The organism is Nonomuraea sp. NPDC051941 (genome assembly GCF_044593615.1).
Window position 1 is genome coordinate 1 of sequence record NZ_JBIUCF010000056.1, and the last position, 93,837, is coordinate 93,837.

At 69.9% G+C, this 93,837-nt stretch carries 97 protein-coding genes; 49 read left to right on the forward strand and 48 right to left on the reverse strand.

Annotated elements, in window-relative coordinates; genetic code table 11:
* Positions 1–120: 120 nt before the first annotated feature.
* A complete protein-coding gene (locus ACIHFD_RS56060) occupies positions 121–1,260 on the forward strand; it encodes a cystathionine gamma-synthase (RefSeq protein WP_355197383.1) in 1,140 nt (379 codons plus the stop codon).
* A gap of 55 nt (positions 1,261–1,315) precedes the next feature.
* Here the strand turns inward: ACIHFD_RS56060 and ACIHFD_RS56065 are convergent, their stop codons facing one another.
* The gene (locus ACIHFD_RS56065; RefSeq protein WP_350725749.1) at positions 1,316–1,747 is read right to left on the reverse strand and encodes a hypothetical protein; all 432 of its coding nucleotides are present in this window, start codon (positions 1,745–1,747) and stop codon (positions 1,316–1,318) included.
* Positions 1,748–1,757: 10 nt separating this feature from the next.
* On the reverse strand, positions 1,758–1,883 hold the full coding sequence (locus tag ACIHFD_RS56070; protein ID WP_350725747.1) for a hypothetical protein: 126 nt from the start codon (positions 1,881–1,883) through the stop codon (positions 1,758–1,760).
* Between the two features lie 138 nt (positions 1,884–2,021).
* Here ACIHFD_RS56070 and ACIHFD_RS56075 point away from each other — a divergent pair, with 138 nt between their 5' ends.
* The gene (locus ACIHFD_RS56075) at positions 2,022–2,444 is read left to right on the forward strand and encodes a DUF6292 family protein (RefSeq protein ID WP_350725745.1); all 423 of its coding nucleotides are present in this window, start codon (positions 2,022–2,024) and stop codon (positions 2,442–2,444) included.
* Positions 2,445–2,655: 211 nt separating this feature from the next.
* Here the strand turns inward: ACIHFD_RS56075 and ACIHFD_RS56080 are convergent, their stop codons facing one another.
* Positions 2,656–3,135, reverse strand: a complete 480-nt coding sequence (locus ACIHFD_RS56080; protein WP_397373882.1) for a YcxB family protein — start codon at positions 3,133–3,135, stop codon at positions 2,656–2,658.
* Positions 3,136–3,364: 229 nt separating this feature from the next.
* Between ACIHFD_RS56080 and ACIHFD_RS56085 the strand changes: the two genes are divergently transcribed.
* The gene (locus ACIHFD_RS56085) at positions 3,365–6,610 is read left to right on the forward strand and encodes a BTAD domain-containing putative transcriptional regulator (RefSeq protein ID WP_397373883.1); all 3,246 of its coding nucleotides are present in this window, start codon (positions 3,365–3,367) and stop codon (positions 6,608–6,610) included.
* On the opposite strand, the gene ACIHFD_RS56090 is transcribed toward ACIHFD_RS56085, so the two are convergent.
* Positions 6,595–7,296 (reverse strand): hemerythrin domain-containing protein, encoded by a 702-nt coding sequence (locus ACIHFD_RS56090; RefSeq protein WP_397373884.1) that lies wholly within the window; start codon positions 7,294–7,296, stop codon positions 6,595–6,597. The two genes, ACIHFD_RS56085 and ACIHFD_RS56090, sit on opposite strands and share 16 nt — an antisense overlap.
* A 115-nt stretch (positions 7,297–7,411) precedes the next feature.
* Here ACIHFD_RS56090 and ACIHFD_RS56095 point away from each other — a divergent pair, with 115 nt between their 5' ends.
* Together ACIHFD_RS56095 and ACIHFD_RS56100 are read left to right on the forward strand one after the other, a co-directional pair.
* Positions 7,412–8,365, forward strand: coding sequence for a hypothetical protein (locus tag ACIHFD_RS56095; protein ID WP_397373885.1), 954 nt, complete (start codon positions 7,412–7,414; stop codon positions 8,363–8,365).
* A gap of 186 nt (positions 8,366–8,551) precedes the next feature.
* The gene (locus ACIHFD_RS56100; protein ID WP_397373886.1) at positions 8,552–9,175 is read left to right on the forward strand and encodes a hypothetical protein; all 624 of its coding nucleotides are present in this window, start codon (positions 8,552–8,554) and stop codon (positions 9,173–9,175) included.
* Between the two features lie 34 nt (positions 9,176–9,209).
* On the opposite strand, the gene ACIHFD_RS56105 is transcribed toward ACIHFD_RS56100, so the two are convergent.
* The 4 genes from ACIHFD_RS56105 to ACIHFD_RS56120 all read right to left on the reverse strand — a co-directional run bounded on the left by ACIHFD_RS56105 (position 9,210) and on the right by ACIHFD_RS56120 (position 13,956).
* Positions 9,210–9,716: a GNAT family N-acetyltransferase gene (locus ACIHFD_RS56105; RefSeq protein ID WP_397373887.1), complete on the reverse strand. Its 507-nt coding sequence runs from the start codon at positions 9,714–9,716 to the stop codon at positions 9,210–9,212.
* 33 nt (positions 9,717–9,749) lie between these two features.
* Positions 9,750–11,726 carry a VWA domain-containing protein gene (locus ACIHFD_RS56110; RefSeq protein WP_397373947.1) on the reverse strand — a complete coding sequence of 659 codons (1,977 nt, stop codon included), beginning with the start codon at positions 11,724–11,726 and terminating at the stop codon, positions 9,750–9,752.
* A gap of 30 nt (positions 11,727–11,756) precedes the next feature.
* Complete coding sequence (locus ACIHFD_RS56115) at positions 11,757–12,503, reverse strand: hypothetical protein (RefSeq protein ID WP_397373888.1); 747 nt, start codon at positions 12,501–12,503, stop codon at positions 11,757–11,759.
* A gap of 61 nt (positions 12,504–12,564) precedes the next feature.
* Positions 12,565–13,956 carry a sigma 54-interacting transcriptional regulator gene (locus ACIHFD_RS56120; RefSeq protein ID WP_397373889.1) on the reverse strand — a complete coding sequence of 464 codons (1,392 nt, stop codon included), beginning with the start codon at positions 13,954–13,956 and terminating at the stop codon, positions 12,565–12,567.
* Between the two features lie 171 nt (positions 13,957–14,127).
* Here ACIHFD_RS56120 and ACIHFD_RS56125 point away from each other — a divergent pair, with 171 nt between their 5' ends.
* The gene (locus ACIHFD_RS56125) at positions 14,128–15,297 is read left to right on the forward strand and encodes an FIST N-terminal domain-containing protein (protein ID WP_192793806.1); all 1,170 of its coding nucleotides are present in this window, start codon (positions 14,128–14,130) and stop codon (positions 15,295–15,297) included.
* Between the two features lie 119 nt (positions 15,298–15,416).
* Here ACIHFD_RS56125 and ACIHFD_RS56130 read toward each other — a convergent pair whose 3' ends face one another.
* The 5 genes from ACIHFD_RS56130 to hppD all read right to left on the reverse strand — a co-directional run bounded on the left by ACIHFD_RS56130 (position 15,417) and on the right by hppD (position 19,741).
* Positions 15,417–16,082 (reverse strand): hypothetical protein, encoded by a 666-nt coding sequence (locus ACIHFD_RS56130; RefSeq protein ID WP_397373890.1) that lies wholly within the window; start codon positions 16,080–16,082, stop codon positions 15,417–15,419.
* A complete protein-coding gene (locus tag ACIHFD_RS56135; RefSeq protein WP_397373891.1) occupies positions 16,079–16,627 on the reverse strand; it encodes an RNA polymerase sigma factor in 549 nt (182 codons plus the stop codon). Before ACIHFD_RS56135 ends, ACIHFD_RS56130 begins: the two co-directional genes overlap by 4 nt.
* A gap of 72 nt (positions 16,628–16,699) precedes the next feature.
* Positions 16,700–18,112 (reverse strand): M1 family metallopeptidase, encoded by a 1,413-nt coding sequence (locus ACIHFD_RS56140; protein ID WP_397373892.1) that lies wholly within the window; start codon positions 18,110–18,112, stop codon positions 16,700–16,702.
* A 44-nt stretch (positions 18,113–18,156) separates the two neighbouring features.
* A complete protein-coding gene (locus tag ACIHFD_RS56145; RefSeq protein WP_397373893.1) occupies positions 18,157–18,597 on the reverse strand; it encodes an RDD family protein in 441 nt (146 codons plus the stop codon).
* Positions 18,598–18,631: 34 nt separating this feature from the next.
* Positions 18,632–19,741, reverse strand: a complete 1,110-nt coding sequence (hppD, locus tag ACIHFD_RS56150) for a 4-hydroxyphenylpyruvate dioxygenase (RefSeq protein ID WP_355197359.1) — start codon at positions 19,739–19,741, stop codon at positions 18,632–18,634.
* Positions 19,742–19,844: 103 nt separating this feature from the next.
* On the opposite strand from hppD, the gene ACIHFD_RS56155 reads away from it, so the two are divergent.
* Both ACIHFD_RS56155 and ACIHFD_RS56160 read left to right on the forward strand, forming a co-directional pair.
* Positions 19,845–20,324: an Lrp/AsnC family transcriptional regulator gene (locus ACIHFD_RS56155; RefSeq protein ID WP_397373949.1), complete on the forward strand. Its 480-nt coding sequence runs from the start codon at positions 19,845–19,847 to the stop codon at positions 20,322–20,324.
* Between the two features lie 255 nt (positions 20,325–20,579).
* Positions 20,580–22,580, forward strand: a complete 2,001-nt coding sequence (locus ACIHFD_RS56160) for a transglycosylase domain-containing protein (RefSeq protein WP_397373894.1) — start codon at positions 20,580–20,582, stop codon at positions 22,578–22,580.
* On the opposite strand, the gene ACIHFD_RS56165 is transcribed toward ACIHFD_RS56160, so the two are convergent.
* Complete coding sequence (locus ACIHFD_RS56165; protein ID WP_397373895.1) at positions 22,577–24,529, reverse strand: thioredoxin domain-containing protein; 1,953 nt, start codon at positions 24,527–24,529, stop codon at positions 22,577–22,579. The two genes, ACIHFD_RS56160 and ACIHFD_RS56165, sit on opposite strands and share 4 nt — an antisense overlap.
* A 158-nt stretch (positions 24,530–24,687) precedes the next feature.
* Between ACIHFD_RS56165 and ACIHFD_RS56170 the strand changes: the two genes are divergently transcribed.
* Entirely contained in the window at positions 24,688–25,836 is a 1,149-nt protein-coding gene (locus ACIHFD_RS56170; protein ID WP_397373950.1) for a hypothetical protein, read from the forward strand.
* Here ACIHFD_RS56170 and ACIHFD_RS56175 read toward each other — a convergent pair.
* Genes ACIHFD_RS56175 through mca form a run of 3 tightly spaced genes read right to left on the reverse strand, consistent with a single transcriptional unit; the run spans position 25,819 to position 27,199 of the window.
* Positions 25,819–26,115, reverse strand: a complete 297-nt coding sequence (locus tag ACIHFD_RS56175) for a GNAT family N-acetyltransferase (protein ID WP_350725709.1) — start codon at positions 26,113–26,115, stop codon at positions 25,819–25,821. The two genes, ACIHFD_RS56170 and ACIHFD_RS56175, sit on opposite strands and share 18 nt — an antisense overlap.
* Entirely contained in the window at positions 26,116–26,280 is a 165-nt protein-coding gene (locus ACIHFD_RS56180; RefSeq protein WP_192788033.1) for a hypothetical protein, read from the reverse strand. It lies immediately after the preceding gene.
* Positions 26,281–26,314: 34 nt separating this feature from the next.
* Positions 26,315–27,199 (reverse strand): mycothiol conjugate amidase Mca, encoded by an 885-nt coding sequence (gene mca, locus ACIHFD_RS56185; RefSeq protein WP_350725707.1) that lies wholly within the window; start codon positions 27,197–27,199, stop codon positions 26,315–26,317.
* Positions 27,200–27,334: 135 nt separating this feature from the next.
* On the opposite strand from mca, the gene ACIHFD_RS56190 reads away from it, so the two are divergent.
* The 11 genes from ACIHFD_RS56190 to ACIHFD_RS56240 all read left to right on the forward strand — a co-directional run bounded on the left by ACIHFD_RS56190 (position 27,335) and on the right by ACIHFD_RS56240 (position 38,112).
* Complete coding sequence (locus ACIHFD_RS56190; protein ID WP_355197352.1) at positions 27,335–27,754, forward strand: DUF4307 domain-containing protein; 420 nt, start codon at positions 27,335–27,337, stop codon at positions 27,752–27,754.
* A gap of 108 nt (positions 27,755–27,862) precedes the next feature.
* A complete protein-coding gene (gene greA, locus ACIHFD_RS56195; protein ID WP_148437100.1) occupies positions 27,863–28,363 on the forward strand; it encodes a transcription elongation factor GreA in 501 nt (166 codons plus the stop codon).
* Between the two features lie 122 nt (positions 28,364–28,485).
* A complete protein-coding gene (locus tag ACIHFD_RS56200) occupies positions 28,486–29,643 on the forward strand; it encodes a C40 family peptidase (protein ID WP_397373896.1) in 1,158 nt (385 codons plus the stop codon).
* Between the two features lie 573 nt (positions 29,644–30,216).
* Positions 30,217–30,738 (forward strand): hypothetical protein, encoded by a 522-nt coding sequence (locus ACIHFD_RS56205; protein WP_350725701.1) that lies wholly within the window; start codon positions 30,217–30,219, stop codon positions 30,736–30,738.
* 248 nt (positions 30,739–30,986) lie between these two features.
* Entirely contained in the window at positions 30,987–32,780 is a 1,794-nt protein-coding gene (locus ACIHFD_RS56210; RefSeq protein ID WP_397373897.1) for a phosphoenolpyruvate carboxykinase (GTP), read from the forward strand.
* Between the two features lie 188 nt (positions 32,781–32,968).
* Positions 32,969–33,874, forward strand: a complete 906-nt coding sequence (locus ACIHFD_RS56215) for a TIGR04222 domain-containing membrane protein (RefSeq protein WP_397373898.1) — start codon at positions 32,969–32,971, stop codon at positions 33,872–33,874.
* Position 33,875: 1 nt separating this feature from the next.
* Positions 33,876–34,721 carry a DUF692 family multinuclear iron-containing protein gene (locus tag ACIHFD_RS56220; protein ID WP_397373899.1) on the forward strand — a complete coding sequence of 282 codons (846 nt, stop codon included), beginning with the start codon at positions 33,876–33,878 and terminating at the stop codon, positions 34,719–34,721.
* The gene (locus tag ACIHFD_RS56225) at positions 34,718–35,149 is read left to right on the forward strand and encodes a hypothetical protein (RefSeq protein WP_397373900.1); all 432 of its coding nucleotides are present in this window, start codon (positions 34,718–34,720) and stop codon (positions 35,147–35,149) included. The genes ACIHFD_RS56220 and ACIHFD_RS56225 overlap by 4 nt, the downstream gene beginning before the upstream one ends.
* A 122-nt stretch (positions 35,150–35,271) precedes the next feature.
* Complete coding sequence (locus tag ACIHFD_RS56230; protein ID WP_350725691.1) at positions 35,272–35,772, forward strand: hypothetical protein; 501 nt, start codon at positions 35,272–35,274, stop codon at positions 35,770–35,772.
* Between the two features lie 51 nt (positions 35,773–35,823).
* Complete coding sequence (locus tag ACIHFD_RS56235) at positions 35,824–36,585, forward strand: isoprenyl transferase (protein ID WP_350725689.1); 762 nt, start codon at positions 35,824–35,826, stop codon at positions 36,583–36,585.
* Positions 36,586–36,843: 258 nt separating this feature from the next.
* Positions 36,844–38,112, forward strand: coding sequence for a PhoH family protein (locus ACIHFD_RS56240; protein ID WP_397373951.1), 1,269 nt, complete (start codon positions 36,844–36,846; stop codon positions 38,110–38,112).
* On the opposite strand, the gene ACIHFD_RS56245 is transcribed toward ACIHFD_RS56240, so the two are convergent.
* The 3 genes from ACIHFD_RS56245 to ACIHFD_RS56255 are packed head-to-tail and all read right to left on the reverse strand — an operon-like array spanning position 38,113 to position 40,693.
* Positions 38,113–38,613, reverse strand: a complete 501-nt coding sequence (locus ACIHFD_RS56245; RefSeq protein WP_397373901.1) for a hypothetical protein — start codon at positions 38,611–38,613, stop codon at positions 38,113–38,115.
* Positions 38,610–40,022: a HAMP domain-containing sensor histidine kinase gene (locus tag ACIHFD_RS56250; RefSeq protein WP_363970779.1), complete on the reverse strand. Its 1,413-nt coding sequence runs from the start codon at positions 40,020–40,022 to the stop codon at positions 38,610–38,612. The genes ACIHFD_RS56245 and ACIHFD_RS56250 overlap by 4 nt, the downstream gene beginning before the upstream one ends.
* A complete protein-coding gene (locus tag ACIHFD_RS56255) occupies positions 40,019–40,693 on the reverse strand; it encodes a response regulator transcription factor (RefSeq protein ID WP_355197335.1) in 675 nt (224 codons plus the stop codon). Before ACIHFD_RS56255 ends, ACIHFD_RS56250 begins: the two co-directional genes overlap by 4 nt.
* A gap of 347 nt (positions 40,694–41,040) precedes the next feature.
* Here ACIHFD_RS56255 and ACIHFD_RS56260 point away from each other — a divergent pair, with 347 nt between their 5' ends.
* Entirely contained in the window at positions 41,041–41,679 is a 639-nt protein-coding gene (locus ACIHFD_RS56260) for a lytic transglycosylase domain-containing protein (protein WP_350725679.1), read from the forward strand.
* 70 nt (positions 41,680–41,749) lie between these two features.
* The gene (locus ACIHFD_RS56265) at positions 41,750–43,747 is read left to right on the forward strand and encodes a glycosyltransferase family 2 protein (RefSeq protein WP_397373902.1); all 1,998 of its coding nucleotides are present in this window, start codon (positions 41,750–41,752) and stop codon (positions 43,745–43,747) included.
* On the opposite strand, the gene ACIHFD_RS56270 is transcribed toward ACIHFD_RS56265, so the two are convergent.
* From ACIHFD_RS56270 to ACIHFD_RS56290, 5 genes are read right to left on the reverse strand one after another with little or no spacing between them, the layout of a single operon-like run.
* The gene (locus ACIHFD_RS56270; RefSeq protein ID WP_397373903.1) at positions 43,737–44,882 is read right to left on the reverse strand and encodes an alpha/beta hydrolase family protein; all 1,146 of its coding nucleotides are present in this window, start codon (positions 44,880–44,882) and stop codon (positions 43,737–43,739) included. The genes ACIHFD_RS56265 and ACIHFD_RS56270 overlap by 11 nt on opposite strands.
* Positions 44,882–45,883, reverse strand: a complete 1,002-nt coding sequence (locus ACIHFD_RS56275) for an alpha/beta fold hydrolase (protein WP_397373904.1) — start codon at positions 45,881–45,883, stop codon at positions 44,882–44,884. The genes ACIHFD_RS56270 and ACIHFD_RS56275 overlap by 1 nt, the downstream gene beginning before the upstream one ends.
* Positions 45,880–47,154 (reverse strand): MFS transporter, encoded by a 1,275-nt coding sequence (locus tag ACIHFD_RS56280; RefSeq protein ID WP_397373905.1) that lies wholly within the window; start codon positions 47,152–47,154, stop codon positions 45,880–45,882. The genes ACIHFD_RS56275 and ACIHFD_RS56280 overlap by 4 nt, the downstream gene beginning before the upstream one ends.
* A 55-nt stretch (positions 47,155–47,209) precedes the next feature.
* Positions 47,210–49,108, reverse strand: coding sequence for a helix-turn-helix domain-containing protein (locus ACIHFD_RS56285; protein ID WP_397373906.1), 1,899 nt, complete (start codon positions 49,106–49,108; stop codon positions 47,210–47,212).
* A 21-nt stretch (positions 49,109–49,129) separates the two neighbouring features.
* Complete coding sequence (locus tag ACIHFD_RS56290; protein WP_350725667.1) at positions 49,130–49,882, reverse strand: 3-hydroxybutyrate dehydrogenase; 753 nt, start codon at positions 49,880–49,882, stop codon at positions 49,130–49,132.
* Between the two features lie 236 nt (positions 49,883–50,118).
* Between ACIHFD_RS56290 and trpD the strand changes: the two genes are divergently transcribed.
* Complete coding sequence (gene trpD / locus ACIHFD_RS56295; protein ID WP_397373907.1) at positions 50,119–51,171, forward strand: anthranilate phosphoribosyltransferase; 1,053 nt, start codon at positions 50,119–50,121, stop codon at positions 51,169–51,171.
* Here the strand turns inward: trpD and ACIHFD_RS56300 are convergent.
* Genes ACIHFD_RS56300 through ACIHFD_RS56310 form a run of 3 tightly spaced genes read right to left on the reverse strand, consistent with a single transcriptional unit; the run spans position 51,165 to position 55,416 of the window.
* Positions 51,165–52,553, reverse strand: a complete 1,389-nt coding sequence (locus tag ACIHFD_RS56300) for a class II fumarate hydratase (protein ID WP_397373908.1) — start codon at positions 52,551–52,553, stop codon at positions 51,165–51,167. The genes trpD and ACIHFD_RS56300 overlap by 7 nt on opposite strands.
* 44 nt (positions 52,554–52,597) lie before the next feature.
* A complete protein-coding gene (locus ACIHFD_RS56305; RefSeq protein ID WP_397373909.1) occupies positions 52,598–54,271 on the reverse strand; it encodes a serine/threonine-protein kinase in 1,674 nt (557 codons plus the stop codon).
* 35 nt (positions 54,272–54,306) lie between these two features.
* Entirely contained in the window at positions 54,307–55,416 is a 1,110-nt protein-coding gene (locus tag ACIHFD_RS56310) for a serine/threonine-protein kinase (RefSeq protein WP_350725660.1), read from the reverse strand.
* A gap of 747 nt (positions 55,417–56,163) precedes the next feature.
* Here ACIHFD_RS56310 and ACIHFD_RS56315 point away from each other — a divergent pair.
* Positions 56,164–56,352: a DUF5999 family protein gene (locus ACIHFD_RS56315; RefSeq protein ID WP_350725658.1), complete on the forward strand. Its 189-nt coding sequence runs from the start codon at positions 56,164–56,166 to the stop codon at positions 56,350–56,352.
* Between the two features lie 202 nt (positions 56,353–56,554).
* On the opposite strand, the gene ACIHFD_RS56320 is transcribed toward ACIHFD_RS56315, so the two are convergent.
* Together ACIHFD_RS56320 and ACIHFD_RS56325 are read right to left on the reverse strand one after the other, a co-directional pair.
* On the reverse strand, positions 56,555–58,207 hold the full coding sequence (locus tag ACIHFD_RS56320; protein WP_397373910.1) for a fumarate hydratase: 1,653 nt from the start codon (positions 58,205–58,207) through the stop codon (positions 56,555–56,557).
* A 26-nt stretch (positions 58,208–58,233) separates the two neighbouring features.
* Positions 58,234–59,112, reverse strand: a complete 879-nt coding sequence (locus tag ACIHFD_RS56325; RefSeq protein ID WP_350725654.1) for a DMT family transporter — start codon at positions 59,110–59,112, stop codon at positions 58,234–58,236.
* A 68-nt stretch (positions 59,113–59,180) separates the two neighbouring features.
* Here ACIHFD_RS56325 and ACIHFD_RS56330 point away from each other — a divergent pair, with 68 nt between their 5' ends.
* Complete coding sequence (locus ACIHFD_RS56330) at positions 59,181–60,587, forward strand: PLP-dependent aminotransferase family protein (protein ID WP_397373911.1); 1,407 nt, start codon at positions 59,181–59,183, stop codon at positions 60,585–60,587.
* A gap of 49 nt (positions 60,588–60,636) precedes the next feature.
* On the forward strand, positions 60,637–61,575 hold the full coding sequence (locus tag ACIHFD_RS56335; RefSeq protein ID WP_397373912.1) for a Gfo/Idh/MocA family oxidoreductase: 939 nt from the start codon (positions 60,637–60,639) through the stop codon (positions 61,573–61,575).
* A gap of 6 nt (positions 61,576–61,581) precedes the next feature.
* On the opposite strand, the gene ACIHFD_RS56340 is transcribed toward ACIHFD_RS56335, so the two are convergent.
* The 3 genes from ACIHFD_RS56340 to ACIHFD_RS56350 are packed head-to-tail and all read right to left on the reverse strand — an operon-like array spanning position 61,582 to position 64,261.
* A complete protein-coding gene (locus tag ACIHFD_RS56340) occupies positions 61,582–62,754 on the reverse strand; it encodes an MFS transporter (RefSeq protein WP_350725648.1) in 1,173 nt (390 codons plus the stop codon).
* Between the two features lie 39 nt (positions 62,755–62,793).
* Entirely contained in the window at positions 62,794–63,489 is a 696-nt protein-coding gene (locus ACIHFD_RS56345) for a DUF998 domain-containing protein (RefSeq protein ID WP_397373913.1), read from the reverse strand.
* Between the two features lie 52 nt (positions 63,490–63,541).
* The gene (locus tag ACIHFD_RS56350; protein ID WP_397373914.1) at positions 63,542–64,261 is read right to left on the reverse strand and encodes an SDR family oxidoreductase; all 720 of its coding nucleotides are present in this window, start codon (positions 64,259–64,261) and stop codon (positions 63,542–63,544) included.
* 75 nt (positions 64,262–64,336) lie between these two features.
* Here ACIHFD_RS56350 and ACIHFD_RS56355 point away from each other — a divergent pair, with 75 nt between their 5' ends.
* Together ACIHFD_RS56355 and ACIHFD_RS56360 are read left to right on the forward strand one after the other, a co-directional pair.
* A complete protein-coding gene (locus ACIHFD_RS56355; protein ID WP_397373915.1) occupies positions 64,337–64,888 on the forward strand; it encodes a TetR/AcrR family transcriptional regulator in 552 nt (183 codons plus the stop codon).
* 74 nt (positions 64,889–64,962) lie between these two features.
* Positions 64,963–65,613 carry a DUF1707 domain-containing protein gene (locus ACIHFD_RS56360; RefSeq protein ID WP_350725641.1) on the forward strand — a complete coding sequence of 217 codons (651 nt, stop codon included), beginning with the start codon at positions 64,963–64,965 and terminating at the stop codon, positions 65,611–65,613.
* 4 nt (positions 65,614–65,617) lie between these two features.
* Here ACIHFD_RS56360 and glpX read toward each other — a convergent pair whose 3' ends face one another.
* The gene (gene glpX, locus ACIHFD_RS56365; protein WP_355197306.1) at positions 65,618–66,652 is read right to left on the reverse strand and encodes a class II fructose-bisphosphatase; all 1,035 of its coding nucleotides are present in this window, start codon (positions 66,650–66,652) and stop codon (positions 65,618–65,620) included.
* Between the two features lie 240 nt (positions 66,653–66,892).
* Here glpX and ACIHFD_RS56370 point away from each other — a divergent pair, with 240 nt between their 5' ends.
* From ACIHFD_RS56370 to ACIHFD_RS56380, 3 genes are read left to right on the forward strand one after another with little or no spacing between them, the layout of a single operon-like run.
* Positions 66,893–67,501 (forward strand): TetR/AcrR family transcriptional regulator, encoded by a 609-nt coding sequence (locus ACIHFD_RS56370; protein ID WP_364242207.1) that lies wholly within the window; start codon positions 66,893–66,895, stop codon positions 67,499–67,501.
* An 11-nt stretch (positions 67,502–67,512) separates the two neighbouring features.
* On the forward strand, positions 67,513–68,040 hold the full coding sequence (locus ACIHFD_RS56375; protein WP_397373916.1) for a DUF4245 domain-containing protein: 528 nt from the start codon (positions 67,513–67,515) through the stop codon (positions 68,038–68,040).
* Positions 68,041–68,060: 20 nt separating this feature from the next.
* Positions 68,061–68,330, forward strand: a complete 270-nt coding sequence (locus tag ACIHFD_RS56380; protein ID WP_350725634.1) for an exodeoxyribonuclease VII small subunit — start codon at positions 68,061–68,063, stop codon at positions 68,328–68,330.
* A 14-nt stretch (positions 68,331–68,344) separates the two neighbouring features.
* Here the strand turns inward: ACIHFD_RS56380 and ACIHFD_RS56385 are convergent, their stop codons facing one another.
* Genes ACIHFD_RS56385 through ACIHFD_RS56400 form a run of 4 tightly spaced genes read right to left on the reverse strand, consistent with a single transcriptional unit; the run spans position 68,345 to position 71,652 of the window.
* Complete coding sequence (locus ACIHFD_RS56385; protein WP_397373917.1) at positions 68,345–68,941, reverse strand: MBL fold metallo-hydrolase; 597 nt, start codon at positions 68,939–68,941, stop codon at positions 68,345–68,347.
* A gap of 10 nt (positions 68,942–68,951) precedes the next feature.
* On the reverse strand, positions 68,952–69,308 hold the full coding sequence (locus tag ACIHFD_RS56390; protein WP_397373918.1) for a VOC family protein: 357 nt from the start codon (positions 69,306–69,308) through the stop codon (positions 68,952–68,954).
* A 25-nt stretch (positions 69,309–69,333) separates the two neighbouring features.
* Entirely contained in the window at positions 69,334–70,557 is a 1,224-nt protein-coding gene (xseA, locus tag ACIHFD_RS56395) for an exodeoxyribonuclease VII large subunit (protein ID WP_397373919.1), read from the reverse strand.
* Positions 70,558–70,584: 27 nt separating this feature from the next.
* Positions 70,585–71,652 (reverse strand): hypothetical protein, encoded by a 1,068-nt coding sequence (locus ACIHFD_RS56400; RefSeq protein ID WP_397373920.1) that lies wholly within the window; start codon positions 71,650–71,652, stop codon positions 70,585–70,587.
* 100 nt (positions 71,653–71,752) lie between these two features.
* On the opposite strand from ACIHFD_RS56400, the gene ACIHFD_RS56405 reads away from it, so the two are divergent.
* Entirely contained in the window at positions 71,753–72,718 is a 966-nt protein-coding gene (locus ACIHFD_RS56405; protein WP_397373921.1) for a 4-hydroxy-3-methylbut-2-enyl diphosphate reductase, read from the forward strand.
* Here the strand turns inward: ACIHFD_RS56405 and ACIHFD_RS56410 are convergent.
* Both ACIHFD_RS56410 and rmuC read right to left on the reverse strand, forming a co-directional pair.
* Positions 72,715–73,221, reverse strand: a complete 507-nt coding sequence (locus tag ACIHFD_RS56410) for a DUF6542 domain-containing protein (RefSeq protein ID WP_350725623.1) — start codon at positions 73,219–73,221, stop codon at positions 72,715–72,717. The two genes, ACIHFD_RS56405 and ACIHFD_RS56410, sit on opposite strands and share 4 nt — an antisense overlap.
* 15 nt (positions 73,222–73,236) lie before the next feature.
* Entirely contained in the window at positions 73,237–74,493 is a 1,257-nt protein-coding gene (gene rmuC / locus ACIHFD_RS56415) for a DNA recombination protein RmuC (protein ID WP_397373922.1), read from the reverse strand.
* A 78-nt stretch (positions 74,494–74,571) separates the two neighbouring features.
* On the opposite strand from rmuC, the gene ychF reads away from it, so the two are divergent.
* Complete coding sequence (gene ychF / locus ACIHFD_RS56420; RefSeq protein WP_350725621.1) at positions 74,572–75,648, forward strand: redox-regulated ATPase YchF; 1,077 nt, start codon at positions 74,572–74,574, stop codon at positions 75,646–75,648.
* Positions 75,649–75,661: 13 nt separating this feature from the next.
* Here ychF and ACIHFD_RS56425 read toward each other — a convergent pair whose 3' ends face one another.
* Together ACIHFD_RS56425 and ACIHFD_RS56430 are read right to left on the reverse strand one after the other, a co-directional pair.
* The gene (locus ACIHFD_RS56425) at positions 75,662–76,798 is read right to left on the reverse strand and encodes a tyrosine-type recombinase/integrase (RefSeq protein ID WP_397373923.1); all 1,137 of its coding nucleotides are present in this window, start codon (positions 76,796–76,798) and stop codon (positions 75,662–75,664) included.
* Complete coding sequence (locus ACIHFD_RS56430) at positions 76,798–77,397, reverse strand: helix-turn-helix domain-containing protein (protein ID WP_397373924.1); 600 nt, start codon at positions 77,395–77,397, stop codon at positions 76,798–76,800. The genes ACIHFD_RS56425 and ACIHFD_RS56430 overlap by 1 nt, the downstream gene beginning before the upstream one ends.
* Positions 77,398–77,483: 86 nt before the next feature.
* Between ACIHFD_RS56430 and ACIHFD_RS56435 the strand changes: the two genes are divergently transcribed.
* The 12 genes from ACIHFD_RS56435 (at position 77,484) to ACIHFD_RS56490 (ending at position 87,026) form a co-directional block, all read left to right on the forward strand.
* Positions 77,484–77,684 (forward strand): helix-turn-helix transcriptional regulator, encoded by a 201-nt coding sequence (locus ACIHFD_RS56435; RefSeq protein ID WP_397373925.1) that lies wholly within the window; start codon positions 77,484–77,486, stop codon positions 77,682–77,684.
* A 146-nt stretch (positions 77,685–77,830) separates the two neighbouring features.
* Entirely contained in the window at positions 77,831–78,061 is a 231-nt protein-coding gene (locus ACIHFD_RS56440; protein WP_397373926.1) for a hypothetical protein, read from the forward strand.
* Positions 78,058–78,342 (forward strand): hypothetical protein, encoded by a 285-nt coding sequence (locus ACIHFD_RS56445; RefSeq protein WP_397373927.1) that lies wholly within the window; start codon positions 78,058–78,060, stop codon positions 78,340–78,342. Before ACIHFD_RS56440 ends, ACIHFD_RS56445 begins: the two co-directional genes overlap by 4 nt.
* On the forward strand, positions 78,339–79,886 hold the full coding sequence (locus ACIHFD_RS56450) for an AAA family ATPase (protein ID WP_397373928.1): 1,548 nt from the start codon (positions 78,339–78,341) through the stop codon (positions 79,884–79,886). Before ACIHFD_RS56445 ends, ACIHFD_RS56450 begins: the two co-directional genes overlap by 4 nt.
* Entirely contained in the window at positions 79,883–80,146 is a 264-nt protein-coding gene (locus ACIHFD_RS56455; RefSeq protein WP_397373929.1) for a hypothetical protein, read from the forward strand. The genes ACIHFD_RS56450 and ACIHFD_RS56455 overlap by 4 nt, the downstream gene beginning before the upstream one ends.
* A gap of 546 nt (positions 80,147–80,692) precedes the next feature.
* Positions 80,693–81,094, forward strand: coding sequence for a hypothetical protein (locus tag ACIHFD_RS56460; RefSeq protein ID WP_397373930.1), 402 nt, complete (start codon positions 80,693–80,695; stop codon positions 81,092–81,094).
* Complete coding sequence (locus ACIHFD_RS56465; RefSeq protein WP_397373932.1) at positions 81,094–81,876, forward strand: hypothetical protein; 783 nt, start codon at positions 81,094–81,096, stop codon at positions 81,874–81,876. Before ACIHFD_RS56460 ends, ACIHFD_RS56465 begins: the two co-directional genes overlap by 1 nt.
* Positions 81,873–82,097, forward strand: a complete 225-nt coding sequence (locus tag ACIHFD_RS56470) for a hypothetical protein (RefSeq protein WP_397373933.1) — start codon at positions 81,873–81,875, stop codon at positions 82,095–82,097. The genes ACIHFD_RS56465 and ACIHFD_RS56470 overlap by 4 nt, the downstream gene beginning before the upstream one ends.
* Positions 82,094–82,456 (forward strand): hypothetical protein, encoded by a 363-nt coding sequence (locus tag ACIHFD_RS56475; protein WP_397373934.1) that lies wholly within the window; start codon positions 82,094–82,096, stop codon positions 82,454–82,456. The genes ACIHFD_RS56470 and ACIHFD_RS56475 overlap by 4 nt, the downstream gene beginning before the upstream one ends.
* A gap of 93 nt (positions 82,457–82,549) precedes the next feature.
* Positions 82,550–83,032: a phage terminase small subunit P27 family gene (locus ACIHFD_RS56480; RefSeq protein ID WP_397373935.1), complete on the forward strand. Its 483-nt coding sequence runs from the start codon at positions 82,550–82,552 to the stop codon at positions 83,030–83,032.
* A 228-nt stretch (positions 83,033–83,260) separates the two neighbouring features.
* Entirely contained in the window at positions 83,261–83,506 is a 246-nt protein-coding gene (locus ACIHFD_RS56485; RefSeq protein ID WP_397373936.1) for a hypothetical protein, read from the forward strand.
* On the forward strand, positions 83,499–87,026 hold the full coding sequence (locus ACIHFD_RS56490) for a hypothetical protein (RefSeq protein WP_397373937.1): 3,528 nt from the start codon (positions 83,499–83,501) through the stop codon (positions 87,024–87,026). Before ACIHFD_RS56485 ends, ACIHFD_RS56490 begins: the two co-directional genes overlap by 8 nt.
* 109 nt (positions 87,027–87,135) lie before the next feature.
* Here ACIHFD_RS56490 and ACIHFD_RS56495 read toward each other — a convergent pair whose 3' ends face one another.
* Both ACIHFD_RS56495 and ACIHFD_RS56500 read right to left on the reverse strand, forming a co-directional pair.
* Positions 87,136–87,402 (reverse strand): hypothetical protein, encoded by a 267-nt coding sequence (locus tag ACIHFD_RS56495; RefSeq protein WP_397373938.1) that lies wholly within the window; start codon positions 87,400–87,402, stop codon positions 87,136–87,138.
* Positions 87,399–87,644, reverse strand: a complete 246-nt coding sequence (locus ACIHFD_RS56500) for a hypothetical protein (protein WP_397373939.1) — start codon at positions 87,642–87,644, stop codon at positions 87,399–87,401. Before ACIHFD_RS56500 ends, ACIHFD_RS56495 begins: the two co-directional genes overlap by 4 nt.
* 92 nt (positions 87,645–87,736) lie before the next feature.
* Here ACIHFD_RS56500 and ACIHFD_RS56505 point away from each other — a divergent pair, with 92 nt between their 5' ends.
* Positions 87,737–88,015, forward strand: a complete 279-nt coding sequence (locus ACIHFD_RS56505; protein WP_397373940.1) for a winged helix-turn-helix domain-containing protein — start codon at positions 87,737–87,739, stop codon at positions 88,013–88,015.
* A 2,353-nt stretch (positions 88,016–90,368) separates the two neighbouring features.
* On the opposite strand, the gene ACIHFD_RS56510 is transcribed toward ACIHFD_RS56505, so the two are convergent.
* Genes ACIHFD_RS56510 through ACIHFD_RS56525 form a run of 4 tightly spaced genes read right to left on the reverse strand, consistent with a single transcriptional unit; the run spans position 90,369 to position 91,865 of the window.
* A complete protein-coding gene (locus tag ACIHFD_RS56510; RefSeq protein ID WP_397373941.1) occupies positions 90,369–90,671 on the reverse strand; it encodes a hypothetical protein in 303 nt (100 codons plus the stop codon).
* Positions 90,668–91,018 (reverse strand): hypothetical protein, encoded by a 351-nt coding sequence (locus tag ACIHFD_RS56515; protein WP_397373942.1) that lies wholly within the window; start codon positions 91,016–91,018, stop codon positions 90,668–90,670. Before ACIHFD_RS56515 ends, ACIHFD_RS56510 begins: the two co-directional genes overlap by 4 nt.
* A complete protein-coding gene (locus ACIHFD_RS56520; RefSeq protein ID WP_397373943.1) occupies positions 91,015–91,296 on the reverse strand; it encodes a hypothetical protein in 282 nt (93 codons plus the stop codon). The genes ACIHFD_RS56515 and ACIHFD_RS56520 overlap by 4 nt, the downstream gene beginning before the upstream one ends.
* Positions 91,293–91,865 carry a DUF6907 domain-containing protein gene (locus ACIHFD_RS56525; RefSeq protein ID WP_397373944.1) on the reverse strand — a complete coding sequence of 191 codons (573 nt, stop codon included), beginning with the start codon at positions 91,863–91,865 and terminating at the stop codon, positions 91,293–91,295. The genes ACIHFD_RS56520 and ACIHFD_RS56525 overlap by 4 nt, the downstream gene beginning before the upstream one ends.
* 168 nt (positions 91,866–92,033) lie before the next feature.
* Between ACIHFD_RS56525 and ACIHFD_RS56530 the strand changes: the two genes are divergently transcribed.
* The 3 genes from ACIHFD_RS56530 to ACIHFD_RS56540 all read left to right on the forward strand — a co-directional run.
* A complete protein-coding gene (locus tag ACIHFD_RS56530; RefSeq protein WP_397373945.1) occupies positions 92,034–92,291 on the forward strand; it encodes a hypothetical protein in 258 nt (85 codons plus the stop codon).
* Between the two features lie 300 nt (positions 92,292–92,591).
* Entirely contained in the window at positions 92,592–92,924 is a 333-nt protein-coding gene (locus tag ACIHFD_RS56535) for a hypothetical protein (protein ID WP_357733206.1), read from the forward strand.
* A 623-nt stretch (positions 92,925–93,547) separates the two neighbouring features.
* A partial coding sequence (locus ACIHFD_RS56540) for a conjugal transfer protein (RefSeq protein WP_397373946.1) occupies positions 93,548–93,837 on the forward strand: 290 nt, incomplete at its 3' end.

The window sequence follows — 93,837 nt, forward strand, 5'->3', positions numbered from 1 at the left end:
GGGGGGGGGGGGGGGGGGGGGGGGGGGGGGGGGGGGGGGGGGGGGGGGGGGGGCCCCCGCGCGGGGGCCGGGGCGGGGGGGGGGGGGCCCGGCCCCCCCACTTCCATTAACGTGGCGGGTATGAGCAACGGTTTTGAGACGCTGGCCATCCACGCAGGTCAGGAGCCAGACCCCACGACGGGTGCGGTGGTGCCGCCGATTTACGCGACCTCCACCTACAAGCAGGACGGCGTGGGCGGTCTGCGTTCCGGATATGAATACAGCCGTTCGGCCAACCCCACCAGGACCGCGCTCGAAGAGGCGCTGGCTGCGGTGGAGAGCGGCGTGCGCGGGCTCGCGTTCGCCTCTGGGCTGGCCGCCGAGGACACCCTGCTGCGCACGGTGTGCAAGCCGCAGGATCACGTCGTCATCCCGAACGACGCGTACGGCGGGACGTACCGGCTGTTCGCCAAGGTTCACCAGCGCTGGGACCTCCACTACGACCCGGTCCCGCTGCACGACCTCGACGCCGTCGCCGCGGCGATGACGCAGAAGACCAAGATCGTATGGGTCGAGACGCCCACCAACCCGCTGCTCGGCATCGCCGACATCGCCGGGCTGGCGCAGCTGGCCCACGACAACGGGGCGCTGCTGGTGGTGGACAACACGTTCGCGTCACCGTACCTGCAGCAGCCGCTCCAGCTGGGCGCGGACGTCGTCGTGCACTCGACCACCAAGTACGTGGGCGGGCACTCCGACGTGGTCGGCGGGGCACTGGTGACCGTCGACCGCGGCCTCGGGGAGGAGCTGGCCTACCACCAGAACGCGATGGGCGCGGTGGCCGGGCCGTTCGACGCGTGGCTGACGCTGCGCGGGCTCAAGACCCTGGGCGTACGCATGGACCGCCACTGCGACAACGCCGAACGCGTCGTCGACCTGCTGCTCGCGCACCCGCGGGTGACCCAGGTCCTCTACCCGGGGCTCTCCGAGCACACGGGGCACGAGGTGGCGGCCAAGCAGATGCGGCGGTTCGGGGGCATGGTGTCGTTCCGCGTCGCCGGGGGCGAGGCGGAGGCCGTGGAGGTGTGCAACCGGGCGAAGCTCTTCACGCTCGGGGAGTCCCTGGGCGGGGTGGAATCGCTGATCGAGCACCCGGGCAGGATGACGCACGCCTCGGTGGCCGGATCGGCGCTGGAGGTGCCCGCCGACCTGGTGCGGCTGTCGGTCGGCATCGAGACCATCGACGACCTGCTCGCCGACCTCACCCAGGCGCTCGCCTGAGCGGCCGCCCGGGCCTCTGGCCAGGCACCCGCTCGCCTGAACGGCTGCCCGGCCTCTAGCCAGGCACCACCATCAGGAACAGGATCACCAGCCAGATCACGGACACGAGCCCGCTGATCGCGGCGATCCTCCCGATCTGCACCTTCGCGTCGTCCTCGGGGCTCTCGCTGGAGAGCGCCCGCAGGGCGGTGCGCAGGTCGCGGTCGATGATGACGAGCAGCACGGCGGCCACGATGAACAGCGTCATCGAGGCCGTCATGTACCACTTGCCGAGCAGCCCGCCGCCGAGCACCGCGCCGAGCGCCACCCCGAACGCGAACACGCCCAGGGTGCCGAGGCTGTAGATCCTCGTCATGCGCTGGATGATCTGCAGCGCGGGCACGTTCTTGTTGCGGATGACGCGCGGCGCGGTCATCGTCGCGGCGGTGACCGGGCCGATGGTGAAGATCGCGAAGGCGATGTGCAGCCAGAGAAGCAGGGACGACATGCCCGAGAGACTAGTCCCCGGTGATCTCGGCAGCGGACTCGACACTCTCTTTGCTCTTTTCGGAGCACCACATGATCATTTCTGTGGCCGCGACGGCGACGACCATCAGGACGATGAGCAGAACCGTGGCTATCATGGGCACCCCTCCTTCCCCGTATCCGACGTAAATATCGTCCGTAATGACTAGACGGCTGTGCAACGGAATAAGTTCGGCCCGGGTATGGTTGGTCACTGTCATTTTTTCTTACTGTTAGGGCACAAGGGGGTGCCGTCCGTGGCCATCAGGCACGTCAAGCCGTACTCCGACGAGTGGCTGCAGCAGCCGACGAGCTATGTGCGGCAGGTCATCGGCGTACTGGGACCTGAGGTGGCGGACTGGTGGGAGGGCCCCTGCGATCCGCGTGACGCGACGCTGAAGCTCGCGGACGGGGCCGTCCTGGTCTGGGACGAGGAGAGCGGCTGGCGGCTGGGCACGTTCGTCTCGGGCGGCCGCGGGGCCCACACCGAGCTGACCGGCATCCGCTACCTGGGCCACGGCCTCCTCCCCAAACCGGAACGCGTCCCCTCGGCCCTCAGCGACGCCAGGGCGGGAGTCGGCGCCAGCTCGGCCTGGCGGCCCTGCTACCGATCCCACCGCAACTGCCACGACGGCTTCGACGTGGCCCTCGACTTCTACTCCCGCCTCATCGACGCCTGACCCTCGACTGCGCGGGCCTTCGCGGGGTGGACGCGCTTCGCGCGGATGCGGCTACGGGCTCCTCTTACGGGGGAGCCAAGCACCGATTGGGTGGTTAACCTGCTGGAGCCCGCCCTGGCGGCTGAGCAGGCACGTCGCCGGCCGTCTGGACAACGGCGAGGTCGGAGTGCGGACCAGCTCGTCCATCCGTGCACCGTCGGGCATAGCCGGCTCAGGAGGCTCCCGCATTCTGCCGTGCGGCCAGGAAGTCAATGAGTTCGGCCTGTTGCTCGCTGTTGAAGGCACGTTTGGGGAGGAATGCCGCGAGCTGCCTGTTCACGAAGAACAGCCAGAACTCTGGAGTTGTCACGACTTGTCCGAACATAGACCACTGCATCGTGGTGCTGTACTGCTCGGTTCGGCACTCGTAACCTTCGCTGGTCACCCGAATCGTCGTAGGCACGCACATGTAGGCGAGCTGTCGCGCGGCGAGCCGGCGGATCGCCAGGGTCGCCGCGAAGGGAGCCACGACCGCTGCGACGAGCATGCCCACACCCACGAAGACGGCATCGGCCCAGATGCAAGCAAGTCCTGCCACGACCAGGACCGAGGGAAGGAAACGATAGACCGCGGTGAGTTGCCGTTTGAGACCTTGGCGTAGCGCCCGCGCCACTTCGTCGGGAGCGGGTTCATATCTGATCGTGAAGTCCACCAGTACTCCTTCGCCTGGGCTGCCGATCATCATTCACTGACCAGCACCACGTCGCAAACCCTCACGCCTGGTCAGCGAGGAGCCGTTCCAGGTCACAAGATCAGCGACAGGGCCCGTTTACCTGGGCGCGCCACGGCGGAGCCGCCCCCGGGGCGCGAGGCAGCGCCGTGGTGACCACACCAGCCCTCCTTGTCGTAAGATCAGGCGACTTCATGAGGGTGGTAGGGCTGTGGACATCCGTGTGCTGGGCCCGCTGGAGGTCGTCGGCGACGACGGGCGGTCGTGTCAGATCGGCTCGCTGAAGATGCGGGCGCTGGTGTGCGGGCTGGTGCTGGCGGAGGGCCGGCCGGTGGCCCCGAGTGCGTTGATCGACCGGTTGTGGGGCGAGGAGCCGCCGGCCGAGGCGATGGCGTCGCTGCACTCGTACGTGTCCAACCTGCGCCGCCTGCTGGAGCCCGGTCGTCGGGCCCGGGCGCAGAGCCGGTTGCTGACGTTCGGGCCGGTGGGTTACACGCTGGCGATCGATCCGGAGCAGGTGGACTCGACGCGGTTCCTGCGCGTGGTCGGGCAGGCCGAGCAGGCGGCCGAGCCCGCCGAGGCGGAGCGGCTGGCGGGCGAGGCGCTGGCGCTGTGGCGCGGCGAGCCGTACCAGGAGCTGGACGACCAGGCGTATGTGACCGCCGTCAGGGCGCGGCTCACCGAGGCCCGGGAGCGGGCCCGGGAGCTGCGGGTGAGCGCGGTCATCCAGCAGGACCGCCACGGCGAGTTGCTGGGCGAGCTGGAGGCCCTGACCTACGAGCACCCGCTGCGCGAACGGCTGTGGGCGTTGCGGGCGCTGGCGCTCTACCGGAGCGGCCGCCAGGGCGAGGCCCTGGAGACGCTGCGCACGGCCCGCCGGATCCTGGCCGAGGAGCTCGGCATCGACCCGGGCGAGGAGTTGCGCGCTCTGGAACGCGACATCCTCGACCAAGCCCCCGCCCTGTTCCCCCACCGGCCGCCGCAGCCGCCCGAGCCGCAGGTGGCCGAGAGAGGGATCACAGGTCGGCAGGAGGAGCTGGCCGCGCTGGACGGGCTGCTGGAAGCGGCGGCGGCGGGCCGGACGGGGTTCTCGCTGATCACCGGGGAGCCGGGGATCGGCAAGACGCGGCTGGCCGAAGAGCTGGTGAGCCGGGCCCGTGCCAGGGGTTTCACGGTCGCGGTGGGGCGGTGCGCGGCGACGGAGGGCGCGCCGGCGTTCTGGCCGTGGGTGACGGTGCTGGAGCGGCTGGCCGACACGCTGCCGCCGCTGCCCGCCGACGTACGCGCGAACCTGCCCGGGGTCGGCTCCGCGACCGGGACCGATCCCGAGGGCGCGAGGTTCCGCACCTACGGAGCGGCGGCACAGGCGCTGACCGCGGGCCGGCGGCCGGTGCTGGTGGTGCTGGACGACCTGCACTGGGCGGACCGGTCCTCGCTGCGGCTGCTGAGCTACCTGGCCGAGTACGTGCTGGACGGCAGACTGGCCGTGGTGGGCACGGCGCGCGACTGGCCGCAGCCGGAGGGCGCGCTGGCCGAGGCGTTCGAGGCGCTGTCGCGCCGGCAGGCGGTGCGGCTGCCGCTGCCCGGCCTTTCGCCGTCCGACCTGGCCGAACTGACCCCGGCGGGCACGGACGTGTGGGCGATCAGGGACCGTACGAACGGCAACCCGTTCTTCGTCAGCGAGCTGATGCGTTACCTGGAAGCCGGATCGCCGGGCCGCGGCACGCTGCCGCTGGGCGTGCGGGACGTCGTGCTCGGCCGGGTGAACCGGCTGCCCGAGCCGTCCGCCGAGTTGTTGCGGGTGGCGGCGGTGGCCGGGCGGGAGTTCGACGTGACGATCGTGGCCGAGGCCGCCGGGCTCGACCTGGACGCGGCGCTGGACCGGCTGGAGCCCGCCATGGCCGCCGCCCTGGTCGCGGAGGGGCGGCCCGGCCGGTTCCGGTTCGTGCACGCGCTGGTGCAGGAGGCGCTCACCGAGGTGGTGCCGGTGCTGCGGCGGGCCCGGCTGCACGCCGCCGTGGCCGCCGCGATCGAGACGCGTACCGGCGGCTCCGCCTCCGACCGGCTGGCCGCCGCAGCCCATCACTGGTTCGAGGCGATTCCCGCGGGCCACACCGCGCGTGCCTGGCGGGCGGCGTGGCGGGCGGCGGAGGAGGCCAAACGGCTGCGCGCGTACGACGTGGCCGTCGAGCTGCTGGAGCGGGCCGGCCAGGTGGCCGAGGACGACCCCGAGCTGGGCCCGGCCGAGCGGATGGACCTGCTGTTCGCGCTGGCCGAGGCCAGGTTCGGGGCGGGTGACTCGATGGGGCAGGAGGCCGAGCTGACGCGGCTGCGCCGCCTGGCCAAGCAGGAGGGCGACCGGCGGCGCTGGATCGAGGCCGCGACCGGGTACGGCGGCCGCATCCTGCAACCCTGGAAGGTCTACGGCGACCACGACGCCGATCTGCTGGCGGACCTGACGGAGCTGGCCGCCGACGAAGGGCTGGAACCGGCGGCCCGGGCCCGGGTCCTGGCCTGCATGGCGCTCCAGGCGTACTACCGGCCGGGGTGCGACCCCGTGGAGCGGGACCGGTGGAGCGCCGAGGCGGCGCGGCTGGCCCGCCAGGAGAACGACGCGACGCTGCTGGGCCGGGTGCTGTTCGCCCGCTACTACGCGCTGCTCGACCCGGGCTCGGTGCGTCAGCGGCTGGAGGCGGGGGAGGAGATGGCCCGCGCCGGGCTGGAGGCGGGCGACGACGAGCTGCGCACGATCGGGCTCACCTGCCAGGGCGGCACGCTGCTGGAGCTGTGCCGGGTGCCGGAGGCCCTGGACGTGCTGGCCGAGGCGGAGCGGCTGATCGGCCGTACGCACATGCCGTACCTGCGCATCATCCTGGCCTGGCTGCGGCTGGGCCTCCTCGTCAACCGCGGCGACCTGGAGGCGGCCGAGTCGCTGCTCGCGGACACCGCCGCCGAGCAGCACGCCACCTCGATGTGGGGCGTGGAGTCCACCACGGCCGGCGCCACGTACCAGGTCGCGCTCATGCGCCTGCGCCGCGGGGCGGCGGACGCGGTGCCGCCACCGGGGGATATCTCGCACGACCAGCTCGACCAGTTCAACCGGGACGGGCTCGCCCACCACCTGATGGTCAGCGGCCGGCTGGAGGAGGCACGGCAGGTGCTCGGGCCGTGGGAGCGGCAAGCACCGATCCCGCGCACGTTCGTCTACCTGTTCTGGCTGGTCGTCCGCTGCGAGCTCTGGGCGGGGCTGGGCGACCGGCAGGCCTGCGCCGACCTGTACGAGGAGGCGTCCCCGTACGCCGACCGCATGGGGATCGCCGGGCTGAGCATGCTGATGTGGCCGGTCAGCCGGTCGCTGGCGCAGCTGGCCGAGGCACTGGGCGACGCTGAGGCGGCGCGGCGGCATGCCGAGCACGCCGAGAGCGTGGAGCGCGAGCTGGCTCACCCCCACAGGTAGGCCGTGCGCCGCCGGTAGCTACCGCCGGCCAGGGTGTTGAGCAGCACCATCGGCCGGGGCGAGGTCCTGCGCAGATGGGCCTCGACATCGGGCGGCAGCTCGGAGGTGATCCAGCCGACCAGCGTGATCAGCTTGCGGAAACCGTACTGCTTCATGATCGCCTTGTGCCCCTCCGCGTCCTCCTCCGGGGTGATGTGGGCCATCATCAGCGGGATCCCGTCGGTCTCCTCGTGCGCCAGGTGCGCGCCGAGCGTGTCGGCCAGCGCGCGCAGGGCGGTCATGAGCCGCTCGCGCCGCTCCTCGGACGGGCCGGCGTCGAACGCCTGGAAGGCGTCGGTGCTCTCGCGGATCCAGTGGTCGCAGGCCTCGTGCTCGGCCTCCAGCGCGTCGATCGTGCCGACCGCCTCCGGCGCCCGCTCCCGCAGCCGCGGCCAGACCGTCTCGTCCTCGGCGGTGTGGTGGTGGTGCAGCACGAACAGCACCCACGCGTGGTGCTCGCGCAGGGCGGTGATGCGCCGGCGGTCGCCGAGGCGGACCCGGCCGATCGCGGTGATCAGGTGGCCGAGGTCGCGGCGGAAGCCGTAGTGCGCCAGGTACATGTTGGTCATGTCGAGCGGCCCCGGCGCGGCGGCGGCCTGACCGGGCAGCGTGATCTGCGGCACGTTCGGGTGTGCGGCGGTGCGCATTGTCGTGCTCCTTCTGGTTTGTCAGGGTGCCGTCATCGTGGCCTCCCGGTCTTGGGCGGTTCTTGAAGGCCGATCTCAAGAACGGCCCAAGACACCGTCATTAGCGTGCGCGGGCATGACCCTCACGCTCCCCACCACGACGTTCCGGAGCTCCGTGGTGTGCGCCTACACCTCGCTCACCCGCGACGGGCGGCCCATCACCTGGCCCGTCACCCCGTACACCGGGTCCCGCGGCACCATCGACGTCAGCACCGGCCTGACCTATCCCGACAAAGCCGAGCGGGCGCGCCGCGATCCGCGCGTCGCGCTGCTGTTCGAGGGCGATCCGGTGGTGCTGGTGCAGGGCCGCGCCACCGTCCGCGACGCCGACCTGCAGGCCAACACCGACCGGTACGTCCGCGAGTCCCAGGCCAAGATCCCGGACGCCTTCGCTGGGCTGCCGTGGTTCCTGGTCAAGCGCCTGACCTGGTATTTCGCGCGGATCTACATCGAGGTGACCCCTGAGCGGATCACCTGGTGGCCGGGCGGCGACCTGACCCGCGACCCGCTGACCTGGACCTGCCCGCCCGGCACCACGGCCCCCGCCTCGGACCCGGCCCCGTCGGGTCTCCGCCTGCCCGGCCGCTCCGCGCCGCCCGCCGACTGGCGCCTGTATGCCCGCCGGGCCCGCGACCTGGGCCGGCCGATCGTGTCAACGGTGGCGGACGGCCGGCCCGTGACCGTGCCCGCGCGTGCCTTCACCCGCACCACGACCGGGTACGAGCTGGATCTGCCCGCCGGCGTGGCCGCCGTGCCCGGGCCGGTCTGCCTGACCTTCCACCGGCACGATCCCGGCATGCGCTGGCAGGAGAACGTCGTGCTGCTCGGCACCGCCGCCGTCCACGGCGACGGCCGGCTCGCCGTCGCGATCGACCGCGCGCTGCCCGACTGGAGCCTGCCCGAGGACCGCCGCCTGCGGACCCGCTCCTTTCTCGGCCGCGGCAAGCAGCTGCGGCGCCGGCTCCGGGCCGAGGCCGCCCGCCGCGCCCAGCCGGTGCCGAAAGTCCGCATGCAGGCGGATCATTCATAGCGCGCCCGGCGCCGTGGTGCGTGGCCAAGCTGCCACCAAGCCTTCGCCAAGGCCGGGGTCAAGCGCTCTCCAAGAGCGAATTCCTAGGTTTGTCCATGCGACCACGACGGACGGCGTGCCGTTCTGTGAACGGAACGCATCGCGCCGGCAACTCGGCGCAGAGACTCGACCACGGCAAGGAGAAACATGCGAATCGCTAAATCCGCGCAGATCGTCGCGGCGGTCACGCTGGCCACGGCGGGATTGGTGAGCGTCACCGGTCCGGCCTGGGCCGGCGCGGCCTACGAAGAGTTCCAGAGCGGTAAGAGCCTCGGCGCGCAGACCAGTGGGTACGTGCCGGTGAAGTGCCCGTCCACGCTGCCGTACATCGTCGGTGTCGCCGGCGAGACGACGATCAGCTCAGAGGCGGACGCGCAGCACACGAGCCTCACCAAATTCGAGATCGACGACGCCAACCGGTCGGTGAAGGTCTACTTCTCCAATACGCAGTCATTCGAGGATGCGGCCCACCACCCGATCGACGTCTCGCTCACGGTCACCCTGGCCTGCTCGAACGAGAAACCGGCGCAGCCGCCTGTGCCGATGGTCAAGCAGCGGGTGGATGTGAACCCCCTTGGAACAATGGGAACCTTCATCCTGTGCCCGAAGAGTCATCCCAAGCTCAGGAACGCCATAGAGACTCATGAGCCCGGGCTGGTGAATGTGGGACTCTCGGACACTCCGGGAAGTCCTGGTGCCTCTGCCAGTTGGCGCAACGATGACGCCCTCTTCTACAAGCGAGGTGTGCTTCACGCGTACTGCACGACGTGACGACCTCTGGGCGATCACGGCACGCCGGCGCCCCTCAGGTCGTGGGAGAGGGTGGGGCCGGGGCGTGGAGGGTCAGCATGATGTGCTGGTCCTCGCCGTGCCGCACCGTGCCGGACCGCTGGAAGCCGACCTTCTCCAGGAGCCGGACCGAGCCGGTGTTGCCTTCGTACGGGTCGGCGTAGAGGGGACGGGCCTTCTCCTGCTGGAGGAAGAGCGTCAGGGCCCGGGTGCCGACGCCGCGGCCCCAGAACTCGCGGCCGAACCAGTAGCCGATGAAGCGCCGCTCCTCCTCCCACCAGGCCACGATGTTTCCGGCCAGCTCGCCGTCGACGAGGACCGCCTGCACGAAGACGGTGGGGTCGGCCAGGATCCGGGTGGCCCAGTGGTGGAGGAAGCGCTCCCGGGGGCGGGGCGGGAACCTGGACCTCCGGACCGCCTCCGGGTCGTGCTCCTGCGCCAGGAAGACCTCCAGATCGGCCTCCACGACGTCTCTCAACCGCACGTCATCGCCTGTGTTCGGTCGCTCGCTCCGCTCGCTCATGGCGAGCGAGTCTGGCATACGGCACCGACAAACTCAGCGGGCGCGGCGCAGGCGGAGGAAGTCGCTGACCACGTACTCGCCCAGGCGCTCGGCGCTCGGCGAGAAGACGCGGCCGCCGTTCCTGCGGGCCACCTCGTCCACGAACTCCTTCAGCCGGTCGTCGGCGGCCAGCATGAAGACGTTGATCGTCGCCCGCCGCCGGGTCATCTTGTCGACCTCGGCCAGCGTGAGCTCCAGCGTCTCGTGCGACGGCGGCCACTCGAACGCCGACCTGCCGTTGCGCATGAGGTGGGCCGTGGGCTCGCCGTCCGTGACCACCAGCACCACCGGCTCGAAGTCGGGGTGGCGGTCGAGGTGGCGGCCGGCGATCAGGAGGGCGTGGTGCAGGTTGGTGCCCTGGACCATGTCCCAGTCGAGGCCCGCCAGCTCGTCGGGCTGCAGCACCCTGGCGTAGTTGGAGAAGCCGATGATCTGGACCGCGTCCTGCGGGAACTTGGACGCCACCAGGGCCTGGAGTGCCAGCGCCGTCTGCTTGGCGGCGGCCCAGGTGCCCCGCAGGGCCATCGAGTACGACAGGTCCACCAGGAGGCAGACGGCCGCGGCGGTGCGGCGCTCGGTCTCGGCCACCTCGAAGTCGTCCACCGAGAGGCGGACTCCGACGCGTCCACCGGAACGGCCGGTGCTCGGGGCGGCGACGCCGCCGCTGCGCACGCCGTTCACCAGCGTGCGGACCACGTCGATGGGCTGCTCGTCGCCGAAGCGCCACGGCCGGGTCGAGCCCGTCAGCTCCCCGGCCGAGCCCGCGTCGTGCTGGTCGTGGTCGCCGCGGCGGCCCGCGTCGAGGGAGGAGAACACGCGGCGCAGCGCCGTCTCGCCCAGGCGGCGGACCGCCTTGGGGGTGAGCTCCAGCTTGCCCCGGCGGCGCAGGAGGTAGCCCTGCTCCTCCAGCTCGCGTTCGATGCGCTTGAGCGCCTCAAGGTCGTCCACGGCCGAGCGGCCGAGCGCACGGCGTACGGCGGACTCGTCGATGTCGTCCAGCCTGGCGCCCGGGTAGTCCTGCCGCAGGGCGGTTTCCAGCTGGGTGAGGTCGGCCAGCTCCTCCAGGGCCGTGACCGCGTCGCCCATGCCCAGGGGCTCTTCGCCGGTGAGGCGTTCGGGGGCGTTCCACGCCAGGTCGGGGCGGCGGGCGTAGAGGGCCTCGCCGAGGCGGCGCATCTCGTCGGAGAGCCCGGCCTGGTCGAGGGTCTGGTTGATCAGGCCGGCGAGCTCCTCGCGCTGGCGCGGGGTCATCGAGGCCAGCATGCGCTGCGTGGCGGCGGCGCGGCGGGCCAGGATGTCGACGAGCTCCTCGAGGTTGCGCGGCTTTTCGGGGAACAAATCGCCATATTTCCCCATAAAGTCGTCAAAATCGGCCTGGGTGTGCTGGCCGCGGGAGTCCTTGTCCAGCATCTCGTTCAGGTCCGCCATCATCTGGCGGACGCGTTCCATCGCCTCGGGGTCGGGGTTGGCGAGCGCGTCCCGCAGGCCCCTGAACTGGCTGTCCAGGACCTCGCGCCGCAGCAGGTCGCGCAGCTCCTCGAACGTCTGGCGCGCCGCCGACGAGCGCCACTCGTACGTGCTCAGCTCCTGGATCGCGCTGGCCGTGTCCTCGGGCAGCGCGTCGAGCCCGGCCTCCCGCAGCCGCGCGTCGTCGGACGGGTCGGGGAACAGCTCGGCCCGCTCCTGCCCGATGGCCTTGTCGAGCAGCGCCCGCGCCTTCTCCAGCGTGCCGTCGAGCCGTCCGCGCTCGCGCAGGTCGCGCCGGCGCCGGCGCACCTCCCTGAGCATGTCGTCCAGCCCGCGGCGGTCCTGCGCGCCGGGCAGGCCGCGCTTGAGCAGGTCGCGCAGGGCGTGGACCGGCGTCGAACCGGACAGGATCGCGTCGCCCATCTCGTCGAGGGCCGCCCGCACGTCGTAGGGCGGGGCAAGGGGATCGGGGCCGTCGTGGTACTCACCATAGCGAAAGGCCATCACGCACCCACGCTAACCCGATCCGCTCGTTTACGCGTCCCCGAAGACCTCCCACACTTCGTTGACGCCGCCGGCCTCGGGGGTGTAGTCGATCTTCACCAGTACGGGGTGCTCGGCCGTCTTGAGCGCCTTGGTCAGGTCCGCCGAGGTGCACGACTTCTTGCCGAGCCCCTGCTTGTCGGCGTTGACCGGCTTGCCCGCCAGCCATCCGTCCCGGCAGCGCGCGGTGGCCCGGTAGAAGCTCGTGGCGTGCGTGTACCTGAGCTTGACGGTCTTTCCGCCGGTCGTGAACAGGACCGTCGTGTCGTTGACGCGCTTGAGCGTGCCGCGGGCGGTACGCGTGCCCGGCCACTCGGTGACCAGGAACTCGTTGATCTTGACGGCGTCCGTGCCCCGGTATTCGACGCGGAGCGGAACGGGGCCGCGGGCCAGTCCGTCGGTCAGATCCCCGGGTTCGCAGGACGTCCGGCCCAGCCCCTTGGCGTCGAGGGCCACCTGGCCCTCGGTCTCCTTCAGGTCGCACGCCACCGTGACCCGGCCGAAGGAGGCGCCGGTGTAGTCGAGCCGCACCTCCTGTGCCCCGGCCACCGGCTTGAGCCGGTAGCTCCGGAACTCGCCCTTCCGCACGAAAGTGGCTGACTTGGGGACGATCCGCAGGTGCCCCTTCCCGTCGGCCCAGGCGTACCCGTACACGACCTTGGCCGCCGTGGCCTCGGCGGAGGCGGGCACGGCGACGAAACCCATGGCAAGAGCGGTGGCACAGGCAAGCAGGCGCATGGGCGGCCTCCCGGTCGGCGTGATCAGCTATCCACTATGACGCGGAAGACCGCCGATATGTTCATGTGCGGTAGACGCTCACTCCGTCAAGGTCTTCCTTGGACAGGCGCCGCATGAGGTAAAGACCCTCCAGTGCGAACTCCAGGGCTGCTGCCGCGTGCCCCGGCGACTCCTCGCCCGCGCCCATGCCGAGCCTGGACATGACCTTCGCCAGGCCCGTGACCGGGCCCATCCGGTGGAGCAGCTCGCCGGCGGGGACCAGCTCGCCCGACTCCACCTGGGTGCCCTCGGAGAACTTGTCGATGATCGCCGACAGGTCCATGCCGCCCAGCCGGGTCCTGAACGTCTCCGCCGTGGCCCGGCGCAGCAGGTGGGCGAGGATCTCGGTCTCCCTGCCCTCCTCGCTCACCTCGAACTCCACCTTGCCCCGCAGGCTGTGGACCACCGAGGCGAGGTCGATCACGCGCGTGACGGCCTGCTCCTCGCCCTGCAGCGCCGCCCTGCGCACGGCCGAGGCCGCGGCGGTCTCGGCGGCGGCGATCGAGAAGCGCGCCGACACGCCGGAACGGGCGTCCACCGCCGTGGACTCGCGTACCAGCCGGGTGAACCTGGCGATGACCTCGATCAGGTGTTCGGGGACGTCGGCCCCGATGTCCGGCACGGACTCCTGGCGGATGAGCGTCAGCTCGTCCTCGACGGTCAGCGGGTAGTGGGTGCGGATCTCGGCGCCGAAGCGGTCCTTCAGCGGGGTGATGATCCGGCCCCTGTTGGTGTAGTCCTCGGGGTTGGCGCTGGCGATGAGCAGGATGTCGAGCGGGAGTCGCAGGTTGTAGCCGCGTACCTGGATGTCGCGCTCCTCCAGCACGTTGAGCAGCGACACCTGGATGCGCTCGGCCAGGTCGGGCAGCTCGTTGACGGAGAAGACACCGCGGTTGGTACGGGGGACGAGGCCGTAGTGGACGGTCTCGGGGTCACCCAGGGTGCGACCCTCGGCGATCTTGATCGGGTCGACGTCGCCGATCAGGTCGCCCACGGAGGTGTCGGGCGTGGCGAGTTTCTCGCCGTAGCGCTCGTCGCGGTGCTTCCACGCGACCGGCAGCTCGTCCCCCAGCTCCCGCGCGAGGGCCTGACAGCGCGTGCAGGCCGGCGCGTACGGATGGTCGTTGATCTCGCAACCTTCGACGACTGGGGTCCATTCGTCCAGCAGACCGGTGATGGTGCGGATGAGCCGGGTCTTGCCCTGGCCGCGCTCACCGAGGAGGACCAGGTCGTGCCCGGCGAGCAGGGCCCGCTCCAGGTGTGGCAGGACGGAGTCGTCGAAGCCCACGATGCCGGGGAATCGCGGCTCGCCTGCCCGCAGCTTGGCCAGCAGGTTCTCCCGGACTTCGGCTTTGACGGTGCGATGAACGTGGCCGCTCTCTCGCAACTCGCGGAGAATACGTGGCTGATGCACGGGAACGAGACTACGTCCCCCGCGAGCAATGCGGCAGAGAGTTTCGCATCTGGCGCAGATTTCGGATCTCGACCATTGCGTGACGTTTCGTGCGCGTGCTTGTCCTTTTAGTGGGGAGAATCGGCCCTAGGGAACTTTGACATGTCGAGGGAGGCGAGACTCGTGGCCGTTATGACTAGCCGCTTCGCCGACGGCCTCGCCGTGGGTTCCGACCTGGTGGGGGCCGCGGAGACCGCCGTGGGCCAGGCCCTGTCGAGGCTCAGTGGCCGGGCCGACCTGGTCTGTTTCTTCATCTGCGGCGATGATCCCGAGGACGTCGCGCGGGCCGGTGAGGCCGCTATGAGGCTCGCGCCCGACGCGCACGTGGTCGGATGCAGTGCCACGGGGGTGATCGGCGACGGACAAGGGGTCGAACTGCTGCCCGCGGTGAGCGCGTGGGCGGCGACCTTGGACGGCGCCAGGCTGACGACCTTCCAGCTGGAGACGCTGGCGGCCGAGGACAGGTTCGTGGTGGTCGGGCTGCCCGAGCGGGGCGCCGATGATCATGTGGCGATCCTGCTGGCCGACCCGTACACGTTTCCGACCGACGCCTTCGTCGAGCGCTCCGTCGATGTGCTCGGCGACCTGCCGTTGATCGGCGGGCTGGCCAACGGGTTGCAGGGACGGGGCTCCGTACGGCTGTTCGCCGACGGCGAGGTCTACACCGAGGGCGCGATCGGCGTGCTGATCAGCGGCCCGGTCAGGATCAGCACCGTCGTCAGCCAGGGCTGCCGCCCGATCGGGCCCAGCATGGTCGTCACCGCGTCGGAGGACAACCTGCTGCTGGAGCTGGCCGGGCAGCCCGCGCTGGCCCGGCTGGAGGACATCGTCAGCGAGCTGGACGAGGACGACCGCGAGCTGGTCGCCTCCGGCCTGCAGATCGGCGTGGCCATGGACGAGTACGCCGAGCGCCACGAACGCGGCGACTTCCTCATCAGGGGAGTCATCGGCATCGATCCCGAACGCGAGGCCGTGGCCATCGGCGACATCGTGGAGATCGGCAGGACCGTGCGCTTCCAGGTACGCGACGCGGCCACCGCCGACGAGGACCTGTACGACCTGCTGGACGCCCATCGGGAGCAGCTCGGCAAGGTGGACGGGGCGCTGCTGTTCTCGTGCAACGGACGGGGCTCGGCCATGTTCGGCACGGCCGACCACGACCCGGTCGCCCTGCGTGACACGCTGGGGCCCATCGGCATGGCCGGCTTCTTCGCCGCCGGCGAGGTCGGGCCGGTGGCGGGCCACAACCATGTGCACGGGTTCACGGCGTCCGTCCTGGTTTTCTCCAGCCCAGGCCCGTGACACGCGCCTGAAGGCCCGGCGGCCCCGTCTGCTCGGGAGGGCCACCGGGCCTCAAGCCGCCCGGGGCGGCCTCCAGGAGGCGCCGGGCCTGGACAGGGCCGGTCCCTGGCGCGGGTGGGTTACTCGGTCGCCGAGTCGGTGCTGGGACCCTGGCCCTCGTCCCCGGTGCCGGTGTGGAAGCCGCCCCTGCCGTCCTGGGCGTCGGGATCGGGCATCGCGGTCGGCTCGCACGGCGAGACCGGCCCCTTCACTATGGTGAGCGACATCCCGAACGGCGGCTGGTCGTCGCCGGCCTTGCTCTTCGAGACGGCCATCACCAGCGTCGAGCCCTCCGGCACCTCCCCCTTCTCGATCATGAACGAGGTCACGCCGCTCGACCGGCCGAAGCTCACCGCGAACTTGCCCGGACCGTTCCCGTTCGCGCCACGCGGCATCTTGCAGGTCTGCCCCTCGGGCAGGTAGTCGACGATCGCCTTGACCCCGGCGTCGGCCAGGTCCGCCTGCAGCCCCTCCGGGTCGTTGAACTTGTTGATCTGCACGGTGATCACCCCGTTGGCCCCCGTGGTCACCGCGTACGCCGGGCTGCCGCCGAGCCCGGACAGCACCACCACAGTCGCGGTGGCGGCCGCCGCGACCCCCGCCAGCGCGGCGGCCAGCCCCACGTAGCGCCGCCGGGAGCCAACGCGCCTGGCCGGTGTCACAGTCGTCGTCACGTCGTCCTCCGCCGTTCTCGTCGTGATCTCTTCCTTGAGTGCACTGAGAAGGCGCTCCTCGAAATTGCTCATGCCTGTTCCTCCACGTACACAGGTGCCGACGGCGAAGCGACGCGTTCAAGAGCCCGTCTTGCCCGGTGCAACCTGACTCGTACGGTCACCTGCCGGATCCCCAGGACCTCGGCGACCTCGGCGACGGTGAGCTGGTCGATCGCGACGAGCTCCAGCACCGCGCGCTCGCCCTCCGGCAGGCCGCGCATGGCCTCCAGGGAGCCGCGCATCCGGCGCTCGGCGTCGATCCGCTCCTCCATCCGCACGAGGTCGTCGTCGTCCATCAGCCGCCGGCCGGCGACGCGGCCGGTCGCCCGCGCCTCCCGGGCGGCCTGCCGATGCCGGGCCGACACGACGTTGCGCGCGACGCCGTACAGCCAGGCGATCTCGGTGCCCCGGCCGGGCGCGTAGGTGTGCGCCGAGTCAAGCACCGCCAGGAAGATGTCCGCCGTCAGGTCGGCGGCGAGGTGAGGGTCGCTCACCCGCCGGACCACGAAACGCATGACGGCATCGACGTGGCGGCGATAGAAGGCCTCAAAGGCCGCAGGGTCTTCGTTGAGGCGCACTGGCCTCGCTCCCTTCGTCGTTCGCCTTACATCCGTACTTGGACCGAGCGACGAGAAGCGTTTCCCCGCAGGTCAGCTGGGGCGGCGGGGCTGGAAGAGCCAGGCGTCGAAGAGCGGGCGGAGGTTTTTGCCCGACAGCTGCTCGGAGAGGGCGATGAACTCCTCCGTCGTGACGTGACCGTAGCGGTGGTCGGCGGTCCACGTCTTGAGCAGCCTGAAGAAGGTGTCGTCGCCGATCGCGTCGCGCACGGCCTGCAGCGTCATGGCGCCGCGCGTGTAGACCGACGCGTTGAACAGGTCGGAGGGCTTGGCCCGCCCCGGCGGGTAGGCCCACATCGGGTCGTCGGCCGGGCGGGCGTGGAGGTCCTTGAAGATGGCCTCCGCGGTCTTCGTGCCCTTGTGCTCCTGCCACAGCCACTCCGCGTACGTGGCGAAGCCCTCGTTGAGCCAGAGGTCCTTCCAGCGCTTGAGGGTGAGGCTGTCGCCGAACCACTGGTGGGCCAGCTCGTGTGCGATGATGGTCGCGTCGGGCTCGAAGCCCCCGTAGAGCGGCTTGGTCTGGTTTTCCAGCGCGTAGCCGGCCATGTAGTCGTCGATGACGCCGCCGGTCGAGGAGAACGGGTAGGGGCCGAAGACCGTCGACCAGTAGTCGGTGATCTCGCCGGAGAGCTGGTAGAGCTTGTCGAGCGAGCTCTTGAACTTGGGATCGACGGCGGCGAACTCCGGGATGCCCCCGGGGGTGCGGCCCTGGCGCAGGTCGAACTTGCCGAGCGTGGCGGTCGCCAGGTAGGTCGCCATCGGGTGGAGCTCGCGCCACCGGTAGGTGGTCTTGCCGCCGGCGGTCGTGGGCCGGCCCTGGAGCTCCCCGTTGGACACGGCGGTCAGCCCGGCGGGCACGGTGATCGCGAAGTCGAACGTGGCCTTGTCGGCCGGGTGGTCGTTGTTGGGGAACCAGGTCTTGGAGCCGTTGGGCTCGGAGGCCACGAACGCGCCGTCCGGGGTCGGGATGAACCCGTACGTGCCCAGGTTGTCGCTGTCCTCGGCGGCCTTGGGACGCCCCACGTAGACGACCTTGACGGTGAAGCGGGACCGGTTGCCGAGCGGGCGGGAGGGGGTCACGGTGAGCTCGTCGCCCTTCCGCCTGAACCTCGCCGCCGCGTTGTCGACGGTGACCTGGCGCACGTCGTAGCCGGCCAGGTCGAGGTTGAAGCTCGACAGGTTTTGAGTGGCGGCGGCCTGGATGGTGGTCCGCCCTTCGAGCTGTTTGGTCTTCGGGGTGTAGTCGACGGCCAGGTCGTAGTGGGACACGTCGTAGCCGCCGTTGCCGTCCTCGGGGAAGTCGGGGTCGCCGATGCCGGCGGCGCCCGGTCGGTAGTCGGTGACGGCGGGCGGGTCGTCCGCGCTCGCCGCTCGGCCGTCGGTGGGCGCACAGGCCAGCACACTCAGCGTGGCCAGCAGTGCCACCCCGCGTCTGTCGAAACGCATTGGCAACACGCCCCTTCGGATCGTGACCAAAATCTTACGCTGAGTCAGGCATTCACCACGACCGTCCTGGCGGCCTTGTCATGGACCGCCTGTTTGCGAGCGTCGAAGAGGATCCAGCCGAGGTCTATGAGCGAGCCTACGCAGCAGACCCAGGCGAGCGCGGTCTCGACGATCTGTCTCACCGCGGCCTGCGCCACGGTGATCCGCGCGCCGTTCTCCTGCACGACCCGCATGCCGAACAGCCTTTTGCCGAGGGTCTGGCCGTTCCAGAAGGCGTGCAGGAGCCAGAAGTACAGGAAGGCCACGAGTCCGGCCAGGAAGGTGTGCTCCACCGGGTAGCGGTCCCAGGCCCCTCTGCTCCGGTCCCAGACGTACTCCCAGCTCGACCAGGTGAAGGGGGCGGAGATGACGTTGACTATGAGCCAGTCGAGGACGCCGGCGAACAACCGTCGCCAGCGTCCCGCCAGCCCCGGTGGTGATCCCATGATGTCCTGATGACCACCACTAAGTCGGGACAAACTAAAGGTTGCCCCTTCGTTCCTGTTCCCGCTCGATCGCTTCGAACAGCGCCTTGAAGTTGCCCTTGCCGAACCCCAGCGAGCCGTGCCGCTCGATCAGCTCGAAGAAGACCGTGGGCCTGTCCTGCACCGGCTTGGTGAAGATCTGCAGCAGGTAGCCGTCCTCGTCGCGGTCCACGAGGATCTTCCGCCGCTTCAGCTCCTCGATCGGCGCCCGCACCTTGCCGATGCGCTCGCGCAGTTCGGGATCGTCGTAGTACGAGTCGGGCGTGTCCAGGAACTGCACGCCGGCCGCCCGCATGTGGTCGACCGTGGTCAGGATGTCGTTGGTGGCCAGGGCGATGTGCTGCACCCCGGGGCCGCCGTAGAACTCCAGGAACTCGTCGATCTGCGACTTCCTGCGGCTGACGGCCGGCTCGTTCAGCGGGAACTTGACCTTGCGCGTGCCGTCGGCGACGACCTTGGACATGAGCGCCGAGTACTCGGTGGCGATGTCGTCACCGACGAACTCCGCCATGTTCGTGAAGCCCATCACCTTCCGGTAGAACTCCACCCACTCGTCCATCTTGCCCAGCTCGACGTTGCCGACGCAGTGGTCGATCGCCTGGAAGAGCCGCCCGCCCTTCGTCGCCGGCGGCGCCACCAGCGGCTCGGCGGCCACGTAACCGGGCAGGTGGGGGCCGCCGTAGTTGGACCTGTCGACCAGCGTGTGGCGCGTCTCACCGTAGGTGGCGATGGCCGCGACCTGCACCTTGCCGTGCTCGTCCTCCATCGTGTACGGCTCCGCCAGCCCCTCGGCCCCGTGGGCGACCGCGTACGCGTACGCCGCCTCCACGTCGGGCACCTGGATCGCCAGGTCGATCACCCCGTCGCCGTGCTCGGCCACGTGCCTGGCCAGGTCCGTGCCGGGGCGGACCGCGGCCCGGAACTCGAACGTGGCACCGCCCGAGACCAGCACGTACGCGACCTCGTCCCGGCTGCCGTTCTCGGGCCCGCGGTAGGCCACCAACCTCATGCCGAACGCGGTCGAGTAGTAGTGGGCGGCCTGCTTGGCATTGCCCACGGCGAACACGACGGCGTCCATGCCGTTGACCGGAAAGACATCATTCATACTGGCAACTCTCGATATCCCTGAGCTCAGTGCGCAAGAGTTACTTCAATCGGTGGACAACCTGTCTAGCGACGCTCCGAGATATCCGGTAAATCTGTACAGTATGACGATCGATGAGCTGGACGCCAGGTTGATCGCCCTCATGACGGAGGAGCCCCGCCTGGGGGTGCTCGAGTTCTCGCGCCGGCTCGGCGTGGCCCGCGGCACCGTACAGGCCCGGATGGACCGGTTGATCGCCAGGGGAGTGATCACCGGGTTCGGGCCGGACGTGTCGCCGGAGGCGCTCGGCTATGACGTCACCGCGTTTGTCAGCATGGAGATAAGACAGGTCGCCGGGCACGACCCGGTGGCCGACCGGCTGGCCGCCATCCCGGAGGTGCTGGAGGTGTACACGATCACCGGCGACAGCGATCTTCTCTGCCGCGTGGTGGCGCGGACAAATGCCGATTTGCAGCGGGTTATCGATCGAATCGTTGATGTACAGGGTGTGCTCCGGACTAATTCGATCATCGCCCTGGACACCCCGGTTCCCTATCGAGTGCTGCCGTTGGTCGCCGATGTTCCGCGCCGCGGTGACCGGTAGCCGTACTATCGCTAGGGGACGAGGCACCGTTATCGATCGTTTAGCCTTGACATTCGCCCAGCGCATGAGGGGTGACAAGGGGGGTCGAGGGTGCGGAGCGGCGGTGGTAACGGGATGCGAAAACGACGAGTACTCCGACTTCTACTGATTTCATTTGGCGCGGGAATCCTCGTACTCGTCGGGCTTTTCGCCGTCGCATGGGCGCTGACGCCTATTCCCGATTCCACGCAGAAGCAGGCCACCGCGCAGGGTTCGGTGATCTATTACCGCGACGGCAAGACCGTGCTCGCCCGCCAGGGCATCGACCGCAAGAGCGTCGAGCTGGCCAAGGTGCCCAAGCACGTGCAACAGGCGGTCATCGCGGCCGAGAACCGCTCCTTCTACGACGACGGCGGTGTCTCGGTCAAGGGCACCGCGCGGGCCGTCTGGTCCACCGTCACCGGGCAGCAGCTCCAGGGCGGTTCGACGATCACCCAGCAGCTCGTGCGCAACTACTACAGCGGCCTCAGCCAGGAACGTTCCGTCACCCGGAAGTTCAAAGAGATCCTCATCGCGATCAAGGTCGACCAGTCCAAGTCGAAGGACTGGGTGCTCGAGCAGTACCTCAACACGATCTACTTCGGCCGTGGCGCCAACGGCGTCCAGTCGGCCGCCCGCGCCTACTTCGGCAAGGACGTCGGCCAGCTCAGCGTGGCCGAGGGCGCCTACCTCGCGGCGGTGATCCAGCAGCCCAGCCGCTTCGCCGACCCCAAGGGCCCCGACCTGGCGGCGGCCCAGGAGCGCTGGAAGTCCGTGATCGACGCGATGGGCCAGACCGGCATGCTGACGCCCGCCCAGGTCGCCGCCCAGCGCTTCCCCAAGCTCGCGGCGCCGAAGAAGCCGTTCGAGCTCAAGGGGCAGGCCCAGTACATGCTGGAGCAGGTGACGGCCGAGCTCAACCGGCGCGGCTACTCCGACGAGGACATCAACGGCGGCGGGCTGAAGATCGTCACGACGTTCGACAAGAAGCTCATGCAGGCCGCCCAGCGGGCCGTCAAGGACGTGCTGCCCGACGCCACGCCCAAGAAGGTCCACACGGGGCTGGCGGCCGTCGATCCGGGCACCGGTGAGATCGTCGCGTTCTACGGCGGCAGCCCCGCGCAGTCCCAGTACGACAGCGCGTTCTCGGCCAAGGTCCAGGCCGGCTCGACGTTCAAGCCGTACACGCTGGCGGCGGCGCTCGACAACGGCTTCGACCTGTCCACCAGGGTCGACGGCAACTCGCCGATGCGCGTGGCGTCCGACCCGAAGCCGATCCCCAACGACAGCGACCGCTCCTACGGCGAGATCGACCTGGTGCAGGCCACCCAGAACTCGGTCAACACCGCCTTCGTGGACCTCGGCCAGAAGGTCGGCCTGGACAAGGTCGCCGCCGTCGCCGAGAAGGCGGGCATCCCCAAGACGCAGCTCGAGAAGCAGCAGAGCTACGCGTCCTTCCCGCTCGGCGTCTCCTCGGTCAGCGCCGTCCAGAACGCCTCGGGTTTCTCCACGTTCGCCAACAAGGGCGTGCACATGGAGGCCCACGTGGTGATGTCGGTCACAGACGCCGAGGGCAAGAAGAAGACCGTCGAGCCGGTCTCGACGCGGGTGGTCGGCGAGCAGGCCGCCGGGGACGCCACGTACGCGATGCAGCAGGTCGTCAAGTACGGCACCGGCACCGGCGCGCGGCTCTACGACCGCCCGGTGGCCGGCAAGACGGGCACCACGGACAAGTCGAAGAGCGTCTGGTTCAACGGGTTCACGCCGCAACTGGCCGTCGCCGTCGACATGTTCAGGGAGGACAACGCCACCGTCACGATCCCCGGGTACGGCACGCAGTTCGGCGGCCAGCTCCCGGCGCAGATCTGGCGGGCGTTCATGACCGAGGCCATGGCGGGCAAGCCGGTCGAGGAGTTCCCCGAGCCGTCCGACTACGGCTGGGGCCCCGACTACTCGTCGCCCGACCAGAACCAGGACGGCCCCCAGCAGGAGTACACGCCGCCGTCCGACCCGAACGACTGGTTCGACAACACGCCCGAGCCCGACATCACCGCGCCCCCGTCCACGGACGGCCCGCCGGTGACGGATCAGCCGAGCGACAACGGGCCGCAGCAGGACCAGCAGCAGCCCGACGAGCAGACCGGCCCGCCGTCCACGCAGCAGCAGACGCCCGACCAGCCCACGACCGGGGGCGACACGATCAACGACGCCACCACGGGCCGCCCGCAGTCGGGTTAGCGCGCCGCGCCCAGCTCCGCCCGCAGGTCATCGACCGTCGTCACGGGCAGGCGGCAGGTGAACCCCTTGCACACGTACGCGGCAGGCGCCCCGCCGACCAGCCCGCGCCCCTCCAGCAGCTCCGGGAAGTCGCCGGGGCCGCGGGCGACCACCAGCCCCGGCACGTCGGCCAGCAGCGCCTCTCTGTGCAGCTCCGCCGTGCGCGGGTCGTCGGCCGGGCCGATCACGGCCACCTCCACGGGCCCGTCCAGCGCCGCCCGCGCCACGGCGAGGCCCCAGCCCGCGAACCTGGCGTGCCCCGTGGCCAGCACGGACACCGCGCCGAGCGCGGCCTGGGCGGCCTCCCTGTGCCGAGTGGAGCCGGTCAGGGCGCCGTAGGAGAGCAGCGCGCCCGCAGCCGCGAACTGGCCCGACGGCGTGGCGTTGTCCGTGGGGTCCTGCGGCCGCTGGAAGAGCCGTTCGGAGTCGTCGGCCGTGTCGTAGAAGCCGCCCGTGTCGTCGGCGAACCTGTCGAGCACCGTGTCCAGCAGCGAGCCCGCCAGCCGGAGCCACCTGGGCTCGCCGGTCACGCCGTACAGGGAGATCAGGCCCTCGGCCAGGTTGGCGTAGTCCTCGAGCACCCCGGCGTTGGTGCCCGCCCTGCCGTCCTTGGAGGTCCGCAGCAGCCTGCCGTCCGCCATGTGCGTGCTCGCGAGCAGGCCGGCCGCGGCCGTGGCCGCCGCCACGAGGTCGGGGCGCTCGAACACCACGCCGGTCTCCGCCAGGGCCGCGATGGCCAGGCCGTTCCACGAGGCCACGACCTTGTCGTCGCGCCCCGGGCGTACGCGCCGCTCCCTGGCGGCCAGCAGCCGCTCGCGGACGCTCGCGTAGCGCGCCGGGTCGTCGGGATCGCGCGGGAGCTGCAGCACGGACGTGCCGTGCTCGAACGTGCCGGTCACCTCGAAGAGCTCCTGCGCCCAGCGCCCGTCGTCCTCGCCGAGCACCTCGCGCAGCTCCTCGGGCGTCCAGACGTAGAACTTGCCCTCCACGCCCTCGCTGTCGGCGTCGAGCGCGGAGGCGAACCCGCCCTCCCCGGTGCGCATCTCCCGCAGCAGCCAGTCGGCCGTCTCCAGCGCCACCCGCCGCGCGAGCTCGCCGCCGCCCGCCTTCCACCAGTGCGTGTAGACGCGCAGCAGGAGCGCGTTGTCGTAGAGCATCTTCTCGAAGTGCGGCACGACCCATTCCGCGTCGACGCTGTAGCGGGCGAACCCGCCGCCGAGCTGGTCGTACAGGCCGCCGCGGGCCATCGACCCGAGCGTCTCGCCGCTCATCTCGCGCTCGCCCGAGCGCAGCAGGAACTCCAGCACCATGGACGGCGGGAACTTGGGCGCCCTGCCGAAGCCGCCGTTGACGCCGTCGAACTCCTGGCCCAGGTTGCGCATGGCGAGCGCCAGCGTCTCCTCCTTGGGCACGGCCCCGCTGGGCAGCGTGGTGTTCGTGGTGAGCGCCTCCACCACCTTGGCGCCCTGCTGCAGCACGGACTGCCGGTCGCCGACCCACACGTTGTGGACCTCGGTGAGCAGGCGCTGGAAGTGGGGACGCGGGAAGTAGGTGCCGCAGTAGAACGGGTGGCCCTCGGGAGTGGCGAACACCGTCATCGGCCAGCCGCCCTGGCGCGTCATGGCCTGGGTGGCGCCCATGTAGACGGCGTCCACGTCCGGCCGCTCCTCGCGGTCGACCTTGATGTTGACGAAGTGCTCGTTCATGAGGCGCGCGGTGCCGGGGTCCTCGAAGCTCTCGTGTGCCATCACGTGACACCAGTGACACGCTGAGTAACCGACGCTGATCAGCAGCGGCACGTCCCGCCGCCTGGCCTCCGCGAACGCCTCCTCACCCCAGGGGTGCCAGTCCACGGGGTTGTCCGCGTGCTGCAGCAGGTAGGGGCTCGTGGCGTCTTTCAAGCGGTTCATCAGGACCTCCACTGATCAGCCTAGTCCGCCCCCGCCCCGGGCCTCTCCCGCCGCACGGCCCGCCCGCTGCCCCGGTGCTCGGACGGGGCGCTCGCCGAACGAGAGCCGGGGGCGGCTGACTGGGGAGGCCGGGACGGGCTAGGTTACGGGGCGTGGATATGGACTTCGTCTGCGCACACGCCGGCCGCCCGGTCGGCGCCGTCACCCGCAGGGACGTGGCACGCGCCCTGCTGGCCGTTCCCTCAGGGGTGGCGCTGGTGGCGCTGCCCGACCTGCGGCGCGCGATGATGGCGGCGGGCAACCCGCTCTCCCGCCCGTTCTGGGAGTCCGCCAAGGCCACGCTCAGCTCGATCGAGGCGGGTGTCGCCACGGTCGGCGACGTGCAGCGCTGGGTCGAGTCCACCGGCACCGAGCCGATCCTCATGACGCCCAGCTACTTCGTCTGGCCGGAGGAGGACGAGCGCGGGCCCGTGGCGGTGGAGATGTTCGGCCGGCTGGTCGCGTACCTGGAGGAACGGGTCGAGGCCGGTGAGATCGACCCCGACGCGCTGGCGGAAGGTGATCGGGCGGCCCGCGGCGCGTACGAGGAGCTGCAGGAGCGCTGGCTCGGCACGCCGCTGGCGGACGGCAGGGTGCCCGGGTTCGCGGTGAGCGACGAGCTGGACGAGGAGTCGTTCGCGATCTGGGACGAGGAGGAGGCGTTCGCGCTGTCGGAGCTGCGGCGGATCGTCGCCGGCCTGCCCGCGCAGCCCGAGCTGCCCGCCGGCGAGCTGGACGCGGCGGCGGCGCGCCTGCGCACGCTGCTCGCCCTGCCCGGCTACCCCGCCAACGTGCTGCGGGCCTGCGCCGGGTTCGAGGAAGGCCCGATGCCGGACGACGACGGTGAGCTGTGGCTGGCGGTGGCGGCGGGCATCGCGGGGCCGATCTCGGACCTGTCGGAGAGCGGGGACCTGCTGGAGGAGTTCGTCGACCTGGACGGGGAGCTCACCCTGGAGGACGCGACGCTGGCCAACCTCTGCGCGATCCAGCACGCCGACTGGCTGGCCGGGGTGGCGGCGCTGGCGAGGCTGGGCCCGGGGGTGCTGGCCTCGCCCGAGCGGATGGCGCGGCTCATCGCCGAGTCGGAGGACATCGACGTCGACGAGCAGGACACCGACGATCTCAACGCGACCGAGAGCCTGTTCGGCTCGGTGGTGAGCCTGTGGGGCTATCTCGGCATCGTGGACAAGGACGAGGTGCTCACTCCGCTGGGCTGGTGGGGTCTGCCCAAGGCGCTGGAACGGGCCTGGTCACGCGCTGCCGAATGAGCTGTCGACCAGGTGCTGGAACTCGGGGTGACGCTTGATGTACTTCGCCACGTAGGGGCAGAGCGGCACGACGCGCAGGCCGGTGTCGGCGCTCGCCTGGAGCGCGAACGCGACCAGCCTGCTCGCCAGCCCCTGCCCCTCGTACGCGGGCAGGACCTCGGTGTGCGTGAAGACGATCTTGGTGGGCAGCAGGCGATAGTCGGCGAACCCGGCGACCTTGCCGTCCACGAGCACCTCGAACCGGCTCTCCGTCGAGTTGTCGACAACCTCGATCGGCATCTACTCGGCCTTCTTGTCGTCCACGTCGCCCTCGTGGGGGACCTGGATCTTCGACATCTGCTTGTTCATCGACTTGACCAGGAAGTACAGGGCAAAGCCGAGGAAAGCCACGACGAGGAAGCCGAGCAGGCCCGGACTCACATCACCTGCTGCTAGAACGTTCACAGTTCCAGTCTGCCACTGGGGGAGCGTGGTCCCGTCAGTGGCAGGCGGGGGAGACGTCCTCGGCGTGGATGCCCGCGAACAGGTCGTCCTCCGGCAGCTCCGTGTCCACCAGCGAGCGCGCCAGGTGGTAGTCCTCGGTCGGCCAGATCTCCTGCTGCAGCTCGCGCGGGCAGACGAACCACCAGCTGTCGGGGTCGATCTGGGTGGCGTGGGCGATCAGGGCCTGGTCGCGGATCTCGAAGTAGTCGCCGCACGGCACCCGCGTGGTGACCGGCCACTTGGCCGGGCGGTCCTCCCAGCGGGAGATCCAGTCGGCGTACGGGGAGCCGAGGCCACGCTCGGTCATCGCCTCGTGCAGCGCCTCGAACCGCTCCTTGGTGAAGCCCATCTGGTAGTAGAGCTTCAGCGGCTGCCACGGGTCGCCCGTGCCCGGGTAGCGGTCGGGGTCGCCGGCGGCCTCGAAGGCCTCCACCGAGACCTTGTTGGTCATGATGTGGTCGGGGTGGGGGTAGCCGCCGTCGTCGTCGTACGTGATGATCACGTGCGGCCTGAACTCCCGCACGGCCGCCACCAGCGGCGCCGAGGCGTCCTCCAGCTTCTGCGTGGCGAAGGAGCCCTCGGGCAGCGCCTCGTCCTCGTTCTCCGGCAGCCCGGAGTCGACGAAGCCCATGAAACGCTGCTGCACGCCAAGGATCTCGCGGGCCCGGTCCATCTCGGCCTTGCGCACCGCGGCGATGTTCGCCACGATCTCGGGCCGATCCATCTTCGGATTGAGCACGGAGCCCCGCTCACCACCCGTGAGCGTACAGACCAGCACTTCCACACCTTCGCGCACGTAACGCGCCATCGTGGCGGCGCCCTTGCTCGACTCGTCATCGGGGTGGGCGTGGACGGCCATCAGCCTCAGCGGTGCACTCACGGGCTCGATGTCTCCTCAGTAGGGACCGGTCACTCGCCCAGAGAGGTTAGTTTCTGCTGGGCGGTCGCGAGGGCACACCCCCCGCGGGCGACAATTGTCTCGGATAACGCTCAGGGAGTGCAGGGAGATTCCGCCATGGCGACCAGAGATGTCGAGAACCAACCAGTTCTCGGCACACCCGACGACTTCCCCGACCGCCCCAAACGAGGCGGGCGGCTGGTCGTCCACGTCGTGATCGGCGTGCTGGTGGCCATCATCGCGGGTGGCTGGGGTTACGTGATGTGGTCGATGACGGCGGGCGGTTCGGAGGCGCCGTCGCAGGTGGTGACGTTCAACGTCGTCAGCGCGAATCGCGCGGAGATCACCTTTGAGGTGTACAAGCCAGACGATAGGGTGGCTGTCTGCCGGATCAGGGCGCTGGACGTCTATCACGCGGAAGTGGGCAGCAAGGAAGTAAGAATCCCGGCTGGCGGGGGTAGTAAGCAGATCAAGGAAAGCCTCGACACCAGTGGTGAGGCCACTTCCGTCCACATCCAGTACTGCAATCTCGTATAGTGAGACGTTTGGGGAAGCGTTGGAGCGGTTGACTTGTTAGCCTTTCGCAATTCAACCACACGTAACCTCAAGTGATCTCAGGGCCCCCTAGGCAAGCAAGGAGAACCCGTGGCCGACTCTCGCGATGAGAACGTCACATGGCTGACGCAGGAGGCGTACGACCGCCTGAAGGCGGAGTACGAATATCTCTCTGGCCCCGGGCGCGTCGACATCGCCAAGAAGATCGAAGCCGCCCGCGAAGAGGGCGACCTGCGTGAGAACGGTGGCTACCACGCCGCCAAGGACGAGCAGGGCAAGATGGAAGCCCGGATCTTCCACCTCCGGCAGATCCTCGACAACGCCCAGGTGGGAGAGGCCCCCAAGGCCGAGGGCGTGGTGGGCCCCGGCATGACCGTGACCATCCGCTTCGTCGGCGACGACGACGAGGTCACCTTCCTGCTCGCCTCCCGCGAAGAGAGCGGAGCGCCGATCGACGTCTACTCGCCGAAGTCCCCGCTGGGGGCGGCGATCAACGGCAAGAAGATCGGGGAGAAGGCGACCTACTCCATGCCCAACGGCCGCCAGAACACGGTCGAGATCCTTGAGGCAGTGCCGTACATCGGCAACTGACACCCCCGCAGGACGACCGCCGGGCCCACGCTGGCCCGGCGGATTTTTCGCGTGCGTCAGGGATCCGGCAGGACCTCAGCTTCCTGGTCAACTCTCGTAAGCGGAGCAACACGTACAAGCTGGTGCCGTTCATCGTGGTGGCGCTGGTCGCGGTGCTGACCGCCGACGTGCTGCTGCTCGCGCGATCCGGACAGGACGTCGGTCCCGTACGCGCCCAGGCCACGCTCAAGCAGACGCCGCTGGCGCAGCGCCGGCCGCAACAGCAGCAGGGGCAGCAGCAACCGCCGCCTGTCGCCACCGTCCAGCCGGTGGAGCCGCTGAAGAAGCTGCACAAGCCCAACCTGTTCGTGCTGACCAGCAAGCCGTTCACCAACGAGCTGTTACGGAAGGTGGCCAAGCTGCGCGGGGTGCGGGCCCTGGAGCTGGCCGACGCGGCGTCCGTCATGCTCGACGACAAGCGGGTGCAGACGCTGGCGGTCAATCCGTCCACGTTCCGCTCGTACACGCCCAAGGTGACCGCTTCGTCCGACGCGCTCTGGCAGAACGTCGCGGCGGGTGACGTGGCGGTGTCGTTCGTGCTCGGCAACGACGGCGGGCTCGCGCTGCACCGGCGCGTGGCCAGCCCGGCCGGGACGCTGCGGATCGGCGCGTACGCCACCACCGGGTTCGGCGCGGTGGACGCCGTCGTGTCCAAGAACGTGGGGCGGACCTTAGGACTCCCGCGCGACAACGCCCTCATCGTGAGCGCCCCCGACACCAACTCCGAGACGCTGCGCAGGGCCATCCTCAAGCGGCTGCCCAAGGGCACGCAGGTGGCCATGGTCAACCCGGTCCTCCCGCAGCCGCAGACCCCGACCCGTACCTGGCCTTCCGGGTCGTTCATGACGGGCGAGCAGATCACCGTGGCGCTGAAGGCCGCCGCCTCCAAGCTCGGCCGGCCGTACGTGTGGGGCGCCGAGGGGCCAGACACCTTCGACTGCTCCGGCCTGGTCCAGTGGGCCTTCGCCCAGGCGGGGGTACGGATGCCCCGGGTGACGCACCAGCAGTGGGTGACCGGGCCGCAGGTTCCGCTGTCACAGGCGCAGCCGGGCGATCTGATCTTCTGGCGCCTCGACCCGACCAATCCCGACTACATCTCCCATGTAGCGATTTATTGGGGTAACGGGAAGATGATCCAGGCGCCGCGTACCGGCGATGTCGTCAAGATCTCGCCCGTGCACACCCGCAACCTGGCAGGCATCGTCCGCGTAAGCCCAGTCGCCGCCGCCAAGGTCCGCTAACCCCGCTCGTCCCCCGACCAGCCCGGCTCCGGCAAGCCCGCCCCCGTACCCGACCAGCCCGGCCCCGGCCCCTGACCAGCCCAGCCCCGGCTCCGACCAGCCCGGCCCCGGCCCCGGCCCTGAGCAGCCCAGCCCCGGCTCCGACCAGCCCGGCCCCGGCCGCCCGACGACGCGCGCACGGCGTCGCACCACGTGGGGCCGCGCCGCGATGCTGCGGGCGGGTGGTGGCATGACGCGCTCGGCCAGCGACCGACGGCCCGCCCCCGGTGCGCGGACCCGCGCCGCGCCGTGCTGCGCTGTGCATCCCTAGGCCCACCCGCGAGGCCCGCAAGACGACGGTCCGCCCGCGCCGTGCCCCCGCGCCTGCCGTCATGCCCTCGCCCCCGCGCCCGCGCCCGTCGCTCCGTGGGTGGGTGGGGTGCGCATGATCAGGCCCCCGTGAGCACCCTCGCGGCGTAGCCCTTCCGGGGCGGGTGGGGCGGGGGGTGGGCATGAGGGGGGAGGGGGCGGTGGGGTGCGTAAACGCGGTCCTGGAGGCGTGCATTTCGCGTGCAACTGTGTAATGGTGATTACATGGCAACAGACGACGACACCGCGCAGATTCACGGCTGGTTCACCGGACGGCTGCCCGAGGGCTGGTTCACCGGTGCGCCCGAGATCGTCAGGGACCGCGAGGAGATCGCGGTGCTCGGCACCCTCCCCGACCCCCCGGACGACGTGCCGGAGGCCGAGCGGGCCGCTCTGGTCGAAGGGCTGGCCAGGAGGTTCAGGGAGGAGACGCGCGAGCGGCGGATCGAGATCGCCCGGGAGGCCGAGCGCAAGTTCCGGCAGAAGGTGTCCTGGGGTGTGGTCTGCGGCGGCGAGACTGTGATGTTCACCACACTCTCCGTGCCCGTGATGACCAGGCTGCGTCAGACGGAGCGGCAGGTTCTGGACACGCTCGTGGCCGCGGGAGTGGCCAGGAGTCGCAGCGACGCGCTCGCCTGGTGCGTACGTCTGGTCGGCAAGCACACCGACACATGGCTCGCCGACCTGCGGGACGCGCTCCAGCACGTCGACCGCGTTCGCTCCGAGGGACCCGACATCAATTCCTGAGACCACGCAGCGGAAACGGGCGCGGAAATGGACTAAACCACTGGGGAAATTGGTTTAGACCATCGGAATTGGACTGGACCACTGCATGTTAATTCTCTTTTAAATCTGCTCGGGCTGGGTAGGCTCCACCAATCGTCAGGGCCGCTGCCTGCGGCGACGGTCAGGCCAACAGGTCTATGCCAATTGGCTTTCATGCCGCTTCGTCGTTAATGATGACTGGGCCCTGAGACAGTGGAGGAGTCGCAGTCGTGTCCGTTTCCGTGGAAGTGCCCGCACCGACCAGCAATGGCGAATTGGCCGCGTGGGTGAACGAGATCGCCGCCCTGACCCAGCCAGACCGGATCGAGTGGTGCGACGGGTCCGAAGAGGAGTGGACGCGCCTGACCAACCTGCTCGTGGATCAGGGGACGTTCACGCGACTCGCCGCCCGGCCCAACAGCTTCTACGCCAAGTCCGACCCCAGCGACGTGGCCAGGGTCGAGGACCGTACCTTCATCTGCTCCGAGCGCGAGGAGGACGCGGGCCCGACCAACAACTGGATCGCGCCCGACGAGATGCGCCGGACGTTCCGGCAGCTCTTCAAGGGCTGCATGCGCGGCCGCACGATGTACGTCGTGCCGTTCTGCATGGGCCCGCTCGGCGGCGAGATCTCGCAGCTCGGCGTCGAGATCACCGACTCTCCGTACGTCGCCGTCTCCATGCGGATCATGACCAGGATGGGGGACAGGGCGCTCCGCCTGATCGAGCAGAGGGGCGAGTTCGTCAAGGCGGTCCACTCCGTCGGGGCGCCGCTGGAGCACGGTCAGCAGGACGTGCCCTGGCCGTGCAGCTCGACGAAGTACATCAGCCACTTCCCCGAGACCCGCGAGATCTGGTCGTACGGGTCCGGCTACGGCGGCAACGCCCTGCTCGGCAAGAAGTGCTACGCCCTGCGCATCGCCAGCGCCATGGCCCGCGACGAGGGCTGGATGGCCGAGCACATGCTGATCCTCAAGCTCACGCCGCCGTCCGGCGAGACCCGCTACGTCGCGGCCGCCTTCCCGAGCGCCTGCGGCAAGACCAACCTCGCCATGCTCCAGCCCACGATCCCGGGCTGGAAGGTCGAGACGATCGGCGACGACATCGCCTGGATGCGCTTCGGCGACGACGGCCGCCTCTACGCGATCAACCCGGAGGCCGGCTTCTTCGGCGTCGCGCCCGGCACCGGCCAGGTGACCAACGCCAACGCGATCAAGACGCTCTGGGGCAACAGCATCTTCACCAACGTCGCGCTCACCGACGACGGCGACGTGTGGTGGGAGGGGCTGACCGAGGAGCCGCCGGCGCACCTGACCGACTGGAAGGGCCGTTCCTGGACGCCCGGCGGCGACGAGCCGGCCGCCCACCCGAACGCCCGCTTCACCACTCCCGCCGCCCAGTGTCCGACCATCGCACCCGAATGGCAGGACCCCAAGGGTGTGCCCATCTCAGCGATCTTGTTCGGCGGTCGCCGCGCCACCGCCGTGCCTCTGGTCACAGAGTCGCTGAGCTGGGAGCACGGCGTCTTCCTCGGAGCCAACGTCGCCTCCGAGAAGACCGCCGCGGCCGAGGGCAAGGTCGGCGAGCTGCGCCACGACCCGTTCGCCATGCTGCCGTTCTGCGGCTACAACATGGGCGACTACTTCGACCACTGGCTGGAGATCGGCCGCCGCAAGGGCGCCAAGCTGCCGCGGATCTACTACGTCAACTGGTTCCGCAAGAACGCCGAGGGCAAGTTCATCTGGCCGGGCTTCGGCGAGAACAGCCGCGTGCTCAAGTGGATCGTCGACCGGCTCAACGGCGAGGCCAAGGCCGTGCCGACGGCGATCGGCCTGCTGCCGGCCGACCTCGACACCAAGGGCCTGGACCTGACCGAGGAGGACCTGCGCACCCTCCTGTCGGTCGACAAGGAGGTGTGGCGCGAGGAGGCGTCGCTGATCCCGGCCCACTTCGACAAGTTCGGCTCGCATCTGCCGAAGGAACTGTGGGACGAGTACAACGCCCTGCTGGACCGCCTCGGCTGACCCCTTCGTGCGGTACGGCGGCTCCGTCGAATTCGACGGAGCCGCTGGTCTGCCGACCGGGCGGCGAACCGCGGCGGGAGCCGCCGACGAAATTCGAATAATCTAAATGAGCAGAACGAAACCTTTACCTCTGCCTTACGCGTCCTTCCGATAACCAGCCTAATTCGGCTGGACGGAGGGAGGCCTAAATGGACCTGTTCCTGCTGATCCTTTCGGTGGCTCTGGCCGCGACTGCCTTAACCACCGCCTCCGCATTCAAACGCGAGCGCGCCGTCCCGACGACGTCCCGTACTCGCGCCATGGGCCGGAAACTGAGCCACTACGAGATCGCCTATCTGGCGGGCGGCCCGGAGCAGGTGGCCGGAACGGCCATCGCTCTCCTGACCGGCTCGGGAGATCTGCGCGTGGCACGCGGGGGGCACGTGCACAGCGTCCACGCGCGGTCGGTGTCGCGGGACCCCGTCGAGCAGGTGGTGCTGGCCACCGTCGCCGACCGTTCCGGACTCACGGCGTCCGCGCTCAAGACCGAGGTGCGCAGGAGCCTGGCGATGGACGAGCTCAAGCGCCAGCTCACAGACGCCGGCCTGGTCCTGCCCGGCGACCGCGCCAGGCGGCTCGACCGGCTGGCCGCCGGCCTACAGGTGGTGTCGGCGCTGGCCTTCGCGGGGGTCGTGGCGGCCGTGGTCACCGTGCTCACCGAGGGCACGAAGCCGCTCCTCGCGTTCTCGCTGATCGCCCTGGCGATCACCGGCACGGGCGCGGCCGCCGCGATCGCCAACCGCCGGAAGTCCCGTCGGCACAAGCTGACCGCCCACGGGGTGGAGCGACTCGGTAACGCCAGGAAGACGCACCCGCTGGGCTCGGGCGGCGGGCGGGTGCACACCGCGCTGTACGGTCCGGGCGCGCAGGTGAAGGCCGACCTGCGCGCGGCCAGGGCGGCCCGCCGGCCCAGGCGGCGGGCGACGTACGGTGGCGGATACAGCGGCGGCGGAGGCTGCGGCGGGGCGTCTCACCACGGCTGCGGCGGCGGCTCGTCGAGCTGCGGCGGCGCGAGCGGCTGCGGCGGCGGCGGTTGCGGGGGAGGAGGGAGCTGACATGGCCGAGCCGGGAGCACGGCAGCGTACCGGGGTCGAGCTGGGGGTGGGGATCGGCTGGCGGGCCGAGCTGGACCTGTCCATCGAGCGGATGCCCGGCGTCGACTTCCTCGAGGTCGTCGCCGAGAACCTCAAGCCCGCCGACCTCCCCGAGTCGTTACGCGTGCTGCGCACCAGAGGGCTGCCGGTGGTCCCGCACGGGGTGTCGCTCGGCGTCGGCGGCGCCGAGCCGCCCTCCCCGGCCCGGCTCGCCCACCTGGCCGCCTGCGCGGAGGCGCTGGACGCGCCGCTGGTCAGCGAGCATCTGGCGTTCGTACGGGGCGGCGGCATCGAGGCCGGGCACCTGCTGCCCGTGCCGCGCACCCGCGAATCCCTGCGGGTCATCACCGCGAACGTGCGCAGGGCCCAGGACGCGCTGCCGGTGCCGCTCGCCCTGGAGAACGTCGCCGCCATCTTCGGCTGGCCGGACGACGAGCTGACCGAGGCCCAGTTCCTCGCCGAGCTGGTCGAGCGCACCGGGGTCGGGCTGCTGATCGACGTGGCCAACCTCTACACCAACCAGTTCAACCTGGGGTTGTCGGCCACGGACGCGCTCGACGCGCTGCCGCTGGAGCACCTCGCGTACGTCCACGTGGCCGGCGGGTACGAGCACCACGGCATCTGGCACGACACGCACACCACCTCCGCGCCGGAGCCGATACTCGACCTGCTCACGGAGCTGTGCGCCCGCGCCACCCCGCCGGGAGTGCTGCTGGAGTGGGACGACGAGTACCCGAGCGACGCCGCCCTGGGGAACGAGCTGGCCAGGATCCGCACGGCGATGTCCGCGGCCGGGGAGCCCGGATGACGGACCGGCGCCGCTCCCCGGCCCCCGAAGCCCCGGCCGCGGTGACGGCTGACGTCCCCTCGGCGGTGGCGGGCGCCGAGGGGCTGGGGGCGGCGCGGCGGCGGCTGGCCGAGGCGCAGGGGCAGGTCGTGGCGGCGCTCGTCGCCGGCGCGGAGCTGCCCCAGGGGTTCGACCCGGAGCGGATGCGGGTGCAGGCGTCGAGCCTGGTCGCCAAGCGGCGCGGCATCGTGGCCAGGATCCGGCCCGACGCCGCCGCCGCGGCCGGCCCCGACCTGCCCGCGGAGTTCGCCGCCTACGCGCGGTCCCGCAGCGAGCCGCCGCCCAGCTACCGCACCGACGCGGACGACTTCGCCGCCTGGCTGCGCGAGCGCGGCCGCATGCCCGATCCGCCGCCCAAACCCCATTGGTGGTCGCGATTCCTGCCCTGAGCGTGGCCGCAACCGGCCAGGGGTGGATCAGGGATAGCCGGTTTAGCAGGCATTCGTCCGGAAACCGTCAGAGAATGGGGGGATTGCGTTGTGTCGACGGCTCTTATCTGACCGTCACGCCAGTGGCATGCAAGGACAGCATCGGCACGCCGTACGAGGTCACCCTCGAACTGCGTCGCGACGGCACGCCGTACGGGAGCGTCGGAGAGCGGTGCGGCTGGCTGCTCGCGCGCCTGGCGCGCGGGGTGGACGAGGCCCGGCAGGGACGCGGAGCGGCCAGGCGGTGGACCGACCCCGACGACAGGTTCCCTGACGAGGACCCGGACAGCGAGCTGTTCTCCTTCCGCTACCGCACCAGAGCGGGCCTGGTGGGCGGCGGGGAGCTGCGCTGCCAGCTCAGGACCATCCCCGTGTGGCAGGCCACCAAGGGCGAGTGGCGGCTGACCAGAAGGGCGTACGTGGAGGCGTGGGGCTCGACGGGCGTGGGCATGCGGGCGGTGCTGACGTCGTCGGAGCTGTCGGTGTTCGTCCGGAGCCTCGTGGATGAGGCGGAAGGATGTCTGGAAGGTAGAGATCTGGCGAGGAATCCGCTAGACGGAGCAGGCACGGGCGATTCGCGGTGATAATTGCCTGTTGGGTCATGCGACCGAAGGCAACCGCTGGGGAGGCACTCCGTGGGCCTGCGCGATCTGGTCTACCGGCTGTATGAGCACAGGCTGGAGTCCAAGCTGTCGAAGGACATCATCCCCCGGCACGTCGGGGTGATCATCGACGGCAACCGCCGCTGGGCACGCGCGATGGGCATGCGTGACGTCGCCAGCGGCCACCGCAAGGGCGCGGACAAGATCTCGGAGCTGCTCAACTGGTGCCGTGAGACGGGCGTCGAGGTCGTCACCGTCTGGATGCTGTCCAACGACAACCTCAACCGGCCGAAGGAGGAGCTGGAGCCGCTGCTGCGCATCATCGAGGACGTGACGCAGGAGCTGGTGGACGAGGGCTGGCGGATCAGCCCGGTCGGCGCGCTGGATCTGCTGCCGGATCGGACGGCGAATGTCCTGAAAAACGCAAAGGAAGCATCATCACACCGTCCAGGCCTGATTGTGAACGTTGCAGTTGGGTATGGAGGAAGGCGTGAGATTGCCGATGCGGTGCGCTCACTCCTCCAGGAGCAAGCGAGCAAAGGGGCAAGCATCGAGGACCTCGTCGAGGTGCTCGATGTGGAGCACATCGCGGAGCATCTCTACACTCGCGGCCAACCCGACCCGGATCTTCTCATCCGGACCTCGGGCGAGCAGCGCCTGTCCGGCTTCATGCTCTGGCAGAGCGCTCACTCTGAGTTCTACTTCCACGAGGCCTACTGGCCTGACTTCCGCAGGGTGGATTTCCTGCGGGCGCTGCGCGACTACGCTGCGAGACACCGACGTTACGGTTCATGACGCGACAACGGGGCATTCAGAACGTAACGTAGTAAATGTCCGACCGCAGGCCGGACATTTCGGAGAGGGCCCGCCTTTGCACCAAGATCTGCCGAGGGGGGCCGGTACCCGGCGCCGACGGCAGCTCGCGGTCGGGGATGTGGGACCGGTCCGAATCCCGCCTCGTCTGCAGGGCGCTCGCGCTTATGGGCGCCCGGGGGAGAACGTGTGGCAGTGTCCTCGAGCAACCCTACTCACCTGTCGGCCAAGCGCACGTATGTGCTGGACACGTCGGTCCTGCTGGCCGACCCGGCGGCAATGACACGCTTCGCCGAGCACGACGTGGTTCTTCCGATCGTGGTCATCACCGAGCTGGAGGGGAAGCGCCATCATCCCGAGCTCGGCTACTTCGCCAGGAAGGCCCTGCGCTACCTCGACGACCTGCGCATCCAGTACGGCAGGCTCGATGAGGCGATGCCCACGGGGGACGGCACGATCAGGGTTGAGCTCAATCACAGCGATCCGTCGATTCTGCCCGTCGGGTTCCGCCTGGGCGACAACGACACCCGCATCCTGACCGTGGCCCGCTCGCTGGCCGCCGAGGGCTGCGACGTGGTCCTGGTGTCCAAGGACCTGCCGCTGCGGGTCAAGGCGGCCTCGATCGGCCTGGCGGCCGAGGAATACCGCGCCGAGCTCGTACACGAGTCGGGCTGGACGGGGATGGCCGAGGTCCAGGTGACCGCGGAGGACGTCGAGGTGCTCTTCGACCAGGGCAGCGCCGACCTCGAGGAGGCCAGGGACCTGCCGGCGCACACCGGCCTGCGGCTGCTGTCGGCCAAGGGCTCGGCGCTCGGCAGGGTGCAGCCGGACAAGTCGGTGAAGCTCGTACGCGGCGACCGCGAGGTGTTCGGCCTGCACGGCCGCTCCGCCGAGCAGCGCATCGCGCTCGACCTGCTGATGGACCCGGAGATCGGGATCGTCTCGCTGGGCGGCCGGGCCGGCACCGGCAAGTCGGCGCTCGCGCTCTGCGCGGGCCTGGAGGCGGTCCTGGAGCGCCGCCAGCACCGCAAGGTGGTCGTCTTCCGCCCCCTGTACGCCGTGGGCGGCCAGGAGCTCGGCTACCTGCCGGGCTCCGAGGGCGAGAAGATGGGCCCGTGGGCGCAGGCGGTCTACGACACGCTCGGCGCGATCACCTCGCCCGAGGTGATCGAGGAGGTGCTCGACAGGGGCATGCTGGAGGTGCTCCCGCTGACGCACATCCGAGGCCGGTCGCTGCACGACGCGTTCGTGATCGTGGACGAGGCCCAGTCGCTGGAGCGCGGGGTGCTGCTGACCGTGCTGAGCCGGATCGGCGCCAACTCCCGGGTCGTGCTCACCCACGACGTGGCCCAGCGCGACAACCTCCGCGTCGGCCGGCACGACGGCGTGGTCGCGGTGGTGGAGAAGCTGAAGGGCCACCCGCTCTTCGCGCACGTCACGCTGACCAGGTCGGAGCGCTCTCCGATCGCGGCGCTGGTGACGGAGATGCTCGAGGACATCACGATGTGATCACTTGAGCTCGCCGCAGGTGTGCTGCCCCTCCGACTTGGAGGGGCGGTTCACGTTCTCCCGGACGATCTTCACCATCTCGTACGCCGCGTCCTGCTGGGCCGTGCAGACGATCTGCGCCATGCCGAGCCTGGTGAGCGTGCCGTCGCCCCTGACGTAGACGGTCAGCGTCGAGGTGCGGGGCAGCTGGATCTCGTCGCGCTGCACGGGGTTCAGCGAGTCCTTGATCCCCAGGTACGTGAACCCGCGCAGCGCGGTGTCCCGGCCGCCGTCCAGAGGTTGCGAGGAGGCCGCGAAGAGCGCGCCGAGCAGGCTGGCGACGGTGTCGTTCTCGACGTCGGCCGCCTCCAGGGCGAGCTTGCCGTTCCTGATCAGGAAGATCGTCTTGGACGGCGGCGGGATCTTGATGGTGGGCGCGTTCCCCCGGTCCTGGACGTCCGTGGGCGAGATGCCGCAGGCCGTCAGGGCGAGCAGGAGAGCGAGGACGAGAGCGCGGGTCATGAGTGCGGTAGCCAGACCGTGAAGAGCGTGCCGGGATTCTGCAGGCGTACGGAGATCGTGCCGCCGTGGAGGTGGACGTTCGCCCTGGCGATCGCGAGGCCGAGGCCGCTGCCCTGGCTGCGGGCCCGGCCCGCGCCGGCCTTGAAGAAGCGGTCGAAGACGTGCGCCAGCGCCTCGCGCGGGATGCCCTTGCCGTGGTCGCGCACCTTCACCTCCAGGCCGTTCTCCGTGCCTCTGGCGCTCACCATGACGGGTCGCTGCCCGTGCTTGAGCGCGTTGCCGACCAGGTTGGCCACGATGACGTCGAACCTCCTCGGGTCGAGGTTCACCGTCAAGCCCTGGGACGCCTTCACCTCCACCTGATCGGTCCAGCCGCGCACTTCCAGGCAGTCGGCGATGGCGTCGGCCACGTTCACCGGCTCGACGTTGAGCGTGGCCGTGCCCGCGTCGAAGCGGCTGATCTCGATGAGGTGCTCGACCAGCTCGCGCAGGCGCTCGATCTCCCTGAGGACCAGCCGGACGGCCTCCGCCGGCGCATCCGGCAGCCGGCCCGCCTCCTCGGAGAGCATGTCGGCCACGGCGGTCATGGCGGTCAGGGGTGTGCGCAACTCGTGCGAGACGTCCGCCACGAACCTGCGCGACATGGCCTCCAGCGAGCGCAGCTCGGACACGCTCAGCTCCAGCGCCGCGGCCGCGTCGTTGAACCTGGAGGTCAGCTCGGCCAGCTCGTCCTGCCCGTGGACGGGCAGGCGCGTGTCCAGCCTGCCCTGGCCGAGCGCCTGCGCGGCCGCGCTCAGCCGCCTGACCGGCAGCAGCACCTGCCTGGCCGACAGCAGCGCCACGACCAGCGCGATCAGCACGATGGCGGCGCCGGCCTGGGCGAGCGTGGCCCTGAGCGTGTTGAGCTGGTTCTCGTCGCCCCGCATCGGGAAGAACGCGAACGCGCGCAGCCCGGTGGCCTGGGGAGCGCCGTCGACGTCGCGGTAGACCTCGGCGCCGACGATGAGCCAGAGCTGGTTGCGGATGACCTTGCGCTGGGTGACCACGCTCTGCTTGGCCCGGCCGTAGAGCTCGTTGGGCACGTCGCTCAGGGTCATGGGCCCCTCGGTGGAGACCAACGTGCCGTACTCGACGATCACGCTGCGGCCCGGCCCGCTCAGCGCGGCGGCGACCCGGTCCAGCTCCTTGATGGTCGGCGCGGCCTCGCCGGGCGCGAGCTTGCCTATGGGGAACGTGATGCTGCCCAGCTCTCTGATCACGAGGTCGAGAGAGGTGTTCTCCTCGCGGGTCACGAGCGCCGTCTTGGCCAGCTCGAAGCCGATGGTGGCGACCAGCAGCGAGGCGGTGACGGCGACGAGCGTGAACGTGATGACGAGGCGGGCGCGCAGTCCCGTGGGCAGGGGGATCACGGAGGGCTGAAGCGGTAGCCGAACCCGCGCACCGTGTGGATGAACACGGGCTCGGCCGGCCTCGGCTCGATCTTGGCCCGGATCCGCTGCACGCAGGCGTCCACCAGCCGCGAGTCGGCGATGTGCGTGTGGTCCCAGACCTCGCGCAGCAGGTAGCGGCGGTTGAGCACCTGGCCCGGGTGCCGTACGAGCTCCAGCAGCAGCCGCAGCTCGGTCGGCGTCAGGTGGATCTCCTTGTTGGCCAGCATGACCTTGAGCGCGCCCCGGTCGATCACGAGGTCGCCGAAGGTGATGCGATCGGAGGCGGCGGACTCGGCCCTGCGCAGGATGGCGCGGATGCGCGCGTCCAGGACCCGGGGCTCGACCGGCTTGACCACGTAGTCGTCCGCGCCGGCCTCCAGCCCGACCACCACGTCCAGGTCGTCGCCGCGGGCCGTGAGCAGGATGACGGGGAGCTGGTCGAGCTTGCGTACGCGGCGGCAGACCTCGATCCCGTCGATCCCGGGGAGCATCACGTCGAGGATCGCGATCTCCGGGCGGCGGGCCCTGATGTGGTCGAGCGCCTCCTCGCCGGTCGCGTACGAGGTGACGGAATGCCCCTGCCGGGTCAGCGCCAGCTCGAGAGCCGTACGCACCGAGGGGTCGTCTTCAACCAGGAGGATGCCTGCCACGCACAAATTATTATTCCATGTCCCGAATGCCCGAACTAAGTCACCAAACTGTGACGTGTCACAGATGGGACACGGAAGTGGTCGAGGCACCCTGGAAGCGGCCCCCTTCGGTTTGCGGGCCTCCGAGGGTGAGCCGTCCTTTGTGTGAGCAATATCACACTATTTCGGAAACGCCACGGTTACCAGCAAGTTAGCCAACGGGGTCCCAAGCGATTCCCGCGTTTCGGTTGCGAACCACCCCCCAGTACAGGGCAAGCTCATGGTTCGTGAGCCCTGGTCCGCAGTTGAGTGAGCGCCCGCCGAAGGAAGACCTTCCCCCGGCGCGCCGGCCCAAGAAGCGCCTGAGCGTGAAAGCGGTGGTGATCACCACCGTCTCGCTGGTGGTCGTGGTCGGCGGTGGCGGTTTCGTCGCCTACCGCGCCATGGAGAACGCCAAGAGGCCGGCCGTCACGCCCTTCACGCCCGAGCAGCTGGGCGCCATCGCGAGCGGCAGCTTCTACACGCCCGACCCCCAGAACGACGCGCTCAAGAACGCCGCCGAGCAGGCGTACAAGGCGGACAAGCTCAAGGACGGCCGGGCCTCCGCGGGCAAGAACCCCGACATCGACTGGGTGGTGCCGAAGAAGGCGCCGGCCGGTGACGGGTTCCCCGCGATGAACTTCCCGCCGGGCAGCGACCCCTCGCCGGGCAGCAACAAGGCCACCGCCAAGACCATGCTCGCCTCCATGGGCTGGGGCGACGACCAGTGGGGCTGCCTGGAGCGGCTCTGGCAGAAGGAGAGCGGCTGGAACGAGCGGGCGATGAACCGCTACTCCGGCGCGTACGGCATCCCGCAGTCCCTGCCCGGCAGCAAGATGGCCAGCGCGGGCGCCGACTGGCAGACCAACGCCGCGACCCAGATCAAGTGGGGCCTCGGCTACATCAAGGGCCGCTACGGCACGCCCTGTGGCGCCTGGGGACACTCACAGTCGGTGGGTTGGTATTAGAGGGTCAACTTTCCCTCTTTAATCGGCAAGCCGCCGCGCCCGAACGTGCATGCGGGCCCACTCTGGCCGCATGGGTGTCAAGGTCAGCGTGATCGTCAATGTCCACAATCCGGGGGCCACCGCCGACGCGTGCATCCGCTCCGCCCTGGAGCAGACGATGCCCCCGGACGCGTACGAAGTGATCTTCGTGGACGACGGCTCCACGGACGGGATCGGCGAGCGCCTCGACACCATCGCCACGACCCGTGACAACGTGAGCGTCCTGCACCTGCCGCACACCGGGACGCCCATGCGCGGCCGCAACGTGGGCCTCGCGGCCGCCGCCGGCGACTACGTCTACTTCCTCGACCAGGGCGACCGCCTGGAGAAGGACGCGGTCGCCCGCATGCACGAGCGTGCCGTGGAGACCGACGCCGACGTGCTGGTCGGCCGCCTGATCCGCGACTTCGGGCCGCCGATGGCCGCCTTCGAGCGTGGCACGGCCCGCGCCGACATCCTGCGCGACCGCCTCCTCCAGCTGCTCGTGCCGCAGCAGCTCTACCGCCGCGCCTTCCTGGAGGAGCACGAGCTGGGGTTCACCGTGCCCGGCGGCAGGATGGCCGAGCAGGCGTTCGTGATGCGGGCCTACCTGCACGCCAAGGTCATCGCCGTGCTGGCCGAGCACGTCTGCTGCCACCTCGGCGACCGGCTCGGGGCCGAGGACGAGCCGCGGGCCATGGTCAAGGAGCTCGACGCGCTGCTCACCGACATCGAGACCTGCGTGGGCGAGGGCCGCCAGCGCGACCGCATGCAGGCCCACTGGTTCCGGTACGCCGTCCTGCGCCCGCTGCTGACCGCCCGCTTCGCCGACTCGTCGGTGGACCGGGGCCTGCACTTCCGTGTGGTGCAGGAGCTGGTCGAGCAGCGGTTCCCGGAGCGGCTCGACCGTTACCTGCCCGTCCAGCTGCGGGTGGTGGCCGCGTACGTGCGCATGGGACGCCTGGACCAGATCGTGCTCCTGTCGAACTCCTCCAAGCGCGCCGGGCTCCGCGCCGACCTGACCGAGATGCGCTGGGACGCCCACGTACTGGTGCTCGCGCTGACCGTGGAGGTCCTGGCGGGCGACGGCACGCCCGACAGGTACCGGGAGGACGGCGAGCGCCTGCACTGGATCCCGCCGCGCTCGCTGGAGACCAAGGCCCTGGACGAGAGCGTCACCGACGTCACCGAGGCGGTCGAGCGGGCCCGCGTCGAGCTGTACGTGCGCCACGCCGAGACGGGAGTGATCCACTTCCTGCCCCTGACCCAGCACGTGGAGCGCATCCAGGACGGCCGCCGCCGGATGCGCGTGCAGATCAGGGGCGAGGCCCAGCTGGACGTGACCGCCGCCGCGGTCGGCGAGCCGCTCAGGCCGGGCCAGTGGGAGGTGCACGTCCGCATGTTCGGCGGCGCCAACCAGGCCAGGAGCCGGGTCGGCAGCTCGGCGGGCCCGCTCAACTGCCTGGGCGTGCTGGCCCAGCGGCCAAGGACGCGCCTGGTGGTGCCGTGCTGGACCGACCACGGCGACCTGGGCCTGGCGGTCGAGCCGCGCTCGTTCTCCGAGTCGATCGCCCTGGTGTCGCGCGGGGTGGAGGTCAAGCGGCTCGACGGGCACGCGTACGTCGTGCTGCCGGTGCCGTACGTGCCGCCGAGCGGGGGACCCCCGCTGGAGCTGGTGCTGCGCAGCACCGGGCGGCGCGGCCGCGAGGTGTGCGCGCCCGCCCTGGTCGAGGCCGGGGTGCCGGGCCGGCTCGCGGGACAGCTCGTGGCCAAGGTGCCGGTCAAGCGGATGATGCCGCCACCCGACCAGCTCGGCCCCGGCGCCTGGCTGACGTCGCTGCGCACGGCGGAGGAGGAGATCGGGCTCAGGTTCGCGCTGGAGGTGCGCAGGGGCAAGATCCTGGTACGGCCCGCCGCCGCGGTCGATCCGGGGCGGCGCTCGCCCATGGGCAGGGACACCGTCCTGTACCGCATCGGCAGGCGGCTGCCCGGCGCGCGTCACATGGTGCGCCTGGCGCGCGCGGGCAGGCACCGCTACCTCAAGGACTGACCCAGCCCTCCAGCTCCTCGAAGGCGCTCCTGAAGACCGGGAGCATGGGCTTGAGGCGGTCGGGGTAGACGTCCACCAGGCTGTCCAGGTGGTTGCCGCCTTCGACGCGGTAGTAGCGGAACGGCCGGTGCGGGCCGACCATCTTCGCGTAGACGTCGGAGTCGCGGGAGATCGGCAGCAGCGTGTCGAGCGTCCCGTGGATCGTGATCAGCGGCTTGGTGATCCGGCCGGTCAGCGCGATCTTCGCGACGGCCGCGTACGGCTTGCGCCGGTCGTAGTCGTAGTCCGCCGCCGCGCCCTGGTAGGACGGGTCCAGCTCCTTCTGGTAGAGCTGCTGGGTGAGCTCCCAGTAGTACTGCCGGTGGAACGGCCACAGGAACTCCGAGCCCGCCGCGAACCCGGCCGCCCGCACCCCGGCCTCGTCCGGGTACGCCTTCAGCGCGGGCGGCAGGAAGTTCAGCAGGTTGTCGCCCTTGACCCGCCAGAGCGTGCCCTCCCAGTCCACGCCGCCGTCGTAGAGCCAGCCGCGGTTCTCCAGCTGCCATCTGACCAGGTAGCCGCCGTTGGAGATGCCCGCCACGAACGTGCGCTGGGGCTTCCTGCCGTAGCGCTGCCTGACGACGGCCTTGGCGGCCACCGTGAGCTGGGTGACCCGGTGGTTCCACTCGGCGATGGCGTCGCCGGGATCGCGCCCGTCCTCGTGGAAGTTCACGCCGACGTTGCCCTTGTCGGTGGCGGCGAACGCGTAGCCCTTGGCCAGCACCCAGTCGGAGATCGTGTAGTCGTTGGCGTACTGCTCCCTGTTGCCGGGAGTGCCGCCGACGACCAGGCCGCCGTTCCAGCGCTCGGGGAGCCTGATCACGAACTGGGAGTCGTGGTTCCAGCCGTGGGTGGCGTTGGTGGTGGAGGTGTCGGGGAAGTAGCCGTCGATCTGGATGCCGGGCACGCCTGTCGGGTTGACCGTGGCGGCCGAGTGCAGCCCGGCCCAGTCGGCCGGGTCGGTGTGGCCGGTCTTCGCGGTGCCCGCCGTGGTCAGGTCGTCCAGCGTGGCCACCACGGCCTGCTCCGCGCCCGGCACCGTGAGCTGCGGGGCCGGGGTGAGCAGGCTCGCGACCAAGGTGAGCGCGACTAACATCACGCCTCCCCGAGATGAGCGGTCAGCAGGCGCAGGAACTCTTCGGGGTGCTCCAGGTGCGGGCTGTGGCCGCAGTCGTCGATGACGGCCTCGCGGTACGGGCCGTAGCGCTCCAGCACGGCCCTGGTCTGGACCACCATGGGCTGAGCCGGGGTGCCGGGGGAGCCGGGCACGACGCCGAGCGCGCCCAGGTGGGCCAGGTCGAAGAACGACGTGTCGGAGACGATCACGTCGTCGGCGCCCCTGATCCACAGGACGGGCGGCTTGGGGTCGATCTCGTGGAGGTCGTCCAGGCGGAAGTGGGTGGGGGCGATGGCGTTGAGGATGCCGAGCTTGCCCGGGGCCACGCCGGGCCACTGCTCCGAGGCGGCGGCGTCGCCCGGGTAGTTGGCCTCGCCCACGCGGGTGGTGAGCATCGAGCGTACGTAGAAGTCCTCGTCGGCGACCTCGGGGTGCTTGACGTACGAGGAGCGGAAGACGCTACGCGGCGACGTGGGGGATTCGTCCGACATGTCGCCCGCCTTGAGCCGGGCCACGAAGTCGGGGTTGGCGGCGCCGGCGCCCGCTCCCGTGCCGTCGGGGTGCGTGAGGCGGCCGTCCGGGCCCTCCGTGCCGCCGAAGCCGTACGGGGAGATCGGGTTGACCAGGGTGACGCTCCTGACGATGGCCGGCCGGTCGCGCAGGAGCTGCAGCACGATGCCGCCGCCCAGGCTCCAGCCGACCAGGTGCACCCCGTCCAGGCCCAGCGCCTCGACCAGCTCGATCAGGTCGTCGGACCAGTCGCGCAGGCCCCTCGTGGCGTCCACGGGCGCGGGGTCGCTCTCGCCGAAGCCGCGCAGGTCGACCGCGAGCGGGCGGTAGCCGCCGGGCAGCGCCGCCATGCTGTCGCGCCAGAAGGCGGCCGAGGAGACGTTCCCGTGCACGAACAGCACCGGCTCGCCGGTGTCCCTGCCCTCGACGGTCAGGACGTTCTGGGTGAGTCTGGGCGTGGTGACCTTCATCGCGCGTGGATCCTTTCGGCCAGGTCGCTGCCCTGGGTCTCGCGGGCGGCGTAGACCGCGCCCAGCGTGAGCAGCGCCGCCAGACCAAGGTAGACCGAGATGGGCAGGCTGCTCGAGTACGACTTCAGCAGCGCGACCGCGATGATCGGGGCCAGCGCGCCGGCCACGATCGCCGACAGCTGCGCGCCGATGGAGACGCCGGTGTAGCGCATCCTCGTGCCGAAGAGCTCGGAGAAGAAGGCCGCCTGCGGGCCATACATCATGCCGTGGAAGAGCAGGCCGACGGTGATGGCGAGGGTGATCACCAGGAAGTTGCCGGTGTCCACGAGCGGGAAGAACGCGAAGATCCACACTCCGATGCCGGCGGCGCCCGCCAGGTAGATCGGGCGGCGGCCGATCCGGTCCGACAGCGCGCCCCACATGGGGATCGTGACGAAGTGGATGGCCGAGGCGATCAGCACCGCGTTCAGCACGGTGGAGTTCTCGATCTTGACTGACTTGGCGTACGTGATGACGAAGACGGTGAGCAGGTAGAAGGAGATGTTCTCCGCGAGGCGCGCGCCGATCGCGGTGAGCACGTCCTTCCAGTGGTGCCGCAGCACGCCCACGATGGGCGGCGCCTTCTCCGGCGGCGCCTCCTGGAACACCGGCGACTCGGTGATCGTCAGGCGGATCCAGAGGCCGATCAGCACCAGCACGCCCGACAGCAGGAACGGCACCCGCCAGCCCCACGCCAGGAACGCCTCGTCCGACTGCCAGGCGGCCAGGGCCGCCAGCACGCCGGTGGCCAGCAGGTTGCCGCCGGGGGCGCCGGCCTGCGGCCAGGAGGCCCAGAAGCCGCGGCGGGCCGTGTCGCCGTGCTCGGAGACGATCAGCACCGCGCCGCCCCACTCGCCGCCGAGCGCGAAGCCCTGCACGAGCCGGAGCGAGGTCAGCAGCAGCGCCGCGGACGGGCCCAGGGTCTCGTACGTCGGCAGGCAGCCGATCAGGAACGTGGCCGCGCCCATCGTCAGCAGGCTGACGACCAGCAGCGTCTTGCGGCCGATCCGGTCGCCGAAGTGGCCGAAGACCAGGCCGCCGAGCGGACGGGCGACGAATCCGACGGCGTAGGTGAGGAACGCCAGCAGCGTGCCGGTGAGCTGGTCGGACTCGGGGAAGAAGAGCTTGTTGAAGACGAGGGCGGCTGCCGAGCCGTACAGGAAGAAGTCGTACCACTCGATGGTGGTGCCGATCAGGCTCGCGGCGACGATCTTCTTGATGGAAGTGGCCATGCCGGTCACGGTAAGGAGTGACCGGCGTCACTCATATGGGGCCGGGGCCCACAGTCTATGGGGTGGATGTGTGGCCGAGCCGGTGCAGGCGGAGCGCGAGCTGGATCTCGAGCGCGCGTTCCGGCTCCAGCCAGCCGTCGCCGAGCAGCTTGCCGATCCGGTCGAGCCGCTGCGTGACGGTGTTGACGTGGATGTGCATGGCCTCGGCCGTACGGGAGGGTGAGCCGCCCGAGCCGAAGTAGGCGGCCAGCGTGTCGGCCAGCGCGGTGCCCCTGCGGGCGTCGTAGTCGATCACGGCGCCGAGCACCCGCCCGACGAAACCGCGCACGTCACGGCCGTCGCCCACGAGCAGCCCGACGAACCCCAGCTCGGCCGCGCTCGCGCCGTCACCCGCCCGTCCGAGCGCGATCAGCGCCTCGGCGCACCTGCGCGCCTCCTGGTAGGCCACCGCCACGTCACCCGCCACGGCGCCCGCCCCGGGCTCGCCGCCGCCCGGCGGCCGGGCCGGCGCACCGGGGAGACAGACTTTCGACGCGCCCGCCGTGGCGGGCACCTGCAGCGACGCGCTCAGCTCGGCGGCGACGCGCTGCGCGATGCCGCCCGCGTTGGCCCCCGGCAGCAGCAGCACCACCTCGCCCGCCCGGCCGGCCGCGAGCCCGTGCCGCAGCGTGGCCTGCGACGAGGCCCAGAACGCGGCCCGTTCGCGCTGGCCCTCATGCCGCACCACGACCACGACGTGCGGCGCCGAGAGATCGACGCCCAGCCGCCGGGCCCGGTCGGCCAGGCCGGGGGAGCCGGGCCGCGAGATCAGGTCGTCGAGCAGCTCGCCCCTGACCCGGCCCTCGGCCTCCGCCACGCTCCGGCGGAACAGCAGCAGCAGCGCGCACACCAGCGCCGCCCGCTCCAGGATGCGCCCGTCGGCGTCGTCGCTGCGCAGGATCAGCGTGCACAGCGGCTCCCCGCCGACGTCCACCGACGCGATCAGCAGGTCGCCCCGCCGCACGGTACGCCCCAGCGCCCTGGACGCCTGCGCCGACTCGAACACCCCGGCGTCCAGCTCGCCCACGTCACCCGTGAGCGGCCGCCCCAGATCGTCCAGCACGGCCAGCGAGCCGCCGAGCACGTCGGTCACCACGGCCGCCACGTCCTCGATCCCGCCACCGCGCAGCACCAGCGAGGTCATCCGGTCGTGGACCAGCGCGGCCCGCTCCACGGCCTCCCCGTGCGCCCTGGCGGTCCTGTGGGCCTGGGAGAGCTCCTCCAGCGCGTTCCTGGTCTCCTGCAGCAGCCTGGCGTTGTCGATCGCGACGGCGGCGTGCGCGGCCAGGCTGGCCAGCAGCGACACCTCCTCCTGGTGGAACGGCCGCGCGCTGCGGTTGGCCGCCATCAGCACGCCGATCACCCGCTGCCCCAGCCGCAGCGGCACGCCCAGGATCGCGACCAGGCCCTCCTCCGTGACGGCCTCGTCGATGTGGTGCTTGTGCCGGAACCTGGCGTCGGCGAAGTAGTCGGCCGTCGAGTAGGGGGTGGCCGTCTGCGCGACCAGGCCGCCCAGCCCCGCCCCCATGGCCAGCCGCAACGCCCTGAACTTGGCCGAGATCGACCCGTCGGTGACCCGCATGTACGTGTCGCCCTGCTCGGGGTCGTGCAGCGTCATGTACGCGACGTCGGTGGCCAGCAGCTGCCTGGCCCGGTGCACGATGGCCTCCAGCACGGCGTCGAGGTCGCGCAGCGCGGCCAGGTCGCCGGCCGTGTCGTAGAGGGCCGACAGCTCGGCCTCGCGCCTGGCGCGCCGCTTGAGCAGGTCACGCACCTTGAGCGCCTCGACCTTGGCCTGCTCCAGCTCCTCGATCGTGGCCGGGTCCGCACCCCGAGCCCTGGCCTCGATGATCGGCCCCTCGAACTCGACCGCCGACGCCTCCCGCGCGAGCAACTCCAGGAACTGCGTGCTCATGGCCTCACTCCGTTCGGCGCACTAGTGCGCCGTCCAGCCGCCGTCCATGGGAAGGGAGACGCCGGTGATGAACGACCCGGCGGGGCCGCAGAGGTAGGCGACCAGCTCGGCCACCTCCTCGGGCTCGATCAGCCGCTTGATCGCGGCGGGCTGCAGCATGATGTTCTCGACGACCTCGTCCGGCTCGATGCCGTGCACTTTAGCCTGGTCGGCGATCTGCGCCTCGACCAGCCCCGTCCGTACGTAGGCGGGGCAGACGCAGGTGGAGGTGACCCCGTGCGGCGCCCCTTCGAGCGCGACGACCTTGGAGAAGCCCTCCAGCCCGTGCTTGGCCGTCGTGTACGCCGACTTGAACGGCGAGGCACGCAGCCCGTGCACGGACGAGATGTTCACGAACCGCCCCCAGCCCCTGGCGTACATGCCGGGCAGCACCTGCCGCGCGATCAGGAACGGCGCCTCGACCATCACCCGCAGGATCGCCGAGAACACCTCGGGCGGGAAGTCCTCGATCGGCGAGACGTGCTGGAACCCGGCGTTGTTCACCACGATGTCGACCGGCTCGTCAGGCAGCGCCGCCACGAAACCGGGATCGCTCAGATCGGCCACCACCGCCACCCCGCCGATCTCGGCGGCGACCTTCTCTGCGGGCTCGGCCCGCAGGTCGACGACCAGTACTTTCGCCCCGTCGGCGGCCAGGCGCCGGGCGCAGGCCGCCCCGATGCCGCCCCCCGCCCCCGTCACAAGCGCGGTCCGCCCCGTCAGCTCCTTCGCCATACCCGAACCCTAGGCGGTGGCCGTGCCCCGACGCATGGGTGCCGGCGACATAGATCCGCGCCGCCCTATGTGGATCACGGCGTCTGCTATCTTGAACGCATGACCGCGTATTCGTCCCAGTGGTGGCCCGCCTCCTAGGCGGACCTCCCAGCGCATACGCACCGGCCGCCTCGACGAGGCGGCCGATCGCATGTCGTACGCGCCCCCGTCGAGCACTGACGAAAGGGGCGCTCACCATGACCACCACCTGGCCAGCACTGCTCACCACGCTGCTCGACGGCAGGTCCCTCACCTCCCTCCAGGCCAAGTGGGCCATGGAGCAGATCATCGGCGAGACGGCCACGGACGCCCAGATCGCCGCGTTCGCGATCGCGCTCCGGGCCAAGGGCGAGAGCGTGGCCGAGGTGTCCGGGCTGGCCGACGGCATGCTCCTGAAATCGGCCGCGATCAGGGTCTCCGGCGACCCCGTGGACCTGGTCGGCACCGGCGGCGACCGCGCCCACACCGTGAACATCTCCACCATGGCCGCCATCGTCGCCGCCGCCGCGGGCGTCAAGGTCGTCAAGCACGGCGGCCGGGCCGCCTCCTCGCTGGCGGGCGCGGCGGACGTGCTGGAGGAGCTGGGCGTGGTCATCGACCTGCAGCCGGCCGCGGTGGTCAGGGTCGCGGACGAGGTCGGCATCACGTTCTGCTTCGCGCCCGCGTTCAACTCCGGGCTGAGACGCACCGCCGGGCCGCGCCGCGAGCTGGGCGTGCCCACGGTCTTCAACTTCCTGGGCCCGCTCACCAACCCGGCCCTGCCGGCCGCGCAGGCGGTCGGCGTCTTCCACCAGGGGATGGCGCCGGTCATCGCGGGCGTGCTGGCCCAGCGCGGCTGCTCCTCGCTGGTCTTCAGGGGCGACGACGGGCTCGACGAGCTCACCACCACGGGCCCCTCCACGATCTGGGTCGTACGCCGGGGCACGGTCACGCCCACCGCCTTCGACCCGGCCGACCTGTCGATCCCGCGGTCGCGCCAGGACGACCTGCGCGGCGGCGACGCCCGGCACAACGCGGCCGTGGCACGGGCCGTGCTCGCGGGCGAGCGGGGCCCGGTGCGGGACGTCGTCCTGCTCAACGCGGCCGCCGCCGTGGTGGCCGCCGAGGGAACGCCGCCCGCACCCGACCTCACGCCCGCCCTGGGCATGGCCTACAAGCGGGCCGCGGAGGCGGTCGACTCCGGCGCCGCGCTGTCCCTGCTCACCCTGTGGGCGCACGCCACGCAGGCCCAGGCGTCAGCGGGTCACTGAGGCCGGGTCATCGACAACACATCGAGCGCGGCGTCGAGCTGCTCCTCAGTGAGGGTGCCGTCGGCCACGTGGCCGCGCTCGATGACCACCTCGCGGATGGTCTTGCGCTCGGCCAGGGCCTGCTTGGCGATCTTGGCGGCCTCCTCGTAGCCGACGTACCTGTTCAGCGGGGTGACGATCGACGGGGACGACTCGGCGTACTCGCGCAGGCGCTCGACGTTCGCCGTGATGCCGGCGACGCAGCGGTCGGCGAGCAGCCGCGACACGTTCGCCAGCAGCCTGATCGACTCCAGGATGTTGCGCGCGATGATCGGCAACTGCACGTTCAGCTCGAAGTTGCCGGACGCGCCGGCGAACGTGATCGCCGTGTCGTTGCCGATGACCTGGGCCGCGACCATGACCGTGGCCTCGGGGAGCACCGGGTTGACCTTGCCGGGCATGATGGACGAGCCGGGCTGCAGGTCGGGCAGGTTGATCTCGGCCAGCCCGGCGCGCGGGCCCGAGCCCATCCAGCGGAGGTCGTTGGCGATCTTGGTCAGCGAGACGGCCACCACCTTGAGCTGGCCCGACAGCTCCACGATCGAGTCCTGCGCGCCCTGGGCCTCGAAATGATCAACGGCCTCGACGAACGGGATGCCGGTGGCCTCGGCCAGCTTGGCGATGGTCGCCTGAGCGAAGCCCGGCGGGGTGTTGATGCCGGTGCCCACGGCCGTGCCGCCCAGGGGCAGCTCGAGCACGCGCTCAAGGGCCGTCGCGACCCGCAGGACGCCGTTCTCGACCTGGGTGGCGTACCCGCCGAACTCCTGGCCGAGCCGCACCGGGGTCGCGTCCATCAGATGGGTGCGCCCCGACTTCACCACCCCGTCGAACTCGATCGCCTTCTCCCGCAGCACCGCCGCCAGATGCCTGAGCGAGGGCAGCAGGTGGAAGGTCACCTCCGTCGCCGCCGCCACATGGATCGAGGTGGGGAAGACGTCGTTGGACGACTGGGAGGCGTTCACGTGGTCGTTCGGGTGCACGGGACGGCCGAGGCGCTCCTCGGCCAGCGTCGCGATCACCTCGTTGGCGTTCATGTTGGACGAGGTGCCGGAGCCGGTCTGGAAGACGTCGATCGGGAAGTGGGCGTCGTGCTCGTTCTCGGCGACGTCGGCCGCCGCCTGGGCGACGGCCTCGGCCAGGTCCTTGTCGATCACGCCCAGCTCGCCGTTCACCTCGGCGGCCACCGCCTTGATCAGGCCGAGCGCGGCTATGTGGGACGGCTCGAGAGGGCGTCCGGAAACCGGGAAATTCTCCACTGCCCGCTGGGTCTGCGCGCGCCACCTGGCGCCTGAGGGCACGCGCACCTCGCCCATCGAGTCATGCTCGATTCTGAACTCGCTCATGACTTCCAGTCTGACCCACGACCGCCTTACGGCCGCGGCGCGGGTCAGCTGGAGAAGAGCGCGACGATGAGTACGGCGATCACCACGGCGGCCGCGGCGGCCACCGCCATGAGCACCAGCATGCCGTTGCGGTTGCCCGAGGGCTGCTCCGGCTGCCCGGCGATGGCGAACAGGTCGGTCCCCAGGCCCTTGCCCTGCTGCGGGACCTGCTGGCCTCCAGGCGGGGGCGGCGGCTGCTGGGGGCCCGGTTGCCGGGGGGCGGGCTGCCGGCCCGCGGGTGGCGTGGTGGGCGGATAGACCTGCTGGCCGGGCGCGGGCGGGAGCTGGATGCGCGTGGTGACGACCGCGCCCTCGTCGCCGGGCCCCTGCGGCGGCCTGCTCTGCTCCGGAGCCGGCGGGAACGGGCCCTTGGGACGCTGGACGCTGACCGTCCGCTCGGGGTCGAACCCCGCTTCAGGAGAGGCTGCGGCTCCTTGAGGGCCGGATTGCGGCTGGCGCTGAGGCGCGGCGTTGCGCGGCACGGTGGGCGTGCCGGGGCTCGTCATCGGCCCGTGCGGCCCCGACGCCGGCCCCCGGCCCGGGCCACCGGGCACTGGGCCGCCTGGCGCGCCGACGGGCCCTCTGGGCGCCTGCGGGCCTGGACCCTGGCCTGGGCCCTGACCCCGGCCGGCGGGACCCGGGCCCCAGGGCGCCTGGCCGCCGGGAGCGCCCGCGCCTCCGGGTCCGTACGGCGCGGGGCCGGCGGGCCCGGCCTGGGGGACCGGGGGCTTCTGCACAGGGTTCGTCTGGGCCTGGCCCGGATTCTTTTGGGCTGGGTTCTTGCCGGCGAACGGGTCGGGCAAAGCGGCCTCCTGCGCCATGAGAGCCTCAGCCGTGATCGCCGGCATGTCGCTCGTGGGGGTGTCGGCGACCATGCGCAGCAGGGTCTCCGCCTTGGCAGCGTTGAGGCGCTGCCGGTAGTCCTTGTTCAGCAGCCCGTTCAGCACGGGCCGCAGCTGACCTGCCTGCGTGGGCGGGTCGGCGCTCTCGGTGAGCAGCGCCGCCAGCGTCTCCGCGATCGTGGCCCGCTCGTACGCCGGGCGTCCCTCGACGGCGAAGTAGAGCGTCGCCCCGAGCGACCAGATGTCCGACTCGGGGCCGGTGTACTCGCCCCTGGCACGTTCCGGGGCCGTGTAGCCGGGCGAACCGATCACCATGCCCGTTTTCGTCAGCCGCGAGTCGCCCTCCGCCTTGGCGATGCCGAAGTCGGTGAGCACCACGCGCCCGCTCTCGGTGATGAGCACGTTGCCCGGCTTGACGTCGCGGTGGGTGATCCCCTGGGCGTGCGCGGCGCGCAGCGCCCCGAGCAGGTCCACGCCGATCTCCGCCACGAGCCGTGGTGGCAGCGGCCCCTCCTCGTCGATCACCTGCTCCAGCGATCGGGCCTCGATGAGCTCCATGATGATCCACGGGCTGTCGTCCTGGATCAGGACGTCGTGGATGGACGCCACCGAGGGATGGTTGATCCGCGCGGCGATGCGGCCCTCGCGGACCATGCGTTCGCGCAGCTCGGCCCGCTGGTCGTCAGTGAGTCCCGGGTCCTGGCGGATTTCCTTGACCGCCACCTCGCGCCCGAGTGCGCGGTCGCGGGCGCGCCACACGGTGCCCATCGTGCCCCGGCCGAGCGGGGCTATGAGCTCGTAGCGCTCCGCGAGCAGGCGTGTCTGCTGTTCCGGCATGAGAAGAAGATATCGATTCTCGCTTGGGAAGTGCTTTACCCTCGCTTGCGAAGTTCTCTTGGCCAGAACCGCCGAGGAAGGCACAACTTTATCACCGTCGCTTTGAAACGGGCATAAGCGGACGGCGTCGGCCGCGCTTCGACGCGCTTCCTGTGCACGCCCTCACCGGGCTTGCGCTCCTGCCTGGGCACCGGGACAGACAGCGCTGTCGTGGAGACGTCGGCCCGGTGAAGCCCACGATGCGTGGGCCTGCGTGTGAAAGACGGCGGGTTGATGGTCGGCCCGGAACGTACGGGCTTGCGCGGGGCCAGCGGCTCCTCGGCCGAGCCTCCGGCGGCCACCCTGGCCAGCATGAGCGAGGCCCGTACGGAGTCGAGCCTGGTCGCGGGGTCGATCCTGAGCAGCGCGTCAAGCACGGGGGCCAGCGGCCCGGCCTTGGTCATCGGGATCGGCTCGCCACTGGTCAGCGCCGCGAGCGCGGCGGCGGCCGTACGGCGCCCGTGCAGGCCCCTGCCTTCGACGGCGGTGTAGAGGGTCGCGCCGAGCGACCACAGATCGCCCGCCGGGCTGGCCTTCGAGCCCAGCACCCGCTCTGGAGCGATGTATCCCGCGGACCCCAGGACGATGCCCGCCTGGGTGATGGAAACGTCACCTTCCAGTGCGGCCAGACCGAAGTCGGTGAGCACCGCGCGGTCCTCGGTCACCAGCACGTTGCTCGGCTTGACGTCGCGGTGGAGGATCCCCTTGGCGTGCACGGCGCGCAGCGCCCCGAGGATCTGCCGGCCGATCTCGGCGGCCCTGCGCGGGTGGAGCGGTCCCTGCTCCTGGATGAGCTGCTCCAGGGACTTGGCCCGCAGCAGCTCCATCACGATCCACGGCCGGTCGTCCTCGGTGACCACGTCGAAGACGGTGATGACCGAAGGGTGCGCGACCATCGCGGTCGCCCGGCCCTCGCGCTCGGTGCGCGCGCACAGCTCGGCACGCAGCTCCTCGTCGAGCACGTTGGGCAGGCGCACTTCCTTGACCGCCACGTCGCGGTCGAGCAACTCGTCATGTGCCCGCCAAACGGTGCCCATGCCGCCGCGTCCGACCGGCTCCATAAGCCGGTAGCGCGCGGCGAGTAGGTAACCGGAGGGCGCACGCATGCCTGGCAGCTTACCTATTTGTGTAAACCGACCAGTAGAGGCGCGGCCGATAAATTGTTGCGAACTTAAGTCAACCCGCCTGACTCGTGACGTCAGCAAACCTCCTGGCCAGATCGGCCCAGTTGATGAGGCCCTGCGGATTCTCGGCGCAGTCCGGGCGCGCGTTCCGATACCGAGGGTGGCCGGGGAGGCTCCCGGGCCGGCGCCGGCGAGGCGTGGCCGCGGGGTCCTGCCGTCTCTTGGCAATGTCGAGGGAGTCAGATTGGTCCCGCCTCGCGGACGGCCTTACCCACGGCCCGCACGGGCCTCCCGTACCGGCTTTCCTGAACGCGTTTGCGCAGCTCGGCGGTGATGTGTGTCGTGCGGCACACTCGCGGGCCCGTTAAATGTGCATGATGCAAGGCAGGGGACTTTCAGGTGTACGGCAGGCTGACGGACAGGAACTGAGGGGCCCCGTCAGCGAGTTGTAAGGGTCCCGTAAGGGGGTGGGGGCATGGTACAGCCATGAGAGAGGGAGTTCTCCCACAGGCCCGCAAAGTGTCGGTGCCCGGCGTCAGAATGAGGGCGAACACCAAGGTCCCACCACTAACGACAGGTCGTTGAAGGACGTGATGAAGATGCGCCAGACCCAGGTTCGCACCCGGCCGAAGAAACCGAGCGGGATCGCTCTGGACCTTCGCACGCCATCGGGGCGCAAGCTGCCCTTTTGAAAGCCATGAATCAGGAGCGCAATCTGAGAGGTGCGCGATGTGCTGTCACTACCCCGCTTGCCCGAGTGCCGACTCACCCGACCGTGAGGCCTCACACGTGATCGCGGCCCACCCCGACCAGGGCTGGAGCCTGCTCTGCAACGGCGTCGTGCTGTTCGACGACACCGGTCTGCTGCTGCCCGACGGCACCGTCGTGGCGCCGCACCGGGCCCCGGTGGCCGCCTGAGCCGCACCTCGCCCGCGCCAGGGGCGTATCCGGCTCACTCGCCGCCACCCTCAGCCCACCGCCTCCGCGGCGACCCGGCCTTCCGGGGTGACACCGCCCCCCGGGGCCGGCGACTCTCGCGCCTGGCTCGCCCGCCCGCCCCCAAGCCCCGCCCCACCGGCGGTCGGCCGCGCCGGTGGGTGGAGCCTCAAGGATCAGGCGGTCAGCGGCGGCCGATCGTCAGCACGGGGCCGGTGCGGTCGGTGAAGAAGTCGTCGCCCTTGTCGTCCACCACGATGAACGCCGGGAAGTCCACGACCTCGATCTTCCACACCGCCTCCATCCCCAGCTCGGGATACTCCAGCACCTCGACCTTCTTGATGCAGTCCTGCGCCAGCCGCGCCGCGGGCCCGCCGATGGAGCCCAGGTAGAACCCGCCGTGCTGCTGGCAGGCCTCCGTGACCTGCTTCGACCGGTTGCCCTTGGCCAGCATGACCATGGAGCCGCCGGCCGCCTGGAAGCGCCCCACGTACGAGTCCATCCGCCCGGCGGTCGTCGGCCCGAACGAGCCCGACGCGTACCCCGAAGGGGTCTTGGCCGGCCCGGCGTAGTAGACGGCGTGGTCCTTCAGGTACTGAGGCATCTCGCCGCCGTTGTCGAGCAGCTCGGCGATCTTGGCGTGGGCGATGTCGCGGGCGACCACGAGGGGGCCGGTCAGGGAGAGGCGGGTCTTGACGGGATATTTCGTGAGCTCGGCGAGAATCTCGGGCATGGGGCGGTTGAGGTTGATCTGGACGACGTCGTCCGAGAGGTGCTCGTCCGTCGTCTCCGGGAGGAACCGCGCCGGGTCCGTCTCCAGCTTCTCGAGGAAGACGCCCTCAGGGGTGATCTTGGCCAGCGCCTGGCGGTCGGCCGAGCAGGAGACCGCGATGGCCACCGGGCAGGAGGCCCCGTGCCGGGGCAGGCGGATGACGCGTACGTCGTGGCAGAAGTACTTGCCGCCGAACTGCGCCCCGATCCCCAGCTTCTGCGTCAGCTCGAAGACCTTGGCCTCCATCTCCAGGTCGCGGAACCCGTGCCCGGACGCCGACCCCTCCGTGGGGATCGAGTCGAGGTAGCGGGCGCTGGCGTACTTGGCGGTCTTCAGCGCGTACTCGGCGGAGGTGCCGCCCACCACGACGGCCAGGTGGTAAGGCGGGCAGGCCGCGGTGCCGAGCGAGCGGATCTTCTCCTCCAGGAAGGCCATCATGCGCTTCTCGTTGAGCACGGCCTTGGTCTCCTGGTACAGGAACGACTTGTTGGCCGAGCCGCCGCCCTTGGCCATGAACAGCAGCTTGTACTCGTCCGGGTGGCCGTGCGGGTCCTCGGCGTACAGCTCGATCTGGGCGGGGAGGTTGTCGCCGGTGTTCTTCTCGTCCCACATGTTCAGGGGCGCCATCTGCGAGTAACGCAGGTTGAGCTTGGTGTACGCGTCGTACACGCCCCGGGAGATGTGCTCGGAGTCGAGCCCGTCGGTCAGCACGTGACGCCCGCGCTTGCCCATGACGATCGCGGTGCCGGTGTCCTGGCACATGGGCAGGACGCCACCGGCGGAGATGGAGGCGTTCTTGAGCAGGTCGAGCGCCACGAAGCGGTCGTTGCCGCTCGACTCGGGGTCGTCGACGATCTTCCGGAGCTGGGCGAGGTGCGAGGCCCGCAGGAAGTGGGAGATGTCGTGGATGGCCGTCTCGGTCAGCAGCCGCAGCGCCTCCGGCTCGACCTCGAGGAACGTACGCCCGGCCGCCTCGACCTTCCGCACCCCCTCCGACGTGATCAGCCGATACTCGGTCTCATCGGCTCCCAGCGGCAGCAGGTCGGTGTAGTCGAACTCGCCCATGTCCATCCTTTCGGTCCCCCAAGAGATTACGCGCCTCCGGGAGATCCCACTTCGCTGACCGCCTGCGACCGTCCGGCGGTCAGGCCGACCAGGATGCCGGCGATCACCAGGCCCGCCCCCAGCAGGTCGTACGCGGTCGGCATCGCCACGCCGAGCACCGCCCCCGTCACGATCGCGCCGACCGGGATGATCCCCGCGAAGAGCCCGGCCCGGCCGGGACCCAGCTTGGGCAGCGAGCTGTACCAGAGGAAGAACGCCACCACGGTGACCACGGTCGCCAGGTACGCGAACCCGAGCGCCTCCGCCCACGTCGGCGGCCGGAACATCCCGGCGCCCTCGTGCGCCAGCCCGATCACGGCCAGCAGCGGCACGGCCAGCGCCGTCGAGTAGGCCGACACCCTGATCGCCCCCAGCCGCGGCAGCAGCGGAATGGCCAGCATGGAGAAGCACACCTCGCCGACGAGCGCCCCCAGCGCCCATAGCAGGCCGGTCAGGTTGCCGCTGCCGAGCCCCGTGGCGAGCGTCGCCCCGGCCACCACCACGCAGGCCCCGGCCAGCAGCCGCGGCGCGGGCCGCCCGCCGGCCAGCGCGAGGGCCAGCGGCACGGTGCCGAGCACGGTCCCGACCAGGGCCGGCCCGGCGGCGCTGGTCGACTCGATCACGCAGACGTTGAAGATGACCAGGCCGAACAGGGTGAGCCCGGCGAGGCAGAGCAGCTCGCGCGGCGTGAGGCGGACGAACCGCAGGCCGAGCGCTCGCGTTATGACAAGCAGGATGACCGACGCCACGAGATACCGAACGGCCTGTCCGCCGTATATGGGATAGCCGTCCACCAGTCCCGACACCCCGGCCAGCGTCCCGACGAGGAACATGGCCGAGGCCGCACCCACGATGCCGTTTCTCATGCGAAGGATGCTAGGGAGACAATGGTTCGCGTAAACAGTCCAATGTCCCGCCAGAAGACAGGACCAATATGGCTGACCTCCATATCCAGATAAATCGCGATAAGGGGGGAATCGCCGGGCAGATCGCCTCCGAGCTGCGCGACTCCATCAGGGGCGGCCGGCTGACGCCGGGCACCCGTCTGCCCGCGACCCGCGACCTCGCCACCGACCTCCAGGTCTCCAGAGGCGTGGTGGTGGAGGCGTACGAGCAGCTCGTCGCCGAGGGCTTCCTGGTCTCCCGGGTGGGTGTCGGCACCCAGGTCACCCCCAAGACCGCACCCCGGGCCGCCCCGCGGCAGAAGACGCCTCCCCGGCCCAAGCCGGTGCGCCGCGCGTCGAGCGCCCCCGTGTGCGCGCCGTACTACGGTCATCGCCCCACCTCTCCCGACCTCAGCCACTTCCCCCGCGAGCGCTGGCTCGCCGCCGTCAGGCACGTCCTGACCACCGTACCCTCGGAAGCCTTCGATTACGGGGACCCTGGCGGGGTGCCTGAGCTGCGAGAAGAGCTGGCCGGCTATCTCCGGCGGGTCAGGGCGGCGGACGTGCGCCCCCAGAATCTCGTCATCGTCGGCGGCGTGGCGCAGGGCCTGAGCCTGGTGCTGCACGTGCTGAGCCGGCAGCGGCCGATCCGGCTCGCCGTCGAGGACCCGACGAGCCACCGCCAGGCCCCGCTGCTGCGGCGCGCGGGCGCGCACCTGGTGCCGGTGCCCGTGGACGAGGAAGGCCTGGACGTGCGGAAACTGAGCGGCGACGCCGTCCTCGTCACCCCGGCGCACCAATATCCGACCGGCGTGGTGCTCTCGCCGCCGCGCCGGGCCGCCCTCATGGAGTGGGCGTACGCGGGCAACCGGGTGATCCTGGAGGACGACTACGACGCGGAGTTCCGCTTCGACCGCGACCCCGTCGGCTGCCTCCAGGGCCTGGCCCCCGACCGGGTGGTCCTCTCGGGCAGCGTCAGCAAGGCCCTGGCGCCGGGGCTGCGGCTCGGCTGGGTGGCCGCGCCTCCCGACCTGGCGGAGGCCGTCCGCCGGGCGCGGGGCGAGCTGGACCTGGGCTCGCCGGTCGTCGAGCAGTACGCGCTGGCGCACTTCCTGCGTACCGGCGGCTACGACAAGCACCTGCGCAGGATGCGCCGCGAATACCGCCGCCGCAGGGACGCTCTGGTCAGGGCGCTGGCCGAGGAGCTGCCGGAGGTGCGGGTCAAGGGCATCGACGCGGGCCTGCACGTCTACCTGGAGCTGCCGGCCGGCTGGGACGAGCTGACGGCCGCGCTTGTCGCGCAGGAGCTCGGCCTGTCCGCCGAGCCCGTGGGGCCGATGCGCGAGTCGGCGGGGCCCGCGGCCGTGGTGGTGGGGTTCGCGCGGCTGCCGGCGCACAAGGCGCTGGACGCCGTTCGAGGCTTGAAGGTCAGAATGTCAGGACAAAATGTTGACTGAGGTAGAAGGGCTCGCTTAGAAAGAAAGCCTGGTCCTGATTGGAGGCGTCATGCGTGTGGGACTGCTGGGTCTGGGCAGAATCGGAGCCTTTCACGCCGCGACCCTGGCCGCGCATCCGCTGGTGGACGAGCTGATCGTGGCCGATCCCGTGCGCACGTCGCCGTACGGCAGGCCGGGGGACCCGTTCGAGTCGGACGCCGTGGTCATCGCGACCCCGACCGGCACCCACGCCGAGCTCATCATCAAGGCGTGCGAGAAGGGCATCCCGGTCTTCTGCGAGAAGCCGGTCGCGGGCACCGTGGACGAGACCGTCAAGGTGCTGGAGGCGAGCGCGGGCAACCGGGTGCAGATCGGGTTCCAGCGCAGGTTCGACCCCGGTTACGCGGCGGCGGCGGTCGCGCTGCGCGCCGGTGAGCTGGGGGAGCTGCACCGCGTTCACCTCATCACCGCCGATCCCGCGCCGCCGCCCGCCGCGTACATCGCGACCTCAGGCGGCATCTTCCGCGACTGCCACATCCACGACTTCGACATCCTGCGCTGGGTGACCGGCCGCGAGGTCACCTCCGTGTACGCGACCGGGGCCAACCGCGGCGCCGCGTTCTTCGCGGAGGCGGGCGACGTCGACAACAGCGCCGCGCTGCTCACCCTGGACGACGGCACGCTGGCCACCCTGCAGGGCTCCCGCTACAACGGCGGCGGGTACGACGTGCGCATGGAGCTGGCCGGCACCAGGCGCACCCAGGCCGTCGGTCTGAGCCCGCGCGCCCCGCTGCACTCGGCGGAGGGCACGCCGGACCCGCAGGATCCCTGGCCCGATTTCGTCACCCGTTTCGAGACGGCCTACCGCAACGAGATCGACGGCTTCCTGACCAGCGAGCAGAGCCTCTGCACGATCGAGGACGCCCTGGAGGCGCTGTACGTGGCCGAGGCCGCCGATCTGTCGCTCCGCGAGCGCCGTACCGTCGAGGTCGCCGAAGTGCGGCGCTGAAGCCGCTCAGGCGGCGGAGGGGTTGGGGGTCTGGCGCCTGGGCTCGAAGCCCGGGGCGAGGGCGATGATGACGGCGGCCAGCACGAGCGGCGCGGCGAACGCCCACCGCAGGCCCGCCGCGTCCGCGATCCCGCCCACGAGGGCCGTGCCCACGACGAAGCCGATGTAGTTGAAGAGGTTCACCCGGGCGATGGCCACCCCGGTCCCGGCCGGGTCGAGCTTGCCCGCCGCCGAGAACGACTGCGGCGCCACCACCGACAGCCCCACCCCGGTCAGGCCGAACGCGACGATGGCCAGCGGCTGGGTCGGGGCCGCGACGACGCCGAGGAAGCCCAGGGTGGCGATCAGGCCGCCGATCCTGACGATGGCCGCGGGCCCGTACCGCCGGACCGCGAGGTCGCCGCCGAGCCGGACGGCCAGCGTGGTCGCCTGGTACGCGGCGTAGGCCAGCGGGACCACCTGCGGACCCGCCGAGAGCACGTTCTTCATGAACAGGGTGTTGAAGCTCGACACGGCGGAGTCGCCGATGTACAGGAACCCCATGGCCAGGCAGAGCGGGATGATCGGCCGCCAGGGGAATCCGCCCGCGGCGGCGTCGGCGGGGGCGTCCTCGACCTTCTCCTCCTCCGGCGAGCACAGACCGCGTCCGAACACGAGCGAGCCCGCCAGCGCGAACACCATCGGGACCGACATGATCACCGGGAGCGGCAGGGTGGCGGCCACCGACGCCCATCCCGCCGCGAGCATGCTGAACACGCTCCACAGGCAGTGGAAGCCGTTCAGGACCTGCACGCCGTACCTGCGCTCGACCGCCACGCCCTGCATGTTCATGCCCGCGTCCACCGCGCCCAACGCCACGCCGAACACCAGGAGCACCGGCACCAGCAGCGGCACACTGGGCGCGAGCCCGACGAGCACCACGGCGAGCGCGACCACGGGCTGGGCGACGCGCAGGAGCAGCCTGCTGCCGAACCGGGCGGCGAACGTGCCCGCCGCCACGCTGCCCACCCCCGCGAACACGGGCACGATCAGCAGCAGGAGTGTCAGCGCGCCCTCGTCGAGGCCGTGCTTGGCCTGCAGGTTCGCGACCTGGACGAGCAGCGAGGCGAAGGACAGGCCCTGTACGGCATAGACGACGTACGTGGCGATGCGGGCCTGACGATCACGCGAGGACGGCACGACGGCCTCCTGATGGGGGGAATCAAACGTGAGGCTGGGTCAGGTTAGCGGCCCGCCACTCCGTTCCGCCAGCCCACAGACCCTGGCATCGACCAGGCGTCCGGTTTGCTCCGTCGTGTCCAGTTGCTTGGCGGCGGCCCAGACGCCGAGCGCGAGCAGGGCGCCCACCTCCGTGACGGCCATCCCGCGCTCCACCAGGCCGAGCGGCATGACGCGCCACCACGCCAGCCCGTTGCGCGCCCCGATGAACATGGCCGCCGCGATGCCCGCCACCCACAGCAGCGAGCAGATCCCGAGCCCGAAGGCCACCAGCGTGGCCCGCGACCGCTCGCGGTGCCGCCAGGGCCTGGCGATGATCACCGCGGCCAGCGGCAGGCTGAGGAAGGCGACGAAGCTGCCCACCCGGTGGATGCTCCCGCTCAGGCTGGGGCCGACCGACCAGTCGTGCTTCTCGAACCACGCCGTCATGAACAGCCCCACGCTCCACCCCATGAGCGCGACGGTGCCGAAGACCCCCGCCAGCCGCTGGCGTGCCAGCGACACCCCGATGGCCGCCGATCCGACCGCGAGCAGCCCCACCGCCAGCCCGAAGATCCAGCCGTCGGGGCCGAGGCCGTGCTCGCTGATGGTCCGCCTGATCGGGTTCATCTCGTCGAGGCTGGTCAGCTCCAGGCCCAGGATGACCACTATGCCCGCGCCCGCCACACCGAGACCCCATCGCGCCGGTTGATGCACGCACACACCTCCCTTTTGCCGGGATCAACGGCGTGGAAGGGCCTGGGATTCCTCAGGCCTTGAGCCGCGCCCCTCCGTCGACGGTCAGGACGATGCCGGTCGTGTACGCGTTGCGCACCACGTACTCGATCGTGGCCGCCACGTCCTCGGGCCGGCCCACGCGCCGGACCGGCAGGCTCTCGGCGGCGCCCTCCATGAAGGCGGCCCGCGCCTCGTCGCCGATCTCCGACCACCAGTCGGTGTCGATCACGCCGGGGGAGACCGCGTTCACCCTGATGGGGGCCAGTTCGACGGCCAGACCGGGCACCGCGGCCTCGATCGCGCCGTTCACCGCCGCCAGCGTGGCGATGCCGGGCAGGGCCGCGCCGGCCGAGGCCGCGGTCACGAAGGTGATCGAGCCCTCCGGGTTCAGCACGCCCAGCGCGGCCTGCGCGGTCAGCAGATGGGGGACCAGCTTGTTCCGCACCGCCTCGGTCAGCCCCTCGCCGGTCAGCGAGCTCAGCGGGCCCGCGCCGCCGCGGCCCGTCACGGTGACGATCAGGTGGTCGACGGTGCCCAGCCCCTCGAACAGCGCCCGCATCGCCCCGGTGTCGCGCGCGTCCACGACCTGCCCACTCACTGGGCCCCGCGCCTGGTCGCCGAGCTGCTTCAACGCCGAACGCAGACGCTCCTCCGAGCGGCCCGTGACGACCACCTCGGCGCCGCCCGCGGCCAGCCGGGCCGCCGCCGCCAGACCGATGCCGGACGTGCCGCCGACGATCACTACTCGCATCTTCGTCGTCCTCTCATTACGAGACATCTTGCCTCGAATATAAAACGAGGCACGGTGTCTTGTAAAGTGGGCGCCATGGTTGGCAGACCTCGCAGCGAAGCGGCCAGGAAGGCGATCCTCCGGGCGGCGCTCGACCTGTGCGCCCGCGACGGATACCAGAACGTGACCATGAAGGGCATCGCCCAGGTCGCGGGCAGCGGCAGGCAGACCGTCTACCGCTGGTGGCAGACCAGGGCGCAGGTCCTGCTGGAGGCCCTGACCGACGTCCTGGCCGAGGAGGTGCAGGGGCTGCCGGACACCGGGGACGCGCGGGCCGATCTGGTGACGTTCCTGGAGCAGACGTTCGCGCTGGCGCGGGGGGTCGCGGGGCAGGTCGTCGTGGGGCTGATGGCCGACGCCCAGTCCGACGCGGAGCTGGCCGCCGAGCTGCGGGCGAAGCTCATCGATCCCCGCCGCGCCGCCCTGCGCGCGGTCCTGGCGCGCGGCGCCGTGCCGGATGACGTGGACCTGGAACTGGCCGTCGATCTCGTCTTCGGCGCGATGTGGTACCGGCTGCTCAACCGCCACGCCGAAGTGAATCAGGAACTGGCCGAGGAAATCGCCGGACTTCTGGCGCGCATCAACTGATTCTTGCGACTTACGGAGCGCATCTGCTGATTTGGCACGAGCGATTATCGCGGGCGCCGGTTATCGTCGGATGTGTGAACGAACGCGCGCAATCGTGGCTGCCGAAGCTGCAGGAAGTCGGAGAGCGGCTGGCCGAGGAGTGGGTGTCGGCCCGGCGGCCGCACGCGGCGAGCGACGCGCCGCAGCCCCACGAGCTCCGCGCGTCCGACGCCGATCGCGAACGCATCGCCCAGGTGCTGCAGGACGCGCACGCCGACGGCCGGATCACCCTCGACGAGCTCGAGGAACGGCTCGGCGTGCTCTACTCCGCGCGCACGCTGGGCGAGCTGGCCGCGCTCACCGAGGACCTGCTGCCCGCCGACCAGCAGCCGCTCAACCTGGACGGCCGCCCCGTGTCGGCCATCTTCAAGCAGGAGCAGCGCGGCGGGCGCTGGGTCGTGCCCGCCGAGCTGGACGTGACGGCCATGTTCGGCACCACCAAGCTGGACTTCCGCGACGCGATCCTGCAGAACCGGCAGATCATCATCAACGCCACCCTCGTCTTCGGCGGGCTGGAGATCCACGTGCCGGAGGGGCTCGAGGTGATCAGGGTCGCCAAGGGCAAGTCCGTACGGCTGACCAAGCAGCCGACCGAGCCCGGCGCGCCCGTCGTCGAGGTGCGCACCACGAACTTCGCGGGAGACGTGAAGGTCAAGGAGCCACCCCGCCGCAAGCGCCGCCGCTGAGTCCTCAGCCGGCCGTGTAGAAGTTGATCGCGCTGTACGCGCGCAGCTTCCAGAGCTGGTGCTCGCTCTCGATCTTGCGGATGGTGCCCGAGCGGCCGCGCATCACCAGCGACTCCGTCACCGCCGCGCCGGCGCGGAACCGTACGCCCTGCATGAGCTCACCGTGCGTGATGCCGGTCGCCGCGAAGAACACGTCGTCGGACTTGACCAGGTCGTTCGTCGTGAGCACCTGGTCGAGGTCGTGCCCGGCGTTCACGGCCTTGGAGCGCTCGGCGTCGTCGCGCGGCCAGAGCTTGCCCTGGATCACGCCGCCCAGGCACTTGAGCGCGCACGCGGCCACGATGCCCTCGGGCGTGCCGCCGATGCCCAGCAGCAGGTCGATGCCGGTGCCCCCGCGGGCCGCCATGATCGCGCCGGCCACGTCGCCGTCCGTGATGAACTTGATCCGCGCGCCCGCCTCGCGGATCTCCTTGACCAGCCCCTCGTGCCTGGGCCGGTCCAGCACGACCACGGTCACGTCGGAGGGCGAGCAGTGCTTGGCCCTGGCGACCGCGTTGATGTTCGCGGACACGGGGGCCTCGATGTCGACCACGTCGGCCGCCTCGGGGCCCGTGACCAGCTTCTCCATGTAGAACACGGCCGACGGGTCGTACATCGAGCCGCGCTCGCTCACCGCGATCACCGACACCGCGTCCGGCATGCCCAAAGCCGTCAGCCGGGTGCCGTCGATGGGGTCCACGGCCACGTCGCAGTCGGGGCCGCTGCCGTCGCCCACCTGCTCGCCGTTGAACAGCATCGGGGCGTGGTCCTTCTCGCCCTCACCGATGACCACCACGCCGTTCATAGAAACCGTGTTGATCAGCTGGCGCATGGCGTTCACCGCCGCGCCGTCGGCGCCGTTCTTGTCGCCCCGGCCGACCCACCGGGCCGCCGCCATCGCGGCCGCCTCCGTGACGCGCACCAGTTCCAACGCCAGGTTGCGGTCGGGGGCGTGCTCGCCCGTGGCGAGCGCGGGCGGTACGGATGTCTGATCGGACATGATGGGCAGCCTCCTAAGGGGAATCTACGTCGATCGTAGTTGTCCCCCTCTTCCCGCCCAGAGGCGGATAATCTGCCCATCTCCTGCCCGAGATGACCGCTTCCTCGCAGCAGGGGCGGGTCGGGGGTGACATCGGTAAGCTTCGACAGGGTTGCCCTGCCATCACGGAGAACGGATTTTGCGCCATACGCTGTGCGCGCCAAAGATCTTGCCTCCACCATGGAGCCTGGAGGAGATCGCATGAGCGAAGTGGAAAACGTGGTCGCCCAGCCGCGGACGTCCGAGCGCGGCGCCGCCACCCGCAGCTCGCTGCTCGCCGCCGCGAGGGAGGTCTTCGTCTCCAACGGGTTCGCCGAGGCGGGCGTGACCGACGTGGTGGCCAGGGCCGACGCCAGCGTGGGCAGCCTCTACCACCACTTCTCCGGCAAGGCCGACCTCTACCTGACGCTGTTCGAGGAGTTCCAGGCCAGGCAGACCCAGCGGACGAAGCAGGCCGCCCGCTCGGCCCGCGCCGCCGGCGAGAGCGACCCGATGCGCGTGTTCATCAGCGCCGCCCGCGCCTACCTCGACGGGTGCCTGGAGGAGCGGGAGCTGGCCGACCTGTTCCTGCGCGGCGACGGGCCGCCCGGCTTCGACGTGGTCATGCGCGACCGGCTGCGCAAGTGGGCGCAGCTCAACGCGGCGCTGTTCGAGGACGAGAGCGCGCTGGTCGTCGTCGTCACGGGCGCTCTGGCCGCGGCCGTGTCCGAGGTCGTCCGCACGGGTGATCGCGGCCTGGCCGAGGAGGTGCTGGCGATCATCGGCCAGATCCACCCGGCCACGTCGGCGACCGCCTCCTCCAACGGGTAACCTCGCCAAGTGTGCGGTTCACCCAGGGTTTCTACGGTTACGCGGTAGCGCTGTTCGTCTGCCTCGCGGCGGTCGGGCTGTTCCTGCTGGTCGCCCCGCAGAGCCGGGAGCAGCACATACCGCGGCTCGAATACTCGATCACCGTCGCCAACTTCGGCCACTCGGTGCCGTACGGCGTGTGGGCGCCGCAGAAGGACCCGGCGGGCTGGATCCCCAACAGCAACAAGATCGCCAAGGGTGAGAACGGCGCCCAGGTCCTCTTCCTCGGCTACGCCACCGCCAAGCGCGAGCACGCGATGTTCACGCAGAGCAACGAGCAGCCGGCGGCCGGGTTCGCCGGCCGCATGGCCAACTCCGACAAGGCCGTCGGCACGCAGCAGGTGGACGGGGTGCAGTGGGAGCAGCGCTTCCGCGAGGACAAGAAGCAGCGCTCGCTCGTCCGCGTGCTGCCGGAGGTGACGCTCGTGATCTCCGGCACCGCCGACTGGCCGGAGCTCGCCGAACTCGCCTCCGTCCTGCAGCAGCGCCCCAAGGGCTGACAGGGCCGCCTGGTCTGCGGATGTCGGTCGCCCCGTCTAGGGTGGTGGTCGTGGCAGGAGACGAGAAGGCACCCTCATACGAGCAGGCCCGCGAGGAGCTGACCGAGGTGGTGCGCCGACTGGAGACCGGCGGGCTCACCCTGGAGCAGTCCATCGAGCTGTGGGAGCGCGGCGAGAAGCTGGCTGCGGTCTGCGAGGAGTGGCTCCAGGGGGCCAGGGTCAAGCTCGCCGCCGCCATGGCGCGCCGCTCCGAGCCCTCAGGGGGCAACTCCGACGACGCCCCCTTCTGACGCCCCTGGAGGGGTCAAGCGGTCTCGCGAGGGGCCAGCCAGCGGTAGCCGTGGTCGGTCGTCCTCGCCAGCCAGGCGTTGGTGGTGCTCAGCCCGCGATCGTTGAGCTGCGCGTCGTGGATCCCGTACGCCCGCCGTGGCCCCACCGCCCGTACGAAGTCGATCGCCTCGACGGTCTTCAGCCACGACCCCTGCAGCGGCACCAGCAGCGTCTCCACCGGCTCGTCCGGCACGTGCACCGAGTCGCCCGGGTGATAGAGGGCGCCGTCGACCAGATAGCCGAGGTTCGGGCAGTCCGGCAGGCCGCCGTAGATCAGCGCGTGCCGCCCGCCGTGCGCCCGCACCCGGAAGCCCGCCGCCGAGAACTCCTCGCCCGCGCCCACCGGCGTGTACGGCAGCCCGTCCAGCCCCGCCCCCGCCGGCGCGAACACCGGGACCCCGGCCCCGAGCAGCCGCAGCACGTCCACGTGATCGCTGTGTTCGTGGGTGACGAGCACCGCGTCGGCCCCGTCCAGCGCGGACGGCTCGCTCCAGATCCCCGGGTCGATGACCAGCACGCGGCCGTCGAGCTCCACCCTTACGCAGGCATGCGTGAACTTTGTTAGCTTCACACCCCCCACGCTAGGTCATCAGGCAGAGCAGGTTCCCCTCGGAGTCCCTGAACGCGGCCATCCGGATCTCCCGGCCCCGTGCGCCGAACGTGCCGTCGTCGGTGAAGATCAGATGCGGCTCCTCGACCATCGCCACGCCGTGCGAACGCAGCCGGGCCGCGTCCGCCTCCAGGTCTTCGGAGGCCAGGTAGAGCACCGTGGAGGGCGCGCCTTGCTCGATCAGCAGGCGGACGCCGTCGAGGTCGAAGAAGGCCAGGCCGGGCGGCCGGTAGGTGGCGATGTGCCGCAGGCCCAGCACGTCGCGGTAGAAGGCGGTGGCCCTGTCGAGGTCATCGGCGTGCTGGGCGACCTGCACGAGTCCTCTCATGTGCCGAACGTAGACCCCGGATCGCTCACGTGTCCGCGGTTTCGTCCGGCTCCTCCGCGCGTACGGTCAGGCGGTCGTCGCTCAGGCGGATCGTCAGCAGCGAGCCGGGGGAGACGTCCTTGGCCAGGCGTACGACCTCGCCCGACGGGTGCTGGACGATGGCGTATCCGCGCTCCAGCGTGGCCGCGGGGGACAGCGTGATCAGGCGGGCCCGCAGGTGGGTCAGGTCGTCGGAGGCCCGGTCGAGCGAGCCGGACAGCGAGCGCCTGGTCCGGTCGCGCAGCGAGTCGACCTGCTCGGCCCGGCGCTCCAGCTCGCGCACCGGGTCGGCCAGCGAGGGGCGCGAGCGCACCGACGTCAGCCAGGACATCTCGCGGTCGAGCCAGCCGCTCACCACCCTGCGGCCCCGGTCGCGGAGCTGGCGCACCATCGAGAGCTGCTCGCCGACGTCGGGCACGACCTTCTTGGCCGCGTCGGTCGGGGTGGACGCGCGCACGTCGGCCACCAGGTCGAGCAGCGGGCTGTCCTGCTCGTGGCCGATCGCGCTCACCACGGGGGTGCGGCAGGCGGCCACCGAGCGTACGAGCGTCTCGTCGGAGAACGGCAGGAGGTCCTCCAGGGAGCCGCCGCCGCGGGCGATGACGATCACGTCGACCGAGGAGTCGGCGTCGAGTTTGCGCAGCGCCTCGGTCACCTCGCCCACCGCGTAGGGCCCCTGGACGGCCACCTCCTCGACCTTGAACCGCACGGCCGGCCAGCGCCTGCGGGAGTTTTCCAGCACGTCGCGCTCGGCCGCGGAGTCGCGGCCGCAGATGAGCCCGATCGTGCCGGGCAGGAACGGCAGCCGCCGCTTCCTGTCGGCGCTGAACAGCCCTTCGGTGGCCAGCAACTGCCTGAGCCGCTCCAGCCGGGCCAGCAGCTCGCCCACGCCGACCGGACGGATCTCCAGCGCGGTGAAGGCGAACGAGCCCCTGTTGACCCAGAAGTCGGGCTTGACCTGCATCACGACCCTGGCGCCGTCGGCCGGCCTCGGCACGGCGGCCTCGTAGACCCCGCGCGGGGTGGTGACCTTGGCCGACACGTTGGCGACCGGGTCGCGCAGGGTCATGAACACCGTGCCGCCACGAGCGCTCAGGTCGGTGATCTGGCCCTCGACCCAGACCGTGCCGAGTCTGCCGATCCAACCGCCCACCATCTGCAGGACCGTACGGATCGGCAGGGGAGACTCGGGTGAGGTCTTCTCGCTCATGCCGGAAGACTACGGGGTCGGTACGACCTACTCTCCGGCCTGCAGCTTCGCCAGGCGGTTCTCGAACATCTTGATCACCTCGGGCCGGGACTTCGTGGCCTTCTCGAACGTGAGGAAGTCGCTGATCTGCTCGGCGGTCTTGCCGCGCATCCTGGCACGCAGGGACGCGACGGTGAGCTCGGAGTAGCCGGGCAGCGGCTCGGCCAGGTCCACGGGGGCGGCGGCGACCGGCTCGGGCGCGGTGGCGGGCTCGGGGGCGCGGGCGGGCTCCGGCGCGGCCGTGGGCTCCGGGGCCACGGTCGCCTCGGGGGCCGCGGCGGGCTTCTTGGTGGTCCTGCGGGTGCGCTTCGGCTTGGCCTCGACGGCCTCCTCCGCGACAACCTCCACCTTGGCGGCCTCGTCCTTGACGACCTCTTCCTTGACGGCTTCCTCCGCGACGGCGGCCTTGGGCTCGGCCTCCACGACGGCGGCCTTGGGCTCGATCTCCTCCGCGACTGCCGCCTTCGGCTCGGCCTCCACAGCGGCGGCCTTCGGCTCGGCGACCTCGGCGGGCTCGTCCGTGACGGTGGCCTTGGGCTCGGGCTCGGCGGGCTTCTCCGCGACGGCGGGCTCCGCGACGGCGGGCTCGGCGGGCTCCTCCGTGACCACGGGCTTGGGCGTCTCCGCCGCGGCGGGCTTGGGCTCGGCGGCCGGAGCGGCGGTCTCGGGGTTGGCGGTGGCCGCCGACTCCGACTTGCCCGCCGGAGCGAAGATGACGGGGTCGGGCTTGGTCTTGGCGACACCGTTGGGCTCGGCGGCGCTAGGCCGCGGCGCGAAGATCACCGGCTCCTTGCGGGCCGGCTTCTCCTCCTCCGCGGCCGGAGCCGCGGCCACCTGCTCGGCGGCGGAGGGGCGCGAGTCGTTCGACTCCTCTTCCTCCTTGTTGCCAAGGCCCTTGATGGAGTTCTTCACCCGGTCGACGACCAGCAGGGCCTGCCCGGCCGCGCTGAGTGTGGTCTGGATGAACAGGAGCGGAAGGTCCTTGGCCTTCTCCTTCAGCTCGTCCTTGTTGGTGACGGTCTTGGCGATGTTGCGTATCACGTCGCTGAGGGACATGACGTCTCCCTGGGAGGTCAGTAATGGACGGCCAGTTTGGCAAACCGCGGGCAACCACGCACGCGCAGGCCTGATGGCCGCTCCACGTAGCATAGAAAGTATGGAGCCGCAGACCCCCACTTCCCGCCGAGTACTCGTAGCCAAGCCACGCGGCTACTGTGCCGGAGTCGATCGAGCCGTGGTAGCGGTCGAGAAGGCCCTGGAGCAGTACGGTGCGCCGGTCTACGTACGCAAGCAGATCGTTCACAACACCCACGTCGTCAAGACTCTGGAGGCCAGGGGCGCCATCTTCGTCGACGAGACCGAGGAGGTGCCCGAGGGCGAGATCGTGGTGTTCTCGGCCCACGGGGTGTCCCCGGCGGTGCACGACGAGGCGCGCCGGCGCAGCCTGCGCACCATCGACGCCACCTGCCCGCTGGTCACCAAGGTGCACAACGAGGCCAGGCGGTTCGCGAGCCAGGACTACGACATCCTCCTGATCGGGCACGAGGGTCACGAGGAGGTCGAGGGCACCTCCGGTGAGGCCCCCGACCACATCCAGCTCGTGGACGGGCTCGACGCGGTCGACAAAGTGCAGGTCAAGGATCCGAGCAAGCTGGTCTGGCTGTCGCAGACCACGCTGTCGGTCGACGAGACCACCGAGACGGTCACCCGGCTCAAGGAGCGCTTCCCCACGCTGATCGACCCGCCGAGCGACGACATCTGCTACGCCACGCAAAACCGGCAGGTCGCGGTCAAGGAGATCGCCGCCGAGGCGCAGCTGGTCATCGTGGTCGGCTCGGAAAACTCCTCCAACTCCAAGCGCCTGGTCGAGGTGGCCAAGGACTACGGGGCCGAGGCTTCTTACCTGGTCGACAACGCCACCTTCATCCGCGACGAGTGGCTCGAGGGCGTCACCACGGTCGGCGTGACCAGCGGCGCGTCCGTTCCGGAGGAGCTGGTCGACGAGGTGCTGGCGCGGCTGGCCAAGCATGGGTTCGACGACGTGACCCAGGTCGAGTCGGTGCAGGAGAGCATGCGCTTCGCCCTGCCCCACGAGCTGCGCAAGGACCTGCGGGTCTCCTAGTCGTCCCCGCGCGGCGTCCCGTAGACCTTGGGCTCGAAGTAGCCCTCCGGCTCGGGCACGAACGGCTGACGCGGGCGCGGCATCTCCGCGCCCGCCTTCAGCTCCTCCCGCAGCTCGCGTACGTTGTCGCGGAGCCCGCGCCGCCACGCGACGCCCAGCACGACGGCCGAGCCCGCGAACAGCCACGGCGCGCCCTGCGTCAGCGACGTGTAGAGCCCCAGCGCCAGCGACTGCACGATGGACACCGAGCCGAACGCGCGCCCCAGCTCGACGAAGAGCGTGGCGCAGAAGAACACCAGCGGCGGCGTCACCACCAGCGACAGCAGCTCGCGCCGGTTGACCAGGAGCACGCCCAGCAGGCTCGACAGCACGAAGGTCGCGCCCACGACGTACTGGATGTCGAGCAGGGTCGCCAGCACGTAGCCCGCCAAGGTGGCGACCAGGGCGAGCGCGATGGCGCCGCGAGCGGTCAGCCTGACCGCGGAACGCCTCTTCTCACCCAATGCCCCACCCCCGATTTATTGCGACCCGTTGGCCAACTTACCGTTCGAGTGGGAAAGCAGAGGCGAGGTTTCCAGCAGTTCGGGGGATGCCAGGGGTCTGGGCAGGCCTTCGAGCATCTCAGGAGAGTCGAGATCGCCGTCCACGACGCCCAGATCGTGCAGCTTGCGCGCGGTGACCAGGACGCGGCTTTCGAGCGATCCGACCGACTTGTTGTACGCCTCCACGGCCCTCGTCAGCGCCCTGCCGAGCGAGTCGACGTTCCTGCCGAGGGACGAGAGCCGTTCGTACAGCTCCTTGCCCAGCTCGAACACCGCCCGAGCGTTCTCGCTCAGCGCGGCCTGCTGCCAGGCGTAGTGCGCGGTGCGCAGCATCGTGATCAGCGTCGTCGGCGTGGCGATGTGGACCCGCCGCGTCATCGCGTATTCCAGCAGCCCGGGATCGCGCTCCAGCGCCGGGGCCAGGAACGCCTCGCCCGGGATGAACAGCACCACGAACTCCGGCGAGGGGTTGAACCCCTGCCAGTAGGACTTGGCCGCCAGCCGGTCGATGTGCTCGCGGACGTGCCGGGCGTGAGCGTCGAGCCGGACCGTGGCGAGGCTCTCGTCGGACGCCTCGGCGGCCTCCAGATAGGCCGCCAGCGAGACTTTGGAGTCGACCACGATGTTCTTGCCGCCGGCGAGCCTGACGACCATGTCGGGGCGCATGGGGCCCTCGGTGACCTGCTCGTCGAAGTCGCAGTGGTGCTGCATGCCGGCGATCTCGGCGACCCTGCGCAGCTGGAGCTCGCCCCACCTGCCCCGCGCCTCGGGCCGCTGCAGGGCCCTGACCAGGGCCGTGGTCTGGGAGCGCAGCTGCTCGTTGCTCTGCCGTACGAACTCCATCTGCTTGGCCAGCTCGGCGCGCGCCGCGCGCTGGCCGGACTCGGTGTCGCGCAGCTGCGACTCGACCCGGGCGAGCGCGTCCTTCAGCGGCTCCACCAGGTGCTCGACGGCCTGCTTGCGCTGGTCCAGATCGCCCGTGGCCTCGGCGCGGCTGGCGGCCAGCCTGGTCTCGGCCAGCTCGAGGAAGCGGATGTTGTTGACGTCGAGGGCGCGCGTGGACAGGGCCTGGAAGCGCTCGGCGAGCTGCTCCTCGACGTAGACCAGCTTGTCGGCGGCCGACTTGGCCCGCGCGTCCGCCTCGGCCACCCGCACCGCGGCCCGCGTCCTGGCCACCAGGAACCCGATGACGAGCCCGGCGGCCAGACCTACGAGAAGCGAGACGACATCCACTTGATCGATGATGCAGGACTCCGGCGCGCCGATCCGGCCCGACACGCTCGTTACGCTCAGCACGTAAACTTGGCGTCCGTGAGTCTCTCAATCGGTATTGTCGGTCTGCCCAACGTCGGCAAGTCCACGCTCTTCAACGCGCTGACGAAGTCCGGCAACGCGCTCGCCGCGAACTACCCGTTCGCCACCATCGAGCCCAACGTGGGCATCGTGGGCGTGCCCGACGACCGGCTGCCCAAGCTGGCCGAGATCTTCAGCTCGGCCCGCATCCTGCCCGCCAAGGTCGAGTTCGTCGACGTCGCGGGCCTGGTCAAGGGGGCCTCGGAGGGGCAGGGCAGGGGCAACCAGTTCCTCGCCAACATCCGCGACACCGACGCGATCTGCCAGGTGGTCCGCGTCTTCAGCGACCCCGACGTCACGCACGTGGACGGCGACATCTCGCCCAAGCGCGACATCGAGACCATCAACACCGAGCTGATCATGGCCGACCTGCAGACGGTCGAGAAGGCCATCCCGCGCCTGCAGAAGGAGGCGCGCAACAACAAGGACAAGAAGTCCGCGCTGGAGGCCGCCGAGGCCGCGCTGAGCGTGCTGGAGACCGGCAAGACCATCTTCGAGAGCGGTCTCGACCGCGAGGAGCTGCGCGAGCTCCACCTGCTGACGGCCAAGCCGTTCCTGTACGTGTTCAACCTCGACGCCGACGAGCTGGGCGACTCCGCGCTCCGGGAGCAGCTGGCGACGCTGGTCGCGCCCGCCGAGGCGGTCTTCATGGACGCCAAGATCGAGTCGGAGCTCGTCGAGCTCGACGAGGAGGAGGCGCTGGAGCTCCTCCAGTCGGTCGGCCAGGAGGAGTCGGGGCTGCGGCAGCTCGCCAGGGTCGGCTTCGACACGCTCGGCCTGCAGACGTACCTCACCGCCGGGCCGAAGGAGACCAGGGCCTGGACGATCCCCAAGGGCGCCACCGCGCCCGAGGCGGCCGGCGTGATCCACACCGACTTCCAGCGCGGCTTCATCAAGGCCGAGGTCGTCTCCTTCGACGACCTGGTCGAGGTCGGCTCCATCGCCAACGCCCGCGCGGCGGGCAAGGCCCGCGTCGAGGGCAAGGAATACATCATGCGCGACGGCGACGTGGTGGAGTTCCGCTTCAACGTTTAGATGATCTCGGCATTCACGGTCTGAGCTGGGTCGGAGCGGTGGGCACTGTCTCTTCAGTCCGCACAGAGTCCGCATGATCTTGAAATGCAGTGTCGATCGCCCGCCTCGTACGGTCCTCCGAGTCCGGGAAGAGGTGGGCGTAGACGTTCAGGGTCATGGCCGCGTTCTTGTGCCCCAGGCGCTCTGAGACGGCCTTCACGGACTCGCCAGCGGCTATGAGGGTCGAGGCGTAGGCATGGCGTAGAGCGTGCGGTCCTGTGCCGCTCGGGAGCGCCGCGGCCTTGACCGCGTCCCGCCACACGTTGTCCATGAAGTGGTTGTAGACGATCGGCCCGCCCTCGGGCGCGGTGAACACGAACCCGTCCGGCTCGGCAGGGTGCGCCCGCAGGTGAGCGGCTAGAGCATCGATAACCACCTGGGGGAGCGGCACCGTTCGGTAGGAGGTAGGCGTCTTCAGCTCGCATACCCGCACGCCGTGTCCCGCCGTCTGCTGCACCTGCTGCTCGACGTCGAGCGTCCGCGCGAAGAAGTTGACGTGCCGCACCTGCAACCCGAACAGCTCGCCAGGCCGTAAGCCCGTACTCGCGCCCACGATCACGAGCGCCCGGTACTGCTCGGGCATCCGCGCGGCCAATTCCCGCACTTGGGCGATGGTCAGCGGCACGATCCTCTTACGCGGGATCGGCGGGAGGTCAATGTCCTCACACGGGGTCCGAGCGATCTTCCGGTCCTTCGCCGCGGCTCGGAACACCGCGGACAGCGTGTTGAACACTGTCCGCACCGTGGACGGTGCAAGCTTATGGATCTTCGTCAGGCCCGTTGCCCAGCTCTGCACGTCCGACGTGGTGATGGACGACAGCCGGCGCTTGCCGAACACCGGGTAGGCGTACCGGGTGAGATGCTGCTTGACCGCCTTGGCCGTGCTCGGCCGGTGCGGCTTGGCGTCCCGCCACTGCTCGGCGTACGTCTCGAACGTCTCGCGGCCGGCGCGCGGGTCGACGTACTGGCCGGTGAGGATGCTCGCGGTGACCTCATCAAGCCACCGCTGACCGTCGATCCTTTTATCGAAGTGGCGAGCGTGTTCCTTGCCGTCCGCATCCCTGTACCGGGCGCGCCACTTGCCGTCCGGGCGCTTCTTGATGCTGGCCATCAGGTCTCCTCTCTCAGATCGGCTAGGCCGGGCGGGAGCTTGGGGGGCATCAAGCCATCGTTGCGGAGGCGCTTCCGGCCGGCCGCGAGGTTGCCCCGGATCGCCGCCAACAGGCCGTTGTGGGCCGCGATCAACTTCTGGTCCGGGTTGTCGGTCAGCAGAAGTTCATCCAGGTCCTTCCGAGCGCGACGCCACTGCGCGATGAGATCGTCATGCCAGCGGTAGTCCTCGACCACGGACGGATACTCATCGTCGGTCGGTAGGGCGTCCACGGTGTCGCCCGCGAACCAGCGCACGGCATCCCAGGTATCCACTGTCTCGCCCGGGGGCACCTGTGCCTCTGCTTGCCCGCCGAGAGGGAAGACCAGCAGGACGGGGGCAACGCCAAGGGCCCGTGCCAAGACGAGCAGCTCGGCCAGACTGATGGACGGTCGGCGGCCACTCTCGAAGTTCGCTATGGCAGACCGCGAGAACGGCACCCCCAGCTCCCCGCATGTGTTGGCCAAGTCCTGAGCGCTCATGCCGCGCCTGCGTCGATGCTTCTGCACCTCCGTGGCGACAGTGTGCGCCAATCGCACCGGCCACTCCTGTTGTGTCATGGGGACACAGTATCGCCTGCGTTGACAGATGGCGACGATATGCGAGAGCGTGTGTCTGTGACTGACAACGATTGGAGGTTCGTGTCGTGAAGACACAAGACGACCCTTACCTGACGACCGCTGAGGTTGCGGAGCGCTTCCGGACGTCGCCGAGCACCGTTCGCTACTGGCGCCACATCGGGTTTGGCCCTCAGGGGACCAAGATCGGGACGAAGGTGCTGTACCGGGAATCCGCAGTGCAGCAGTTTCAGCGCGAGCGCGAGGCCGCGGAGAGCGGGGCGGCCTGATGTACCCGCCCGACACCACACAGCAGAACGGCCCTGCAGGAGTAGCCGCTCCTGACAGGGCCGAGAAGAACAAGAACGCCGACCAGACGCATCGTTCGCCTGTCACGGTACAGGCTGGCACCGACGTTCGTCACGCCCCCGTGCAGATGGAGCTTCCGTTACGGCACCCTGCCGCGTACGTCAGCCTCTACGCCCCGTACGGCCGACGCCGCCTCTGGTGGTTCGCGTTCGTCTGCCCGGCCTGCTCGTACGGCCACTTCGGCAGGGTCCGCGATGAGGATTCCGCCGAAGGGCTGCGCCGTGCCGGGTGTGGCCGCCTGGTCTGGCTGGTCGTCGCCCGCACGTACCGCGGCCAGGCATCGGAGGTGGCCGCGTGACCAGCGACGAGATCAACGGCGTGTACCGGCTCGGGTTCACTCAGGGCGAAGAGACCGGCTACCGGCGGGCCGAGATCGACATGGAACGGGAGTGGTCCGCCGTGGCCGAGAAAGTCAGGTCGACCAGCCGCACACCGACCGCCGCCGAACTGGCCGAGCGCCGCAAGCCTGGCGGCCCCATCTACGAGGCTGCGCTGCGCCGCCGCGGCGGACGTGAGTACGAGGGCGGCCCGGTCAACTTCTGGACAGGTCAACCGCTCATCAGCGAGGAGAGCGCGTGACCAAATGCCCGAAGTGCGGCGCGGCCATCAGTCGGGAAGAGAGCCCGTATGGGGAGGGCCTGCTTTCTATCTGCACGGGTTGCCGCGTGAGGTATCAGAACTGCGAGTGCAAGGCCACCATGCCGGAGCCCTTCGCGCGCAAGCTCAAGCTCACCCGGGCATCCGACATCGAGATCAAGCCGGTCGTCTGGGCGTGGAAAGAGAACGGCCGCGGGCGCATTCCGTCTGGCGCGCTCGCGGCGGCGGCCGGCCGCGAAGGAACCGGCAAGTCCAGCTTCGGCATCTGGATGACCGCCGAGATCACCACGGGCATGCTCCCCGGCTCGTTCCTCGGGACCGCGCACAACGTGATCTACGCGGCCATTGAGGACTCCTGGGAGCACACGATCGCGGGCCGGCTCAAGGCTGCAGGCGCCAACCTGTCGCGCGTCTTCCGGATCGATGTCGAGGTCAGCGAAGACGAGACCAGCATCATCAACCTGCCGACCGACTTCGACCTGTTGGAGCAGGCGATCATCGAGAACGACGTCAAGCTCGTCATTCTCGATCCGCTGATCTCCACCATCAGCTCCGTGGTGGACACCCACAAGGAGCGGTCCGTGCGGACGGTCCTCGACCCCCTCGCGCGGATGGCGGACCGTACAGGTTGCGTGATGCTCGGCATCTGCCACTTCGGCAAGGGGGCAGGCACGGACGCCTCATCGTTGATCACAGGGTCGGGCGCATTCAAGAATGTGCCGCGCGCCATCTTCGGCTTCGCCGTGGACGCTGAGAACGAGGTCAGGGTGATGACCCAGACCAAGAACTCCCTCGGTCGCAGCGATCACCCGTCGCTTGCCTATCGGATCGATGAAGCGAGCGTGCTCACGTCCACCGGAGAGATCGCCGAAGTCGGCCGGTTCGTCTTCGACGGCATCTCTGACCGCTCCGTCGAGGATGTCCTGTCCAGCAACGGCGTTGACCGTGAGGACCAGGACGCCAAGACCGACGCCAAGGACTACCTCCGCAAGGCGCTCGACAACCGGTGGCGGCGCAGCAACGAGATCAAGGAAGAAGCGCGCGAGATGTACGGCATCACCTCGCGAACCCTTGAGCGTGCCCGCAAGGAAATGAAGATCGCCGCCAAGCAGTTCGCCACCGACCCGCGCGGCAAGAACGAGTGGTGGATCACGCTCCCCGAGCAGGTTGGGACGGCCACTGAGCCGCCACCGACCCAGACCGCCACGGAGACGGATAGCAAGGGGCAGACCGCCAAGACCTATGAGCAGACCGCCATAGGAGATGGATCTACCAGGCCAGACAGCCAGACCGCCAACCAGGGTGACGCCGTCGAGGATTGGCGGTCTGGCGGTCTGCCCCCCGAAGAGGACCCTGTATCCCTCTCCCCGAATCCGCCTGAGCGTCCCGTCAGGCGCAAGTGCGGCCACTGCAAGAAGGCGATCCCCAAGGGTGCCCGCAAGGACGCCAAGTGGTGCTCCACGAGCTGCGCCCAGAAGAACTACAAACTCCGCGCCAAGACCCGGAACCAGGAGAACCCCTCATGAGCAAGAGCACACAGCGCGCGATCAACGCCAGACTCAAGCAGTTGCGTACCGACTGGCGCAGGTGGCGCGGCGCCAAGACCGACAACCCTGGCCGCATCGACTTCGATCTCATCTGCCCGCAGCACCCCAACCAGTACGGCCCCAACGGGCCGATCACCTGCGGCGACCCGACATGCGAGGGATGCGCGGCCACGGCCTACAGGGCGGATCGACTCCGCGAGATCAAGGCCGAGACCGACGCGCTCAGGGACCGCGCATGACCTCCATTGCGACCAGCACAACGCAGGGGTACTCGCTAGAAAGTACCCTTCCCGGCGCCGGGAAGCGTGACGACCAGGACCTCCCCGAGTAACCCCAATGACCGGGCGTGAAATCCACCAGGGACCGCGATCCATTGACGCCGCGCCCCCTGGAGACAAGGAGTCGAGGGCGATTCCCCATTGCGGGCCTGTAGACGCTCCTGCGCCAACGGAAGCGGCAGCCGTACCTAGTCCCCTGGGTACGGCTGCCGCCGCCAACGCCCAAGCTCGATGGATCATCAAACACGCGCAAGACGACCTCAAAGAGCACGGCGCCGACATCCCCACCTACATGGCCGACCTCGTCCGCGACCTCCTCAACCCGGACACTTCCGCACACGGAAGCAATCCCGCCGCACCCGCCACAGTGGAACTAACTACGGCGCTGATTGCCCGCCGTATGGGGTGCTCTGAGCGGTGGGTTCGCCACCTGTGCCAGGTCGGGAAGCTGCGAGCCCGCCGCTCGGGACGCGACTGGCTGATCAGCATCGAGGAGGAGACAAACGAATGGCCCGAACAGCAGTGGCCTACACCAACTGGGCAGCTAACAGCAGCATCACCGACGTCGCCGGAACCACCATCAACGGTGGCACCGGCAACGGCCACGTCATCCCCGCCAGCCCCGCCGCGGGAACCTCCGGCAGGGCAGAGCCGGAACTGACCATCCTGCGCGTTACCAACACGCACGGGTCCGCCCACAACGTGAGCGTCGTCGCCGGCGGCCTGGCCGCGCGCGGCAGCTACGAGACGAACCTGACCGTGTCCGTCGCCGCCACCACCGGAGTCCGCTGGATAGGCCCGTTCGAGTCCGCCAGCTACCTACAGACAGACGGCACCATCCTCGTCGACGTCGCCGACGCAGCCCACACCGGCACCATCACCGCGTTCAAGTTCCCCAGGGGCATCTGATGGCAGACGTCACCCAGGCCGACGTGGTCAAGGCCGAGCGAGAAGCCGCCGCCGACGCGGCCAGGGTCGAGACGCTCAAGACCCGGATCATGTCCGGTGAAGCCGTCACCCCCGACGAACTCGCCCAAGCGCAGCAGCTCGCCGAGTGGAGCGAACTCCGCGTCGTCGCCGTGCGCCAGCAGTGCCAGCAGACCAGAGAGCGCAAGCGGCAGAAAGCGTGCGCAGATCTGCGCACAGAGATGGAAACCAACCTGCCCGGCGACACCATCGCAGCCAAGCTACGCGCCCTCCAAGCCGCCGCCACGGACTACTTCGCCGCCGTCGAAGCCCACAACCAGCGGATCGCCGCCTGGCGCAAAAGCATGCAAGACCTCGGCATCCCCGAACACAACAACCCCATCGCCCCGCCCGAAATCCACGCCCGGCTCGGCTGGGGCAGCGGCAACCTCTACGCAGGCCGGCGCCGCATCAACCGCGTCGACCCCGGCATGTGGCTCACCCGGGCGCTCGAAGCAGCCCGCGCCACCATCAAGGACAGCGCCGTCCTGCTGCCGCTCTCCTCCGGCGCGACAGCCGTGCCGCTCAGCCACCCCGACCCCAGCAACGGCGACCCATACGAGCGACTCGCCGCCCTCGACGAAGAACTGCCCGAGTCAGGCGCCCAGTACTTCTACAGAGGAAGCGGCGGAGCCGTCATCGCCAGAGACACGCCGTACCCGCCCGAAGAGATCAAGCGCCTCAGCCTCAGGATCATCACCAGGAAGGAAGCGTGGGGAGAATGACCATCCAGCGAGACAAGCAGTGGCTCAGGAACGCCACCCCCGAGCAGATCGTTGCCGCCCAAGACGCCGGCGAACTCGACGACCTCACCGGACGATCCCGCTACCCCAGCCGCGGACAGCTCACCCCCGAACACCTCGGACGCATGAACCGCGACGAGATCCGCCAGGCACACCGCGAAGGACGCCTCGCCGACGTGCTCGGCGCCGACGACGCAGCATGAGCGACCTCGACCGGCTCGCCGACGACCTTCACCAGGCCGCCACCGAGCTGCCGCGCAAAGCCCGCGACATCGTCCAGGCCAACGCCCTGCAGCTCCGCAACCAGTGGAGAGACAACGCCCGCGCCACCGGTCGACGCCACGCCGTCCACTACGTCAAGGCCATCACGCACGAAGAGATCCCCGACCCGAACGGGATCACATACGGGGTCGGGCCCGACACGTCCATGAAGCAGGGTGACATGAGCTTCGAGTACGGCAGCAGCAACCAGCCGCCCCACCTCGACGGCACACGCGCCGCCATCCTGTTGGAACCGCGGTTCGTCAAGGACGTCGAAGCCCTCGCCAAGGACATGCTGTGACCCCTGGCACCCGCCCCCACCAGACACCAGGCGCTGACCGCGGCAAAGGTAATCGGCCAGCGTCGGGAGTTCGCGAAAGTCGGCGGAAGGATCATGACGAGACCAGGACCTAAGCCCAAGCCATACCTACAGGCCGTACGCGAGGGCAACCCTGGGCACAAGAGGCTCACGCCCGGCATGGTGCTGCCCGCCTCCGAGCCAGTAGAGCCTGACTGGGCTGACCTGTTCCCGGGCGAGCGCGTCGACGAGCTGCAGGCCCGCAGAGACGCGGCTGAGGTGTGGTCGAGGACAGCCCCGATGCTTGCCCGGTGCGCCGGCCTGACGTCGGTACAGCAGGACAGCCTCATCGACTTCTGCGTGACGACCGCGCGCATCCGGCAGTGCAACCGCGCCCTGTCTCTCGAGGGGCTCATCATCGACGGCGACCGCGGACGCGTACGCAACCCGCTCTGCACGGTCGTCTCCCAGCTCCGCCAGCACTGGCGCTCCCTCATGGGCGAGCTCGGGCTGTCCCCGTCCGCTGCTACGAGGCTCACGGTCCCGGAGGACGAAGACGATGACGACCCGTTCGACTAGCCCGGGGGATGCACTCGCGTTCCCGCAGGTCAGGGCTGACCGCGGAGGAGACGCGCGAGGAGCCGGTCAGGTCAAAAGGTCTGGTCGCGGACCTTTGAACCCGACAGACATGGCGGAGACCTCATCCGCGGTCGCGCCTGGGGCGGGTCTCTCGGAGGTCATGGCCACTCTGACCGCGGCTGAGGCGGATTTTCCTGTGTACGCATCCCCCGACCTTGAGGAGGGCTCGTGAGCGCGTCGACTGAGGCGATTTCGCGGCTGTTGGAGGCGTGTGAGCGCGTCTCGGAGGAGGAGTTGATGGCGCTCGGGCGTGCGGTGAACTCGCTGGTGTGGACGGACGACACGGCGGCGGGTGCGGAGTTGTTCGCGGCGCTGGTCCGGGTGCCGTTGGCGGTGTGGGTGGAGCGGACGAACCCTGAGGCGAGCCTTGACCAGGTGCTGGCTATCTTCGCGGAGGTGACGGGCCGTGGCTGATCGGCGGGTTTCGATTCAGTTCCAGGCCAACGTCACCCCGGCGATTGTGGAGATTGCCAAGCTTGAGGCTGCTGCGCGGCGCCTGCGTGAGCAGATGGCCCGCGCGGTCACGGTGGACGTCGATGTCCGTAGGGCCGTATCGGCGTTGCAGGCGCTGAACCGGGATCTTGACCGGCTGAATGGGCGGACGGCGACTGTCGAGGCTGATGCGGACGCGGGCAGGGCTGAGGCGGAGATTCGCGCGCTGGTTGCGGAGGTGGACCGGCTTGACGGCCGGAGGGCTCGGGTTGATGTCGACGCGGATGTGGGTGGGGCGCTGACGTCGCTTGCGATGGTGGCGGGCGCTCTGGCGTCGCTGCCGGCGGCGACGACGATTGCTGTGGGTGTGGGGGCGCTCGGGGCTGCTTTCACTGCGGCGGGTGTGGGCGCGGCGGGGTTCGCTTCGGTGGCGGTCCCGTCGTTGGGCAGGATCAACGACGCTCTGAAGCAGCAGGAGTCGGCCGCGGGCGGTGCTGGCGGGGCTACGAAGTCGGCGGCCCAGGCTGCGGCTGAGGCCGCCTCTCGGGCGCTTCAGCTCGAGCAGGCGGAGCGCCGGGTGGCGGATGCCCAGAAGGGCGTCAAGCAGGCGCAGGAGGATCTGACGCAGGCCAGGCGGGACGCCAAGCGCGCCCTTGAGGATCTGACGCTCAGCGTGAAGGACGCCGCGTTGGCCGAGGAGGACGCGACGCTCAGCGTTGCGGAAGCCCGCCGGCGGCTGTCGGAGGTCCAGGCCGACCCGAACGCCGACCCGCTCGACGTGCAGCGCGCCGAGCTCAACTACAGGCAGGCTGTCCAGCGGCTCGAAGAGCAGTCCGTCAGGACGAAACGGCTCAAGCAGGAGCAGCGGGACGCCTCGCGGGCGGGTGTCGAGGGCAGCGACCAGGTCAGGTCCGCGCAAGACCGGCTGCTCAAGTCCCAGCAGGATCTCGCGACGGCACAGAAGCAACTCACCGTGCTACAGCTGCAGCAGCGGGCCGCCATGCAGCAGACGGGCAGCGCTGCTGGTAGCGCCGCCTCGAAGTTCGCTGAACTGTCCAAGGCCGAGCAGGCTCTGGCCAAGGACATCAAGGCGTTCCAGGATCGGTATCTGGAGTGGCAACGGTCCCTGCAGCCTGCCGTGTTCCCGGCGATCCGGTCCGGAATGGATCTGATGACGACCGGAATGAAGCTCGGCACGCCGGTCGTGCGGTCGAGCGCGAAGGCGTTCGATGAACTGCTGAGGTCGATCAACGGGGAGTTGAAGGGGCAGGAGTGGCGGGCGTTCTTCGACGACCTGGGCCGGACGGCGCCCGGCGTGATCGACCGGCTCGGCACGTCCGCCATGAACGTCGGAAACGGCCTGCGTGGCGTGATCCAGGCGTTCCTGCCGTACTCGAATGACCTGCTGGACATCGTGGTGCGGCTGACTGATCGCTTCGAGGCGTGGGGGACGAACCTCAAGGGCAGCCCTGAGTTCGAGGCGTTCATTGCGTACGCGAAGGAGAACGGGCCGAAGGTCGCCGAGGTGTTCGGCAACATCGCCACGTTCGCGGGCAAGATCGCGGGCGTCGGGGCGGGGCTCGGGCCGGGCGTGCTCGACTTCATGGTCACCCTGTCCGAACGGTTGGCGGGGATGGACCCGGCGCAGATCGAGGCCATTGCCAAGGGTGTGGGTTTGATCTTCGCTGCGGTGAAGATCGGTGCCACGCTTAAGATCGGTGCGCTGGTCGTGCTCGCCGACGTGCTGTCGAAGATGTCGCCCGGCCAGATCCAGGCGCTGGCGATCGCGATTGCCGCCACCGTGACCGCCGTAAAGGGCTACGAGGCCGTAAGCGGCGCGGCCGAGTGGTGGAAGAACCTGTCCGGAAGCCTCGACAAGGCCGGCGGCTCAGCGGACGGCGCGAAGGGCAAGTTCGCTGGCCTGGCGGGCACGCTGAAGACGGGCGGGGTCGTCGCCCTCGTCGCGGGCATGGCCATTGCCGTCGACCAGGTGAGCGACAGCCTGTCAGGGCTCAACCCGAACATCGCCGAACTCGCCCAGCAGACGAGCGCTCTGGCCGCCAAGGGCACGCCCGCCGCGGACATGCTCAACACGTTCGGCAGCAACCTCGACACTCTCGCCGGCGACATGAGCCGCTCGTCTGTCTGGTTCGCGCCGACCATCGGACAGTTCGAGTCGCTGGGTGACACGGTGGGCCGGTTGAGCAGTGACGGAGTGTTGGAGCGGTTCTCTTCCGGGTTCTCGGACGCGGTGGCGTCGGTCACGCAGGGCGCCTACACGATGGACACGGGCCGTCAACGCCTGGAGAACTTCGACAAGACGCTGACGCAGATGGTGCAGAGCGGCAACACCCAGCAGGCGGCAACCCTGTTCAATGAGCTCGCCAAGCAGGCCGGGCTAGCCGGCGGCGACGTGGACAAGCTCAAGGCCCTCCTGCCCGGCTACAGCGCCGCGGCGTCAGCGGCCGAGCAGGCGACCGCGCCGACCGGCGACGCGCTGAAGGACCTGGGGAGCGGTGCGCGGGACGCCGCCAACGACGTGGGCACGCTCCGTTCGGCGATCAGCCAGTTGACGAGCTTGACGTCGAACGCCATGCAAACCGAGATCAGCTACAAGCGGGCTGTCGACGATGCCGCGGCGTCAATCCGCGAGAACGGCCGCGCTCACGACACCAACAGCGAGGCTGGCCGCCGCAACCGGGAGGCGCTGATCGGGCTGGCCGAGAAGGCGAACGCGTTCCGGCAGGCGCTGATCGAGCAGGGCGCCCCCTTGTCGGAGGTGAACGCCAAACTCGCGACGCAGCGGGACCAGTTCGTCAGTCTCGCCGAGAAGATGGGCTTCTCCCGTAAGCAGGCTGAGGAGCTCGCGACGAAGCTCGGGCTGATCCCTGGAAACGTCAAGACGGACGTGAAGACGCCAGGCGGTAAGGAAGCGCTCGACTTGATCAAGGAGTACGAGCGGAAGCTGAAGGAGCTCGACGGCAAGACGGTCACGACGACCGTGCGTCAGGTGATGGTGCAGAAGCAGGAGAACCTGAAGGCCCGCGCCGGCGGCATCGTCGCCTACGCGGACGGAGGCATCCGGAAGTTCGCGGCCGGCGGCAGGTCCACCCCGCCGAACATCGCCACCGGGCCCACCCTGCTCTATGGGGAGGGTGCCGGGCCGGAGGCGTTCATCCCGTATGAGCGCCGCTTCCGGGAGCGGGCGATTGGCCTGCTGTCGCAGGTGGCCGACGATTTCGGGCTCAGCGTCCAGCCGTCGCACATGACGATGGGGGCGCCGGTCAACTCCTCGCGCGTGTCAGCTCCACAGCAGATGTCGGCGTCGTACGCGGCGGCTGCGTCTGCGGGCGGCGGGTCGTCGACCAGCGGGGCGACGTCCACGATCAGTAAGGGCGGGTCGCTGGTGACGATTCAGGGTGACCTGGTGGTGCGGGAGCAGGCCGACGCCGACCGGCTCAGCGCCGCTCTGTACGCGCGGCTCGGATCGAAGGGCCCGTAACCTGCGTGGTCCTAGCGGCCATGCAGGTGGCCCCGCCCTTGGGAAGCCCTCCGTGGGGCGGGGCCACTGCTTCCCCCGGCCAGTCACCGCGCGGGGGAGTCTTCCGGGTTCACGTCACCCGGCGTTGCCACTGGGCGGGGCGGTTGAGCTGCTCACGGTATGCGGCCCATCGGGCTTTGCGCTGGTTGTGCAGCGTCCAGACGCGCGCCAGGTCGTCGATGGTGCCGCCCGCGTCCTCGATCGCCGCCTTCAGCTTGCTGTCGAGCGTGATGCGGTCCCCTCCGGCGTCGATCGCCTCTTGGTGGGCGCGCATGATGTCGTCTGGGGTGACCGTGTCCTGGTCGAGCCGTTCCGCGGCGGTGTGATCGTCGCTCATGACGGGTCTCCCGTGCGGAGGGTGGGCTCGTCGTGGCGCCACTCCAGGTGGACGGGCCGCATGCCGGGCGGCTGAGGGTCGCCGTACTCGGCGAGGAGGCACAGCGCCATCCCGACCAGCTTCGCCCCGCGCGCGGTGTGGGCGGTGGCCGTACGACCGGACTCGTGGGTGAGGTGTAGCCGCCCGTCGTCGAGGCGGGTCACGGTGCATTCGGGGATGTCGGGGAGGTCATCGGAGGGCATGCTCGGATCGTATGACGCGGTGTGACGCGGTGTACAGCGGCATGCCGCTACCTACACGTTTATGCAGCTCAGTGCCGTTCTAGTGTGATCTCGTGAGTGATGACCAGGACTTCGACCCCGAGGCCGTACAGGGCGAATACGTGTACGTGGCCGCGGCGAACTACCTTGAGGCCCGCATCCGTGGCGGACGCATCCCCGCCGGCGGACAGTTGCCCGGCGAGCGCGCCCTGGTCGAGGAGCTCCATGTGGCGCTCGGAACGGTGCGGAGGACGATCAGGGAGTTGGCCGAGCGGGGCCTGGTCAAGGTGCTGCCAGCGAAGGGCGTGTTCGTATTGCCCGAGGAGGAGTGGCCGATGGACGACGCGGGTTAGCGCCCCGAAAACGGCCCCCTGAGGGGCTCTGGGGCCGCTACAGCTAACCCCGCTTAACCCTTAACTCGGCTAACTCGCCGCAGGTCAGCATGGGTTAAGCGATCGTTTAGGCCCGGGTTAGATATCTAACCCGGTTAGCTGGCAGCTAACTCGGCTTAACCCGCCGGGTCTAGCCCGTCTAGGGTCGCGTTTTCCCAGTTCGGCAGCCTCTAGGTCCTAGACCCTCCGACCCTAGCCCTAGACCCTGGCTAGACGCCCGACTCGTCCCATGCTGTCCATGTCCGGTGATCTTGTGCGGCGTCCGTTGATCTTTTCCGGCATGTCCGACGATCTTGTGCGGGCGCGAAGCGTGGTTGTGCGGGCGCGGATCGTTGATGTCCGGATGTCCGTTGATCTTGTTCGGTCGCGCTCTGTAGATGTCCGGAGTGTGCGTTGATCTTGTGCGTAAGGTGTCCGGACCCTGTTCGCTCCTTACGAACACCGGGAAATCCCCTTAAGGAAAAGAGGGTGCCGCACACGATGTCCGACCGCACAAGCCGCCGACTACTCCCCGTGAGGCGGGCCCAGAGCCAGGGAGGCGGGCAGGGAGGCAGGGAGAACTCCCTACGCGGCTCCCTGTCGCACCTCCCTCGCGGTGGCCTGCAAAACTCCCTCCAGGCGGGGCAGGGAGGCACGCCTAGCGCACCGGTGCGCACCCCTCCGGGAGCGCGGTTCACGCCGCAGTCAGCCTCCCTCCCTGAATGGGCGCTAGGACGCTAGAACGCACGTAGGGGCTCGATCTCCGACCGAGCGTTGCCGCTAGGCCTCGCGGCAGAGACGCTAGGTCTGGCGCCGTTCTAGCGCCCCCTCGCGCGCGTACGCGTACGCGCTAGTACTAGCTAGCGCTAGCAGGCGCGGTTGCGGCCCTCTGCACAGCGCGGCTAGCGACTCCCGCCAGCGGTGTGTTACCTTCGCGCGCGCGTTACGGAGGGGTGCGCGTTACGTAACACTGCGCGCGTAGAGAGCCCCGGCAGGGAGACAACAACTGTTGTGTCGAGCGTCGGGAGCCGACAGGCGAAGTTGTCTCGCGCACGTGCGCATGTGCACGTGCCCGCCTGCGCGTTGGATGCCTCAAGACATCCGGCCGGGCTCAAGACTCGACGTCGCAGGGTCGAGAGGAGCGTCAAGAGTCCTGGACCCTACCTCAAGTCCTTGACCCTGAGGGTCCCGCTCTTGAGCCACTCTTGAGCTGACTTCCCGCAGTTACATTCCGTGATCTGTGGTACGGTGCCCTCGCGCGCCGCGCCCGCCGCGCGCCGCGCGCCTGCGCGTTGGGGTCCGCCGTAGAGCACCCCTCGTGGCACGACAGCGCCAGATCTGCCCGCTCGGGCGTCACATAGCGTCACGATCGCGGTCACGGTGCCGCCTCTGAATCTTCGGGAGGTACGGCATACCTGTCGCCGTGTCGGTACACCCTCCGTACAGGGCCGGTACACCCTTCGAACCCTCCCGAGTACACCGTCGGTACATCCGTGCATGACGAGCTGCGGGGGTACATCAGGTACACCGGGTTCATGTCCGGTTCCGGCGATTCAGGTGTCCGACGAAAGGCACACCGAATCGGCGATCGAGGTAACAGCGTTGGACACGGAGAGCGTCGAGGACGAGCACGCCAGCGATCCAGCGACCGCATGCGTGCGGGCCGTGTCCCCACGCTGAGCGGCGTCGCTGACAAGTACAAGTTCAGCCGGAACTGGGCTCGGTCGGGGGTACAGACGGCGCGCGACCAGATGAAGGCGAAGCGTCCCCTCGCCCTGCCCTTCGGTGTGCCCTTCACGGCCGGCGAAAAGCAGGGCGAAAGGCAGCCTCAGGGGCACGGTGAAGTGTCCGGCCTGCGCTCGGTGAAGTGGCACACCTCGCGTGGGTTCCACGCGAGGTGTCGCAGGTGGATCGGGCGTTCCGTGGCTTCCGAAGTGGCACAGTCGTGTCGGTGAAGTGTCCGGCCGGACGTCGATCAAATGTCACGTCCGACGGTCGCGAGTCAGGTCACATCGGTAGTCACAAACCGGTCGCGACTCGCGTCCAACTTGAAACCGGAAGTGAAACCGGAAACGCTGGCTTGACCTGCGTGGACGCCAAAACTACGCGACCATGATCGTGACTTCAAAGTTGAGTGCGGATGGTCGCCAGAGTGGACGCAACTTTGGTCGCGTCCGGCGACCGTGGACGCGACCGGTTCCGCGACCAACCGGCGACCAGTCGGGAACCGTCCGAGAACCGCCGGGGAACCGGTTCGGGACCGAACGAGAACCGGGCGAGGAACGAGAAGACCCCCGCCACCGGGAAAGGTGGCGGGGGTCTGGCGAGGTTGGGATCAGCCTACGGGCCGTCCACCCCCGTTCGCGGTGAGGTCGAGCTGCACGAGGCGGATCGCGAGCCGCTTCGCCTCGTCCCGAGAAAGCCACATCTCGCCGAACGAGCCCGACAGCGACACCATCACGTCGTCGTCCGGCTTCGGCTGGTCGAGGCCGACGTGCAGATCCTCATCGCGGTTCAGGCCGGTGTACAGCGGGTCCATCCGGATGGGGAACTCCTCGGCGATGCCGTTATGCGTCGAGAAGTCGCCGTCGTCGTGGATGCTCTCGCACCACGGCACCGGGCAGTGAGTGAGCTTCACGCCTCCTCCGTTCCGCGCGCCCTGGCCACCTGGCGCATGATCGCCTGCGCGACCTTCTCGGCCTCGTCGACCGTCATGACGATGTTCTCCCAGGCAAGCCCGAGGTCGAGCTTCGGCACCTCGCCGGGGTGGCCCACGATCCCGAGGTAGCCGCTCCCGCCGTACTCGTGGACGTAGACGGGCAGGTCCTCGCCCATGCAGAACGTGTAGTCGCCGTTGTCGAGGATGCAGTGGTAGGCACACCAGGGGTGGCAGTCCGGCGTCCGGGGCATCACCAGGGCTTCGTTCTCGGCCCAGGCCGGACGGACGGGCAGCGAGACTACCTTGCCGATGTCCATGATCGTCATTCGGTAACCTCCGGGTCCGCATTGATCTCGTGGACGCCCTCGACCAGGAGCTGTGCGAACTCGCGTACGCCGCGGCGGTCGAACTGCATGATGATGTCGGCGACGATCCACGCCTGATCGGCGGTGAACTTGCCGGTGTGGGTCTCGCCCTGGAGGTCGGTGTACATGACCTCGACGTGCGCGTCTCCGCCGAGCTGGAGATTGACCTCGATCAAGCACCCCGAGTCGTCGAGGTGCTCGATCAGGTCAAGGTTCCGCCGGCGTGGTCTGCCGTTCACGCTGTCTTCTCGACGCGGCAGGTCACGCAGTCGGCGTTACGGCAGCGGCCCTCCGAGTCGAACGGCATCACCTTCAGCGGCTCCTGCCCGCGGCCCTGCCGGACGAGGTCGAGCAACGCGAACGCGATCTTCTCCGCCTCGTCGAGGGTGGCGTACAGGCGGGTGTCGTCGCCGCTGTCGTTGAGGAACACGCGCGGCTCGCCCTCCCGGTACCGCTGCGTCAACTGCAGGGTCAGCTCGGGGGCGGTGAACTCGGCGAACACCGTGACCGGCTCCATCGTGTACAGGCTGACCGTGTGCACGGCGGAGTCGTGGACGCGGTCGTCCGGCACGTCGCTGCTGCGGTGGATGTCGTCGTTCGTGCACCAGGGCGCGCACGGGTCGCTGGCCAGCCAGTAGGCGGTGGGCTTGGTGGCGCGCTCGTGCTCGTACGCCCGCATCTCCGCGTCGTAGGAGACGCGTACGCGGAACGCGGCCTGCTCGCCGGCCTTGCGGGCCTCCTCCTCCCACGTGGCGGGGAGCTGCGGCTCGGTCGCGGAGGCAGGCTTGGGTGTGGTGGGATTGCTCAAGGTCTTCTCCTGTGTGAGCAGGTGTGAGACTCAGGGCGGGTCAGGTGCTCGAACACCTGGCCCGTCCGTCTTGTTGTGTACACAGCTAAGCATGATCTGTGTACACAACACAAGTCTTAGTGCATGATTCCTCTAGGCTTGCTGTGTAGACAGCTATAAGGAGGAGACGTGGCCGCAGCGCGTACGGGGCAAGGGGAAACGCCCATCCAGCACATCCGCATGGCGGCGGACCTTTGGGAGGCGCTCAAGGCTCGCGCCAAGGAGGTGGATGGCGTCAGTGGGCCAGAGGTGATGAGGCGGCTTGCGATGCGCTATGTCTCGGGTGAGATCAAGGCCGGTCCCGCGCGGGCATGGACGGGCGATCAGAGCGTGGTCCGCAGTGAGTCCGCAGGACCGTCGAAAACGCCCGAACACGATCAACGCTAGCCAACGCACAAAGGTGCTGGTCAAGCGTGGTGTCCGGGCGTTTGTGCAGGTCAGAGATTCGGGTCAGAACTTCCGCTTCAACGTCTGAGCACGGCCCGGGCCGGGGTGTCCCGTGGGAAATCACGGAAAGCCGCCGTTCGTTACGGTACGTTACCGGTGGTGACGGCGGCGATGCCCCCTCAGACGTCTCATCCCGGGAATCGGTAGGACGTCTGATGCCGGGACAACTGATGCGTCAACCACTTTGGGCCCCCGCGCGTCGAATCGTCACGGCGTTCACGCTGACTCGGGAGGCCCTCAATGATCCGCCGCATCATCCGGAAACGACGTCCCGCGCCCACTCTGGCCGGCATCAGCCTTGAGGAGGAGCTCGCCCTGATCAGGGTCGAGCTCATGTACGGCCTGCGCGTCAACCGCGAGGCGTACCTCCGCAGGAAGGTCGACGAGCGCAACGAGATGGCGACGCGGATGCGCGAGCGGGACGCCGCCGAGATGCTGGCGGACCTGCGCGGCTCCCTGGAGCGGGCGGTGCAGCCGACGGTCGTGTCCCTGGACCGGTCGGCCCAGCAGACGGTCGTGGACCTGCACAGCAGGCGTCAGCCGCGCCCCACCCAGGATCCGGAGCCCGCCTGACGGCCCTGACTCCGCTCCGCGATCCATACCGAATCCGCCTGGCGAGAGTCCATGCCCGGTAGGACAGGAATCCGTGGCTGTCGCGCTATGCCAATTTAGGTATCTGGGCTGGTCAAAAGCTGTTTCCACCGGGAAGTCTCAGGAATCGGCAATGAGGCCTGCCCGCCGACCCGGTTTGCCGTCAGGACGGTCATGCCGCAGCATGGGCGTGGCTTTCCTGGAACAATGGCGGAGACCGGATAGGGTGACTACTTCACCGCGGATGATGGGGATCGGCAACGGACGACACCGCGCCAGCCGGGGGGATCGGCGCGAGCGGAGGCGTGATGGCTCGTAGGTCTACCGTCCAGCACGATCCTCGGATCGCTGGCGACCCCGAGCTTTCCGCGCGCCTTGACACGGCTGACTTCGACGCGCCGCCGCCTCGCAGGCCGCGGCGCGGCGGCTGGTCGGGCGGAGGCGGGCGGTGGCTCGTATGGACCGGCCGTGTCATTCTCTGGGCAGTTATCGTGGTTGTCGTCGTGAATGGGGTTCGTGCCCCATTTGAGCGATTTACCCAACAAACGAGCGCGACGCCCAATAGCGTCGCGCCTGCTCACCATGGTTTTCCGGCTGACCGGGGCATGGCTTTCGCCGCCCAGTTCGCCGGGGTCTATCTCAATTTCAGCCCGGACGACGCCGCGAGCAGGTCGCGCAAGCTGGGCGCTTTCCTGGCCGAGGGCATGGATCCGCAAATGGGCTGGGACGGTTACGGCAAGTTCGCGGCCGTCGCCATCCAGCCGTACGACATCGAGGCGAGCGACGCCCACAACGCCCTGGTCAGCGTGGCCTTCCAGTCAGGCCCGCGCAGGTTGATGCTGTCGGTCCCGCTCTACTACTCGGGCGACGAGGCCGGCGGCAGGTTCGCCGTGGT

Coding starts and splice junctions, on each gene's coding strand:
- ACIHFD_RS56355 (WP_397373915.1), top strand. CDS start 64,337: ATGGTTGGCAGACCTCGCAGCGAAGCGGCCAGGAAGGCGATCCTCCGG.
- ACIHFD_RS56315 (WP_350725658.1), top strand. CDS start 56,164: ATGTGCTGTCACTACCCCGCTTGCCCGAGTGCCGACTCACCCGACCGT.
- ACIHFD_RS56455 (WP_397373929.1), top strand. CDS start 79,883: ATGAGCAAGAGCACACAGCGCGCGATCAACGCCAGACTCAAGCAGTTG.
- ACIHFD_RS56480 (WP_397373935.1), top strand. CDS start 82,550: ATGACGAGACCAGGACCTAAGCCCAAGCCATACCTACAGGCCGTACGC.
- ACIHFD_RS56115 (WP_397373888.1), bottom strand. CDS start 12,503: ATGCGCCTGCTTGCCTGTGCCACCGCTCTTGCCATGGGTTTCGTCGCC.
- ACIHFD_RS56370 (WP_364242207.1), top strand. CDS start 66,893: ATGAGCGAAGTGGAAAACGTGGTCGCCCAGCCGCGGACGTCCGAGCGC.
- xseA (WP_397373919.1), bottom strand. CDS start 70,557: ATGAGCGAGAAGACCTCACCCGAGTCTCCCCTGCCGATCCGTACGGTC.
- ACIHFD_RS56190 (WP_355197352.1), top strand. CDS start 27,335: ATGGCGACCAGAGATGTCGAGAACCAACCAGTTCTCGGCACACCCGAC.
- ACIHFD_RS56425 (WP_397373923.1), bottom strand. CDS start 76,798: ATGGCCAGCATCAAGAAGCGCCCGGACGGCAAGTGGCGCGCCCGGTAC.
- ACIHFD_RS56140 (WP_397373892.1), bottom strand. CDS start 18,112: ATGCGTTTCGACAGACGCGGGGTGGCACTGCTGGCCACGCTGAGTGTG.
- ACIHFD_RS56405 (WP_397373921.1), top strand. CDS start 71,753: ATGGAGCCGCAGACCCCCACTTCCCGCCGAGTACTCGTAGCCAAGCCA.
- ACIHFD_RS56440 (WP_397373926.1), top strand. CDS start 77,831: ATGGAGCTTCCGTTACGGCACCCTGCCGCGTACGTCAGCCTCTACGCC.
- ACIHFD_RS56465 (WP_397373932.1), top strand. CDS start 81,094: ATGGCAGACGTCACCCAGGCCGACGTGGTCAAGGCCGAGCGAGAAGCC.
- ACIHFD_RS56320 (WP_397373910.1), bottom strand. CDS start 58,207: ATGGGCGAGTTCGACTACACCGACCTGCTGCCGCTGGGAGCCGATGAG.
- ACIHFD_RS56065 (WP_350725749.1), bottom strand. CDS start 1,747: ATGTCGTCCCTGCTTCTCTGGCTGCACATCGCCTTCGCGATCTTCACC.
- ACIHFD_RS56300 (WP_397373908.1), bottom strand. CDS start 52,553: ATGAGCGAGTTCAGAATCGAGCATGACTCGATGGGCGAGGTGCGCGTG.
- ACIHFD_RS56390 (WP_397373918.1), bottom strand. CDS start 69,308: ATGAGAGGACTCGTGCAGGTCGCCCAGCACGCCGATGACCTCGACAGG.
- ACIHFD_RS56350 (WP_397373914.1), bottom strand. CDS start 64,261: ATGCGAGTAGTGATCGTCGGCGGCACGTCCGGCATCGGTCTGGCGGCG.
- ACIHFD_RS56170 (WP_397373950.1), top strand. CDS start 24,688: ATGGACTTCGTCTGCGCACACGCCGGCCGCCCGGTCGGCGCCGTCACC.
- ACIHFD_RS56310 (WP_350725660.1), bottom strand. CDS start 55,416: ATGCGTGCGCCCTCCGGTTACCTACTCGCCGCGCGCTACCGGCTTATG.
- ACIHFD_RS56175 (WP_350725709.1), bottom strand. CDS start 26,115: ATGCCGATCGAGGTTGTCGACAACTCGACGGAGAGCCGGTTCGAGGTG.
- ACIHFD_RS56070 (WP_350725747.1), bottom strand. CDS start 1,883: ATGATAGCCACGGTTCTGCTCATCGTCCTGATGGTCGTCGCCGTCGCG.
- ACIHFD_RS56285 (WP_397373906.1), bottom strand. CDS start 49,108: ATGAGCACGCAGTTCCTGGAGTTGCTCGCGCGGGAGGCGTCGGCGGTC.
- ACIHFD_RS56495 (WP_397373938.1), bottom strand. CDS start 87,402: ATGAGCGACGATCACACCGCCGCGGAACGGCTCGACCAGGACACGGTC.
- ACIHFD_RS56060 (WP_355197383.1), top strand. CDS start 121: ATGAGCAACGGTTTTGAGACGCTGGCCATCCACGCAGGTCAGGAGCCA.
- ACIHFD_RS56430 (WP_397373924.1), bottom strand. CDS start 77,397: ATGACACAACAGGAGTGGCCGGTGCGATTGGCGCACACTGTCGCCACG.
- ACIHFD_RS56335 (WP_397373912.1), top strand. CDS start 60,637: ATGCGTGTGGGACTGCTGGGTCTGGGCAGAATCGGAGCCTTTCACGCC.
- ACIHFD_RS56305 (WP_397373909.1), bottom strand. CDS start 54,271: ATGCCGGAACAGCAGACACGCCTGCTCGCGGAGCGCTACGAGCTCATA.
- ACIHFD_RS56280 (WP_397373905.1), bottom strand. CDS start 47,154: ATGGCCACTTCCATCAAGAAGATCGTCGCCGCGAGCCTGATCGGCACC.
- ACIHFD_RS56460 (WP_397373930.1), top strand. CDS start 80,693: ATGGCCCGAACAGCAGTGGCCTACACCAACTGGGCAGCTAACAGCAGC.
- ACIHFD_RS56215 (WP_397373898.1), top strand. CDS start 32,969: ATGGACCTGTTCCTGCTGATCCTTTCGGTGGCTCTGGCCGCGACTGCC.
- ACIHFD_RS56100 (WP_397373886.1), top strand. CDS start 8,552: ATGCGAATCGCTAAATCCGCGCAGATCGTCGCGGCGGTCACGCTGGCC.
- ACIHFD_RS56105 (WP_397373887.1), bottom strand. CDS start 9,716: ATGAGCGAGCGGAGCGAGCGACCGAACACAGGCGATGACGTGCGGTTG.
- ACIHFD_RS56515 (WP_397373942.1), bottom strand. CDS start 91,018: ATGACGATCATGGACATCGGCAAGGTAGTCTCGCTGCCCGTCCGTCCG.
- ACIHFD_RS56270 (WP_397373903.1), bottom strand. CDS start 44,882: ATGTTAGTCGCGCTCACCTTGGTCGCGAGCCTGCTCACCCCGGCCCCG.
- ACIHFD_RS56130 (WP_397373890.1), bottom strand. CDS start 16,082: ATGAGCAATTTCGAGGAGCGCCTTCTCAGTGCACTCAAGGAAGAGATC.
- ACIHFD_RS56165 (WP_397373895.1), bottom strand. CDS start 24,529: ATGAACCGCTTGAAAGACGCCACGAGCCCCTACCTGCTGCAGCACGCG.
- ACIHFD_RS56110 (WP_397373947.1), bottom strand. CDS start 11,726: ATGGCCTTTCGCTATGGTGAGTACCACGACGGCCCCGATCCCCTTGCC.
- ACIHFD_RS56125 (WP_192793806.1), top strand. CDS start 14,128: ATGACTAGCCGCTTCGCCGACGGCCTCGCCGTGGGTTCCGACCTGGTG.
- ACIHFD_RS56145 (WP_397373893.1), bottom strand. CDS start 18,597: ATGGGATCACCACCGGGGCTGGCGGGACGCTGGCGACGGTTGTTCGCC.
- trpD (WP_397373907.1), top strand. CDS start 50,119: ATGACCACCACCTGGCCAGCACTGCTCACCACGCTGCTCGACGGCAGG.
- ACIHFD_RS56380 (WP_350725634.1), top strand. CDS start 68,061: ATGTCGGTCGCCCCGTCTAGGGTGGTGGTCGTGGCAGGAGACGAGAAG.
- ACIHFD_RS56155 (WP_397373949.1), top strand. CDS start 19,845: ATGACGATCGATGAGCTGGACGCCAGGTTGATCGCCCTCATGACGGAG.
- ACIHFD_RS56500 (WP_397373939.1), bottom strand. CDS start 87,644: ATGCCCTCCGATGACCTCCCCGACATCCCCGAATGCACCGTGACCCGC.
- glpX (WP_355197306.1), bottom strand. CDS start 66,652: ATGTCCGATCAGACATCCGTACCGCCCGCGCTCGCCACGGGCGAGCAC.
- ACIHFD_RS56400 (WP_397373920.1), bottom strand. CDS start 71,652: ATGTCCCTCAGCGACGTGATACGCAACATCGCCAAGACCGTCACCAAC.
- ACIHFD_RS56290 (WP_350725667.1), bottom strand. CDS start 49,882: ATGGCGAAGGAGCTGACGGGGCGGACCGCGCTTGTGACGGGGGCGGGG.
- ACIHFD_RS56245 (WP_397373901.1), bottom strand. CDS start 38,613: ATGACCCGCGCTCTCGTCCTCGCTCTCCTGCTCGCCCTGACGGCCTGC.
- ACIHFD_RS56535 (WP_357733206.1), top strand. CDS start 92,592: ATGATCCGCCGCATCATCCGGAAACGACGTCCCGCGCCCACTCTGGCC.
- ACIHFD_RS56265 (WP_397373902.1), top strand. CDS start 41,750: ATGGGTGTCAAGGTCAGCGTGATCGTCAATGTCCACAATCCGGGGGCC.
- ACIHFD_RS56475 (WP_397373934.1), top strand. CDS start 82,094: ATGAGCGACCTCGACCGGCTCGCCGACGACCTTCACCAGGCCGCCACC.
- ACIHFD_RS56205 (WP_350725701.1), top strand. CDS start 30,217: ATGGCAACAGACGACGACACCGCGCAGATTCACGGCTGGTTCACCGGA.
- hppD (WP_355197359.1), bottom strand. CDS start 19,741: ATGAATGATGTCTTTCCGGTCAACGGCATGGACGCCGTCGTGTTCGCC.
- ACIHFD_RS56275 (WP_397373904.1), bottom strand. CDS start 45,883: ATGAAGGTCACCACGCCCAGACTCACCCAGAACGTCCTGACCGTCGAG.
- ACIHFD_RS56090 (WP_397373884.1), bottom strand. CDS start 7,296: ATGCGCACCGCCGCACACCCGAACGTGCCGCAGATCACGCTGCCCGGT.
- ACIHFD_RS56095 (WP_397373885.1), top strand. CDS start 7,412: ATGACCCTCACGCTCCCCACCACGACGTTCCGGAGCTCCGTGGTGTGC.
- ACIHFD_RS56470 (WP_397373933.1), top strand. CDS start 81,873: ATGACCATCCAGCGAGACAAGCAGTGGCTCAGGAACGCCACCCCCGAG.
- ACIHFD_RS56220 (WP_397373899.1), top strand. CDS start 33,876: ATGGCCGAGCCGGGAGCACGGCAGCGTACCGGGGTCGAGCTGGGGGTG.
- ACIHFD_RS56330 (WP_397373911.1), top strand. CDS start 59,181: ATGGCTGACCTCCATATCCAGATAAATCGCGATAAGGGGGGAATCGCC.
- ACIHFD_RS56225 (WP_397373900.1), top strand. CDS start 34,718: ATGACGGACCGGCGCCGCTCCCCGGCCCCCGAAGCCCCGGCCGCGGTG.
- ACIHFD_RS56325 (WP_350725654.1), bottom strand. CDS start 59,112: ATGAGAAACGGCATCGTGGGTGCGGCCTCGGCCATGTTCCTCGTCGGG.